A 109111-nucleotide genomic window follows, 5' to 3' on the forward strand; every position below is an offset into this window, starting at 1 on the left:
AAGCCCGGTGAAGATCAGCGGCGTGGCGCGGTTGAGCGTCTCGAGCGTGGCGAATTTCGAGCCCACGGCGCCTTTGACGATCAGTCCGAAGGTCTCGAGCGGGTTGGCGCCAGCGATCGCGGCGAGTGCTGCCGCGAGCGCGATGGTGGCGAGAATGGCGAGCGCCGGCAGGCCCAGCGCGCGGGCCGGGGACGGGGCGGCGATGGGGTCTAGTCGCATCAGTTTTGCACCTGGCGGAGGGGGCGGAACGGGGGCGCTGCCCCCGGACCCCCGGGATATTTCTGGCCAGAAGAAGACAGGGGCGTCGGTCTGGGATGGGAGAGATCAGGCGGCATGGTCGAAGCCCTGTCCGGCCATCCATTGGCCGAGCTCGGCCGGGGTCTTTTCGCCGCGGGCGAACTCAGGCGACAGGCGGCCGTCTGAGATCACCCGGATCACGTCGGAGAGCGTCAGGATCTCGTCTAGATCCTCGGAGATCAGCAGCACCGCGGCGCCGGCGTCGCGGGCGGCGATGAGCTGTTCCTGCACATAGGTCACGGCGCCGATGTCGAGCCCGCGCACCGGCTGGTTGGCGAGGATGATGCGCGGCGCGGCCTCGAGCACGCGGCCGAGGATCAGCTTTTGCATGTTGCCGCCCGAAAGCAGGCGGATACGCGCCTCGGGGCCGGGGCAGCGCACGTCGTACTTGGCGATGATGGCTTCGGCCTTGCCGCGGGCGGCGGACCAGTCCATCCAGCCGGCGCGGGCGTTGGGCGCGTCGCGGTAGCTTTCCAGAACGGCGTTCTCGGTCAGGGTGAAATCGGCCACCGTGCCGGTGCGGTGGCGATCCTCGGGGATGCGGCCGATGCCCGAGTGGAGGGCGCTGCGCGGGTTCCAGCCGGAGACCGGGTGACCGGCGATCTCGAGCGTGCCGGAGGCGGGCGCGTCCAGTCCGGAGATCAGGTCGGCGAGCGCGCCCTGGCCGTTGCCGGAGACCCCGGCAAGGCCGAGGATCTGGCCGGCCTTGATATCGAGATCGACCGCGTCGAGCCCGGGGCGGTTGCCCCGCGGCTGCGTGCTCACGCGATCGAGCCGCATCAGCACCGCGCCGGGGCGGGCCTCGGCGGGGGCAGGGGCGGTGATCTCGGCACCGACCATCAGCGTGGCCAGCTGGTGGCGGTCGGTGTCACGTGTCGCCACCTCTCCCACGAGCTTGCCGTGGCGCAGCACCAGCACCCGCGACGAGATCGCCATGACCTCGTGCAGCTTGTGCGAGATGAAGATCACCGACAGCCCCTGCGCCACCATCTTGCGAAGGGTGAGAAACAGCGCGTCGGCCTCCTGCGGCGTCAGCACCGCCGTGGGCTCGTCGAGGATCAGGATGCGGGCGTCGCGGTAAAGCGCCTTGAGGATCTCGACCCGCTGACGCTCGCCCACGGAAAGCTCGGCCACGCGGGCGTCAGGATCGACCACGAGGCCGAAATCCTCGGCCAGTGCCTGCAGCCTGCGCCGCGCGGCGGGCTTGCCGAGCCCGGGGGACCACAGCGATCCGGTGCCGAGCAGCACGTTCTCGAGCACGGTCATGTTGTCGGCGAGGGTGAAATGCTGGTGCACCATGCCGACGCCCGCGGCCAGCGCCGCGCCGGGCTGGCCCGGCGGCAGGGCCTGGCCGAACACCTCGACGCTGCCCTCGTCGGCGGTGTAATGGCCGAAGAGGATGTTCATCAGCGTGGTCTTGCCGGCGCCGTTCTCCCCCAAGAGCGCCACGACCTCGCCCTTCGCCAGCGAAAAGCTGATCGCGTCGTTGGCGGTGAGCGCGCCGAAGCGCTTTGTGATGCCAGAGAGGCGCAGGACGGTCTCGCCCTGCGCCGTGTCTTGTGCTGTCATCAGGAGGAGGTGGGCTCGCTGTCGTCGATCTCGACGGTGAACGTGCCGGCCTTGATGGCAGCCTCCCGTTCGGCCACGAGGTCGAGCGCCGCCTGCGGGACCTTGCCCTCGAAGGTGCCGAGCGGCGCCAGCGAGCAGCCGCCTTCCTTCATGAAGCTGTAGACGCCGTAATTCTCGGCTTCGAAGCTGCCATCTGCGACCCTGGAGAGCGCCGCCTGCAGGGTCGGCTCGAAATGCCACAGCGCCGAGGCGGCGACGGTGTCGGGATAGTCGGCCTGCGTGTCGATGACGTTGCCGATGGCGAGGATGCCCTGTTCCTGCGCCGCGTCCGAGACCCCGAAGCGCTCGGCGTAGAGCATGTCGGCGCCGTTCTCGATCATCGCGAAGGCGGTTTCCTTGGCCTTGGGCGGATCGAACCACGAGCCGATGAAGCTGACCTGGAACTCGGCCCCGGGGGCGGTCTCGCGGACACCGGCCATGAAGGCGTGCATCAGGCGGTTCACCTCGGGGATCGGGAAGCCGCCGACCATGCCGATATTGCCGGTCTCGGTCAGCGCACCCGCGATGATGCCCGAGAGATACGAGGCGTCCTGGATATAATTGTCGAACACCGCGAGGTTCGGGTAGGCCGGATCGGGCATGAAGGACGAGCCCATCAGGAAGGCGGTGTCGGGATAGTCGAGCACCACCTCGCGGGCCTCCTGCTCGACGCCGAAGATCTCGCCGACGATGAGCTTGGCGCCGGCCTCGGCATATTCGCGCATGACGCGCGGATAATCGGTATTGGCGGTGTTTTCCGAGAAGCTGTAGCTGATCTGGCCGGCAGCCTTTGCGGCCTCGGCGGCGATGTGGATGCGGCTCACCCATTGCTGCTCCACAGGCACGGTGTAGATTCCCGCGACCGAGATCGGCTCCTGCGCCAGCAGGCGCGAGGGCAGAACACCGGCGCCCGCGGCCGCGGCGAAACCTGCCGTGCCCATGAGCATGCGGCGGCGGCTGAACTGGGTGAGAAGCGTGCGTCTGTCGGTCATAAGGCCCCCTGGCTTTTGTTTAAAATTTGACCGGACGGTAAGCGTTTCGGTGGCGGGTGGCAAAGGGAGAAGCGTCGGATGCCGCTCAAACTGCATGCCGGATAATCATTCGTGTCGGATGCTGCCCGCCAAACGGGCAATCGCCCATGCCGCCTCAGCCGATGGCGTGACGCCAGCTGGCGGAATAGGCGCCGGTGACGTGGTGCTCGAGCTGGCGCTCGATATCGCCGAGCAGGCTAGAGGCTCCGAAGCGGAACAGGTCCGGGCGCAACCAGCGGTCGCCGAGCTCTTCCTTGACCAGCGCCAGGTAGGTGATCGCATCCTTGGCCTTGGAGATGCCGCCGGCGGGCTTGTATCCGACGCGGTAGCCGGTCTCCTCGTAATATTCGCGGATCGCCCGCATCATCACGAGGCTGACGGGCAGGGTGGCGTTGACGCTCTCCTTGCCGGTGGAGGTCTTGATGAAATCGGCGCCGGCCATCATGCACACCATCGAGGCGCGGGCGACGTTCTGCAACGTACCAAGCTCGCCGGTGGCGAGGATCGCCTTCACATGCGCCTCGCCGCAGGCCTCGCGGAACTGCCGCATCTCGTCATAGAGCCCCTCCCAGTCGCCGGTCAGCACACGCCGGCGCGAGATCACGATGTCGATCTCGCGGGCGCCGGCCTTGACGCTCTCGCCGATCTCGGCCAGCCGCAGCGGGAAGGGCGAGAGCCCGGCGGGAAAGCCGGTCGAGACCGCCGCCACCGGGATGCCGCTGCCTTGCAGCGCGCTCACCGCGGGGGCGATCATGTCGTGGTAGACGCAGACCGCGCCGGTGGTCAGGCCCTCGAGTCCCAGCGCCTCGAGCAGATCCTCGCGCACCGGCTGTTTCGCCTTGGCGCACAGCCGCGCCACCCGGCCCGGGGTGTCGTCGCCGGCCAGCGTGGTCAGGTCGATGCAGGAGATGGCGCGGGCGAGCCAGGCCGCCTGGAAATCCTTCTTGAGGCTGCGCCGGCCGGGCAGGCTCGAGGCGCGGCGCTCGATGGCCGAGCGGTTGGCGCGGCTGCGCATCACCCGTTCCATGTCGAGCGGCATGCCGGGATTGCGCGGCTCGGTTGTCTGCGGCAGGTGGGTCACGGTCATCGGGGCCTCGGTGGTCTCAAGCATGTCTCGGTCCTCCATCGCTGACCGTCGCACGCCCCCATGGCACAGGCAAGAGAGGCCGTGGCGTTACCGCACGCGCCGCGTCTCACATGGGCGCAAGGTCCTGTCTTCTCTACGTTCCAAATACTCGACCTCCCACGTCGCCATCCCCTTGGCCCGCCGCATGGATCGCGTCAGACTGGGCCAAACGGAGGACAGCCATGATCGCCATCATCTTCGAAGTCACCCCCGCCGAGGGGCAGCGCGACGCCTATCTCGACATTGCCGCCGCGATGCGGCCGCTGGTCGAGCAGGTCGAGGGATTCATCTCCGTCGAGCGCTTCGAGAGCCTGACCAACCCTGGCAAGCTGCTCTCGATCAGCTTCTTCGAAGACGAGGCGGCGGTGCAGCGCTGGCGGCAGCTGACGGCGCATCGCGGGGCGCAGCGCAAGGGGCGGGAGGAGATCTTCGAGGGCTACCGCCTGCGGGTCTGCCACGTCCTGCGGGATTACGGCATGGAGGATCGGGCCGAGGCTCCGCGGGACAGCCTGGCCGAGCATGGCTGACACGCGACCCTCGCGGGGACATGGGCGTCAGGACAGCCAGAGGGCGCCGAGACGACGGGCAAAGTCCCGGCGGCGAGACGACATGGGCGGGGCCCGCAGGCCCCGCTCCGCTTTGTAAGAGAGGGATCAGATCCCGGACTTGACGATGGCTTCCGCGAGGATCGGCACCGAGGTCTTGTTGAGACCGGCGATGTTGAGCCGCGAGTCGCCCACCATGTAGATGCCGTGATCGCGGCGCAGCGTCTCGACCTGCTCCGGCGTGGCGCCGAGACGCGAGAACATGCCGCGGTGCTGTGCGAGGAAGCCGAACCGGTCCGAGCCCGACAGGCGCTGCAGTTCCGAGGCCAGCTGCTCGCGCAGGCCCAGCATCGAGTTGCGCACCTCTTCCAGTTCCGCCGCCCAGTCGGCGCGCAGCTCTTCGTCGGTCAGCACCATGGTGACCAGGCGCGCGCCGTGATCCGGCGGGAAGGAGAAGTTCTGCCGGTTCAGGTAGTTCAGGCTGTCCTGGTTGAGCTTGCGCTGGCCGGCATCCTTGCTCACCGCCATCAGCAGGCCGGTGCGCTCTCGATAGATGCCGAAATTCTTCGAGCAGCTCGCAGCGATCAGCACTTCCGGCATCTTCTCGACGACCATGCGCACGCCTTCGGCATCGGCGTCGAGCCCGTCGCCGAAGCCCTGGTAGGCGATGTCGATCATCGGCACCGCCTCGCGCTCGAGCAGCAGCTCGATCACGGCCTTCCATTGCGGGATGTTGAGGTTGGCGCCGGTCGGGTTGTGGCAGCAGCCATGCAGCAGCACCACGTCGCCCGGCATCACCTGGTGCAGGTCGGCGATCATGCCGGCGAAATCGACCGAGCGGGTCTCGTTGTCGAAATAGCGGTAGGAGGTGAACTCGATGCCCATGTGCTTGAGGATCGAGAGGTGGTTCGGCCAGGTCGGGTCCGAGACGAAGACGCGGGCCTTGGGGTTGGCCATGCGGATCAGGTCGAACGCCTGGCGCACCGCGCCGGTGCCGCCCGGGGTCGCCGCGGCGGCGACGGTCTCGCGCGGGACGGCATCGCCCAGCACCAGCTTGACCATGGCGTCGGCGAAGCCCGGATCGCCGGCAAGACCGGTATAGGCCTTGGTGGTCTCGGCTTCCCAGAGCTGTTTTTCGGCGGCCTTGATGGCGCGCATGATCGGGGTGTTGCCGCTGGCATCCTTGTAGACGCCGACGCCGAGGTCGATCTTCTGCTCGCGGTCATCCTCGCGATAGGCCTGCATCAGGGCGAGGATCTTGTCTGCGGGTTGCTCTTTGAGGTTCTCGAACATCAGTGCTCTCCGGTGGCGACGGGCAGGGTGGGGAATTGCCCCCACTCGCTCCACGACCCGTCATAGAGGGAATGGTCGTCCTTGCCGATGACAGTGAGGGCAAGGTTGAGGATGGCGGCGGTGACGCCGGACCCGCAGGAGGTAATCGCGGGCTTGCCGAGATCCACCCCGGCGGCCTCGAACACCGCGCGCAGCTCGTCGGGCGCCTTCATCGTGCCGTCGTCGTTCAGCAGCGTGGTGTAGGGGACGTTCTTCGAGCCCGGGATGTGGCCGGCGCGCAGGCCCGGGCGCGGCTCGGGCGCCTCGCCGCGGAAGCGGATGGCGGCGCGGGCGTCGAGGATCTCGGTGTCCTGCAGCTTGGCGGCTGCCGAGACCTGCGTCACGTCCTTCACCAGCTGGTTCTGGCGCCGCACGGTCATGTGGCGGTCGCGGATCACCGGCGGCATGTCCTCGGTCTCGCGGCCCTCGGCCTGCCATTTCGGCAGACCGCCGTCGAGCACGGCGATGTCGGTCTGGCCCATCAGCTTGAACAGCCACCAGACCCGCGCCGCCGAGAACAGCCCCTGGCTGTCATAGACCACGACCTGGTGGCCGTCGCCCACGCCCATGGCACGCAGCCGCGACATGAACTTCTCCACGGGCGGCACCATGTGCGGCAGCTCGGAGCGGTTGTCGCTGACATCGTCGATGTCGAAATAGCGCGCGCCGGGAATATGGGCGGCGGCATATTCCGCCTTCGGATCGCGGTCGGACCCGGGCAGGAACCAGCTGGCATCGAGGATGCGCAGGTCGGGATCCTTGAGATGGGCCGCCAGCCAGTCGGTCGAGACAAGCGTCTTGGGATCGTCTTGCGTCATGTATTGCTTCCCGGGCAGTCAGGGTCGATGCCGTTCCTAAGCCGCGGGGGCCTGCAATACAAGGGCTTGGGCCGGTGGCGCAGGCCGAGACCGCCGCGTCGCGAAGGGTGGGACGCGGCTCGAGGCTGTTTGGAGCGCCCCGCCGGTTGGGTGATGGGCTTCAATCAGGGGTGTGACATGGATCGACGTTCGAGCGTCGCGCCCGAACGGACCAAAGGCCGCAGGCCGCCGCGCATCGCCAATACGCCGCGGTGCCAGTCGTCTCGGCTTCAGTCACAGCGTCGCGAAAGCGTCGTTCTGAAATTGGTAAGCGGCCACGATGGCCGCCTCTGCAGGCGAGACGTCGCATCCTGCTCCGAACACTCTGCTCGTAGCAAACGGTGCGCGCACCGTGCTGGCAAGGCTCCAGCCCGGCCTCGATCAGCCCTGCTTCAGCAGCCGCTGCTTCTGGCGGTTCCAGTCGCGCTTGGCCTCGGTCTCGCGCTTGTCGTGGTTCTTCTTGCCCTTGGCGATGCCGACCTTCATCTTGGCGATGCCCTTGTGGTTGAAGTAGAGCACCAGCGGCACGATGGTCATGCCCTTGCGCTGGGTCTCGTTCCACAGCCGGGCCAGCTCTTTCTTCGAGACCAGCAGCTTGCGACGGCGCCGCTCCTCGTGGCCGAACATGGCGCGCTCGTAGGGGGCGATGTAGCTGTTGACCAGCCACAGCTCGCCATCCTCCACCGCGGCATAGCTCTCGGCGATGTTCGAGGTGTTCTCGCGCAGGGATTTCACCTCGGACCCGGTCAGCACGATGCCGACCTCGAGATCGTCCTCGATCGCGTAGTCGAAACGTGCGCGCCGGTTCTCGGCGATCACCTTGTAGTTCGGATCTGTCTTCGGTTTGGCCATTGCGTGCATGTAGTCCCTGCCGCCCCGCCTGTCCATAAGCGCGATGCGCTCAGCGTGGCAGGATCAGTCGCGCGCACTCGCCGCCGCCCTCGCGCGGAGAGAGGTGGAGCGACCCGCCCATGCGCGCGGCCGCGGTGGCCACGATGGCAAGACCCAGCCCGCTGCCGCTGGTGGTGGCGCCCGCCCCGCGAAAGAACCGCTCGGTGACATGCGGGCGCTCGGCGTCGGAAATGCCGGGACCGCGGTCGCGGATCTCGAACACCGCGCCCGCGCCCTCGTGCGAAAGCGCCGCGGAGACGGTCTCGCCGCGGGGCGAGGCCTGCAGTGCGTTCTCGACGAGATTGCGCAGCGCGGTCTGCAGCAGCGTGGTCTCGGCGGTGGACCAGAGCCCGGACGGGGCAGAGACCTGCAGGCCCACCCCCAGCCGCCCGGCCAGCGGCGCGAGGTCGTCGGCCACGGCCTGCAGCAGCGCGGCCCCGTCCTGTGGCGCGCCGAAGGCCGCGCCCGGCGGGTGCTCGACCGCGGTCATCGCGAGGAGCTGCTTCACCATCCGGTCGGTGCGCTTCACGCCCTGCTCGATCTGCACAAGCGCGCGCGTGCGGGTGGCGGTGTCGGGCGCCATGCGGGCGATCTCGGCCTGCGTCTGCAGCCCGGCGAGCGGGGTTTTCAGCTCGTGCGCGGCAAAGGCGGTGAAGCTGCGCTCGCGGTCGCGCGCCGCATCGACCCGGCGCAGCAGGCCGTTGAGGGCCGCGATCATCGGGCGCAGCTCGCGCGGGGCGGGGGCCTCGTCGAGCGGGCCGAGATCGCTGGCGGGCCGGTTCGAGAGCGCCGCACCCAGCCGGTCGAGCGGGCGCAGGCCGCGCCCCACGGTGAGCCAGATCAGCGCCGCCAGCAGCGGCAGCATCAGGGCGGTCGGGGCGAGCTGGCCCAGCGTCACGTTGCGCACCAGCTGGTCGCGCATCGCCTGCGCGTCGCCGACCATGACGCGAAAGTCGAGCTCGGGGTCGGCAAGCGTGAAAACCCGCCAAAGCTCGCCATCGACCTCGTTTTCGCTGAACCCGCCGCCGGTCTCGCTGAGACGGCCCTCGGGAGCGCCGGCGCTTTCGCTGATCAAGGTGCCGTCGAGGCCCCAGATCTGGCAGGACAGCTGGTGCAGGAGGTGAAACCCGTCGGCATCCGCGCGCTCCATGCGGGCCGCCTGCGCCGCCTGATCCACGCTCAGCCCGCCCTCGCGGATCAGCGAGGCGACCATGCGGGCGGATTCCTCGAGCCGCCGGTCGAGCACCTGGATGACCTGCGCGCGGGTCGAGACCTGCGTCCAGAGCGCCGCCGAGAGCCAGATCACCCCGGTTGCCAGCAGCAGGATCGCCAGAAGCCGGCCGCGGATCGAGCTCATGTCGCGGCCTCCGGGGCCAGCCGGTAGCCGGCCCCGCGCACGGTCTGGATAAAGCCGCTGCCGAGCTTGGCGCGCAGGTGATGGACATGCACCTCGACGGTGTTGCTCTCGACATCCTCCTGCCAGCCATAGAGCCGCTCCTCGAGCGTCGCCTTCGACAGGATGCTGCCCGGGCGCTCCATCAGTGCGGCCAGCACGGTGTATTCCCGGCGTGAGAAGGCGATCTCTTCCGGTCCGCGCCTCCCGCTCATCCTTGCGGTGTCGAGCGCGAGGCCGTTCCAGTGCAGCAGGTTCTCGGCGCGGCCCTGTGCGCGGCGGGTCAGCGCCCGCAGGCGGGCGGAGAGCTCGGGCAGCTCGAAGGGCTTGCCGAGATAGTCGTCGGCCCCGGCATCGAGCCCGGTGACCCGGTCATCTAGCCCGTCGCGTGCGGTGAGCATCAGCACCGGCATGTCCGAGCCGCTCTGCCGCAACTCGCGCAGCAATTCGAGCCCGGAACCGTCGGGCAGCATCAGGTCGAGCACGACCGCCTCGAATCCCTCCATGGCGATGGCGTGACGGGCGTCGGCGCAGGTCTCCACCAGTTCGGGCGAGAAGCCCGACAGACGCAGCCCGACGCTCAGCCCGTCGCCGAGCACGGCATCGTCCTCGACGATCAGGATGCGCATCGTGGTAGGTCCTCGGGTCCGGCCTTCAGGGTCGGGAACAGGGGTACGCTCCGGGTGCAGCGCGGGGCAAGCCGCGGCGCTGCACGATCCGGTGAGGCGGGGCGGCTCAGCTGCCGCGATAGGTGGAATAACCGTAGGCAGAGAGCAGCAGCGGCACGTGGTAATGCGCGTCCGGGTCGGCCATGCCGAAGCGCAGCGGGATCTCGTCGAGGAACAGCGGCTCGGCGCCGGACTGGCCGGTGGCCTTGAGATAGGCGCCGGCAAAGAAGACCAGCTCGTAGGTGCCGGTCTTGAACTGGTCCTTCGGCAGGATCGGGCTTTCGGTGCGGCCATCGGCATTGGTCACCGTCTCGGCGATCTTGCGGTGGGAATTGCCCGAAACCTTGTAGAGCGCGATTTTCACGCCTTCGGCGGGAACGCCCCGGGCGGTGTCGAGCACGTGGGTGGTGAGGTATCCGTCGGCCATTCCTCTTGCTCCTTTCTTGGGCAGGGCGGATAAGCGGGGCATCGCCGCGCCTGTGTGCCGGTCCTTTGCGGTTCCGTCCCGGTTAGAGCGCGATTACCCGAAGATGACAACACGACCCAAGCCAAGGAGGGGCCAGATGCAGCGTTACCCCCGCAACATGATCGGTTACGGAGCGGACCGCCCCGACGCGAAATGGCCCGGCAATGCCAGGATCGCGGTGCAGTTCGTGCTGAACTTCGAGGAGGGCGGCGAGAACAACGTCCTGCACGGCGATGCCGCCTCCGAGGCCTTCCTGTCGGACATCCCCGGCGCGGCGATGTGGCCGGGCCAGCGGCACTGGAACATGGAGTCGATCTATGAGTACGGCGCGCGGGCCGGGTTCTGGCGGCTGCACCGGCTGTTCACTGGCGCCGGCATCCCGCTGACGATATACGGCGTCGCGACTGCGCTGGCGCGCAACCCCGAGCAGGTCGAGGCGATGAAGGAGGCCGGCTGGGAGATCGCCAGCCATGGCCTCAAGTGGGTCGAGCACAAGGACATGCCCGAGGAGGAAGAGCGCGCTGCCATCGCCGAGGCGATCCGCCTGCACACCGAGGTGGTGGGCGAGCCGCCGCGCGGCTGGTACACCGGGCGCTGCTCGGAGAACACCGTGCGTCTGGCCGCCGAGACCGGCCAGTTCGCCTATATCTCCGACACCTATGATGACGATCTGCCGTACTGGCTCGAGATCGACGGCACCGACCAGCTGATCATCCCCTACACGCTCGAGGCCAACGACATGCGCTTCTCGGTCAGCCCGGGCTGGATCGAGGCGGAGCAGTTCTTCACCTATCTCAAGGACAGCTTCGACACGCTCTATGCCGAGGGCGAGGCGGGCAAGCCGGCGATGGTCTCGATCGGGCTGCACAACCGGCTGATCGGTCGTCCGGGCAAGGTGGCGGGCCTGAAGCGTTTCCTCGACTATATTGCCGGCTTCGACGGGGTTTGGACCCCGCGCCGCATCGAGATCGCCGAGCACTGGGCCGCGACCCACCCGCCGGTGAAGCGTGACCGCCCGAGCCTGATGGATCGCGCCACCTTCGTGGCGCGGTTCGGCGGCATCGTCGAGCATTCGGACTGGGTTGCCGAGCGCGCCTTCGAGCTCGAGCTTGGCCCGGCGCATGACACGCCGGCGGGTCTTGCCAACGCGCTGGCGCGGGTGCTGCGCAGCGCCAGCGGCGACGAGCGCATGGGCGTGCTGCGCGCGCATCCCGACCTTGCCGGCAAGCTCGCCGCCGCCAAGCGGCTGACCGAGGACAGCAGCTCGGAACAGGCCAGCGCCGGGCTCGATGCGCTGACCGACGCCGAGCGCCAGCGGTTCACCGAGCTCAACACCGCCTACATGGAGAAGCACGGCTTCCCCTTCATCATCGCGGTGCGCGATCACGACAAGACCGGCATTCTTGCGGCCTTCGAGCGCCGTCTCGGAAACGACACCGGAACCGAATTCAGGGAAGCCTGCCGGCAGGTCGAGCGCATCGCCCGGCTGCGGCTGGAAAGCGTGCTGTCATGAAGACCATCGTTGCACAGCCGCTGACCGCCGGCGCCTTCGCGCCGTTCGGAGACGTGCTCGAGATCTCCGGCGATCCGGACAAGATCATCAACCAAGGCCTTTGCGGCCGCTACCATGACCGTGCCTCGATGGATTTCGGCCCCGAAGGCCGTGCCGGGATCAGCCTGTTCGACGCGGTGCCGCGCGATCTGCCCTACCTGCTCGAGATGGTCGAGCGGCACCCCGAGGGCAGCCAGGCTTTCCTTCCGATGCACCGCAACCCGTGGCTGGTGATCGTTGCCGAAGCCGGGGCGGAGCCGGGAGAGATCTCGGCTTTCCTCGCAGCGCCGGGGCAGGGGATCAACCTCTATCGCGGCACATGGCACGGGGTGCTGACGCCGCTGCACGCGCCGGGAATGTTCGCCGTGGTCGACCGGATCGGGGGCACGCCCAATCTCGAGGAACACTGGCTCGACACGCCGGTGACGATCACCGCACCCCGGGCACCGGCGTAAGAGCGACCGCAAAAAAGAGCGCGCGGGGCCTGCTCGGCACCCCGCGCGCTGCGACACCGGGCGGACGGGACTCCACGCCGGTGCCGCTGTCTGCTGGTCTCAGTACTGGCGGCGATAGGGGCGCGGCAGGTTCGGCCCGGACTGTCGCACCGCCTCGAGCCCGTAGCCGTTCCGGCGCAGGCAGGCGCCGTCGAAGGCGCGTTCCTTGCGGCCACCGTCACGCACATACATTTCGCAGGCATCGGGCAGGCGGCTGGTGCGGACCCCGGCATTGGTCATGCAGTCGCGGTCGAAGGCGTAGCGGCTGCCGCCACCGTCGATGCGCATCATGCAGCGCGCGGGCAGCACGTATTGCGCATCGCGGCGCTGACCGAAGGCGGGCCCCACGACGCGCGGCGGATCTGTGCGGCGGGCGTCGTGGCGTTCGTCGCGGCGGTTCTCGTGCCGCTCGCGCCATTGCTTCGCATGCGCTTCCTGGCGCGCCTTCTCTTCCTTCTTCCGCTTGTCCTTTTTGCGCTCGTCCTCGGCCCGCTCACGGGCCTGCGCGATCGAATTGCCGAGAAGGTAGAGCGCGCCCGCGGCCCCTATCAGCTTGAGGGCATCCTTGCCGTCGGCCCGGGCGGGCGCGGCGGAGAAGGTGGTGATGGCGAGCGAAGCGGCCAGAACGGCGGCGATGAACTTGCGGGACATGGGGGTCTCCTGTTGGCGTGTCTGTCGTGACGAGTGGCGCCGCCGTTCTGGCCGACGCCCTGTCCCGACCCTCGGCCGGACACGCGATTTCAGGCAATATCGGCCCCCGGTTATCGGATAACCGGCCGGTTTCAGGCGCTCTGCTATTGAATTGCACCCGGCCCGGGCGCAGGGTCGCGGCCATGAAACGCATCCTTCTTCCCCTCTTTGTGGCGCTCGTCCTGCCCGCCGCCGCGCGGGCCGACTGCTTTGTCGAGTACAAGGCCAAGCAGGACAGCCCGCTGCGCCTGCATTACGGCATCTCGCGCCTGCCGGGGGACTGCCCCGGCAGCGGCGCCGCGGCAGAGCAACTCTCCGCCGCCCTGGCCCGCGATGGCTGGACGCTCTTGAACGTGGTCGGGCTTTCGACCAAGGAACCCGGTGACAGCAAGAGGGCCAACGCCGGTGAGTACTACCTCCGCTACTGACGCAAGACGCACCGGCGCGCGGCTGGTGGGAGTCGGCATCGCCGCCATCGTGGTGCTGCTGGTCGGTGCCGGCGTGCTGCTGATGTTCACCCTGCCGGACGCCAACGCCTTCAACGCCCGCGTCGAGAGGCTGTTCATCGAGAACGACACGCTCACCGGGCAGGCCGAGGTCAAGCTGCTCGAGATCCTTGCCCAGTCGGGCACCGCGTTCTCGGACACGCTGGCGAGCTACCGGATGGTGATCTTCGTGCTGCTGGTCTTCGCCACGGCGCTGCTTGTCGCGGCGCTGGTGTTCCTTGTCATGCTGGTGATCCTCAACCGCCGCATGGCGCAGATCGAGCGTTCGGGCATCCAGGTCAGCTCGCTGATCATCAGCCGCGAGGAGAACACCGTCTATCTCAACACCATGGGCTTCAAGCTCACCGAGGCGATGGTCGAGACGCTGGCGGTGCTGGCCGAGGCGCGGATGGATGATGAGATGCTCTCGGGGGCGCAGATCGAGGCGATGATCTCGGGGCGCGACGCCGGCGATTGCGAGGAGGCGGCGGGCGCCACCCGCATCAAGCGCCTGCGCGACGGGCTCGGCAACCAGATGGTCAGCGAGCTCTTGGTCAAGAACATCGCCCGGCGCGGCTATATGCTGGCCATCGACAAGGACGTGATCGAGGTTATCTGAGACACTGGCACGTAGGCGGCGCATCGCGCGGGCGCCTGTGCCCAGTTGAAACCTAGGGGGATTGGGGGCAAAGGTGCTCGCAGTTCCCAAACCTCTCGGATACCATCGCCCCATGGCCAAGCTTTATCACGTGCCGCTGTCCCCGTTCTGCCGCAAGGTTCGCCTGAGCCTTGCCGAGAAGAAGATCGAGTGCGAACTGGTCGAAGAGCGCTACTGGGAGAAGGACACCGACTTCCTGCGCCGCAACCCGGCTGGCAAGGTTCCGGTGCTGAAGATCGACGGCAAGACGATGTCGGAAAGCGCCCCGATCTGCGAATGGATCGAGGAGAAATACCCCGAGCCGCCGCTGATGCCGCGCTCGGCCGATGCTAGGCTTGAGGTGCGCCGGCTGGTGTCGTGGTTCGACGACAAGTTCCACCACGAGGTGACCTCGAAGCTGCTCTACGAACGCGTCAACAAGAAGATCATGAAGCAGGGCTTCCCGGACAGCACCAACGTCAAGGCCGGGGCCAAGGCGATCAAGTATCACCTCGACTACATGGCCTGGCTGCTCGACCACCGGCGCTGGCTGGCAGGCGACGTGATGACGCTGGCGGATTTCGCCGCCGCGGCGCATCTGTCGGCGCTCGACTACATCTCGGACGTGGACTGGAACCGCTCGGAGACGGTCAAGGACTGGTACGCCAAGATCAAGTCGCGCCCGGCCTTCCGCTCGATCCTCGCCGACCAGATCCCCGGCTTCCCGCCGCCGCCGCATTACGCCGACCTCGATTTCTGAGGGGCTGACCGGCACGCGGCCGACGGCCGCTTGATCGATCGGCGCCGTGAAGCGGCGAGAGATCCTCTCGGTCAGCGGTCGGCGAAGAAATCTTCCGGCAGCACGTCCTTGAGGCTGTAGACGAAGATGTCGATCTCGAGCGCCAGGCCGACCTCGAACTCGTTGAGCTCGCGCCCGCTCCAGCGATGTTGCTCGAGACGGGCAAGGAACTCCCGGCAGGTCTGGTCGGCGCGCGGATCGAGCGACAGCGACAGCGCAGCGCGCAGCAGGTCGATGCGCTTGTGCACCTCTCGCATGGCCGAGAACGCCTCCATCATCGCCCGCGTCAGCCTCGGCTCGGTCTGCCAGCTCTGGCCGCCGAAGACTTCCTGCACGACGCGGTTGCCGGCACCGAGGCAATCATAGGCAACGCATCCCGGAAACCCCTCTTCGCTCAGCCGGTCGTGAATCGCGCAGCTGTGGCCCGAGAGATTGCGGCAGGGCTCGCCCGGATTCTTGTCGAAGGCGAAGTCGCGGCCCTTGTCGAAGGCCAGCGCGAGGCAGCAAAGGGCGGCGCATTTCGAGCAGTCGGTCTTTAAGGGATCGGGCTGGGACATTCTGGCTACCGTCGGTCTGAGGGGGCTGAGGCGCCGTATCACGTGAAACAGCTCCGGGATGCAAGCGCCGGTGCCGATGATGCGCGGCATGGGGGTGCCCCGGGAGAGGGGATGCGTTGACAGGCCCCGAACCGGGCCCCTAAAGGGCGATTGCAGGCAATGACCGGTCAAAGGTCATCGGCAGCATTGCACGTTCGCCCTTACGGCAGGGCGAGACGGAGAGCCGGGAGGGGGCGCTGCCCCCGTCGCGCGCGGCGCGACTCCCCCGGAGTATTTTGGACGTAGAGAAGGGCAGGCGGGTGTCTTTGAAGCGCAAGCTGGTGGCGGAAGCGGCGGAGGTGGGGTTCGCCTCGTGCAAGGTCTGCCGTCCCGGCGACGTGCCGCAGCTGGCAGGGCGGCTGGCGGCGTTTCTCGAGGCCGGGCGGCACGGGCAGATGGGCTGGATGGCGGAGCGCACGCATTGGCGCGGCGACCCAAAGGCACTCTGGCCCGAGGCGCGCTCGGTGATCATGCTGGCCGAGAATTACGGCCCGGGGCATGATCCGATGGCGGTGCTCGAGCAGCGCGACCGGGCGGCGATCTCGGTCTACGCCCAGAACCGCGACTATCACGACGTGGTCAAAAAGCGGCTGAAGCGGCTCGGGCGCTGGCTCATCGCCGAGGCCGAGCGCGAGGGCGGCGGCGCGGAGATCAAGGTTTTCGTAGACACCGCGCCGGTGATGGAAAAGCCGCTGGGGCAGGCGGCGGGCCTTGGCTGGCAGGGCAAGCACACCAACCTCGTGAGCCGCGAGCTGGGCTCGTGGTTCTTTCTGGGCGCCATCTTCACCACGCTGGAGCTGGAGCCGGACGGGGCCGAGCGCGACCATTGCGGCTCGTGTCGGGCCTGTCTCGACGTCTGCCCGACCGATGCCTTCCCGGCCCCCTACCAGCTCGATGCGCGGCGCTGCATCTCTTACCTGACCATCGAGCATCACGGCCCGGTTGACGAGGCGCTGCGGCCGGGGTTGGGCAACCGGATCTACGGCTGCGACGATTGTCTCGCCGCTTGCCCGTGGAACAAGTTCGCGGTGCAGGCGCAGGAGATGAAGTACCACGCCCGCGACGAGCTGCTGGCACCCGAACTGGCGGAACTGGCGGCTCTCGACGATGCGGCGTTCCGGGCGCTGTTCTCGGGCTCGCCGATCAAGCGCATCGGGCGCGACCGCTTCGTGCGGAACGTCTGTTACGCCATCGGGAACTCGGGGGATCCGGCGCTGCGGTCAGCGGTGCAGGCGCTCTGCGAGGATGGTTGCGAGACGGTGCGCGACGCGGCGCGCTGGGCGGTGGCGCGGCTCGCGTGAAGCGGCGGGAGGCCCGACCCCCGGGAGCAAAGGGGCCGGGCCGGGCGCGCCTGCATCGTGAGCTCGGGCAGGGGTATCCCGGCAGGCGCGATAGCGATAGGTGAGACCGGCCCTCAGGCGCGGTCGTCGATCAGGATCGTCATGGCCTGAACGGCTGTGCGGTAGACGCCGAGCACGCGGTCCGTGTCGTAGCCCTCGGCCTCGAGCGCGCCGCTCAGTGCCGCGCTGCCCTTCACCTGGGTCTGCAGCATGTCGAGCTTGGTCCGTGCTCGGGCGAGCGCATTGTCGAGTGCGGCCTCGCGGTCCTCGCCGGCGCTCTCGAGCGCGCCGAGCGGCAGGATCTCGACCTCGGTCTCCTCGGCGATGTCGCCGGTCGGGATCGCGACGCCGTCGCCGCTGAGGTCGGACATCAGCTCGCCGACGCTCGCGGGCACGTCCGAGGCGCCGAGCTGGGTTTCAACCGCACCCTGCGCGCTGGGCGGGAGCGTGGTCTCGGAAGTGTCGCTTTCCTGCGCGAGCGCGGGGAAGGAAAGGCTGGCCGCCAGCAGGGCGGCGAGGGCTGGCCTGGTCAAGCGGAAGGTCATCGGTGGTCCTCCATTGGTCCGTTTCACCCGACGCATCGTCGCGTCGATCGATGAGATAAAGTGCGCAGGGCCGAAAAAGATCCCCGCCGCCGGGAAGCGAGCTCGCTGCGGGCGGCGGATTGCCGAAACCCGGGGGCGGGTTTTGGCGGGTTGCCGCCGGTTCCGCTGCCGCGAGCCGGGGTTGCATGATACCGCCGCCGCCGGGAGCCGATCACGGCAGGGTCAGGCCGATGAAACAGGCTTTGCATTGATGCGGATCGGACCCATCTTAGGGGCAGACAGATCATGGAGGCGCCAATGGCAACTTATGAAAGAAATCCCGACGTGATCGCCACGCTCGATCCCGAGCAGTACCGGGTCACGCAGGAGAACGGCACCGAGCGCCCGGGCAGCGGCGCGTATCTCGGCAACAAGGAGCCGGGCATCTACGTCGACGTGGTCTCGGGCGAGCCGCTCTTTGCCTCGTCGGACAAGTACGAGAGCGGCTGTGGCTGGCCGAGCTTCGTGAAGACCATCGAGCCCGCTCACGTGCAGGAGCTGCGCGACACCTCCTACGGCATGGTCCGGGTCGAGGTGCGCTCGACCCATGGCGACTCGCATCTGGGCCACGTCTTTCCCGACGGGCCGGCGGATCGCGGCGGGCTGCGTTACTGCATCAACTCGGCCTCGCTGCGCTTCGTGCATCGCGACGACATGGAGGCGGAAGGCTATGGTGCCTATCTCGACCAGGTGGAGGATGTGACATGAGCGAACGTGCAGTTCTGGCCGGCGGCTGTTTCTGGGGCATACAGGACCTGATCCGCAAGCTTCCCGGCGTGGAGGCAACCCGCGTCGGCTATACCGGCGGCGACGTGCCCAACGCGACCTACCGCAACCACGGCACCCATGCCGAGGGGATCGAGATCATCTTCGACCCTGCAAGGATCAGCTATCGGCAGATCCTCGAGGTGTTCTTCCAGATCCACGACCCGAGCACGCTGAACCGGCAGGGCAACGATGTGGGCATGAGCTACCGGTCGGCGATCTACTATGTCGACGAGGCGCAGAAGCAGACCGCGCTCGACACCATCGCCGATGTCGATGCCTCCGGACTTTGGCCCGGCAAGGTGGTGACCGAGGTCGAGCCGGTGGGCGCGTTCTGGGAGGCCGAGCGCGAGCATCAGGATTACCTCGAGCGGTTCCCGAACGGCTATACCTGCCACTATCCGCGCCCGGGATGGGTGCTGCCGCGCCGCGACGCCGCGGAGTGACCTGCTATCGGCGGGGGCGCCTCCGGGCGCCCTTGCCAGCCTGGAGGGCGCGAGGGCTCAGCCGCCCACCTCGTAGGTCATATCGCCCTGCTCGAGCTCGCAGCCGATGCTCTTGCGGTCCAGAATGCGGATGCGGCCCCGCCCGAGTTCGACCGAGCCGCGCTCGGCAAGATCCTTGAGCATCCGGTTCACCTTCTGCCGCGAGCACCCCATCAGCGTCGCCAGATGTGCCTGGCTGATGCGGATGTCGGGATCGTCGGGGGTGCTGAGGACGCACAGATAATTCAGCAACCGCGCATCGACGGTCTGGAACTGCTCGACGGCGCGGTTCTCGTTGTCGCGGACCAGTCGCCCATGAAGGATCCGGGCAATGTTCCGGATGACCTGCGGTTTCTGGGCGTATTCAAGCAGCAGCGACACGGGGGCATAAAGCATCGTGGTATCGGGCAGCGACGTGCAGGTCGCGGCGCAAGGCATGTCGGACAGGCATTCGACATCGCCCATGATCTCACCGGGGCCGGCCACGTGAATGACGCTGAGATTCCCCTCGACATCGAGAAAGCTGATGATCACCCGGCCGCGTGCCACGATATAGAACCCGGCGGTGTGTTCGGACTGGGTGAGAAGCGTCGTCTCTTCGCAGTAATGCCGCGGTGTGCAGGCATCGAGAAAGGCGCGCTGCTCCTCCTCGGACAGCCCCCTGAGGAGGCAGATGCCGATCAGGTCGGGATAGGTGGCGCTCACCTTGAGGCGTGGGGTCATGCTTGGATGCGATTGTCGATGGAAGCGGCAGATGAAGGCGGTACCCGGCGTGTCGGGAACTGTGGCGCGGCTCTGCGCAGGTCCATGTCTCGCTCCCGGGTATGAAGGGCCTCCGGCGCGCGGCACGGATCCGCGGCGCCGGAGGCGTTATACAACCCAGGCAGGAGGGTTAAAATCCCCGACTTGAAAAAACACTCGCGTATTCGCGAAATTGGGTCCGATCGCCGCATCCCCGACGCCCGAACCGAGCCCCTGCCAAGAGACACTGGTTACACAATAAATGCCGCCGAGCGCTGATCCGGCGAGCGAAGCGTCACTCACGGCACACGGAGTGGTTACATTGATTCGCGCTGCCCGTTGTGTCGCCAAAGTGACGGTTCAGGCGTCGCGCCTCACTTTGATAAACAATTTTCTTAAACAGGCGGACTTGCATCGTGTCATGGTTGATCGAATCGCCTGATCTTGAGGCAACAATTTTGAATCACCGGCGTTTGACTGAATGCTTTCCTTCGATCAGCCGGCCCTTGGGGGCGCATTTTCATGCTTGTAAAGCCAAACCTTTTCACGGCTATCGCTCTGGTTGCGTTTGTTACCCTTAACCATGGCGCGACGGCGCTTGATCCCTCTTTCGACTGCGCCAAGGCGCAGTCCGGCGCCGAGGACGCGGTCTGTTCCTCCGATGCGCTCGCCGCGCTCGATATCGAACTGGCGCGGCTCTTCACGGCGGCGTCCACCGGGCCGAACATGGACCCCGATGCGCTTGCCACGCTTAGGACGATGCAGCGCGGCTGGATCAAGGGGCGCGACGCCTGCTGGACCTCTGACATGGGCGTGCCGCTCTGCACCGCCAACGAATACGCCTTCCGGATTTCCGAGCTGCGCCAGCGCTATGCGGATGCGCGCGCCGAAGAGGGCGCCTCGCTCGGGCCTCTCCCCTACCGCTGCGAAGGGCTGGAGACGACGCTCAGCGCGGTCTTCGTCAACACGCTCGAGCCGGTGGTGGTGCTGCGCTGGGGCGAGAACGCAGTGGTGCTGCCGCAGGTCGAGGCCGCTTCGGGCGCGAAATACGCGTCTGACGCATGGTATGGTGGCCCGGCGCTGTTCTGGACGCGGGGCCGAGAGGCGCAGTTCGCGGCACCCGGCGCGGACGCGTCGAGCTGCCAGCAGGACGACATCGGATAGGAGACGCATCATGGGCTTCGTCGACGCCATCAGGAATGGCTTTTCCAACTACGCGACATTCAGCGGCCGCGCCTCGCGCCCGGCCTATTGGTGGTGGATGCTGTTCGTCATCCTCGCCTCCGCGGTCCTGAGCGGGATCGACCTTGCGCTCTTCGGTGCCGATCCCGAGACCGGCGATGTGCGTCAGAGGCTCTCGGGGCTGTTCCAGCTTGCGGTGCTGTTGCCGACGCTGGGCCTGGGCTTCCGGCGGCTGCACGATACTGGCCGGCCCGGCTGGTACTACCTGCTGCCCTTCCTGATTTCGGTCGCGCTGATGTTCGTGCTGCTGAGCGGCGTGATGGTCGCCACCGGTCTCGACATGGAGGCGGGCACGGCGCCCTCCGCCGGGCTGATCGTCGGCGGGCTCGGGGTGATGGTGCTCTGGGTGGTGCAGCTGGTGATCTTCATCCTGCTGATCTGGTGGCTCACCCGGCCCTCCGAGGCCGGTGAGAACGCCTACGGCGCGCCACCCTCCGCATGAGCGCCGCGTTCTGGGACAGGATCGCCGAGCGCTACGCCGCCCGTCCGGTGAGCGATACCGCGTCCTATGAGGCAACGCTCGAGCGGGTGCGCCACTGGCTGCGCCCCGAGATGCAGGTGCTGGAGCTCGGGTGCGGCACCGGTTCCACCGCCGAGCGGCTGGCCGGGGACGTGAGCCAGTTCACCGCCAGCGATTTCTCCGCCGAGATGATCCGCATCGCCGAAAGCCGTTGCGAGGCCGCCAACCTGCGCTTTCTCTGCGCGGGCGTCGGTGACGCGCTGGGCGGCGGCCCCTATGACGCGGTGATGGCGTTCAATCTGCTGCACTTGCTCGATGACCTCGAGGGCTGCCTGTCGCAGATCCACGCGACGCTGGGCGAGGGCGGGCTGTTCCTGTCCAAAACCCCCTGCGTGGCGGGCAAGTGGTACCTGCGGCCAGCGGTCTGGGGGCTGCATAAGCTCGGCAAGGCGCCTTCCGTGCGCTTCCTGCGCCCCGCCCAGCTCGAGACGGCGATCCGGGAGGCGGGCTTCGAGATCCTCGAGACCGGTGGCTACCCCGCGAAGCTCCCGAACCATTTCGTCGTGGCGCGCAAACGTCCCACGACCTGACCGCGCCCGCACAGGAGGAACCCCATGACCGACTTCCCCGCCACCGGAAGCTGCCGCTGCGGTGCCCTTCAGGTCGAGGTCTCGGCCCCACCGATCATGACCGCCGCCTGCCATTGCCGCGGCTGCCAGAAGATGAGCGCCAGCGCCTTCTCCCTCACCGCCATGGTGCCGGCGGCGGGCTTCCGGGTGGTCTCGGGCACGCCGGTGCAGGGCGGCATCAAGGGACCGGTCTGTTCGCATTTCCATTGCGCCGCGTGCTTTGCTTGGGTCTTCACCCGGATCACTGGCATGGAGGATCTGGTCAATATCCGCCCGGTGATGTTCGACCGCCCGGCTTGGTGCGAGCCCTTCATCGAAACGCTCTGCGCCGAGAAGCTGCCCTGGTTCACGACGCCGGCGCGACACCACTTCGACGGCTTCCCGCCCGAGGCCCGCTTTGCGGATCTCATGGCCGAGTTTGCCGACGCGATGGCAGGGCGGCTCTGACGCCACGTTCCGACTGACAGCGGCACGGGCGCTTGGCAGGGTCGCGCGCAAGGAGGACCGCCAATGACCAGCTACCCCCACATGCTGCGCCCGCTCGAGCTTGGCTTCACGACGCTGAAGAACCGGGTGTTGATGGGCTCGATGCATACCAATCTCGAAGAGCGCGGCGACTGGAACCGGGTGGCCGCGTTCTATGCGGCCCGGGCCAGGGGCGGGGCCGGGCTGATCGTCACCGGCGGCATGGCGCCCAACCCCGAGGGCGGCGTCTTTCCCGGGGCCTCGGGGCTGTTTTCGGACGAGGACATCGCGCATCATCGCATGATCACCGACCGGGTGCATGACAAGGGCGGCAAGATCGCCATGCAGATTCTCCATGCCGGTCGCTATGCCTACGGGCCGGATTGCGTCGCGCCGTCGGCGATCAAGTCGCCGATTTCGCCCTTCCCGCCCAAGGCGCTCGACGAGGCCGGCATCGAGAAGCAGATTGCCGACATCGCCACCGCCGCCGCCCGCGCCCGCGAGGCCGGCTATGACGGGGTCGAGGTGATGGGCTCGGAGGGCTACTTCCTCAACCAGTTCCTCGTCACCCACACCAACCGGCGCGAGGACCGCTGGGGCGGCAGCTACGAGAACCGGATGCGCCTGCCGGTCGAGGTGATGAAGCGCGTCCGCGCCGCGGTGGGCGATGATTTCATCGTCATCTTCCGCCTGTCGATGATCGATCTTGTGCCCAACGGCTCGACCCACGAAGAGGTGGTGCAGCTGGCGCAGGCGATCGAGGCGGCGGGGGCCACCATCCTCAACACCGGCATCGGCTGGCACGAGGCGCGGGTGCCGACCATCGCCACCTCGGTGCCGCGGGCGGGCTTTGCCTGGGTGACGAAGAAGCTCATGGGCAAGGTGGGGATCCCGGTGATCACCTCGAACCGGATCAACACGCCCGAGGTCGCCGAGCAGCTTCTGGCGGAGGGCTGCGCCGACATGGTGAGCCTGGCGCGGCCGTTCCTCGCCGATCCCGATTTCGTCGCCAAGGCCGAGGCCGGGCGCGCCGATCTCATCGCGCCGTGCATCGCCTGCAACCAGGCCTGCCTCGACCACACGTTTCAGGGCAAGGTGTCCTCCTGCCTCGTCAACCCGCGTGCCGGGCACGAGACCGAGCTGGTGATCGCCCCCGCCGAAAGCGCCCGCCGCATCGCCGTGGTCGGGGCCGGGCCGGCGGGCCTTTCCTGCGCGATCACCGCCGCGCAGCGCGGCCACGCGGTGACGCTGTTCGATCAGGCGGACGAGATCGGCGGCCAGCTCAACATGGCCCGCAAGGTGCCCGGCAAGGAAGAGTTCGACGGGCTGGTCGACTGGTTCGCCGCGATGGTGAAGGAGGCCGGCGTGACCCTGCAGCTGGGCACGCGCGCCGATGCCGAGGCGCTGAGCGGCTTTGACGCGGTGGTGGTGGCCACCGGCGTGCTGCCGCGCGATCCGCAGATCCCCGGGCAGGATCATCCCAAGGTGCTGAGCTATGTCGATGTGCTGCGCGGCGGCGCCGAGGTCGGCCAGCGCGTGGCGGTGGTCGGCGCCGGGGGCATCGGCTTCGACGTGTCGGAGTTCCTTGTCACCGGCAAGAGCCCGACTGTGGATCTGCCCGAGTGGCTGCGCGAATGGGGCGTCACCGATCCGGACAAGGCCCGCTCGGGTCTTGCCCCCGACGGCCCGCAGCCCGAGGCGCCGCTGCGCGAGGTGGTGCTGCTGCAGCGCAAGGCCGAGAAGGTCGGCAAGCGGCTCGGCAAGACCACAGGCTGGATCCACCGCGCGGCGCTGATGCTCAAGGGCGTCCAGATGAAGGCCGGGGTGAGCTACGAGCGCATCGACGATGCCGGCCTGCACATCATCCGCGATGGCAAGCCCGAGCTTATCGCCTGCGACACGGTGGTCCTTTGCGCCGGGCAGGAGAGTCTGCGCGCGCTGGCGGATGCCGTCGAGGGGCCTGAGGTGCATGTCATCGGCGGTGCCGACGTGGCCGCCGAGCTCGACGCCAAGCGCGCCATAGATCAGGGCGTTCGGCTGGCGGCGGGGCTCTGATTGCCCGTGCTGGCGCACGGTCAGCGCAGGGGCCGGGGCTCACACACCCGTGACCGGCGTTTGCCGTTGCGATGGAACGCGGGCCCGGGGGGTGCGCGTTCTCCGTCCAAACGCAGATTGGATAGGAGGCCGACATGCCCAGCATCACCAACGCCAAGGTTCTGATTATTTCCACCAACGGTTTCGAGCAGTCCGAGCTCGAGTTTCCCCGCGACCAGCTTCGTGCCAAGGGCGCCGAGGTTCATGTCGCCACGCTTGACGGCAAGGCGATCAAGGGCTGGGAAGGTACCGACTGGGGGCGCGAGGCCGAGGCCGATCTCAGGATCGCCGATGCCGACCCGCACCAGTATGATGCGCTCGTCATTCCCGGCGGCCAGATCAACCCCGACCTGCTGCGCGTCGAGGACAGCGTGATCGCGCTGGTTCGCGCCTTTGCCAAGCAGGGCAAGGTCATCGCCGCAGTCTGTCACGGTCCGTGGGTGCTGATCGAGGCCGACATCGTCGCGGGCCGCGAGATGACCGCCTACCCGTCGATCCGCACCGACCTCAAAAACGCCGGTGCCCGCGTCATGGACGCGCCGGTGGTCTGCGACAGCGGTATCGTCACCAGCCGCAACCCGAACGATTTGAAGGACTTTGTCTCGAAGATCGTCGAGGAAATCGAAGAAGGCCGGCACAACCAGAAAGCCGCCTGACCGATCCCCTCAGATCAACGACACAGGCCGCGCCCCGGCGACCGGGGCGCGGCTTTTTTGGCTTGGTTGACGGGTTTCCGCTGCAAACACAAAGCGTGATGAAACCCCGGTATTGTCTCGTCCGTGTCTAAATCGCGCCCCAATCGGGCGGCATATCGTGGTGTAACGAGGAACGAGTGAGGACTGGTTATGGATCGTCTGACCGAAATGGAGGCGTTTGCCACCGTCGTGGACCAAGGTGGGTTCACCGACGCTGCCAAGAAGATGGGCATCTCGAAATCGGCGGTCTCGAAGCACGTGTCGTCACTGGAGGCGCGCCTTGGGGCGCGTCTGCTGAACCGCACCACCCGTCGCGTCTCGCCGACAGAGATCGGTCTGGCCTATTATGATCGCGCCCGCCGGGTGCTGAACGATGCCGGAGAGGCCGACGCTCTGGTCACCTCGATGCAGTCGGCGCCCTCGGGCCTGCTGCGGATCTCGGTCGCCACCGACTTCGGCGTCAATCACCTGAGCCCGGTTCTGGGCGATTTCCTTGCCGAGTTCCCCGAGATCACCGTGAACATGGTGCTCAACAACCGCTACGTGGAGCTGATCTCGGAAGGCTTCGACATGGCCGTGCGGATCGGTGAGCTGGAAGACAGCACGCTGCGCGCCCGCAAGCTTACCGAGACCACCAAGCGGATGATCGCCTCGCCGGCCTATTTCGAGAAGTTCGGCCGCCCGTCGCGGATCGACGATCTCAACGAGCACAAGCTGCTGCACTACTCGAACCAGTCGAGCGGCAATGTCTGGAAAGTCACCGCGCCGTCGGGTGAAAAGCGCCAGGTGCGCACCGCTGGCTGGCTCTCGGTCAATGACGGGCAGTCGCTGCTCAATGCCTGCATCGCCGGGCTCGGCATCGCCTACCTGCCGTCCTACCTCTATGCCGACGCGATGAAGCAGGGGCTGGTCGAGGACGCGATCCCGGATCTGCCGGTCGAGACCCAAGGCATCTACGCGGTCTACCCGCCGGGCCGGTTCACCCAGCCCAAGGTGCGCGCCTTCATCGACTTCCTCGTCCATGCCTTCGCCGATCGCGGCCCGCAGGACTGGTGATCCGCCCAATTCCCCTCGTCTCGTTCGTAAGAGGCTCCTCGCCCCGGTTTCTGCCGGGGCGTTTTCTTTTCGGAGGCGCCGCCGCGCGGTGGCCCGCACGGGGCAGGTGTGCCGACGCGGATCACCCTTGTGCATTTGCAGCATCGGGACTGGATTGTCGTGCCCGCGATCCCTAGATCGCTACGGACCCCAGACCGGAGCCTTTTCTCAGATGCGCCAGAAGCTTGCCGAGTTCCTCGACCGTCCCGCGACGCGATACGCGATCATGGGCGTCATCCTGTTCAACGCCGTGATCCTCGGGCTCGAGACCTCCACCACCGTGATGGCCGAGATCGGCTGGCTGATCGTCGCGCTCGACACCATCTGCCTGTCGATCTTCGTGGCCGAGCTTGCCGCCAAGCTCTACGCGAGGGGCCTCTCCTTCTTTCGCTCGGGCTGGAACGTCTTCGATTTCGTCATCGTTGGCGTTGCGCTGGTTCCGGCGGGGCAGGGGCTCGCGGTGCTGCGGGCGCTGCGCATCCTTCGACTGCTGCGCGTGGTCTCGGTGGCGCCGACCCTGCGCCGGGTGGTCGAGGGCTTCGTCTCGGCGCTGCCCGGCATGGGCTCGGTCTTCCTGCTGATGGGGATCATCTTCTACATCGGCTCGGTGATCGCCACCAAGCTCTACTCGGCGACCTTTCCGGAATGGTTCGGCACGCTCGGCGCCTCGGCCTATTCACTGTTCCAGATCATGACGCTGGAGAGCTGGTCGATGGGCATCGTGCGCCCGGTGATGGAGGTCCACCCCGAGGCCTGGCTGTTCTTCGTGCCGTTCATCCTGATCACCACCTTCGCGGTGGTGAACCTCGTTGTCGGCCTGATCGTCAACTCGATGCAGGAGGCTCACGCCGTCGAGGAGGTTGCCGCCACCGAGGATTACCGCGAGCAGGTCATCCAGCGACTGGCCGCCATCGAGGCCCGGCTCGACGAACGGCGCTGACGCGCGGCGCGCCCTGCGCTAGGTTCGTCCGGACGCAGGGCAGGAGAGCCAGATGCCGAAATTCACCGAGACCACCGCGCAGCGCGAGACCGGCGACGGCGCCTGCGGGCCCTTCGAGGCGGTGCTGTTCAGCGACAGCGGCGGGCTGACCCAGTTCGGTGCCTTCCTCGAGACCCTGCAGCCGGGATCAAGCAGCTCGATCCGGCACTGGCACTCGGACGAGGATGAGATGCTCTACATGCTCGAGGGCATGCTCACGGTGCACGAAGGGGCCGAGACCTACAGTCTGTCGCCGGGCGAGGCTGCGACCTTCAAGGCCGGCGTCCCCGAGGGCCACTATGCCGAGAACGCCACCGAGGCGCCGGTGCGTTACCTCGTCATCGGCACCCGCGCGGTCCGTGACGTGGTAACTTACCCCGAGAGCGACCGGGTGCTGCGCCTGCGCCGCGACCCCGAGAGCAAGGCGCTTGTCGAGCGAGGCTACACGACGCTTGACGGTGCGCCGGCAGACTCACCCTACGGCGACTGATCTCGTGCCCACGGTTGCCTCGGCCAAGGGGCGCGGCTAGACCGCTGCCATGCGGATCATCGAGAACATCATCAGCGATCGCGGCTCGAAATACGCCGTCTCCGGCGCGCCCTGCCGCTCCGAGGACGAGGCCAAGGCCCTGATCAAGGAGCTCTGCCGCAAGAAGAAGTTCGCCAAGGCGACCCACAACACCTGGGGCCTGCTGACCGCGGACGCGCCGGTCAAGAACGACGATGGCGAGAGCGGCGCCGGCATGGTGATCTTGCGCATGCTCGAGCGCGAGGGGCTTCAGGACCATCTCGTGGTGGTGACCCGCTGGTATGGCGGCAAGCATCTCGGTGGCGACCGTTTCCGCCACGTGCAGGAGGCGGTGCGGATCTATCTCGAGGATCTGCGCGGCTAGGCGCCGCCGCCGCGCGCCTGAAGCCGCGCACCGTCGAGCAGCATTCCGACCCGGTGCATGATGGCATCGACACAGCTCTCGGGCGAGGCATCGCGATAGACCGCCGGGCGTAGACCGAAGGTGTAGATCGCGTAGATCGCGTCGATCAGGGTTTCGATTTCGGCCTCGTCCACGTTTTGCAGATCGGCGTCCTCGCGCAGGATTCTGGCGATCGGGGACAGGGCCTGCAACAGCTGGGCGCGGTTGCGGTCCTCGGTCTCTCGCGGCCACTGCCAGTAATAGGCCTGCATCACCGCCATGAGTTGGGTGTCCTCGAGATCGTACTTGGCATACATCGCGAGGATCCAGCGCAGCCGCTCCATCGTGCTGCCCTCGTCCGGCAGACCGGCCTCGAGCGCGGCGATCTGGACATCGTTGTTCTCGTGGATCAGCTCGTAGAGCAACCCGGCCTTTGAGTGGAAATGGGCGTTGATCATCGCGTGGGTGACGCCCGCCTCGCGGGCGATCTCGGTCACCGAGACGTCGTGATAGCCGTACTCCCGGAACAGTCTGCGGGCCGCCTCTAGAAGGCGTGCCTTGGTGGCGGCGCTTTGCCTGTCCTTCTGCGTCAGGCGGGTGCGGCGGGGAGGGTGCTGATCATTCGTCATCAAACGGACCCAGTATAGTGCAACCACAGATTAATGCCTTCTTGATAACACTGACGCAAACAATGTAAATAAAAATGTCACCGAAATGTTGACGCTGTTTACTTAGGTCCCTATATCCTTAGCGGCTCGAACGTGCCGCTAAGGAGAGCGCGCGATGGACAGATTCAGTGAGATGAGGGCGTTCGCCCAAGTGATGGAACAGCGTTGCTTCAGCAGCGCCGCTGAAACGCTCGGCCTGTCGAAAGGCTCGGTGTCGAAGCAGGTGGCATCGCTCGAACGGCGCCTTGGGTTGTCGCTCTTCGAGCGCACGACGCGGCAGGTGACCCCGACCGACGAGGGTAGGGTGTACTACGACCGCGCGCGGCAGATCCTCGATGAGACGGCGCGCGCCGACCTGATCGCGCGGGCCATGAAGCGTGCCAGCTCCGATGGCGAAACGCTGCGCATTCTGGCGGAGCCCGAGCTTGTCGACCACGTTGTGATGCCGCGCATCGGTGGTTTCCTGCACTCGATGTCTACGGTGCGGCTCGACTTTCGCACCGAGGACGACGATCCGGACCTGGATGAGAACGAGGGCTGGGACATCGCGCTGGCGGTCACCCCGGCGGAACGACGCCCGCTGGCCGCCCGCATCATCGGCGCCACCCGCAAGACGCTGGTCGCGTCCCGCGATTATCTCGATCAGGAAGGTGTCCCGCGTGAGCCCAGCACCTTGAGCCTGCATCGCCTGCTGCGTTGCGCCGGAACGCGCGAGCGGACCTGGCGGCTGGTCGACGAGGACGGTGCCGATGTGCCGATCACCTCGGGGCGGCAGCTTCTGTTCCGGGACCGGCGCTCGCAGCTCGCCGCCTGTCAGGCCGGCCTCGGCATCGCGCTGCTGCCCGACTACATGGTTCGCGAGGGCCTGCAAAAGGGCCGGCTGGTGCCGGTCATGCCGGGGCTGTCGAGCCGTCGGCAGGTGATCTCGGCGCGGCATCCCGATGAGGGGACGCCGAGCCGCACCGCGGTCCTCTTCGAGGAATTCTTGGGACAGGCGCTGGTGCATAACGGCTGACGTCCGACCCATCTGATACAGGCGATTCGACTCACCCCCTTCGGGATCGCCTGGGGACCCCGGCCGCCTCTGGCGCTCCGGGGTCCCGGAAATTCACTCGGTCGGCAGCAGGATCGCCTCGACGCGGCGGTTCTCCTCGCGGCCGACCTCGGTGAAGTTGCTGGCCACCGGGGCGAGATAGCCCGCGCCTTCGGAGCCGAGCTGCGCCGCCGCGACCCCCTTTCCGCGCACGTAATCCATTGCCGCGTCCGCCCGGGCGCGAGAGACCGCGATATTGGCCTCGAGCGAGCCGGTCGCATCGGTATGGCCGACGAAAAGCACCCGCCGGTCCGGGGTCTCGGCGAGATAGGCTGCGATCGCGTCGAGAGAGGCGACCGCGTCGTCGCCAAGCGATGCCGACCCGCTCTCGAAGCGCAGGTCGCGCAGGATCATGTGGCCCTTCGCTTCAAGCTCGAAATCCGCCACGTCGGCCACCTGGACGGCGGCGGGCGGCGGGTTCTCGGGGGGCGTGGGCGCTTCTGTCTGCTCACCGCCACCGCTCTGGATCACCTGCACGTAGCTTGCCGCGTTCGAGCGGCTGACCAGCAAGGTCACGTGGTCGCCCCCGGGGCCCTGGGCGCTGAGGAAGCGAAACGCGGTGAGGTCGACATACATCTCGGGCGCCGGGATCACCTCGGTGCCGAAGCGGAAGTCGAAGCCGCCGCAGCGCGCCGAGGCGCAGTCGAACACGATCTCGTAGCCCTCGGCCTCGAGCTGCTCTCGCAACGGCGCCAGCACTTGCAGGGTCGTCAGGTCAGGCGAGGGGATGCGCCAGGCCTGCCGAAGGATCCGGCCCTCGGAGCGGATCACCGGGATGCCAGTCTCGTCTTGCCACGGCCCGGTGGGGACCGCGTAGCTTCCTGGATCCGAGATCCGCTCGCCCATCAGTCGCGCGCCGCCCGGCAGGGTCAGTTCAAGCGCGGCCGCCGGCGAGCAGAGCATCGCCAGCAGCGCTGCCTCAGCGAGCCTGCGCGTGATATTCGTCATTCGGCCGCATGTCGGTGGCCGAGGCCACCCGGTTGGTCATGTTGAAGAACCCCGCCACGTTGGCGATGTCCCAGATGTCGCGCTCGGAGAAGCCGGCGTCGCGCAGCGCTTCGCGGTCGTACTCGGCGATCTCGGCGCTGGCCTTGGTCATCTTCTCGACAAAGCTCAGCATGGCGCGCTGGCGGTAGGGCAGGTCGGCCACGCGCCAGTTCATCACCAGCATCTCGCCAAGCTTCGGATCGCCAGAGAGCTGGCGCACCGCGGCACCGTGGGCGGTCAGGCAGTAGAAGCACTTGTTGATCGACGAGACCACCACCGCGATCATCTCGCGCTCGAGCTTGCTGAGGCCCGAGCCCGCCAGCATCAGCTCGTTGTACATCGCGGTGAAGGTGTTGAGCTTGGCGATGTCGAAGGCGTGTGCCTTGAGCACGTTCGGCACCATGCCCAGCTTCTCGTCGCAGATGTCGAAGTATTTCTGCGTCTCCGGCGGCAGCGGATCGACCATCGGCAGGTTGAGGGCGGTGGGCAGGTCCTTGGTCATGTCTCAGGTCTCTGGCTTGATACGATAGTGATACTCTCCCACGGGCTCGAAGCCGAGGGAAGCATAGAGACCGTTTGCCGCCGCGTTCTCCTGTACGCAGAGCGCCGCGATCCAGTCTGCCCCGTTCTCCTGCGCCCAGATGGCGGCCCGGCGCATCATCCACTTGCCAAGCCCCTTGCCGCGATGGGCCGCGCGGATCTCGAGCGCGTGCACCATGGCGATGCCGTCATGGATGGCGCAGAACCCGGCCCCGGCGGGCTTGTCGTCGGTGCGCCCGAAGATCGCCGCCTTGGGGCCCTCGGCGCGCTCCATGACCTGGTAGCGCGCCGGGCCGATGCCGCCCTCGGCCCAGATCTCGTGCATGATCGCGAGCGGCTCCCAGATCGCGAAGGCCTTGACCCTCGGAATCTCGAGATCGGTGAGGCTGTTCACCGGCGCGAGCCACAGCGTCACCGGGTCGATCACCGCGTAGCCCTCGGTCGCGAGCGCCGCGTCGAGCGCGTCCTCGCCGGCGCGGATCATGAACAAAGCGTCCTGCCCCATCAGCCGCATCGCCTGCTCGGCGGCGGCAAGGTCGTCGCGGTCCCAGTCGCCCGCCGCGGTGGCGCAGGAGACCCGCTTGCCACCACCCCCGCCGTCGCGCAGGCGCCACGGCCCGGCCTCGATCACGTTCGCCGCGGGCCAGGTGCCGTCGATGGCATCGTAGAGCCGCGTCAGGCTTGGGGCGCTCATGCCGGGAACATCTCGCAGAGACGGGTCATGGCGGCATCGACCCGCGCGCCGTCAGCGCCGCGGATGACGATATTGGCACCGTAGATGCCGTTCTTCTGGAACGGGTAGGAGCCGATCGACAGGTCGCTGAACTCCGAGGCCAGCTCCGAGAGCGGCCCTGCGATGTCGCCCTCGCCGCGCTCCACCCGCAGGTTCTGCGACAACAGCGGCGCGCCGCCGGTGAGCGTCGGCAGCACGCTGGCCACCATGGTCTCGAACACCGCCGGGACGCCGGCCATGACATAGACGTTGTCCATGGCAAAGCCCGGCGCGATCGAGACCGGGTTCTCGATCAGCACGGCGCCGTCTGGGATGCGTGCCATGCGCTGCCGCGCGGCGTTGAACTCCGAGCCCTGGCGCTCGTAATGCGCCGCCAAGAGCGCGTAGGCATCCTCTCGGATGTCGATGGACACCCCGAAGGCGGCGGCGACGCAATCGGCGGTGATGTCGTCATGGGTCGGCCCGATGCCCCCCGAGGTGAAGACGTGATCGACCTTGTCGCGCAGCTCGGTGATGGCTCCGATGATGGCGTCGCGGTCATCCGAGACGACGCGCGCCTCGCGCAGGTCGATGCCGACCTTGGTCAACTCCTTGGCGAGGTGGTTCATGTTGCTGTCGCGCGTGCGGCCCGAGAGGATCTCGTCCCCGATCACGATCATCGCTGCGGTGGGATTGGTCATCGAACTGTCCTTCTTGGCGCGCCTTGTGCAATGGTATAGGCCCGCGCCATGCGCTTTCAAACCCCTCTCGTCCGCGCCGTTTTGCTGCGCCGCTACAAACGCTTCCTCGCCGATGCACGGCTCGAGGACGGGCGCGAGATCACCGCCCACGTGGCCAACCCCGGCAGCATGATGGGCCTGAAGGACGAGGGCCTGACGATCTGGCTCGAGCCCAACGACGACCCCAAGCGCAAGCTGAAATATGCCTGGCGGCTGGTCGAGCATGAGGGCGGGGCCTTCACTGGCGTCGACACCGGAGTGCCCAACCGCATGCTGCGCCCGGCACTCACCGCAGGTCGCGTCCCCGGGCTTGACGGCTACGACACGGTCCGTCCCGAGGTGAAATACGGCGAGAACAGCCGCATCGATTTCCTGCTCACCTCCGAGGGCCGCCCCGACACCTATGTCGAGGTCAAATCCGTTACCCTGTCGCGCCAGCCCGGTCTGGCCGAGTTCCCCGACAGCGTCACCGCCCGCGGGGCCAAGCATCTCGCCGAGCTTGCCAACATGGCCGAGGCCGGCCACCGCGCGGTGATGCTCTACCTCGTGCAGCGCACCGACTGCAGCGCGGTCACCCTCGCCGCGGATCTCGACCCCACCTATGCGGCGGCCTTCCTCGAGGCCACCGCCCGCGGCGTGGAGGTGCTGGCCTTCGACTGTGCCATCAGCCCCGAGGGCGTCAGCCTCGGCGCCCCGCTGCCCTTCCGCGCCCCCTGACCTCGCGTCCCCGCAGCCCGCGCCACGCAGGGCCACCGATCACCGCGTTCCCCACGGCTCCCCCGTCTTCTCTTCGTCAAAAATACTCCGGGGGAGTCGCGGCCCCGCCGCGGCGGGGGCAGAGCCCCCGAATGCCGCCACGGTCCGGCCGCGCGACGTCGGCACCGCGCCGATCCGGCCCCCACGCAGCTCCCCGCCAGAGCCTCCGCGACACGCCAGCCGGTGCGCCACACGAAGCGGGCAGAAATGCAACGCGGAAGGGGCGTTTCGCCCTTTCCGGCCGGTTGCGGCATTCCCGCCACAACCCGGGTCGGCGTGGTCACAGTGCTGGACGCAAGCCCGGGTTTTCCCGTATCGTGAGCCCAAAGCGGGGCGAAAACGATCCCGGATAAAAAGCAGTATTGCAGGCAGTCAAAGGCATATTCGCCATGTTTCCCGAGCGGTTTTCGAACCTGCCGCCCTATGCGTTTCCGCGTCTGCGGGCGCTGCTCGATGCGCATGCGCCGGGCGGCGATGTCACACATATGTCCATCGGTGAGCCGAGGCATCCGTTCCCCGACTGGGTCGGAACGGTGCTGGCCGAGCACGTCTCGGAGTTCGCCAAGTACCCGCCCAATGACGGCACCCCGGAATTGCAGCAGGCAATCTCGGACTGGATCGCGCGCCGTTACGGCGTGAGCGTCGATCCCGGGACCCAGGTGATGCCGCTCAACGGCACCCGCGAGGGGCTCTACAACGCCGCCATGGCGCTCTGCCCCGAGCAGAAGGGCGGCAAGCAGCCGGCGGTGCTGATCCCGAACCCGTTCTACCAGGTCTACGCCGTGGCCAGTGTCTCGGTGGCGGCCGAGCAGGTCTTCGTGAACGCCACTCAGGAGACCGGCCATCTGCCGGACTACCATGCGCTGTCTGAAGAGGTGCTCGACCGCACCGCGCTGGCCTATATCTGCTCGCCCGCGAACCCGCAGGGCGCGGTGGCGGATCGCGGCTACTGGGAGCGGCTGATCGCGCTGGCCGAGCGGCATGATTTCCGCATCCTCGCGGACGAGTGCTATTCCGAGATCTACCGCGGCGAGGCGCCTCCGGGCGCGCTTCAGGTCGCCCGCGAGATGGGCGCCGATCCCGAGCGCGTGGTGATCTTCCATTCGCTGTCGAAGCGCTCGAACCTGCCCGGGCTGCGCTCGGGCTTCGTGGCCGGCGGCCCCGAATGCATGAAGCGCATCAAGCAGCTGCGTGCCTATTCCGGCGCCCCGCTGCCGCTGCCGATCCAGCGGGTGAGCGAGCGGGTCTGGGCCGACGAGGACCACGTGGTCGAGAACCGCAGGCTCTATGCCGAGAAGTTCGACATGGCCGACCGCATCTTCGGCAACGTGGCGGGCTACGCGCCGCCGCAGGCGGGGTTCTTCCTCTGGCTGCCGGTCGAGGATGGCGAGGCGGCGGCGCTGAAGCTCTGGCAGGAGACCGGCGTGCGGGTGCTGCCGGGCGCCTACCTGTCGCGCGACACCGAGGCAGGCAATCCGGGCAAGGGATATATCAGGGTCGCCCTCGTGGCGGACCGGGAGCAGACCGAACAGGGACTCACGAGGATCCGTGACTGTCTCTATGGGCAATAAGAAAAAGACGAGGCGAGCGATGGCGTATCAGGCACGGGGGCGCGACCCCCTCTTCGACAGTAACATGCAGGCGGCGATCGAGAAGCGCGGCAAGGAGCTTGCCGGGCTGGCCCTGATCGCGCTCGGTGTGATGGCGGCGATGATGATCGGCTCCTACACGCCGGACGATCCGTCATGGCTGTCGGCCACCGATGCGCCGGTGCAAAACTGGCTGGGCCGGATCGGCGCCTCGATCGCGGCGCCCCTGTTCATGATCGTCGGCTGGGGAAGCTGGGGGCTCGCGCTCGTGCTCATGGTCTGGGGGGCGCGCCTCGCCCTCCACCAGGGCGAAGAGCGCGCGCTCTCGCGCATCGTCTTCGCCCCGATCTGGATCGCTCTTTCCGCCGTCTATGCCGCGGGCCAGACCGTGGGGCCGGAATGGACCCACAGCTTCGGGCTTGGCGGCCTCTTCGGCGACATGATGATGGGCACCGTCTTGGGCATTCTGCCGGTCGGTGCCGGGCTGGGCCTGAAGCTCGTCATGCTGGTGATGGGCGCCGGGATCGTCGCCATGGGCGCCTTCGTTCTGGGTTTCACCAAGCCCGAACTGGGCGCCATCGGGCGGTTCCTGCTGGTCGGCACGGTGATGGCCTATGACACGCTGCTGCGCCTGCTGGGCCGTGGCGCGAGCTCGACCATGTCGGCGGCGCAGCGCATGCAGGCGGCGCAGTCCGAGCGCCGCGAGCGTCGCCGTCAGGAAGACGCCGAGGCCGCCGCCTGGGCCGCCGAGCAGGAGGCTGCCTGGGCCGCGGAACAGGGCCACGTACCCGAGGCCCCCGTGGCTCCGCAGGCGCCTGCCGCCCCGCTGGTGCGCCGTCCGGCCGCCGCCGCCGCGCCCGAACCGGTGAGCTATGCGGAGCCGGCCCATGACGCGCCGCAGCCCCTGTCGCAGGAGGCCGACGCCCACTGGCCCGAGCCCGAGCCGCAGACGATGCCGGCCCGCGAGCCGCGCCCCGAGCCCAAGAAGCCCGGCCTGCTGGCCCGGGTGCCGTCGCTGATCAAGCGTCACGAGGTGCTGCCGGCGGCCGAGATGATCGAGGTCGATGAGGACGGCTACGTCATCGAGGAGGAACCCGGCGAAGAGCGCATCCGCGCCAAGATCGCCGACGTGATCCGCGCCCGCCGCCGTGGCCCCGAGCCGGAAGAAGCGGCTTTCGTGCCCGACCCGGACAAGCCGCTGACCAAGGGCCGTGGCCGTCGCCCCGAGCCGCTGATCTATCGCACGCCGGGTGCCGCGCGCGCAGAGCCGCCGCTCACCGCCGCCCATGCCGCCGTGCAGGGCCGACCGCCGGAGCCGCCGCTCACGGCGCCGCGGATGCCGGCCGCTCCCGCCGCTGCTGCTGGCGCTGCCGCAGCACCCGCGGCCTTTGTGCCGGACGTTCCCGCGGCGTCCTCTGAGAGCGGCTCGCGTCTCGTGAGCCGTGGCCGCGCCACGCCGCCGCCCTTCGAGCTCGAGCCCGAGCCGGAAGAGGCGGTCACCGATGACAGCGACGATTTCGCCGATTACCGCCCCGCCGGGTCCGCCTACGGCGCCGCCGAACAGCAGGCCGAGGAGCGTGGCTACGACGATCTCTACGCCCCGGCCGAGGATGACGGCTACGATCGCGACTACGGGTATGACGACGCGGCGGAGAATGTCTTTGCCGATCATGGCTACGGTGCTGAGGGGGCCGACGATTACGCCGGCGAATACGCGGACGAGGACAACCACATCCCCGAGATGCCCGCCGAATACGCCGACCGCCGTCCGGCGATCCCGGTGGTGCAGCCCAAGAAGGTGGTGCAGCAGGCCGAGCGCAAGCCGGTGCAGCCGTCGCGCCGCGCCCAGGAAGAGGCGCAGCCGCGGCTGAGCTTCGAGGAGGCGCATTCGGATTTCGAATTCCCGCCGCTGAGCCTGCTGGCAAGCCCCGACGCCATCGAGCGTCATCACCTGAGCGACGAGGCGCTGGAAGAGAATGCCCGCATGCTCGAGACGGTGCTCGACGATTACGGCGTCAAGGGCGAGATCGTCTCGGTGCGTCCGGGCCCGGTGGTCACCATGTACGAGCTCGAGCCCGCCCCGGGCCTCAAGGCGTCGCGCGTCATCGGCCTGGCCGACGACATCGCGCGCTCGATGTCGGCGCTCTCGGCCCGTGTCTCGACGGTGCCGGGCCGCTCGGTGATCGGCATCGAACTGCCCAACGAGCACCGCGAGATGGTGTCGTTCCGCGAGATCCTGTCGTCCCGTGACTACGGTGACGGCAACCAGAAGCTGCCGCTGGCACTGGGCAAAGACATCGGCGGCGACCCGGTGGTCGCCAACCTCGCCAAGATGCCCCATCTGCTGATCGCCGGTACCACCGGCTCGGGCAAGTCGGTGGCGATCAACACGATGATCCTGTCGCTGCTCTACAAGCTCAGCCCCGACGACCTGCGGCTGGTGATGATCGACCCCAAGATGCTCGAACTCAGCGTCTATGATGGCATCCCGCACCTGCTCTCGCCGGTGGTGACCGACCCCAAGAAGGCCGTGGTGGCGCTGAAGTGGGTCGTGGGCGAGATGGAAGACCGCTACCGCAAGATGTCGAAGATGGGCGTGCGCAACATCGACGGCTACAACGGCCGCGTGGCGGAGGCGCAGAAGAAGGGCGAGATGTTCTCGCGTACCGTGCAGACCGGCTTTGACGACGAGACCGGCGAGCCGGTGTTCGAGACCGAGGAGTTCGAGCCCAAGAAGATGCCCTATATCGTCGTCATCGTCGACGAGATGGCCGACCTGATGATGGTGGCGGGCAAGGAAATCGAAGCCTGCATCCAGCGCCTGGCGCAGATGGCACGGGCCTCGGGCATCCACCTGATCATGGCCACCCAGCGTCCCTCGGTCGACGTGATCACCGGCACGATCAAGGCGAACTTCCCGACCCGGATCTCGTTCCAGGTGACCTCGAAGATCGACAGCCGCACGATCCTTGGCGAGATGGGGGCCGAGCAGCTTCTTGGCATGGGCGACATGCTCTACATGGCCGGCGGTGCCAAGATCACCCGCTGCCACGGCCCGTTCTGCTCGGACGAAGAGGTCGAGGAAGTGGTGAACCACCTCAAGGCCTTCGGTCCGCCGGAATACGTCTCCGGCGTGGTGCAGGGCCCGGATGACGAGAAGGCCGACAACATCGACGCGGTTCTGGGGCTCAACACCGGCGGCAATACCGGTGGCGAGGATGCGCTCTACGACCAGGCGGTGGCGATCGTCATCAAGGACCGCAAGTGCTCGACCTCCTATATCCAGCGCAAGCTGGGCATTGGCTACAACAAGGCGGCGCGCCTCGTGGAGCAGATGGAGGATGAGGGCGTGGTCTCGGCCGCCAACCACGTGGGCAAGCGCGAGATCCTGGTGCCCGAGCAGGCCTGATGGCCTGCCGGGGCCCCTCCCCTGCCGGCGAAGGGGCATAGGCTGCCCGCCCGAGGGCGCGCGGGCTGTCGAGGAGGGATGAGGGGGGCGCTGCCCCCTCTTGGCCCGGAGGGCCAATTCACCCCCGAGGTATTTTCGAACCAGAGAAGACGGGGAGGGCGTGGCGCGGCTGCGCCCTTTTCCGTGTCCGGCGGGCTTGCGGGAACGGAGCGACCGATGGGGCGTTGGGATGGGCCGAAGGGAGAGTGCCACCATGCCGTCAGACCAGTCCGTGAATGCCCTGCTCGATACCCTGAGCCGCCGCGCCGACCGCGACCGCGAGGTATCGGTCGCCGACGTGGTCTCGGATATCGGGGACCGCGGCATCGGCCCTCTGCTCTTCGTGCCGGCGCTTCTGGTGCTCTCTCCGCTTGGGGCGATCCCGGTGGTGCCAAGCCTCTTCGCGGTGGCGCTCTTCCTGATCGCGGTGCAGAGCCTGTTCGGTGAAAGCCGCATCTGGCTGCCGCAGGTGGTCCGCGAGCGCGCGGTGGAAGAGGACAGCATACGCCAGGCCACCAAGCGGCTGCGGCCCTGGGCGGACAGGCTGGATCGCCTCTTCGGGCCGCGCCTGAAGGCGCTGACGACCCGACCGGTGCAGAAGGCGGCGGCGGCGCTCGCGGCAATCCTGTGCCTGAGCGTGCCGCCGCTCGAGCTGGTGCCGTTCGCGGCGCTGGTGCCGATGCTGGCGATCGCGCTTCTTGGCCTCGCGATCACGCTGAATGACGGGATTCTCATGGCCGTGGCGCTGACCGGCGCCGGCGTGGCCTTGATCGGCAGTGTCTGGCTGCTGATATCAGGTTGAAGACCCGCTGCTATCGCTTAACCGCGCCCGACATGCCATGTCATCGAAAGACCAGAGCAGGACGAAGGACACACATATGCTCCGCATTCTCACCGCCGCGCTGACCGCGCTGATGCTGACCGCGCTGCCGGCGGCGGCACAGCAGCTCTCGCTGAACACCTTGTCGAACTATCTCAATTCGATCCAGTCCGCAGAGAGCCCGTTCACCCAGATCAACAGCGACGGCTCGATCTCGACCGGAAAGATCCTGATCAAGCGCCCGGGCAAGGTGCGGTTCGAGTACAACCCACCGGAGCAGGCGCTGGTGCTGGCGTGGTCGGGGGCGGTGTATGTCTTCGACAGGAAGGTCGGCGGCCAGCCCGAAACCTATCCGCTCAACCAGACGCCGCTGTCGATCATTCTCGACCGCAACGTGAACCTCGCGCAGGCGGGGATGGTGACCGGGCACCAGTATGACGGCACCGCCACCATCGTCACCGCGCAGGATCCGAAGCGGCCGGAATACGGCTCGATCCAGATGAAGTTCACCGGCAACCCGGTGGAACTGCGTCAATGGGTGATCCGCGACGGCAATGGCAGCACCACCACCGTGGTGTTGGGCGGGCTCGAGAAGACCAGCCTGCCCAACAGCGTGTTCGACGTGAACCGGGTGCGCTGACGGCACCCCGGGGGCCGCGTGGCGCTCAGCGCGCCGCGCGGCAGTTCGCCAGCTGGACCTCGTAGACCACCGCGCGGTTGCCGACATCGTCGGCGACCCGCAGCAGCCAGGCCTTGTTGTTGTAGGTGCCGCGCCGGAAGCCACCGCGCCCTTCGTGATAGGCGAGGTACTGGTTGCGGGCATCGCGCATGCTGATGCCGAGGCTGCGTGCGGTCTCGGCCATGTACCAGCCCATGAAATCGGTCGCGTCACGGATGTTGTCGCGACGGGCGCGGCGGGTGCCGGTTGATTCGAGGTACTCGTCCCAGGTGCCGTCGAGTGCCTGGCTGTAGCCGAAGGCCGAGCTCTGCCGTCCGTAGGGGATCACCCCCAGCGAATAGCGAAACGGGGTCCGGGCATCGGACTTGAACTTGCTTTCCTGGTAGATCGTCGCCATCTGGACGTGCACGGGCACGCCCCATTTGCGCTCGGCGGCGCGGAATGCGCGGGTGTAGTGTGGGCGCTCCTTGAGGATCGCGCAGGCATCCTCGAGGTTATTGGGCGACCGCCCGCTGCCACCGCCCCCGCAGGACGCGGCCAACAATACGATCACCAACGCGCGAAGCCATCTGCTCATCTGCCTCTCGCTTTTTATGTTGTTTTATGTTTCTTGCCTCGCTCCAGTTTAGCCGATCGGCGGCCGGGTGGGAATCACAATTCCGATGGGAGCTAGGGCCAGCGGTGTCGTGCCGGTGTGTTTCGCCCCGGGATGCGAGCTCGCCTCATCTGCCGGAATTGTTCACTGTCTGACCGGTGTTCACAGAGTGTTTCCGCGATAAATGCCGGTGAAGTTGGACAACTTGCCACGAAAATGTCAAAACTCGGACCAAGAGGTCTTTATGCACACACAGCGCGCCAAATATCATCTCGGCCAGGTCGTCCGGCATCGCAAGCACCCGTTTCGCGGCGTGGTGTTCGATGTCGATCCCGAGTTCAGCAACACCGAGGAGTGGTACGAAGCGATTCCCGAGGACGCGCGCCCGGTGAAGGATCAGCCGTTTTACCACCTGCTGGCCGAGAACGATCAGAGCTTCTACGTGGCCTATGTCTCGGAGCAGAACCTTGTCGCGGATTACTCCGGCGAGCCGGTGGACCATCCCGACATTCCCGATCTTTTCGGGGCGTTCGAAGACGGCAGCTACGCGCTTCACTTCCAGATGAACTGAGCCGGGCCGGGCGTCTGCCCGGACCTTGCGGCGGATGGGTTTCGAGGCGGCCTTGGCCGCCTCTTTTCATTTGCGCGGGTTTCAGGCCGCGGCGCGCACCAGGTCGAGGAACTGTGCCACCTGCTCGGGGCTCAGCGACCAGTCGCAGACGAGGCGCGCCACGGCGAGCGACTCGTCGGGGCCGTCTTCGCTGTCCCACAGGTGGTAGTCGGCACCTTGCGCCATCACTGCGCGATGGGCCCCGCGCGACATCTCGAAGAACACCATGTTGGCGTGGGTGTCGTTGACGATGCGCAGTCCGGCGCCTTTCAACCCCTGCACCAGCTGGTCGCAGCGCGCGTTGGCGCGGCTGGCGAGGTCGTGCCAGAGGGTGTCGGTCAGGTAGGCGTCCATCTGTGCCGCGAGGTAGCGGTGCTTGGAGAACAGCAACGCCCCGCGCTTGCGGCGGTATTCGAACTCGGCCGCCTTTTGTTGAAGCGCTACCGCTTCGCTGCTTGAGCGCGCTGCGGTATCGAAGATCAGCACCGCTTCGACGCCCATCAGCCCGTTCTTGGTACCGCCGAAGACGCAGATGTCGACGCCCGCTTTCCAGCTCATCTCGGCAGGCGTGACGCCGAGCCTCACGGCGGCATTGGCGAAGCGTGCTCCGTCGAGATGCACCGGCAGGCCGTATTCCTTCGCAACCGATGTCAGGGCGCGCAGCTCGTCCATGGAGTAGACGTTGCCGCGTTCGGTGAGCTGGGTGATCGAGACCGGCCCGCGCTTGGGGCCGTGCACGCCGCGCGTCTCCTCGCCCTCGATGGCGGCGCGCAGGGTCTCTGGCGTCATGCGGTCACTGTCGCCCACCAGCGTGAGCTTGGCGCCGCCGGTGAAGAACTCGGGCGCGTTGCACTCGTCCTCGTGGATATGCGCGGTCGGCGAACAGAACACCGTGGCGTAGGGCGGGCAGAGGCAGGCCAGCGACAGCACGTTGGCCGCAGTGCCGGTTGGCACGAGATAGACCGCCGCCTCGGGCGCCTCGAAGAGGTCGCGCAGGCGCCGGGTCACCGAAAGCGTCAGATCATCGGCACCGTAGCCGGCCACGTGGCCTGCGTTGGCGCGGGTCATCGCCTCGAGCACCTGCGGCGGCACCGGGCCGGAATTGTCGGAGGCAAAGAACATCAGACGGGCTCCTCGATGATGTGGTCTTCCCAGTCGTCCTCGTCGATCTCGAACTCCGGCACGGTGCGGTCGCGCATCGACACGCCGGCCTGGTGGACGGTCTCGGGATCGCCCGAGATCAGGGGGTGCCAGTCGAAGAGCGGCTCGCCGGCCCAGAGCAGGCGGTAGGCGCAGGTCTGCGGCATCCAGTAGGCGTGCTCATCGATGTTGGAGGGCTTCAGGACGATGCATTCCGGAACGAACTGGTGCCGGATCGGGTATTGCGCGCAGCGGCAGGTGCCGTCGTCGAACAGGCGGCAGGCGACATCGGTCAGCGCGACCTCGCCGCTTTCCTCGTCCTCGAGCTTGTTCAGGCAGCACTTGCCGCAGCCGTCGCAAAGCGCCTCCCACTCGCGCTCGGAGAGGTCCTTGAGGGCCTTGGTCTCCCAGAAGCGCGGTGCGAGGCCGCTGCGGTCGATGGGATCGCTCATAGCGCCTCCAGGATGTCGCGGGCGCGGGCACAGTCGGCGTCCATCTGCTCGATCAGCGCCTCGAGGCTGTCGAACTTCAGCTCCGGGCGCAGGTACTCGACCAGCCCGATGGAGAGGGTGGCGCCGTAGAGGTCACCCTTGAAGTCGAAGATGAAGGTCTCGAGATTCGGGCGGTTCTCGCCGAACATCGGGCGCACGCCGATGGAGGCGGCGCCGTGGTAATGGCCCTTGTGCTCGCCGGTGAGCACCTCGACCAGCACCGCGTAGACGCCGAGCTTCGGCGGGTGCAGCCCGTCGATCGACATGTTGGTGGTGGGATAGCCCAGCTCTCGGCCGCGCTGCTCGCCGCCGATCACCGTGCCCTCGATGCGGTGCCAATGCCCGAGCTGGGCGGCGGCGTCGCGCGGGCGGCCGTCGGTGAGCGCCTCGCGGATCGCTGTCGAGCTGACCTGCCCGCCCTCGTGTTCGAGGATCTCGGCCACGGTGACGCCAAAGCCCATCTCCTCGCCGAAGCGCCTGAGGTCTTCGACGGTGCCGGCGCGCTTGTTGCCGAAGCAGAAATCGGCGCCGACGACCACGTGCTTGAGACCCAGCCCGTCCTTGATCACCTTGCGGGCGAATTCCTCGGGGGTGAGCGCGGCGAGGGCCGCGTTGAAGTTGATCTCGTAGAGCCGCTCGATGCCGAGCTTCTCGAGCCGCGAGGCGCGCGCCTTGGCCGACATCAGCCGGAAGGGCGGCGACTCGGGGGCAAAATACTCGCGCGGATGCGGCTCGAAGGTGAGCACGCCGAGCGGCGCATCGCCGCCCGCCGCACGTGCGAGGCCGATCACCGCCTGGTGGCCGCGATGCACGCCATCGAAGTTCCCGATGGCCACGCTGGCGCCCCGGTCCTGGGGCTCGACATACTGGTAATCCCGGATGATCCGCATGAGCGAAGGCCTAGCCCCGTCCGCCGGCAGGCGCAAGATGGGGCGGTGCGGGGAGGGGGGATCAGGGCGGGATTGGCTGGGTGGTTGGGCGCCGCCGTGTCATCGCAGGTGGTGGAGCGTTGCGGCGCGGAATCAAGGCCGCAGGCCGCCGCGCATCGCCGGACCGCCCCCCGGGCCGGCGATTTGGTGATACCAAGGCTGAGTGTCGAGGCCTTTCGGACTTGGCAGGGATAAATCGAGAGGTTCAGAGCCTTGGATCGCCGCCCCGCGGTCCGGCGATGCGCGGCGGCGCCCCCAGGCGGCGAACGCCCCCGCCGTCACCTCACCCGTAATCGCGTTCCCCGAAGATCGCCGAGCCGACCCGAACGTGAGTCGCGCCGAGCGAGATCGCCTGCTCGAAATCCGAGGACATGCCCATCGACAGCCCCTCGAGTCCGTTGCGCTCGGCGATCTTGGCCAGCAGCGCGAAATGCAGCGAGGGGGTTTCCTCGACGGGGGGGATGCACATCAGCCCCTTGAGCGGCAGGTCGAGCTCGCGCACCTCCTTGATGAAGGCATCTGCATCCGCCGGCAGGATTCCCGCCTTCTGCGGCTCCTCGCCGGTGTTGACCTGCACGAAGAGATCCGGGCAGTGGCCCATCTCCTGCGCCAGCCGCGCCAGCGTGTTGGCGAGCTTCGGCCGGTCGACCGCGTGGATCGCCGAGAACAGCTCCATCGCCTGTCGCGCCTTGTTGGTCTGCAGCGGTCCGATCAGGTGCACGTCGACACCGTCGAAACGCTCCTTCAGCGCCGGCCACTTGCCCTGCGCCTCCTGCACCTTGTTCTCGCCGAAGAGCCGGTGGCCCTGCTCGAGCACCGCCTCGACGCGCTCGATCGGCTGCACCTTGCTCACCGCGATCAGCTGCACCGAGCCTTCAGGCCGTCCGGCCTTTGCCTCGGCCTTGGCCACGCGCTCGCGGATGTCGGTCAGTCCCATGGTTCGTCTCCCCACGCCTCGATGAAGGGTTGCAACTCGCGCTCGTGTTTTCGCCAGGCCTGCGCCGAGCCGGTATAGATCGGCTGGCGCGCCTGGCTGACGCTGAGCGTCTTCACGGCGCCGCTCTTGTTCTTGTGGAAATCGAGGCAGGCGTCCTGCCAGTCAAGCCCCGCCGCCGCGATCAGCGCCCGAGATTGCGGCTCGGGATCGGCGACCAGCGCCTCGTAGCGGATCTCGTGCACCACGCCGGGCAGGGCCTGTTTCCAATGCGCGACGAAGCCGCGGAAGCGCTTGATGGCATGGGCGATGTCGGCGAGATCGTTGCCGTAGCGGTGGCTGCCGGTGTTGAAATAGTTCTTGTAGATCGACAGCGCGATGTCGCGCGGGTCGCGCTGCACCACCACGAAGCGCGCCTGCGGCAGGGCGCGGTGGAGCAGGCCGATGATCAGGTAGGAGAGAATCGACTTGTCGGTGATCACCCGGCTGTCGCCGGGCACGTCGCGCCGGGCCAGCGTGGTGTAGCGCCGAGCGAAGGCCTCGATCTTGGCGGCGTCAGTGATCGGGCGCATCTGCTCGCCGGCGCCGAAAGTGCCATAGGCGAGCTTCAGCGCCAGCCCGAGCTCGTTGCCGGCGCTCACCTCGCTATGGGCCGCGAGGATTCGCTCGACCAGCGTGGTGCCCGAGCGCGGCATGCCGGTGACAAAGACCGGGCGGGGGCTCAGGGCCTCAGAAGAGGGCAGGACGGGAAGGTCGTCCTGCGCGGCGCGCACGGTGGCGAACTCGCGATCCTGTGCGGCGTTGTCGAAGGGCGCGGCCTTGCGTTGCAGGGCGTTGGCGCGGTCGACGCAGGCAAAGCCCTTTTCGGGCGCGCCGGTCTCGTCGAGCGCCTTGCCGAGCGCGTAGCTCAGCTGGATGCGGGCGGGCTCTGGCAGATCCTTGCGGGCCCAGAGCTTTTCCATCGCGGGCAGCAGCGGATCGCCCTTGGCGAGCTTCTTTCCGCCAAGAAAGATGCGATAGAGCTGCGCCTCGTTGGGGTGCTGCTTGAGCAGTTTGCGGAAGATCTTCTCGGCCTCGTCGAAGCGTCCGAGATGCTGCAGGTAATGCGCCTTGTCCGCCTGCGCACCAAGCGTGTTGCCCGGGGCGGCGATCAGCCGGTCATAGGCGGCGAGCGCCTCATTGCTGGCGCCGAGATGGCGGAATCGCTCGGCGGCGTGTCGGGTGAGCTGAGGATTGCCGGGGGCAAGTTTCACTGCCTTGCGCAGCTGGGCGAGGCAGGTCTCGCGGTCGCCCTCTTCAAAGGCGATGCGCGACAGCTGGTACGGGATGTCCGCGCGCTTGGGGTCGGCGAGGGCGAGTTGTTGCAGGGCGCCGCGGGCCTTGGCGAGCCGGCCTTGTGCCATGTCGCTGGCGGCCTGTTTCATCAGCCGGGCCTTGGTGTCGGCGGAGAGCGGCAGCATTGCGGGCACCTTTCGGTCGGACAAAAAGAAAAGAGCGGGCTTTTGCCCGCTCTTCCCTTATCCCAATCTCAGAGGAGATTAGAAGGACATGCTGAGACCCAGCGAGTAGTTGTCGAAGTCGTCGTCGGAGCCGGCGTCCGGATCGACGTCCGAGTAGCCGTAGCCGAAGCGAGCCGAGAGACCGCCGCCGAGGTCGTAGGTGGCGGCGAGGCCGAAGCCGGACAGCTTGTCGTCGTCCTGGGTGTACTCACCGTAGTTCACGCCGACTGCGATGGCGTTCATCTCGTAGCCGAAGCCGATGCCCCAGTGCTGGATGTCGTCCGCGTCGTCGATCGACATGTCGGTGTAGGTCAGGCCAGCCGAGAAGCCGTTTCCGAAGCCACCGGTTGCTGCGATCGAGGTCACGTCTGCGACTTCGTCCAGGGTCTGGTAGCCGAGGCCGACGGTCAGGTCGACGGTCGACACCTGGCCGGAGTACGAAACACCGAGGGCCCAGATGGTGTCGCCGATGTCCTCATCACCGATTTCTGCGTCGGCGCCATCAGCAACCTGCTCGAGCGATGCCGAGAAGGTGAAGGCGTCGTAGGCGTAGTCGAGACGAGCGATCTGGCCGTCACCGAAGCCGTCGAGCGAGAGGCCGACACCGTCGTTGATGACGCTGTAGTCGCCGTCGCCGTCGGAGTCGCTGAAGCCGTCAGCGTGGTTGAAGCCGAGGTGGGTGGTCTCGTCGTCGTTCAGCGAGCCGCCTGCGAGCGCCAGTTCCGGCACGCGAGCGTCGAGAGCGCCGTCGGTGTCACCCATGGTGAAGGTCGCGCCACCGTAGGAGATGAAGATCGCTTCGCCGCCCTGGACGTTCGGGCTCTCGAAACGGCCCGGCTCGCCGCGGTCAGCAGCTTCGTCGAGGTCGATGGTGGCGCCGAAGGTCAGGCCGTTGTCAGCTTCGCCGGACAGGGTGAAACGGATGTCCATGTCGGTGAAGAACTGGGTTTCGCCCATTTCCAGGCCGTCTTCGCCGTCGGAGACTGCCGGTGCGTAGATACCCATTTCGGCGTTACCGGTCAGGGCGATTTCTGCCGAGGCGACGCCTGCGGTTGCAACCAGCGCGGTGGTAGCAAACAGAATGCTTTTCATTGTTTCCCTCATGTGTTCGTAAGGCACGTACCAATCCGGGTAGCCCGGCCTTGATGGGCTTTCTATGCGCCTTCGGACCCTTCGTTTGCAACTCTGCGCTGGACGCCCCGGGCAACAAGCAAATCAGTGATGCGCAATTGCCACAACGCTGTCGGGCAGCCCGGCGCGCGTGCCCCGAGGCGTCCTTTGTCTAAGGCATTCGCGGCTTGTCGCGCGCCCGGTGCCCGAGTATGCAGGTGCGCAAAGACGAGACGGGCAGGAGCTTGAGCAGATGAGATTTATGCGAACGGCGACAGGTGCCATCCTGACGGGCGGGCTGCTGCTTCTGTCTGGGTGCGGCACGGTGAACAGCTGGTTCGACGGTCAGGGGTCCGACACGCGCAATGTGCCGCCGGGCAATGCCGAGACCTCGCAGGAGATCATCGAGCAGGAGATCTACGGCCGCGAGGGGCAGCCCGATTCCACCATCTGGGACATTTTCGGCGCGCGCGAGGATGCCGGCAAGGTCGGTGCGGTGAACCGCTATATCTGGAATGCCTCGCTCGACGTGCTGGATTTCCTTCCGGTCGACTCGGTCGATCCGTTCACCGGCGTGATCACCACCGGCTACGGCACGCCGCCGGGTGGCGGCGGCACATATCGCGCAACGATCTACATCTCGGACCCGGCGCTCGACGCGCGCTCGCTCAATGTCGCGCTGATGACGCGCTCGGGCCCGGTCGATGGCGCAACCATGCGCGCGGTCGAGGATGCCATCCTGACCCGCGCCCGTCAGCTGCGCGCACGCGACAACGACCTCTGAGGCGCCAAAGAAAAGGCGCGGACCCATGGCCCGCGCCCGATCTGCGTGAGGTCATCGGCGAGGCCCCAAGGCCCCGCCCGGCGACTCAGCTCTCCTTGCCGACATTCTCCGCAAAGGCCGTCTCGAAGGCGGCCTTCTTGCTGTCATCCGCCGGTGTCTGGTGCATCTGCTTCCAGTCGTCATAGGGCATGCCGTAGAAGATCTCGCGCGCATCTTCCTTGCCCATGTCGATGCCGCGCTCGGCGGCGGCCTCCTGGTACCAGCGCGACAGGCAGTTGCGGCAGAAGCCGGCGAGATTCATCAAGTCGATGTTCTGCACGTCCTGCCGGTCTTCCATCAGGTGCTTGCGCAGCCGGCGGAAGGCGGCGGCCTCGAGCTCGATTCGGGTCTGGTCGTCCATGGAGTCCTCCGTCGTCATCAGGTTGTCGTCATGAGATGGGCGTCTGCCCGGATATGTGGGGTCACTCGGGCACTTCGTCGAGGGCGGCCTGAAGATGCGGCGCGAGTCGTCCGCCCCAGTGGCGCTGCTGCGCCTCGGTCTCGATCAGGTCGTTGCGAACTTCGATCAGCGTGTTGACCCGGCCATGCCGCAGCGCGTGCTGGTCGATGGCATCGCCGGGCAGGTGGCCGGGGTAGGGCTGGTTGCGGCCCACGGTGAGGTCGGGCTCCTGTTCGAGCCGGGCGATCAGCGGATCGGACAGCCGCGCGTCCCACGCGTGCAGGATGCCCACGTGCCACGGCCGGGTGGGGCGGCCGCGCAGCTGGCGGGTAAAGGAGTGCACCGACACGATCGCCACCTCGCCGCGCGACGCCGCCAGCAGCTCGAGTGCGGCATGGTAGGGGCGGTGATAGGCGTTGAGCCGGCGCGCCTTCTCTTCCTCGTCGGCGTGGCGGTTGCCGGGAATGATCGAGCCGTCATAAAGCCGCATCAGCAGGGTGGGGTCGTCTTCGCCGCGGTTCGGGTCGATGACGAGGCGCGAGAAATCCGCCCAGACCAGCGGCGAGTCGAGCGCCTCGGCCAAGGCGCGCGCCGTTCCAAGAGCGCCTACATCATAGGCAATATGGCGCGCCATGTCGGCCTCGGGCAGGCCAAGGGTTCCCCCCAGATCGGGCGGCACGGTATTGGTCGCATGATCGCAGGTGACCAGAAAGCGCCCTTTCCGGCCTTCTCCCTCTATCTGGTATGGTGTGTAGGTCATGGCAGCCGTCTTGTTCGCACCCGTCCGTTTAGAGCAGTTGCGCCATGAAGGGAATTGCGCAATACCGCGGGTAAGAGAGCGTTAGCGGTAACTGGTTTAAGGCAGAACAATTGGCGGCACCGCCGCAGGGAGACGGAAAATGAGACGTTTGCGCAAAGTGAAGATCGTGGCCACGCTTGGCCCGGCGAGCAACACCTACGAGATGATCCGCACCCTGCACGAGGCCGGGGCTGACGTGTTTCGTCTCAACATGAGCCACGGCACCCACGAAGACATCACCAAGCTGCACCGCGCCATCCGGCAGGTCGAGAAGGATCTCGACAGCCCGATCGCCATCCTTGCCGACCTGCAGGGCCCGAAGCTCCGCGTCGGCGAGTTCGAGAACGGCGAGGAAGAGCTCGAGTGGGGCGAGACCTTCCGCCTCGATCTCGACAAGGCGCCGGGCACCAAGAAACGCGTCTGCCTGCCGCACCCGGAGATCTTCCAGGCGCTCGGCGTCGGCGCGCATCTTCTGGTCAATGACGGCAAGATCCGCCTGCGGGTGGAAGAATGCGGCGAGGATTTCGCCAACTGCATCGTCGAGGCGGGCGGCACGATCTCCAATCGCAAGGGCGTCAACGTGCCAGATGTGGTGCTGCCGCTGGCGGCGCTGTCCGAGAAGGATCGCAAGGATCTGGAATTTGCCGCGGCGCTCGGGGTCGACTGGCTGGCGCTGAGCTTCGTGCAGCGCCCCGAGGATGTGGAAGAGGCGCGCAAGCTCTGCGACGGTCGCGCCGCGATCCTGTCGAAGATCGAGAAGCCGTCGGCGGTGAAGAGCTTCGACGCCATTCTCGAGGCTTCCGACGGCATCATGGTGGCGCGCGGCGATCTTGGCGTCGAGCTGCCGGTGCAGGCGGTGCCGCCAATCCAGAAGCGCCTGATCCGCAAGTGCCGCGCCGCCGGCAAGCCGGTGATCGTCGCGACCCAGATGCTCGAATCGATGATCGAGAGCCCGATGCCCACCCGCGCCGAGGTCTCCGATGTGGCGACCGCGATCTACGAGGGCTCCGACGCGGTGATGCTGTCGGCGGAATCGGCCGCCGGCCAGTATCCGGTCGAGGCGGTAACGACGATGAACAACGTCGCCGTCGGCGTCGAGCAGGACAGCACCTATACCGAGGTGATCGAGGCAAGCCGTAACATCGAGAAGACCGGCGTGGCCGACGGCATCGTCGCCGCCGCGCGCGAGATCGCCGAGTCGGCCAACATCAAGGTGATCTGCTGCTTCACCTCCTCGGGCACCACGGTGGCCAAGGTGGCGCGCGAGCGTCCGCGGGTGCCGATCATCGCCATGACCTCGCTGCGCGGCACCGCCCGCCGCCTGTCGCTGACATGGGGCGTGAACTGCGTCATGACCGGCGAGCTCGAGCGCTTCAAGCAAGCGGTGGTCAACGCCGCCCGCGCCGCACGGGCGCAGGGCTATGCTGGCTCCGAGGACCAGATCGTGGTGACCGCCGGCGTGCCGTTCAACATGCCCGGCACCACCAACATTCTGCGCGTCGCGCCCTGCGACGAGCGCCTGATCTACTCCACCGACCCGGAGTGATCCGGTCACGCGGCGAATCGCAGGGCCCCCGCGTCTCGAGACGCGGGGGCCTTTCGCTTTTTGGGCGCCCCGATCGTGCAGCGGCTGCGCGACAGCGCCCTTGGGGCGTGCTAGCCTGCGCCGCATGACCCCGGACCAACTGCTTGTTCTCGGACTGTTTCTTGCCTGCTGCGCCGTGCTTGCGCTGTTCTCGGCCTATGCCGACAGCCGCCGGCCCTATGTCGGGAGCGTGCTTGCGCTGGCGTCGCTGGCGGTGCTGCTGCACGGCAATACCCGCCAGCCGGGCGGCTACGATCCGCGCGATGTGCCAGATGCCGTCTATGGTGTCATCGCCGATGTCGTGCGATAGCCAGCGCGGACGGATGCCGCGCCCCGGCAGCACCGTGATTCCCGCTTGCATCGAAGCCCCGTCGCGCCTATGAGGGCGCCTCTTACCGCGCGTCCGGCCATCAGTGGCATGCCGAGTCGCGCGTTCACCGCAGAACGTCAAGGAGACGGAAATGCCCAAGATGAAGACAAAATCGAGCGCCAAGAAGCGCTTCAAGGTGACCGGCACCGGCAAGGTTGTCGCAGGTCAGGCCGGCAAGCGCCACGGCATGATCAAACGCACCACGAAGTTCATCCGCGACGCTCGCGGCACCACCACGCTGTCGGCACCCGACGCGAAAATCGTCAAGGGCTACATGCCCTACGACCGCTGATAGGAGGCTAGACACATGGCACGAGTCAAAGGTGGTACCGTCACCCACGCCCGTCACAAGAAGGTTCTCGATCAGGCGAAAGGCTACTACGGCCGTCGCAAGAACACCTTCAAGGTTGCCGCACAGGCCGTCGACAAGGCGAACCAGTACGCGACCCGCGACCGCAAGAACCGCAAGCGCAACTTCCGCGCCCTGTGGATCCAGCGTATCAACGCAGCCGTCCGCGCGCATGACGAGGCTCTGACCTACTCGAAGTTCATCAACGGTCTGACCAAGGCCGGCATCGAGGTCGACCGCAAGGTCCTCGCAGACCTCGCCGTTCACGAGCCCGAAGCTTTCGGCGCGATCGTGGATCAGGCCAAGGGTGCTCTGGCCGCGTAAGCGACCACTCCTTCGAGATCGAAAAAGACCGCGTCCGGGGCTCCGGGCGCGGTTTTTTCATGTCCCAAGGTCAGCTTGGCGGGATCAGCGGGCGAGCGTTGCCTCGGCCGGCTCCGCCTCGCAGGGGGCCTCCGGCTCGATCCGGCCGCGCCGCGCAAGCCAGCGTGCCAGCAGCGCCACGCCGAGAGCCCAGGCGGCGCCAAGGCTCCATCCCGCCAGCACGTCAGAGGGCCAGTGCACCCCGAGATAGACCCGGCTGGTGCCCACGAGCGCCGCCAGGAGCGCCGCCATGATCACCAGGAAGGCACGGATCCGGCGGCGTTTCTCGGTGCGGACCAGCATCACCGCAAGCGTCAGGTAGGTCACCGCCGCCATCATCGAATGCCCCGAGGGGAACGAGGCGGTGGCCACGTCGACCCCGTGCGGCACCAGGTCGGGGCGCGGGCGCGAAAAGGCGAACTTGGCGAAATGCGACAGCAGCTGGCCGCCCAGCACGGCACAGAGCACGAAGAGCGCCGAGGCGCGCGCACCGCGCAGGATGAGGTAGGCCAGCACCGCCGCGGTCATCAGCGTCAGGATGGTGACGCCGCCAAGCGCGGTCAGGTCGCGCATCGCGACCTCGACCTGCGGCCCCCCGATCGGGTTGGTCGGGTCTCCGGGCGTGCGCAGCGCCAGCAGCACCGCCTCGTCGAAGGCGTGCAGGTCGCCCTCGAGCATCTCGGCGGCCAGCGCCACGAAGCCCCAGAGTGCGCCGGCGACCACGACGATGCCAAGCAGGGTCATCGCTTCCATGCGGCGGGTGAGGGCGGCGATCGGGGCGGGCAGCTGCATTCTGGTCTCCTTGGCGGTGCCGGCCACAAGCTGGGGCGCGCGCGGCAGGAGACAAGCGCTGGCGACCCGTCGAGGACTCGAACCCCGAACCTGCTGATTAGAAGTCAGCTGCTCTATCCAGTTGAGCTAACGGGCCGTGCGCCCGCCCGTTCTAGCCGCAAGAGAAGGGCCACGCAATCGGCCTTGGCGCCCGGGTTTTGCCCCTGTGACTTGCGTCTTTCCACCGGCCCGGCTAGGTGACGGGCAACTCCTGGATACGAGGGTGCCGAGATGGATGATCTGCGCGAAAAGTACATCGAGCTGATTGGGGCTGCTGCCGATGAGGCGGCGCTCGAAGACCTGCGCGTGCAGGCGGTCGGCAAGAAGGGCGAGATCAGCCTGCAGATGCGCAGCCTTGGCAAGATGAGCCCGGAAGAGCGCCAGATCATGGGCCCAAAGCTCAACGCGCTGAAGGACGAGATCAACAGCGCGCTGGCCGCCAAGAAGGCGGCGCTGGCCGATGCCGCGCTGAACGAGCGCCTTCAGTCCGAATGGCTCGACGTGACGCTGCCGGGCCGGACCCGCCGCCAGGGCTCGATACACCCGGTGAGCCAGGTCTGGGAAGAATGCACCGCGATCTTCGCCGACATGGGCTTCTCGGTGGCCGAAGGGCCGCAGATCGAGAAGGACTGGTACAATTTCGACGCGCTCAACATCCCCGGCCACCACCCGGCGCGCGCCGAGATGGACACGTTCTACATGAACCGTGCCGAGGGCGACGAGCGCCCGCCGCATGTGCTGCGCACCCACACCTCGCCGGTGCAGATCCGTTCGATGGAGGCGCAGGGCGCGCCGCTGCGCATCATCTGCCCGGGCCGCGTTTACCGCGCCGACTACGACCAGACCCACACGCCGATGTTCCACCAGGTCGAGGGCCTCGCCATCGACAAGAACATCTCCATGGCGAACCTGAAATGGGTGCTGGAAGAGTTCTTCTCGGCCTATTTCGGCACCACGGTAAAGACCCGCTTCCGCGCCTCGCACTTCCCCTTCACCGAGCCGTCGGCCGAGGTCGACATCCAGTGCCAGTGGAAGGACGGCTCGGTCGTGGTGGGCGAGGGCGACGACTGGCTCGAGGTTCTGGGCTCGGGCATGGTGCACCCCAAGGTGCTGGCCGCCGGCGGCATCGATCCCGACGAATGGCAGGGCTTTGCCTTCGGCATGGGCATCGACCGCATCGCGATGCTGAAATACGGTATCCCCGACCTGCGCGCCTTCTTCGACAGCGACCTGCGCTGGCTGCGCCATTACGGCTTCGCCTCGCTCGACGTGCCGACGATCCGCGGCGGCCTGTCGCGCTGAACCGACTGGCCATCGCGGACACGGGATCTAAGGTCGGGAGGATGCCTCCCGACGATAGGACCGAACCGCGATGAAGCTCTTCAATCACGCCAACCGACAGCGCAACGCCGACACGCGGCGGGTCTACGCGCTGTTCGAGATCGCCCACACGCTTGTCGATTTCGGCGCGGCCGTGTGCTTCACCATCGGTTCGGTGCTGTTCTTCTGGCCGAAATACGAGACCCCGGCGGTCTGGCTCTTCACCGTGGGCTCGGTGCTGTTCATGGCCAAGCCGACGCTGCGGCTGTCGCGGGAGATCAAGCTCTACCGCATGGGCAAGCTCGACACGCTGGCCGAGCGCGCCGAGAACGACTGATCCCGCGGCTGACCGGGATCAAGGCAACGACTCTCTCAGGCTGGTACAATCCACGATTATGAGCGTGGAGGAGACCATGAACAGCATCGTCATGAAAGACCGTCTGCAGACGGACGCGAGCCCGGAACCGACCCCGAATGACTTCCGCATCCGCTGGAGCCTCGAGCCCTTCGCCGCCACCGACATGGTGGATGCGTGGCTCGACCTCGGCAGCGAAATGCAAAGCTTCTATGCCGACCGCATCCGCGCCGACGTGGAAACCCAGCACGAGATCCTGCACAGCCGCAGCCCGGCGGAGCTTGCGCGCATTCAGGCGGCGTTCTTCCGTCGGGCGGTGTCGGATTACCGGGCGCATATGGGGCGCGTGACCGAGATCCTCGATCACTGCTGGTTCCCGCGCGCCGGTCAGCCGAAGACGTAGCGCCCCGGGGCCGCGCAAAGCGAGGGCAGGGGGGCCGCCTCGACGTGGCGGCGCTCGGAGGAGTGCCGCTCCAGCCACTCGGTCCATTCCGGCCACCACGAGCCCTCGCGGACGGCATGCGCCTTGATCCACAGATCGGGATCGGTGGCATGGCCGGGGACCGGGCCCGCGCGGAAGTGCCGCCGGGGGTGCCCGGGCTCGGAGACGATGCCGGCATTGTGCCCGCCACTGGTCAGCACGAAGGTGTTTTCGCCGTCCGCGAAGCGGGTGATCTTCCAGGCCGAACGCCACGGTGCCACGTGGTCGCGCTCGGTGCCGACGGCAAACACCGGTACCTCGATATCCTCGAGCGAGATCGGGCGCCCGTCGACGCTGTATTGCCCCAGCGCCAGGCGGTTCTCGAGGAAGAGCTTGCGCAGGTACTCGGCATGCATCCGTGCGGGCATCCGCGTGGCATCGGCGTTCCACGCCATCAGGTCGTTCATGCTGCCGCGTTCGCCAAGGAGGTACTCGCGGATCGTACGCGACCAGATGAGGTCGTTCGAGCGCAGCATCTGGAAGGCGCCGGCCATCTGGTCGGATTTCAGGTAGCCCTGCTCGGCCATGATGTCCTCGAGGAAGGCGACCTGGCTGTCGTCGATGAAGAGGGTGATCTCTCCGGCCTCGGTGAAATCCACCTGCGCGGCGAGCAGGGTCAGCGAGGCCAGTCGCGCATCGCCATCGCGCGCCATGGCGGCGGCGGCGATCGAGAGCAGCGTGCCGCCGAGGCAATAGCCGGCGGCGTGGATCTTCTGCCCTGGCACGGCGCGCTCGATCACCTCGAGCGCGTCGAAGATGCCGAGCCGCACGTAATCCTCGAGCCCCAGGTCGGCGTCCTCCTCGCCGGGGTTCAGCCACGAGATCATGTAGACCTCGATGCCTTGGTCGAGCAGGAAACGCACCATCGAGTTATGCGCCGACAGGTCGAGGATGTAGTATTTCATGATCCAGGCGGGCACGATCAGCAGCGGCTCGGCCTGCACGCTCTCGGTGGTCGGGCGGTAGCGGATCAGCTCGATCAGACGGTTGCGATAGACCACCTCGCCCGGCGTGGTCGCGAGGGTCTCGCCGACCTTGAACCCGCCGGTCTCGGGCGGGGCGCCCTCGGCGTCACGGGCGAAATCCTCCATCCAGTTGCGCAGCCCGCGCAGCAGGTTGGCGCCGTGCTCTTCTCGGGTCCGGTCGAGCACCACCGGGTTGGTCGCGGCGTAATTCGACGGCGCCAGCATGTCGAGCGTCTGGCGGGTGGCGAAATTGACGATCTGTGCGTGGCGCGGGGCCATGCCCTGCACACCGCGTGTGGCGGCATCCCACCAGTCCTCGGTAAGCAGGAACCACTGCGCGAGGAGATTGTAGGGCGCGCGCTGCCATTCCTTGTCGCGGAAGCGCTTGTCGGCGGCCATCGCATCGCAGCTTTCCGAGGCCGGGCGCAACGGGCAGCTGACCGCCGCCTGAACCGCCTTGGCGGCGTTGGCCACGGCGCGCTCGTGCAGCTCGGCCTGCTTGGCGGGAGATCCCGCCAGATGCGCCGCCCAGTCGAACCACGCGGTGGCCAGCCCCATGGGGGAGAGCCCCCCGGTCAGGCTGCCAAGTGCCGCGTGATAGGAGCGGTCAATGGCATCATGCGCTTGGGTCTCCCGGACGGGGACGGCGACGGCGGGGGTGATGGGGCCAGCATGTTCCATGCCCCCGGGGTCTCACGATCCGGCGCGGGCCGCCTTGATCCGGCGCAAGGTCGACCGTGACGTTGCGTCCTTTTCCAAGACTTTTCGGTGTGTTGGCGGAAACACTCCGGCAGCGGGGCGCGCCGGGGCGCTCAGGCCGCCTGCTCCGCCGGGTGCGGGCGCAGCCGTCCCGCGCCCCAGGCGCTCAGTGCCACCATGACAGCCGCGGTGCCGAGGCAGAGCGGCAGCCCGCCGAGCTGGTAGCTCGCGCCCGACAGCACCGTGCCCAGAAGCCGCCCGGCGGCGTTGGCCATGTAATAAAAGCCCACGTCCATGGTGACGCGGTCATCCTCGGTGAAGGCGAGGATCAGGTAGGAGTGCAGCGACGAGTTCACCGCGAAGATCGCCCCGAAGACCAGCAGGCCCAGCACGAGCGTCACGGTCAGCCACGGCGCGGGCGCGCCGGCCAGCGCCACCAGCAGCGCCAGCAGCGCGGGCACCACGAAAAGCGCGAGCGCCCAGTGCCGGGCGTCGCCGATCAGCGCCGCTTCGCCGCGTTGGCGCGCCCGGAGCAGCCGGGGTGCGGCCGCCTGCACGGCGCCGTAGAGGATGATCCACACCGCCATGAACGTGCCGATGGTGAAGAAGGCCACGCGGTTGCCTGCCTCGGTGCCGTCCGACAGCACGGCGTAGAAATAGATCGGGATGCCGACCACGAACCACACGTCGCGGGCGCCGAACAGGAAGACCCGCGCAAAGCTCAGCCAGTTCACGTTGCGGTTCTTCGAGATCACCTCGCGGAACTTGGCGTCCTTGCGACCGGTGGGCAGACCCTTGGGCATACGCAGCGCCACCGCCACGAGGATCACCGCGAGCACCGCCGCCATGGCGAGCACCGAGGGCACGAACCCTGCCAGCGCCAGCAGCGCCGCGCCGAGCAGGAAGCCCAGCCCCTTCACCGCGTTCTTCGACCCGGTGAGCGCCGCGACCCAGCGGAAGAGCCCGTCCTCGCCCTTGGGCGCCAGCAGCTTCACCGCTGATTTCGACGACATCTTGGCAAGGTCCTTGGCGACGCCCGAGGCCCCCTGCACCAGCATCACGAAGGCCACCGAAACTCCGATCGCCCACGACGGATCGAGCTGCGCCAGCGCCAGCAGTGCCAGAACCTGCAGGCTCAGCCCGGCATAGAGCGTCGAGGTCAGCCCGAACCGCGCCGCGATCCAGCCCGCGGAGAGGTTGGTGATCACGCCGGCGATCTCGTAGAGCACGAAAAGATAGGCCAGCTGCACCGGCGAGAAGCCGAGCGTGTGGAAATGCAGCAGCACCAGCATGCGCAGCGCGCCGTCGGTGAGCATGAAGGCCCAATAGGCGGCGGTGACGGCAATATAGGCCGCGAGCGGCCTCTCGGAGGCGTCGGTGGTCATGATGCGGATCTTTCCGGTGCGATCTGTCACGCGCGTGCTAGCGCAGGCGCGTGACGAGGGCGTGTCAGAGCGAGGCGGCGACCATCTGCGCCACGTCGGCAAGGCGGTGGGCGTAGCCCCACTCGTTGTCATACCAGGCATAGACCTTGAGCTGGGTGCCATTGACCACCATCGTCGATGGCGCGTCGATGATTCCCGAGCGTGCATCGTTGACGTAGTCGCAGCTCACCAGCGGGCGGGTCTCGTAGCCCAGGATGCCCTCGAGCGGGCCTGTGGCGGCGGCCTCGAAGAGGGCGTTGACCTCCTCGACGGTGGTCTCGCGCTCGAGCTCGAACACGCAGTCGGTGAGCGAGGCGTTGAGCAGAGGCACGCGGACGGCGTGGCCGTTCAGCTTGCCGGTGAGCTCGGGATAGATCAGCGTGATCGCGGTGGCGCTGCCGGTGGTGGTCGGGATCAGCGAGTTCAGCGCCGAGCGGGCACGGCGCAGATCCTTGGCGGGGCGGTCGACGATGGTCTGGGTGTTGGTCACGTCGTGGATCGTGGTGATCATGCCGTGCCGGATGCCGAGATTTTCGTGCACGACCTTCACCACCGGCGCGAGGCAGTTGGTGGTGCAGCTTGCCGCCGTCACGATGTGGTGCCGCGCCGGGTCGTAGGCGTCGTTGTTGACGCCGTAGACGATATTGGCGGTCGGGCCGTCCTTCACCGGGGCCGAGACCACCACCTTCTTAACGCCGGCGGCGAAATAGGGGGCGAGCTTGGCCTCGGTCTTGAACACGCCGGTGCAGTCGATGACGACGTCCACGCCCTCGAGCGGCAGGTCCTCGAGCCGCTTTTCGCCATGCACCGGAAGGCGGGTGCCGTTGATGCTGATGCTGTCGGCGTCATGCGAAAAGGCCGCGTCCCAGCGCCCGTGCACGGTGTCGAATTCAAGAAGATGCGCGTGCATCTGCGGGTCGCCCACCGCGTCGTTGATCCACGCGATGTTCGCGCCCGTCTCGAGAAGCGGGCGCAGGGCGAGCTTGCCGATGCGGCCAAGCCCGTTCAGTGCGTAGGTGGTCATCAGGCGTGGTCCTCGGTTTCGGGGTTGCCGATCTCGTCGACGGCCTTTTGCAGCGAGATCCGGTCGAGCGTGTCGAGCGGCAGGGCGGTGAAGGCCGAGAGCCGGTGCTTGAGCATGCCGAAGACCTGCTGGAAGGCGAGGCTCTTCTCGGCCTCGGTGCCGGTGGCCTTGACCGGGTCGGGCAGGCCCCAGTGGGCGCTGATCGGCTGGCCGGCCCAGGCCGGACATTCCTCGTTCGCGGCGCGGTCGCAGACGGTGAAGACGAAGTCGAGCTTCGGTGCGTCGGGGCCCTGGAACTCCGAGATGTTCTTGGACCGGAGGCCCGCGGTGTCGAACCCCTTGTCGTGCAGCGTGGCGAGAGCGATCGGGTTGAGCTCGGAATAGGGCCGGGTGCCCGCCGAGAAGGCGTTGAAGCGGTCGCCCGCAAGGTGGCGCAGCAGCGTCTCCGCGATGATCGAGCGGGCGGAGTTGCCGGTGCAGATGAAGAGCACGTTGTATTTTCCGTCGGACATGGCTGGTCCTCCTTGCAGGCTGGCAAACGCCTCGGGCGGGCAGAGATCTGGCCGCCCCCGGCAACAGTCGTTGAACAGGAAGCCCACGAGTCCGCGCAGCGCGGCGATGTTCGCCCGGTAGAGCAGCGAGCGCCCGGACCGGGTCTGGGTGATCAGGCCGGCCTCGCGCAGGGCCGAGAGGTAGACCGAGGCGGTGCTGGCCTTGAGCCCCAGAACCTCGGTGATCTCGCCTGCCGGCAGCGCGTCGGGGTAACGCCGCATGAGCAGGCGGAACACGTCCATCCGCTGGGGGTGGCTGAGGGTGCTGAGCTGTTCGAATCGTATCACTTCCATATTTCATGAATTATGAAAGTGTTTCGAATTGAGCAAGTGAAGTATTGATGACACGGGCTGGAAGGCTGATCGGCGCGCGGACGCCCGGCGGACACGACGCGCCTGAAAGGTCTTCTCGCTTGAGCCGCACGAAGCGCGCACCCTGACCTCGACGCCACGAGCGACGCCGTTGCCGCAGGGGGCTTCATGACGTGAAGCGCGCCCGACACGCGGGCGCGCTGGCCTCAGCCCTGTTTGCCGCTCATCCGCGCGTGATGCAGCGCCGCGACCGCGCAGGAGGCGAGGCGGCTCATGTCGTCGTCGGAGCGGCTGTTGAGGATGATCGGCACCCGCGCGCCCAGCACCAGCCCCGCCGCCTCGGCATGTGAGATGTAGGTCAGCTGCTTGGCCAGCATGTTGCCGGCGTCGAGATTGGGCACCACGAGGATCTCGGCCTGTCCCGCCACGTCCGAGGTGATGCCCTTGGTGCGCGCCGCAGCGATGTCGACGGCGTTGTCCATCGCCAGCGGGCCATCCACCAGACCGCCGGTGATCTGCCCGCGATCGGCCATCTTCGACAGCAGCGCCGCGTCGATCGAGGAGGGGATGTCGGGATTCACCGTCTCGGTGGCCGAGAGCACCCCGACCTTGGGCTGCTCGATGCCGAGCGAGATCGCGAGGTCGATGGCGTTCTGGGTGATGTCGACCTTGGTCTTGAGATCGGGGGCGATGTTGATCGCGGCGTCGCTGACCAGCAGCGGGTGCGGCTGGCCCGGCACGTCCATCACGAAGATATGGGTGAAACGCCGCCCCATGCGCAGCCCGGTCTGCTTGTCGAGGATCGGCCGCAGCAGCATGTCGGTGTGCAGGTGGCCCTTCATGATCGCCTCGGCGCGGCCCTCGTGCACCAGCTCCACCGCCTTGCGCGCGGCGTTGCGGTGCAGCGGTTCGTGCAGGATCTCGACCCCGTCGAGGGTCACGCCCATGGCCGAGGCGACCTCGGCAATCTTGTCGGTGTCGCCGATCAGGATCGGCTCGATCAGGGTGTGATCGCGGGCCTTGAGCGCGCCGCCGAGCGAGTTGGGCTCCTCGGGGCAGACCACGGCGGTCTTCAGTGCCGCGAGCGGCTCGGCGCGCTTCAGCAGCTTCTCGAAATGGCGGTGGCGCTGCACCACGAGGCCGGGCAGATCGTGGCTGTTGTAGCTGACCTTGCGGCGCGGAGCGAGCACCTCGGCCGCGCCCGACAGGACCAGCGCCCCATCGCCGAGGCGGCGCACTTCGGTGGCCAGCGTCACCGTGGTCTCGCGCTCGTTCTTGTCGGTCACGGTGACGCCGATCACCAGCTCGTCGCCGGCGAAGACACGGGCGTGGAACTGGGCGTTCTGGGCGCGGTAAAGCGCGCCGGCGCCGGGCAGCACATTGCCCAGCACCGCCCCGAGCAGCGCGCCGATGAACGAGCCCGGGGCCATCGCCTCGGGGCGGCCGTCGCCATCACCGTCCTGATCGAAGATGTGCAGCGGATTGTGGTTGCCCGAGACGTTGGCATAGACCAGCAGGTCGTCGGCGGTGATGAGGCGGTTCAGCTCCGCCTTGTCGCCCACCTTGAGTTCGTCGAAGGTGCGGTTCTCGATCAGCATTTGGGTCTCCGGCTGTTCACGGGCCTGCCACCGGGCGGCGCGCGGGGCAGGTCTTCCGGTCACAGCTATAGACCCTTTGTGCAACGCGTCCACGACCCCCTGCCTGCGTCCGCTCGCCGCACTGCGGCAACCGATGCGGATCAATGCGTTGCGACGGGTGCGACGATGAAAATCCGGGCAGGTGCTGTCAGCCGAGATACTCCGCGATCAGGGGCGCCAGCGCGGCGGCGGTCTCGTCATGGGCCAGCGGGCCCACGAGTTCGGCGGCGGCGCTGGCCTCGAAATCGCTGAACACCAGACCCGGCGCCCCGGTATGGCGGGCTTCCTCGCTTTGCGGCATCTCGATCAGTCCGATGGCGCGCGGACGCAGCGCGTCGAGCATGGTGCGGTCGATGAGCAGCGGCCCGCCCTCGAGCGAGGTGTCGGGCGCGTCGGGTGGGCGGTGCTCAGACAGCCACAGCAGCAGCACCCGGCCCCGGAGCAGGGTGAGCAGGTGCTTCATCCGTGCCAGCCAGGCCTGCCGCAACTCGCCCGCGATCTCGTCAAAGCGGTCTTCCGAGATCTCTCGTAGCCGGCCGAGCAGGTGCCGGTTGAAGTGGAATTCGGTGAAATCGACCTCCGGGTAGAGGGTCTGAAGCCGCTCGGAAGCGCGCAGGAAGCGATCGTTGCGTCGCGGATGCACACCGTAATACCGGTTCGACATGTTCTGCGCTCCCATGATCTGCATGACGCAGAGGTCGGCGCGTTCGGCCACGTGCAGCACCCCCGGGTCGTGCAGGTAGAGGTCGAGCCCCGCATTCACCACCCCGAGATTGATGCAGGTCGTGTCCGTCCGGCGCTCGATCAGCGCGGGAAAGGGCGCTTCGATGAAGCGGCCATAGGTTTCGGTGCCGCCGAGGAACGCCACGTAGGGCGCATCGAGCGGCCGCCGCGGCCCGCGGAACAACACCCGCGAACGGCCATAGCGGCACGGAAAATAGTCCAGCGCCCCCGGCGCCGTCATAGCGAAGGTCATGTCTCCCACCTTGGTTCGTTCTCACCCGGGGAAGAGCCTCGGACAGCGGAGTTGAGATTCTGCTAAAGCGAAAAAGCCCGACAAATCCGGCCCACCCGCCTTGCGGCGGGTCGAGGCGCATGCCTATGTTTGGCGCGCAAACGAAAGGGTTATGGGCGATGGATATCAGCAAGATCGGTGTTGTGGGTGCGGGCCAGATGGGCAACGGCATCGCGCACGTGATGGCTCTCGCGGGATACGAGGTCCGGCTTTCGGATGTCAGCCCCGAGGCGCTCGACAAGGCCATGACCCTGATCGCCGCCAACATGGATCGCCAGGTCAGCCGGGGCAAGATCGCCCAGGAAGACCGCGACGGCGCGCTGAGCCGGATCTCGTCGACGCTCGACATCGCCGAGATCGGCCAGACCGATCTGGTGATCGAGGCCGCGACCGAGCAGGAGACGGTGAAGCAGAAGATCTTCGACAGCCTCGCGCCGCACCTGCTGCCGCACACCATCCTGACCTCGAATACGTCGTCGATCTCGATCACCCGGCTGGCCTCGCGCACCGACCGCCCCGAGAAGTTCCTCGGCTTCCACTTCATGAATCCGGTGCCGGTGATGCAGCTGGTCGAGCTGATCCGCGGCATCGCCACCGATCAGGAGACCTACCAGGCCTGCATGAAGGTGGTCGAGAACCTTGGCAAGACCGCCGCCAGCGCCGAGGATTTCCCGGCCTTCATCGTGAACCGGATCCTGGTGCCGATGATCAACGAGGCGGTCTACACGCTCTATGAAGGCGTGGGCAACGTGCGCTCCATTGACATGGCGATGAAGCTTGGCGCCAACCATCCTATGGGGCCGCTGGAACTGGCGGATTTCATCGGGCTCGACACCTGCCTCGCGATCATGAACGTTCTGCACGACGGGCTGGCCGACACCAAGTACCGGCCCTGCCCGCTGCTGACCAAGTATGTCGAGGCAGGCTGGCTCGGTCGCAAGACCAAGCGCGGCTTCTACGATTATCGCGGCGAGGAGCCGGTGCCGACGCGCTGACGCGGACAAAGATTTTTCGTTCGAAAAATCTTTTCCGGTGGCGGGATCAGAAAATTCGTACGAATTTTCTGCGGCGGCTCAGAGCTCTGTCCGCAGGCGAAGCGTCGCGTCGCGCAGCCAGGCGACGAACTCGCGCTGCTTGCCGTTCCACGCCTGCACCGTGTCGGGGGTGATCGGCTTTCCGACCACCGGCTTCTGCGGCCGGCCGCAGGCATGCATCACCTCGTGGATCAGCAGCCCCTGCCGCAGGGTTGGCGAGACCCGGTTGGCGATCTGGTAGGCGCGGCTGTTCTGACCGGGGAAGTAGATCGGGACCACCGTGGCGCCCGAACGCTGGATCATCTTCGCGGTGAACGGGTTCCAGACGGCCTCGATCGCGGGCCCGAGCAGCGATTGCGAGGCCGCCACGACCCCCGAGGGAAACAGCGCGATCACGCCGCCGCCCTTGAGGTGGTCCATGGCCCGGGCGCGCATCTCGAGGCTCTGCTCGCGGGCGCTTTCCTCGTGCGGGAAGGGCACCGGGATCATGAATTCCTCGATCTCCTTCACTCCGGTCAGCAGCGAGCGGGTGAGGATGCGGTAATCGGTGCGCACCCGACCGATCAGGTCGGCGAGAATCATGCCGTCGACCAGCCCGTGCGGGTGGTTCGCGACGACCACGACAGGCCCGTCCTTGGGGATGCGCGCGATCTGCTCGGCAGGGGTGTCGAGGCGGATGCGCATGTGACCCAGCGCGTGGCGCCAGAATTCCTGCCCGTCGGGGATGCCGGCGCGCTCGACCTTGCGCACAAGCCGGATCAAGGGGATCTTGCCGGTGGCCCATTCCAGCGCGCGGATGGTGTTGGCCTTCCACGGGTTGGTGAAAGTATTGGCATAGCTGAGCTTGCGCTTGTCGTAGGGAGCGTGCAGCGGGCGCGTGACGCCGCCCTGACCGGCCGTGGCCTGATAGCTCTCAACCATGTGCCCGCCTTGTTCCGTCTTCCTGCGCCGGTGGGGTTTCCCGGCGGTCAGTTCTCTTCTCCGAACCGGTTCGCGACCAGCGCTTCCAGCGCATCGGCCAGCGCGACCGCGTCCGGCCCCGAGGTTTCAACCTCAATAGAGCTTCCTTTGGAAGCTGCCAACATCAAAAGCCCCATGATGCTGTCGCCGCCGGCGCTCATGCCATCCTTGCTGACTTCGGCGCGGGCATCGAAGCCCTCGACAACCTCGACGAGCTTGGCCGAGGCGCGGGCATGCAGCCCCTTTTCGTTCACGATCTTCAGCTCACGGTGCACGGTGTCGGACATAAACTACGAATTCCCTTGGACAGATCCTGCGCGATCCCGGTCAGAGCGGTTCCGGTTTCACGTTGACGCTGTCGATATATTTTCGTCCTGCTTCAAGTGCACCTTTTACCGCATCCGGCACATCCTTCTGCCGGCTCTTCGCAAGCTTGATCAGCATCGGCAGGTTCATGCCGTAGAGGATGCGGCGGTTCTCGGGCTGGCAGGCCAGCAGCGACAGGTTCGACGGCGAGCCACCGTAGAGGTCGGTGACGACCACAACACCGTCGCCGGTGTCGACATCGTCGGCGGCCGTGCAGATCTCGGCCTGCTTGCCGCCGCGGTCATGATCCGCCTCGATGGTGACGGCAACGATCCCGGGCTGCTTGCCCACCACATGCTCGACGGCTGAGAGATACTCCCGCGCCAGTCCCCCATGGGCCACGATCACGATGCCGATCACCCGTTCTGTCCTCCGATGGTCCTGTGCTGGCCGGTCGCGGCAGCCAGTCCGCGACGCTCGAGCTCGCGGTGTCTAATTGACACCTGCCAGCCGCTCTCTGCAAGGGCAGCCGCCACTCTTTCTGTCACGGCAACGGAGCGGTGTTGCCCGCCGGTACAGCCGATGCCGAAGGTCAGGTGCGCCTTGCCCTCGTCTTTGCAGGCCGGCAGCACGAAGAGTGCCAGCTCGGTGAGCTTGGCGACAAAGGGCGCGAAGCGGGCGTCGGTCTCGATATAGTCGACCACGGGCGCGTCGAGGCCGGTGAGCCCGCGCAGCTCGGGCTGCCAGTGCGGGTTGTCGAGGAAGCGGCAGTCAAAGACCCAGTCCAGGCCCTGCGGCAGGCCGCGCTTGTAGGAAAACGAGTGCAGCGCCACCGCCAGCTTCTGGCCGGTCTGGTCGGCGAACAGCCCTTCCATCTGCGCGCGCAGGTCGTGTGGCGACAGGGTGCTGCTGTCGATCAGGGTGTCGGCGGCGTTGCGGGCCTCTTCCAGCAGAGCGAGCTCGCGCTCGATGCCCTGCGTATAGCTTTCGTCCGGGGCCATCGGGTGGCGGCGGCGGGTCTCGGAATAGCGGCGCGACAGCACCTCGGCGCTGCAGTCGAGATAGAAGAGTTGCGCATCGAGCGCCGGTTCGGCGGCGAGGCGGCGATGCAGCTCTAGCAGCCGCTGCACCGAGAAGTCGCGGTTGCGGATGTCGACGCCAAGCGCCACCGGGCGGGTCAGGGCGCCGCCGTCGAGCAGCAGGCGCGGGATCAGGCTGAGCGGGATGTTGTCGATCGCCTCATAGCCAAGATCCTCCAGCACGTTGATCGCGGTGGAGCGTCCGGCGCCCGAGGGCCCGGTGACCAGCACGACGCGCTGCTGTCCTTTCGACTGATCCTGCATCCTCGCCTATTCCTTCCGACCGCCCTTGAGATATTGCACGAGCGCTGCGGGAAAATAGGGATGCGCGGTTTTGTGAAGCAAGGGGATTCTTTGCCCCTGCAGCATGGTTTCGCGGCGCTGCGGCAAGCGGGCCGTCTCGACCTCGTCGAGATCGAGCACGGCGGCGAGCCGAACGGGGCCGCTGGTCGCTGCGTTCAGCAGTCCGATGCCGCGCGCTTCGATCATCCCGCTGAGCGGGGCAGGGGGCGCGAGCCAGGGCGCGCCGTCGCGAAGGCTGACAATCACCCGGTCGTCGGCCACCAGCAAAGCGCCGCGGGCCATCATCTCGAGCGCCAGCCCCGACTTTCCGCTGCCCGAGGCGCCTCGGATCAGCAGTCCTCGGCCCGCGACGGCCACCGCGGTGGCGTGCAGGATCTCGGAGCTGTCGGTGGGCACGGGGTGCGGACGATCAGACCGGCAGGCCGACCACGAAGCGCGCACCGAGCGGCTCGGAGGTCACGTCGGCTTCGGTCGGGCGGATGTTCTCGGCCCAGATCACGCCACCATGAGCTTCGACGATCTGCTTCGAGATCGCGAGGCCAAGGCCGGAATTGTTGCCGAAATCGTTCTCGGGGCGCTGCGAGTAGAAGCGCTTGAAGATCTTCTGCAGCGCCTCTTCCGGGATGCCGGGGCCGGTATCCTCGACCACCACCAGCACGCGGTTGTCGCGGCGGCGCGCCCAGACGCGGATCGCATCGCCGTCTTCGCAGAAGCTGATGGCGTTGGTGATCAGGTTCACGAACACCTGCGCGAGGCGCGGCTCGAGGCCGCTGATGTTGATCGGCTTGGCGGGCAGGTCGGTGATGAACTCGACCCCCTTCGCGCGGGCATCTTCGCCGAGGAACTGGGTGATGTTGCCGATCATCTCGAGCAGGTTGAACTCCTGCTCCTCTTCCTTGACCAGCTCGCTGTCGAGCCGTGAGGCATTTGAGATGTCGCTCACCAGGCGGTCGAGGCGGCGCACGTCATGCTCGATCACATCGAGCAGCTTGTCGCGATGCTCTTCCTTCTTGACGATGCGCAGCGAGCCGATGGCCGAGCGCAGGCTGGCCAGCGGGTTCTTGATCTCGTGTGCCACGTCGGCGGCGAACTGTTCGTTGCTGTCGATGCGGTCGTAGAGCGCCGACACCATGCCGCGCAGCGCGCCGGATAGGCGGCCGATCTCGTCGGGCCGTGCGGTCAGGTCGGGGATGCGGATGCGGCGCGAGCTGCCCTTGCTGCGGTTGTTGCGATCGCGCCCGATCTCGGCCGCGTCGGCGAGGTCGGAGATCGGGTTGGCGATGGTCGAGGCCAGAACGAGGCTCAGGCCGATGGAGACCAGCGTGGCGATGACGAACATCTGCAGCACACGCTCGCGCTCGGCGCTGACCACGGCGTCGATCTCGGCCTCTGTCGACATCAGCGCCACGGTGCCGATCACCGCGTCGCCCTGCCGGATCGGCGAGAAGCCGGCGAACAGGGTCTCACCCCCGGGGCCCTTGCCGGACTGGACCCGGGTCAGGGTGGGGTCGCCGATCTCGATCATCCGGCGCATCCGGTCCTCGAGCGTCAGCTCGGGTTCGGCCTCGAAATACGAGAAGATCCCGGCGACGCCGCGCCAGATCGAGTCGAGGAAGTCCGAGATCAGCGTCGGGCGATTGGCCTCGCGGGTGTTGATCGACATCAGCGGCGCGCGGGTGCCGCTGGTCTCGCCAACAAGGAAATTGCCTGCATCGAACACCAGCAGCTCGGTGCCGGTGCGCAGGTCAACCTGTTGCAGCAGGCCGTTGATGTCGGCTGCGGCGTCGGTGCCGAGCGTGACGGGCGCCTCGTCGGGCAGCCAAGCCTCGATCACGTCGGCGATCAGCTCGGCCTCGGAGGCCACGGCATTGCCGCGCTGCATCACCAGCGTGTCGCGCGACGAATTGAGCCAGAGGATGCCCGCCACCAGCACGTTCAACGCAATCAGGTTGAACGTGATGATCTTGCGGGTCAGCGGCGACCGGTTGAGCGAAAACAGGCTGCGCCGCTCGCGGCTGTCGCGCAGCTCTTTCTCTACCGTGCTGTCAGGGGCGACGAAGTCATCGCCCAGCACGACATCGGCATCCTGCCGTTCGCCCGGGTGGTCGTCGCGCATCGAGATCCTCTCGGCCAGCGCCATGTCTTACTCTTCGTTGTAACGATACCCGATACCATACAGCGTTTCGATGGCGGAGAAATCCGCATCCACCGTACGCATTTTCTTGCGCAGACGCTTGATATGGCTGTCGATGGTGCGGTCGTCGACATAGACTTGGTCGTCATAGGCGACGTCCATCAGCTGGTCGCGGGATTTCACGAAGCCGGGGCGCTGCGCCAGGGCCTGCAGAAGCAGGAATTCGGTGACGGTGAGCGACACGTCCTGACCTTTCCAGGTCACCGAGTGGCGCAGCGGATCCATGGTGAGCGATCCGCGGGTCATCAGCTTGGTGTCTTCGGTTTCGCCCACGACCTCGCCGGCGACGGCTTCCTGCCGGCGCAGGAGGGCGCGGATGCGTTCCACCAGAAGGCGCTGCGAGAAGGGCTTCTTGACGTAGTCGTCGGCACCCATGCGCAGGCCGAGCACCTCGTCGATCTCGTCGTCCTTGGAGGTCAGGAAGATCACCGGCATCTTGGATTTCTGGCGCACGCGCTGCAGCAGATCCATGCCGTCCATGCGGGGCATCTTGATGTCGAAGACCGCCATGTCGGGCATCTTCTTGTTGAAGGCATCCAGCGCGGCCTGCCCGTCATTGTAAGTTTCGACCTCGAATCCCTCGGCCTCAAGAGTCATCGAAACCGATGTCAGGATGTTCCTGTCATCGTCCACGAGGGCAATTTTCGACATGGGATTGTTTCCTTGTACTGCTCGGATTGCCTGATTTTTTCGCCACTATGCGGGAATTTGGACTTTACAACAATCCCAAACTGCGAATCAGGCCCCACCGCCGCCTTATTCCGGACGAATATCTATAAGGAATGGCTAAAATGTCTCAGCCGAACGATGTTCGCGCAGCAACCTGTCGAAGTGCTAACGCTAAACGAAATTTGGTTGCGCTAACTTTGACATGCGTCCTGTTCCGACCCGGAAACGCCGTGTTAAAGCAGCTTTTGCCGGTGGTGGTCATCACCGGTGAGCGGACGCGCTATTCGACGTCTCCGCTGTGACTGACGACCGCCGCGTGTGGCGCGGCTACAGGAGCTTGGCAGATGACATTTGGACGGGTGAACCCGGATTTCCGGCTTGAAGATCAAGGGATCGAAGGCCTGGGGAATGTCTATTACAATCTTATGGAGCCGGCGCTGATCGAGGCCGCCCTGAAACGCGGCGAGGGTACGCTCGGCAAGGGGGGCGCCTTCTACGTCACCACCGGCAAGTTCACCGGTCGCTCGCCTCAGGACAAGCACGTGGTCAAGACCGACTCGGTTGCCGACAAGATCTGGTGGGAGAACAACCGCGCCATGTCGCCCGAGGGGTTCGATACCCTCTACAACGACATGCTCGAGCACATGAAAGGCCGTGAGTATTTCGTCGAGGACCTGATCGGCGGCGCCGACCCGGCCTACTCGATCAAGGTGCGCATGGTGACCGAGCTGGCCTGGCACGGTCTGTTCATCCGCCACATGCTGCGTCGCCCCGAGCGTGACACGCTCGATTCGTTCATGGCGGATTTCACCGTCATCAACTGCCCGACCTTCAAGGCCGATCCCGAGCGTCACAACTGCCGCTCCGACACCGTCATCGCGCTGAACTTCGACCGCAAGACCATCCTGATCGGCGGCACCGAGTATGCTGGCGAGAACAAGAAGTCGGTGTTCACGCTGCTCAACTACATGCTGCCGCTCAAGGGCATCATGGCGATGCACTGCTCGGCCAACCACGCGCCGAACAACCCGGTCGACACCGCGATCTTCTTCGGCCTGTCGGGCACCGGCAAGACCACGCTCTCGGCCGATCCCGAGCGCGTGCTGATCGGCGATGACGAGCATGGCTGGTCGGATCGCGGCACCTTTAACTTCGAGGGCGGCTGCTACGCCAAGACGATCAACCTCTCTGCCGATGCCGAGCCCGAGATCTACGCCACGACCTCGAAATTCGGCACCGTGATCGAGAACATGATCTACGACGAAGAGACCTTCGAGCTCGATTTCGACGATGACAGCCTGACCGCCAACATGCGCTGCGCCTACCCGCTCGAGTACATCTCGAACGCGTCGTCCACTGCGCTCGGCGGGCATCCGAAGAACATCATCATGCTGACCTGCGACGCTTTTGGCGTGCTGCCGCCGATCGCGCGGCTGACCCCGGCGCAGGCGATGTACCACTTCCTGTCGGGCTTCACCTCGAAGGTCGCCGGCACCGAGCGTGGCATCACCGAGCCGCAGCCGACCTTCTCAACCTGCTTCGGCGCACCGTTCATGCCGCTGCGCCCCGAGATGTACGGCAACCTGCTGCGCGACAAGATCGCCAAGCACGGTGCGACCTGCTGGCTGGTCAACACCGGCTGGACCGGCGGCGCCTACGGCACAGGCCACCGGATGCCGATCAAGGCCACCCGCGCTCTGCTGCACGCCGCTCTGAACGGCTCGCTCGCCAAGGTCGAGTTCCGCAAGGACCCGAATTTCGGCTTCGAGGTGCCGGTCTCGGTCGAGGGCGTGCCCGAGCTGCTGCTCGATCCGCGCCGCACCTGGTCGGACAAGGAGGCGTTCGACGCCCAGGCGCAGAAACTGGTGAAGATGTTCGCGGACAACTTCGAACAGTATGTTCCCTACATCGACGAGGACGTGAAGGCCGCAGCCATCGGCTGAGCCTGATCGGTTCCGGACATCGCCAGCGCCCGTCGCACCTGCGGCGGGCGTTTGCGTTTCTACGGGGCAGGGGGGGCGTCCTGCGGGCAGAATGTCACCGCTCAGGCACGGCGCGGGCGGGGAGGGGTTTGCGCAACTGCGCGAAGCCGGTATTGCGGGGCACGTCCCTCGCCGGAGATCGCCATGCTTCGCCTGCTTTCAGCCCTTTGCGCCGTTCTTGCGCTGGTCCCGATGGCCCACGCCGCCCCGGGCGAGTCCTACGCCCGCGATCCGGTGGTGATCATCGATCACGGCATCATCTGCCAGGTCACGCCGGAGGGCGCGCGCGAGGCGCCGGACACGATGATGGGCGCGATCAACCTCATCGAGCAGACCCGCGACATGGATGTGACGACCCGCTTGGTGCCGGCCAAGGCGGGCATCAGCTTCGGGGTGAAGTTCACCCTGCGCCCGGGCGCCGGCGATCGCGACGTGACGATCCTCGTCACCCATCCGCCGATGGGTCCGGAGGGTGTCACCACCGAGAGCTGGATCTCGCCGCTCTCGGAGGGCCGCGCCAGCCTTAACCTGTTCACCTTCGAGTTCCCCTACGAGATGGTGCCGGGTCCGTGGGTCATGGCTATCGAGGCCGATGGCGAGCGCCTGATGGAGCAGCATTTCGAGGTGGTCTCGGAACTGGCCGCCCCGGCGGAGCTTTCGGTGTGCTACGGGCAGGATTTCGTCTCCTGACTGTCCACAGATCCGGCAGGCCCCGGCAAGGCGCTTGCGGCCTCGGCAGCGCAGGGGGCTGCGCGTTCGGCGGCTGAATTTCTCCCCAGATCGCTCCACATACCCACAGCTCCTATCTTGGGCTTGGGCCCATCTCATCCACAACTTATTGGGTGCGTATCTAATATTTCGCTTTACAGTACATGCACGGCGCAGGCACGATATCTAGTAAGGGGAGGGAAACATCTCCCAGCCCCTAGAGCAGTCAGCTAGCGCTTGGGGCGCGGCCCGTTCCCCGGCGCTACAGCAAAAAAAATGAGGTGGCGCATGGCACTGTCCGAAGAGTTTCTGAGCGACGAGATTCACCCGATCGACATCGTCGAGACGCTGGCCGAACACCACGACTGGGATTTCGACCGGATCGGAGAGGACCAGATCGCGATGGCCGTCGAGGGCCAGTGGCGCACCTATTCGATCACCCTTGCCTGGTCGCCCTATGACGAGACCCTGCGCCTGATCTGCAGCTTCGAAATGGAGCCGCCGGAAGAGACGCTGCCCGAGCTCTTCACCGCGCTCAACACCATCAACGATCAATGCTGGGCGGGCTCGTTCAGCTTCTGGGCCGAGCCCAAGCTGATGGTCTATCGCTACGGCCTCGTGCTGGCCGGTGGTCAGAGCGCCTGCCCCGAGCAGATCGACACGATGATCTCTGCCGCGGTGCTGGCCTCCGAGCGCTATTACCCGGCGTTCCAGCTCGTGGCCTGGGCCAACAAGCCCGCCTCAGACGCGGTGCAGATCGCCATCGCCGAGGCCTACGGCCGGGCCTGAGCCGGAGAAGATTTTTCTTCGAAAAATCTTGTGCCCGGCGGCCGACGTGAAGTCAGAGCTTGTCGGGTGGCCAGTTTGACGCGATCCTTCTCCCGGGAGACAGCTCAGGGAGGAAAGATATGAGATACCTGTTCCCGGCCATGGCGCTTGCCATGGCCGCCGCCGTTCCGGCCTCGGCCCAACAGACCGAAGACCAGTGTAGTGCCTTGCGCGACACGGTGCTCGACGCGGGCTTTGTCACCTCGGCGCGGGTGATGCCCGCCGCCGACACGCTGCCCGCCTATTGCGAGATCCGCGCCACCGCACGCCCGGCGATCTCGATCGAGGTGCGGCTGCCGATGGAGGGCTGGAACGGCAAGTACTACCAGGCCGGCTGCGGCGGTCTCTGCGGCATTCTCGGTCGCGCCGATGCCGGCGGTGGCTGGGTCAACGCCATGAAGCCCGGGCTCGAGCGCGGCTATGCCACAGCCACCTCCGACAGCGGCCATCACGGGCTCTCGGTCACCGATGGCAGCTGGGCGATGAACAACCCCAATGCCGAGCGCGACTGGGGCTGGCGCTCGATCGGCGAGACCCATCGCGTGGCACAGGCGCTGATCGGGGCGTTCTACGAGGGGGCCTCGGAACAGGCGATCTTCCAGGGCTGCTCTACCGGTGGGCGCATGGCGCATGTGGCGGCGCAGCGCTACCCCGAGCTGTTCGACGGCATCATCTCCGGCGCGCCGGCGATGGATTACACCGGGCTGGTGGCGACCAAGATGGCTTGGCTCACGCAGGCCAACACCGCCGAGGATGGCAGCCAGATCCTCGGACCCGGCGAGGCCACTCTGATCGGCGACGCGGTGATGTCGCAATGCGACGGCGTGGACGGCAGCGAGGACGGGCTGATCGCAGACCCCCGCGCCTGCGAGATCGACCTCTCGGCGCTGGCCTGCGAGGCAGAGGATACGCCGTCCTGCCTGAGCGAAGACGAAAGCGCCACGCTCGCCAAGTGGCGGCAGGGGCCGCAGAGCCCGGACGGCACGCAGCTCTACCCGGGCGGCATCCCGGAGGGCTCGGAGCCGTTCTGGTGGCTCTGGCTCACCGGCAACGCGCAGGGCGCGGGCCGTCTGGTGCCGGCGTTCAACACCGATTTCGGCCGCTACATGGCCTTCCCCACCGATCCCGGCCCGGCCTGGACACCGGCGGAGTTCGACTTCGAGACCGATCCCGCACGGCTTGCGACCATGGCCGAGGTCTATAACGGCGACAGTCCTGACCTCTCGGCCTTCCGGGCCGCGGGGGGCAAGATGATCGTCTGGCATGGCTGGGCGGATGCCATCGTCACGCCTTACAAGACGGTGGACTGGTACGAGAAGGCGGCGGCGCTGGCCGGTTCGGAGGCGGCGCTGAAGGAGAACGTGGCGCTCTTCATGGTGCCGGGGCTCGACCATTGCGGCATCCTTCCCGGGCCCGATGGCATCAGCGCGGCGGCGCTTGATCCGATGACGCCGCTGGAGACGTGGCTTGCGGAAGGAACGGTGCCGACATCGATCATGGCGCAGTAATCCGGGGCAGCGCCATCCTCCGCCCTTTCGGGCGTCCTCGCTTCCCACGTGGCATGCGGCGGGCCTTGCCGGAAGCGTCCCGCGTGTGGAGATCGACGGCCTGCCTCCGGCGGGAGTATTTTTGACGAAGAGAAGCCAGGGGCACGGCGCTCCTGGCTTCTTTGGTTCAAAAATACCTCGGGGGTGAATTGGCGCACAGCGCCAAGAGGGGGCTGGCCCCCCCCTTATCTCTTGAAAGCGCAACTCCGGTGCGACAGGGGGCTGCCCCGCCGACGCGGCCCCCAGCTGATCCGGGCGGTGAACGCGCGACAGCGATGGTCCGTCGGCTTGCAACCGGGCGCCTCTCGCGACAGATTGGCGCCAAGAACGGGAGAGCGACAAAGATGGAAAACGGTGAAATCGCGCGGCGCGGGCTGGTCCTGCTGGGCTGCGGCAAGATGGGGTCGGCAATGCTGGAAGGCTGGCTGAAGCGCGGACTGCCTGCCCGGTCGGTCTGGGTGATGGATCCGCACCCGTCGGACTGGCTCCAGGCGCAGGGCGTCAACCTCAACGCCGAGCTGCCCGCCGATCCGGCCATCGTGTTGGTTGCGGTGAAGCCGCAGATGATGGCCGAGGCGCTGCCGGTGCTGCAGCCGCTCGGCAATGGCACCACGCTGTTCCTGTCGGTTGCCGCCGGTGTCACCATCGCCAGTTACGAGGCGATGCTCGGGGGCGACACGCCGATCGTCCGCGCCATGCCCAACACGCCCGCCGCGGTGGGCCAGGGCATCACCGCCATCGTCGGCAACACGCCGGCCTCCGAGACGCAGTTGGCGCAGGCAGAGGAGCTTCTCTCGGCCGTGGGCGAGGTGGTGCGGCTCGAGACCGAGGCGCAGATGGATGCCGTGACCGGGGTCAGCGGCTCGGGTCCGGCCTACGTGTTTCATATGATCGAATGCCTTGCCGCGGCCGGCGAGGCGCAGGGGCTGGCCCCGGAGCTCGCCCTGCAGCTTGCCAAGGCGACCGTGGCGGGGGCGGGCGCGCTGGCGATGCAGGCCGCGCAAGATCCCGCCCAGCTGCGCCGCAACGTGACCTCGCCGAATGGCACCACGCAGGCCGGGCTCGAGGTGCTGATGGACGAGCAGGCAGGCCTGCCGCCGCTGGTGAAGGCCACCGTCGCCGCCGCCGCCGACCGCTCGCGGGAGCTGGCCAATGGCTGAGATCAGCTTTGACCAGTTCCTCGAGGTCGACATCCGCGTCGGCAAGGTCGTCCGCGCCGAGCCCTTTCCCGAGGCGCGCAAGCCCGCGATCAAGCTCTGGATCGATTTCGGCCCCGAGATCGGCGAAAAGAAGAGCTCGGCGCAGATCACCGAGCATTACACGCCCGAGGCGCTGGTCGGGCGGCAGGTGATGGCGGTGGTGAACTTCCCGCCGCGCCAGATCGGGCCCTTCATGTCGCAATGCCTGACGCTGGGCGTCACCGACGCGGCCGGCGCGGTGGTGTTGGCCGGTCCCGACGGGGAGGTGCCCCTCGGGGCACGGCTGCATTGAGCAAGGTTCTGATCGGCCGCAACCTGCCCGAGAGCGTCGTCGATGAGGCCCGTGCGCTCTTTGATGTGACGTATCGGGACAGCCCGTACCCGCTGAGCCGCGAAGAAATGCTCGAGGCGCTCGCGGGCTATGACGGCGTGCTGGTGACGCTGGGCGATGGCTTCTCGGCAGAGGTCTTCGAGCAGGCGGGCGCGCCGCGGGCGAAGATCCTCGCCAATTTCGGTGTCGGCTTCAACCATATCGACGTGGCAGCGGCCGAGTCCGCCGGGATCACCGTGACCAACACGCCGGGCGCCGTCACCGACGCCACCGCCGACATTGCCATGACGCTGATGCTGATGACCTGTCGTCGCACCGCCGAGGGCGAGCGGCTTGTGCGGTCCGGGCAGTGGGAGGGCTGGCACCCGGTGCAGATGCTGGGCCTGCATATGACCGGCAAGCGCGTCGGCATCCTTGGCATGGGGCGCATCGGACAGGCCATCGCGCGGCGCTGCCATTTCGGCTTCGGCATGTCGGTAGCCTATGCCTCGCGCTCCGAGAAGAACCTCGATTTCCCGGCCGAGCGCTACGGCTCGCCCGAGGCGTTGGCGGCGGAGGTCGACGTGCTGGTGGTCTCGGTCCCGGCGAGCCCGGAGACCCATCACATGGTCGATGCAGGCGTGCTGGCGGCGATGAAACCCGCGGCGCATCTGGTCAACATCGCGCGCGGCGACATCGTCGACGAGGCGGCGCTGATCGCGGCGCTGGAGGCGCGGCAGATCGGCGGGGCGGGGCTCGACGTCTACGAGTTCGAGCCCAAGGTGCCCGAGGCGCTCAGGGCGCTCGACAACGTGGTGCTGCTGCCGCATCTCGGCACGTCGACGCTGGAAGTGCGCGAGGACATGGGCCGGATGGCGGTCGAGAACCTTCGGGCCTTCTTTGCCGGGGAAAAGGTGCCGAACCGGGTCGGGGGCTGATCCGAAGACGCCGGGCCGGGAGGGCGGCGTGCAATGGTGCCGCCGCCTGTCGCCCTGACCTCAGCCCTCGGTGTCGAGCCAGATCGTCACCGGGCCGTCATTGACCAGCGCCACCTTCATGTCGGCGCCGAAGCGGCCGGTGGCCACGGGCACGCCTTCGGCCTGAAGCGTGGCGGCGAAATGCTCGTAGAGGCGCTTGCCCGCGTCCGGGGCGGCGGCGGTGGAAAACCCCGGGCGGTTGCCCTTGGTCTCGGCGGCCAGGGTGAACTGGCTGACCACCAGCGCCGCGCCGGAGACGTCGCGCACCGAGAGGTTCATGCGGTCGGCCTCGTCCTTGAAGATGCGCAGCTTGGCGATCTTGGCTGCGAGCTTGTCGGCCTGCGCCTCGGTGTCGCCCTGCATGGCGCAGACCAGCACCAGCAGGCCGGGGCCGATCTCGCCCAGCACCGCGCCCTCAACCGTGACGCGCGCCTCCGAGACGCGCTGGATCAGCGCCCTCACAGTTCGGTCTCCCATGGCGGGTTGGCGCCGGCGCGGCTGACGGTGACCGCCGCCGCCTTGGCGCCGAGCGCGATGGCCGGGCGCAGGTCTTCCAGCGCCGCACCGCGCACCGCGCCGCGCGCGAGCAGCCCGCTGCGCCAGAGCCCCGCGAGCAGGCCCGCGTTGAACGTGTCGCCGGCGCCGACGGTGTCGACCACCTCGGCGCGCTCCGCCGGGACCGAGATCTCGCCCCCGGAGGAATAGGCCACCACGCCCTCGGCGCCGCGGGTCTCGAGCACCAGTGCCACGCCGCCCTCGATCAGCGCCGCAGGCGTGGTGCCGAGCCAGGCCATGTCCTCGTCGGAGATCTTGACGATGTCGGCACGGGCGAGCATCGCCTCGAGACGGGCGCGGTAGCGCGGCTCGTCGGTGATGAAGCCGGGGCGGATGTTGGGATCGATCATCACCAGCCGCTCGCCCGCCTGCGCGCAAAGCGCGGCGTAGCTGTCGGCGGCTGGCTCCGAGACCAGGCTGATGCCGCCGAAGAACAAGGCTTCGGTCTCGGCACCGAGTGCCGGCAGGTCGTCTTCCGACAGCATCCGCCCGGCGGTGTTCTCGTCGTAGAAGGCGTATTGCGCGTGGCCGTCGGTCAGGGTCACGAAGGCCAGCGTGGTGGGCCGGTCCGAGCGCGGCGCGAGCGAGAAATCCACCCGCGAGGCGGTCAGCGCCTCGGCCAGCACGGTGCCGAAAAGGTCCGTGGAGATGCCGCCAAGATAGCCGCTCGGCGCGCCGAGACGGCCGATCGCGATGGCGGTGTTGAACACCGCGCCGCCGGCGACGGGCGCAAACCTCGGCTCGCCGGTGCTGGCGGTCCGGGGCAGCATGTCGATCAGCGATTCGCCGCAGCACAGGATCATCGTCGGTCCTCCTTCTGTTAGCGCCGCAACTTGCCGCGTTGCGGGATCGGAAACAAGGCCCGGATTTGCGCGGGATCAAGGCGGAGCGGGCGAAACAGACATACATTGGGATCTGTCGGAAAGACGGTGTGTCAGGGCTGAGCCGATCAGCATCGGCCAGGGCTCGCGTCTGCACCGGTCGGCGCAAACGGCGCAGCGATCGGTATGGCAGGCGGAACGCTTGAGATCACTGTCCCGAGAAAAGCGCCGGAGGAGAGCCGGGGCAGGACGATCACGGTGACCAAGGGATAGGTCGACCAGGGCGGAGATCCCCGTCCCGCCTTCCCCGAGACCGGTCCCGGACATCGTGACGTAGGGCGGGCAGCGATGCCCGCCCTATTTGGTGGCGCGCTACTGTCCCTGCGCGAGGAGGAAGCCCGCGATGACGGCGACGATCAGCCCCAGCACCACCGCGAGCGCGATCTTCCAGGTCGACCACGGACGTTCCCCCTGCACCCGGCCGGTGGTGCCGTTGACCACGAAACGATAGGTCTCGCCGCGATACTTGTAGGCGGCCAGCCAGACCGGCAGCAGTACGTGCTTGAAGGTGACCGCCGCGACCTGCGTGTCGACGCCCTCGATGCGCTGGCGGTCGCCACCGATATCGAACTTCACGTCGCGCTCGATCTGCCGGTCCATGATGACGCGGGCCTCGCGGAACCCCTCGTCGAGATCGACCTGGTAGCCCTCGGCGCGGAAGCCCGCGAGGAACTCGGGCTGGTAGGGCTCGAGCCGCGTCAGATCCCAGGGCTCGAGCGCGTCGGTGAATTTCTTCGGCAGCGAGCGCGAGGCCAGTACCAGCACGTCGTCGAAGAACCGCGCCACCCGACCCGAGACCGAACGCCAGCGCACCTTGGCGACCTGCACGGTCTGGCGCTTGCCGTCGCGCATCACCGTGCGACGCTCGTAGTAGACCGTGCCGCGCTGGCCGCGATAGGCCGATTGCGTCTGCGCGTCGAAGGTCCAGTAGGGCACGTAGATGCCCTGCATCTTGCGGCCCTTGCGGGCATACTCCTTGAGCCCGTTCGGCGCGAACCAGAGCCGCCCGAGCCAGCCCGTCATGGCATCATGCGCCGCGCGCTCGTCGAGGATGAAGGGCAGCACGCCGCGCGGCTTGATCTGGCGATGGGTGCCGGTGTCGGTGACCACCGGGGTGGCGCAGAACGGGCATTCGGTGGCGTGGGTGTCCGGATCGAACTCGACCTCGGCGCCGCAATTGGGGCACTGGGTGACCCGCAGGTCCTCCATCTCCTGCAGCGGCAGCAGGTCGTCGATGGCGGCACGGAAATCGAGCTCGCGGATCGAGTTGGACCACGGTCCGTGCTCGGCGATCTCCTGCACGTCGCCGCAATGGTCGCAGACCAGCTGGCCCTTGGCGGGATCGTAGCGGTAATCGGCGCCGCATTGCTGGCAGGGAAAACGGTGTTCCTCGGTCATCACGGCCCCATTGTTTCCGGCAGGCCGACCCTAGGTCGGATGCTTGGGCGATGGAACCCGGTTTTCCTTTCCGGAACGGCTGTCTAGGGTGGCGCCGGACGGGCCCGGCTGACGGGCCGCGAAACGATACGGGATATTGCAGGGTCGCCATGAGACACCGCATGAACGCCGCGCTGGCAGGGCTGTTGCTCTGCGCCTCTGCCGTCGCCGCCGACGCCGAGGAGGCGCGCTACCGCTTCGAGTGGCAGGGCGGGGGCGGCTACGTGATGCGCGGGGCGATGTCCTTCGATGCCGCGCTGCTGGGCAGCAGCATCGTCACGGCGAGCGACCTGACCTGCTTTTTCATCGAGGGCAGCCGTGACGGAGGCCCGGTCGGGCGCTGGGCGCTGTCGATGCTCAACGAGGAAACCAGCTGGGTGCTGACCTTCCTGCCGCAGAGCTCGGAATTCGCCGTGTTCGGCGAGGGCGCGATGATGCCGCAGGCGTGGAACATGGACGGGTTCGGCACCGATTGCGGCGCGGGCGGCTTCGGCTTCAACATCGGCAACGCGGCGCAGGATCTCTGCATCGACGGCAGGTTGATCCTCGAGTCGCAGGTGCCGCCCGAGCGCCCGTTCCCGGCGTTGCGCGATGACGCGCTGAGCTTCCCACCCGATGCCTGCATGGGCCCGCTGATGATGAGCGCGCTGCCCGCGGACAAGAGTTTCTCTCCCCAACTGAAGGACCAGACAGATGTGCAATGAAGCCGCTGCCACCCAGATGATTTCTGACGCGAAGACCCGTGTGACGAGGTTCGATTTTGCGCCCGGCGCCGAGACCGGCTGGCACGTCCACGAATACGATTACGTCATCGTGGCGCTGACCGACCTGACCATGCGGCTGCAACTGCCCGGCGGCGAGGTGCGCGAGGTGGTGACCAAGGCGGGCGAGGCCTATCGCCGCGACGCCGGCACCGAGCACAACGTCATCAACTACGGCGACGCCCCGATGAGCTTCATCGAGGTGGAGTTCGTGGCCTGAAGCGTCTCAGATCTCGGCGAGGTCGTAGTGGCGGATCGAGCGCGACTCGACCAGCGCGTCCTCGGCGGGATCGATATGCGGTGTGGTGTAGTCCTCGCCGACAAAGGCCTTGAGCGCATCGAGATCGCGCCAGACCATCACGAAAGCAAACTCGCGCGGGCTATCGGCCCGCGCGGCACCGGGAAGCACCGACACGATGCCGTCGGTGGTGTTCATCAATGGGATCGCGACCTCGTGGAAGAAGCGGGAGAACTCCGCTTCCTTGCCGGGCCGGGTGGTGACCTGAAAGAGCCGCAGGATCATCGGGGAACCTCCTGAAATGCAGTTCCCGCCCATGTGATGCCCGCTGATCCCGGGCCCCTGCCTCGCGGCAGGGTAGCACGATTGCCCCGTCCTGTCGCTCAGGCGCCCGGAGGCGGAGGCGGCATCACCGTGAAGAGCTGCGCCAGCTCGGCCACGTCCTCGGCCCGTTTCCAGCCGTCCTGACCTTGCGTCCAGACATAGGTCTCGCGCGTGAGGCCGCCCTCGGTCACCATGCGCCCGAGTCGGGCCTTGGAGAACGGGCCGCTGGTCCGGCCGTTCTCGGCAAGGTGCCAGACATGCTCGACCGGCGGCGGGGGAGGCGGGGGTGGGGCCGCGGAGGCGGGCTGCTGCGCGGCAGCAGCGGGGCGCGCGCCCCACGGGCCGGCCTGCGCCCCGGTCATCTGCGCGCCCATCGACATGCCGAGCCCCGCACCGAAACCGGTGCCCATGGCCTGCCCGGCGGCGGAGCCTTCCTTGCCCAGTGCCTCGGCGGCCTGGAACTTGGTATAGGCGTCGAGGTTGCCGATCACCCCCATCGAGGTGCGCTTGTCGAGCGCCGCCTCGACGGCGGCGGGCAGCGAGATGTTCTCGATATAGAGCTCGGGCAGCGACAGGCCGTATTCGGCGATGGTGGACGAGATGCCGTCGGCCAGCATCTTGCCAAGCTCCTGCGTGTTGGCGGCCATGTCGAGCACCGGGATGCCCGACCCCGCGATCAGGCGCGAAAATTCCTGCACGATGATGTTGCGGATCTGGAAGCTGATCTCGTCCGAGGTGAACTCGCCATCGGTGCCGACGATCTCGCTGAGGAAGCGGGCCGGATCGGTGACGCGCACCGAGTAGGTGCCGAAAGCGCGCAGGCGCACCGGACCGAATTCCGGGTCGCGGCAGATGATCGGGTTCTTGGTGCCCCATTTCAGCCCGTTGAACCGCGTCGTGTTGACGAAGTAGATCTCGGACTTGAAGGGCGAGCGGAAGCCGTGATCCCAGTGCTGCAGGCTGGTCATGATCGGCATGTTGTTGGTCTCGAGCATGTAGAGACCGGGGGTGAACACATCCGCCAGCTGGCCCTCGTGGACGAAGACCGCCGATTGCCCCTCGCGCACGGTGAGCTTGGCACCGTACTTGATCTCGTGCCCCTCGCGTTCGAAGCGCCAGACCATCGTGTCGCGGGTGTTGTCCACCCAGTGGATGACGTCGATGAACTGGCCGGAAAGGAAGTCGAGAATGCCCATGGCGGTGCCCCGCTGAAACTGCGTTTGCCCTCAACTTAACCACGGCTTGGCCGGACACAAGCGGCGGCGGGGGGAAACCGCCGGGCGGGGCGGGGCGGGCGCGCCTCAATGGACCGCAGGGGCGCGCTATCGGAAGGGGTGGTGTCGGTGCACCCGGTCGGCATCCGGCGCCAGTGGGGCAGGGATCACGCGGCAGAGCTGGCATGATCCCGGGCGCCGGTGATCATCAGGTCGCAGACATAGCCAAGCAGCAGCGCCCAGGCCTTGCGGTCGACCTCGGACCAGTCGGCGACGTGATGTTCCAGCGTGTCGAGCAGCACCTCCGAGACCAGCGCATATTGTTCCTCGGTCACGCCGTATTCGTGATGGCGCACGCCGAGCGCCTCGATCTCGGCCACCAGCATCTGCAGGTGGTCGAGCGACTGCACCAGAACCAGCACCATATCGAAGAGCTTGTCCGACTGCGCCGACATGTCGGCGGGGAACATCGCGCGCAACTCGGGCGCGCGGTCGAAGAGCCGGTCATAGAAATCCCGCGTCAGCGCGCTGCTGGCGAGGCGCAGCCGCAGCGCGCTAGAGAGAACCTGCTGTTTCGTGGCGTTGTCGAACATCGTCCCGTCCCGATCATGCCGGTACGGTGCTACGCCCGAGAGGTGAACGCCCGGTTAAGTGCGGCTCAGGACGGGCCGCCCATCAGCTCGGCGGCGCGCGCCGCGACGATGGGGCGGACTTCGTCCACATCCATGCCTGGCGTCACCTTCGGGTCGTAGAGCAGCTTGAGCAGCATCTCGTCATGGGTCGTCAGCAGGGCGAACTCGTCGTCGTCGTTGAAGATCGACGGCCGCGCCTGGGGCGAATCGTTGCCGAGTCCCAGCCCCTGCGTCATTTCCTCGTGGATGCAGGAGCGGCGCAGCAGGTCGGGATGTTCGGAGCGGATCACCGCGATGGCCTCGCCGTAGTCGTAGCCTCCGGGAGTCTCGGAAAAGGCGATCACGAGGCAGTGGATCGAGCGCGGCAGGTTGTCGAAGATCTTCAGCGAGGCGGGGTTCACATCGGGCACCAGCGCACGGATGCGCGGCGCGATCTCGGCCTTGTCGTCCTCGGACATGAAGAGCACGTGGAAGTTGGTGTCGTTGCTATCCATCGCGATCGGGTGACCGCTGACGCGGGCCAGTCGGCGGACGTATTGCGCCACCATGTTGCTGTCCTGCACCCGCTGCGCGGCGGGCACGAGGGCGCCGAACTCGACCGCGACCCGCACCGGCTTTTTCCATTTCTTGATCCGTCCGAGCTCACCGCGCGAGGGGCGCAGCCCGGCGCCACGCTCGTACTCTTCGGCCAGCGCGATGCGCTCGAAATTGCGCAGCAGCATGGTGTCGGTGAAGGGCGTGTCGGGACCACCGCCATCGGTGCGCAAGAGCCCCTGCGCGAGAAGGTCGGCCTGCACGCGGGCATAGTAGGTCTCGAGGTCGCGGCTGGCGAGCGAGCGCCGTCGCGGCGCCTCTTCGGGCACCTCCGGTTTCAGCCCCTCCGGTCGTGCGCTGGGCGGCACGTCGGTCTGGCGCGGCGCCAACTTCGAGCTGTCGCAGGCCGCAAGGCCCGCGAGCAGCCCGAGGGCCAGTCCGATATGGCGCCAGCGGCCGTGCATGGCTCAGGCGCTTTTCGGCACGGCGGTGCCGGCATTGTCGCCGATGCCGTCGCGGCGGGCCTTGGCGGAGGCGAGGGTGTCGCGCAGCTCGTGCTCCATGGTCTTGAGATCCTCCTCGGCGGCAGCACGCTTGGCTTTGCCCTCGTCGGCGATCTGCAGGCTTTCCTGGATGGTTGCGATCAGGTCGGCATTGGCCTGCTTTACCGCCTCGATGTCGAACACGCCGCGCTCCATCTCGGTGCGGATCGCCTTGTTGCTGTCGCGCAGATTGGCGGCGTTGGCGGTCAGCAACTCGTTTGTCAGGTCGTTGGCCTCGCGCACCGCGGCGGCGGCCTCGGCCGAGCGCTGGATGGTCACCGCCTGCGCCAGCTGGGTTTCCCAGAGCGGCACGGTATTGACCAGCGTCGAGTTGATCTTGGTGACGAGGCTCTTGTCGTTTTCCTGCACCAGACGGATCGAGGGCAGGGATTGCATGGTCACCTGCCGGGTGAGCTTGAGGTCGTGCACCCGGCGCTCGAGATCGTCGCGAGCAGCGCGCAGGTCGCGCAGCTCCTGCGCCTTCATCACCTGATCGTTCTCGGCCGCGGCCTGCACCTCGGCCTCCTTGGCCGGGATGTCATTGCCATCGAGCGCCTTGAGCTTCTCTTCGCCGGCGGCGATGTAGAGCGCCAGCTCGTCGTAGAAGTTGAGCGTCTTGTCGTAGAGCAGGTCGAGCGACTTGATGTCCTTGAGCAGCGTGTGCTCGTGCTTGAGCAGGCTGTCGGTGATGTTGTCGATCTGGCCCTGCACCTCTTCGTAGCGGGCAGTGAACTTGGCGAAAGGGGCCGCCTTGCCCAGCAGTTTCTCCCACCAGCTGCGATCCCGGCGCACGTCGAGCTCGGAAACGGAAAAGCCGCGGATGGTGGTGACGATGTCACGCAGGCTGTCGCCGGCGGGGCCGACATCCTTGTTGCGCACCCCGTCGAGCATCGACTGGCTGATCTCCTGCAGCTCGACCTGCGCGCCCGACCCGAACGAGACGATCGAGTTGGTGTCGCTCATGTCGATCTCGTCCATGCGCGAGCGGATCTCTTCGCCAACCTCGGGAGACGCCTCTTCGAGCGACACCACCGCCCGCGCCTCGCCGGGCTCGGGCAGCACCACGGCATTGACCTCTTCGACCATGGCGACGGTCTGCTCCGCCTCTGCTTTCACCTTCTCGGACATCGGATATCCCCCAGTTCTGTTCTGACCCGGCGCAGGCTCAACTCAGCCGCACGCCATCGCGTTTCAATCGATCCCGCAAAACGTCGATCTCGACCGTGAGATCGGCATTGTTGTTGAGCAGGAGTTTCTCGTTCTTCTGGCCGAAGCTGTCCTCGAGATCGGTCAGCAGCATCATGAAATCGTCTCTCGCGCCGCGATCCTGCGTGCGGCTGTAGATGTCTGCGAACTTCACCGCCGCGTCGCGGGCCCCCATCAGGTAGACGCCCAGATAGCGCCGCGCCGCCGTCAGGTCGCGCGGGTCTTCCTCGACGGTGCGGATCAGCTGGGCGGCCTTCTGGCGGAAGCGCTCGACCCGCGCCTCGACTTCGCGGTCGCCGGCGCGGCGCACCGCGTCCTGCATCTCGGAAAGATAGGTCTCGGCCTCGTCGACGACCTTGGCGACGCGGTCCTGCTGGAAGCTGTCGATGCCCTCCATGCCCTTGCTCTGCAGCGGGTCGATTCCGAAGGCGCCAAGGTGCAGCGCCACGGCCGAGAGACCGTAGAGCGCCGGTGCCACCAGCCCGGGCTCGGACTTGAAGGCGGCGATCGCGACACCGATCCCGGCGAGCCCGGCGGCGAAGATCTTGCGCGGGATGGCCGGGCGCCGTGCCACGCGGCGCTCGTCATAGGCGGCCTGTGCGCGCAGCCCGTCGCGCAGCAGCCAGGCCCCGGCCAGAAGGGCGCCGGCGCCGATCAGGCCGGTCACGAGACCGGCGGCGCCGTCTCCCAGCGAGGTCGCGGCAAGCACGATGGGCGGGACGAAAAGCACGTTCGAGCGTGCCCCCACCGGATCGACCCGTGCGCCCCTGTAATGACTGGGACGAATCGGATCCTCGGTCTGTTCGGGGGCGACGTCGGGGCTGTATTTGCCCCCGTAGCGCTGCGCCATCTCAGAGCCCTCCGAGCCATCCCGACGTGACCCCGAACAGGAGCACGATCAGGAGTACGTAGGCCACTTTCTGCAGGGCCGTGCCGGACATGCCGCCTCCAGTATTTCCTCGGTTCAGGGAAAACTTAGGGGCAAAGGGGGCAAGTTGCTAGGGGGGGCTCGGCGAGGCTCCGCTTATGCGGCGCGCTCCAGCGGTTTGCGGTTCCACAGCAGGTCCGCTTCCAGTTCGAACGCGTCGCGACCGGCCTTCTTGCCCGATTTGCGCGCGAATTCCTCGAAGGTCTGGCCAAGCGCGGTGATGCGTGTGCGATACCGTCTCCGGGCCCGCTCGCGCTCATCGGTGTTCCATGCGGCGAGCAGGTCGTCGTTCTCGCGCCTCAGCAGCTTGACGAATTTCACCACCGGCTTGTGCATGCGCTCCATGCCGTCGGGGTCCTCGCCAAGGGCGCGGATCAGCCCCATCACGGCCCCTTTCAGCGCCTCGGTGTGGCGCGTGAGCTGCGCATCGCCGAGCGCGGCGATCTCGCAGACCATGCCGTCGAGCGTGGCGTCGATGCGGTCGAGCGCCGCCTGCGTGTCGGGGCGGGGGCGGCGCGCGGTGGCCAGCGGCTCGGGTTCGCTGTCGCTCGCGCCCTTGTCCCGCAGCGGGTCGAGGCCGAAGGCGGCGAGGCTCAGCGCGGTGGCGAGCGCTCCGAACGCGAGGGGCAGGATCAGCGAGAAGAAGTGATGGCCCGCCAGGATCGTCACCATCACGCCGATCAGCAGCGCGCCGATGATCTTGCGCGGCAGGCGCGGAGCGCGCGCTGCGTCGGCTTCGTCATAGGCGTTCTTCAGCTTCTGCCCGCGATGAATCAGCCGCAGGGCGGCGATGAAGAGCGCCAGCTCGAGCACGGCAGTGAAGGCGGATGTGGCGCTGCCCTGAAACAGCAGCAGCACGATGGGGAACGCGGCGAGGAACAGCACGCTGAGGCCCGAGTCGAGCGGCCCGAGCCCGTCGTCCGTCTGTCCTGTCCGATGTCGTTCCGTCATGTCGATCATTCCCTGCGCTGATCCCGTCAGAGAAGAAAGCTCAGGGCGAAAATCAGCACCCAGAGCGCCGCGAAGGCGAGCTTCGCGCCGGGGTTGCCGCTGCGCCGCAGCCGCCCCGCGGCTTCGGTCACGGCCACATAGGTGTCGTGTGCGACCATGCGCAGGTTTCCCAGCACCAGAAGGGTGCTCACACAGAGAATCGCAAAGGCGAGGATCGTCGTCATCATGGCTTCATGATGGCGATTGAAATCGGCAAAAAAACGGCGTGAAACGGGAATTTAAAAGCGAATTTATGACAAAGTTAACAATTGGTTAACTGCGGGTTCGCCGAGATTTGTCCGGAATTGGGCGGGGTTTGCGGCGACGGCTTGGCTCTGGGCGAGTGGTTTTTGCACCTTCTAGCCCAAGTTGATCCCGGACGATTCGACCGCGCAGTTCGACCACTTCGCCGACCTTCATCTGGCCGAGCTGGAACGGCCCGTAGGAGATCCGGATCAGCCGGTTCACGGTCAGACCGATATCGCTCATGGCGCGGCGGATCTCGCGGTTCTTGCCCTCGCGCAGGCCCACGGTGAGCCAGGCGTTGGAGCCCTGCTGGCGATCGAGCTCGACCTGCATCGGCTGGAATGTCTGGCCGTCGACGGTGATGCCGTCGCGCAGCGGTTTCAGCATCTCCTCGGTGGGCTTGCCGTTGACCCGCACCCGGTAGCGCCGCAGCCAGCCGGTCGAGGGCAGCTCGAGCTTGCGCTTGATGCCGCCGTCATTGGTCAGCAGCAAGAGCCCCTCGGAGTTGAGATCGAGCCGGCCCACGGTCATCACCCGCGGCAGGTCCTCGGGCAGCTTGTCGAAGATCGTCTCGCGGCCCTGCTCGTCCTTGGTGGTGGTCACCAGCCCGGCGGGCTTGTGATACATCCACATGCGCGGGGCTTCGGGCGCCTCGAGCGGTTTGCCGTCGACGGTGATGCGGTCCTTGTCGGTGACGTTGAGCGCCGGGCTGGCGATGGTCTCGCCATTCACCGTGACGCGGCCTTCCTCGATCATCCGCTCGGCCTCGCGCCGGCTGGCGATGCCGGCGCGCGACAGCACCTTGGCGATGCGGTCGCCGGGCGGCGTGTCGGTCGGGGTCTTGGAGGGCGCGGAGGAGCGGGCAGGGGGCTTTTTCATGCGCCGAGCCATACTGCAAAGCCGCGCCCGGGGGAAGCGTCTCGCCAAAGCGGTGCGGCTCGGCTATCACCCGGCGCCATGAGCTTTCGCAGTCACATGGATCAGGCCCTCTCGGAGGCCCGCGCCGCCGCCGCCCGCGGCGAGGTGCCGGTGGGCGCCGTCGTGGTGGCGCCCTCGGGCGCGGTGGTGGCCTGCGCCGGCAACCGCACCCGCGAGCTCGACGATCCCACGGCGCATGCCGAGATCCTCGCCCTGCGCGCCGCCTGCCGCGCCGCCGGGTCCGAGCGGCTGCCGGGGCATGATCTCTACGTCACGCTGGAGCCCTGCCCGATGTGCGCCGCGGCAATCTCCTTCGCCCGCATCGCGCGGCTTTATTATGGGGCCGCCGATCCCAAGTCGGGCGGCGTCGATCACGGGGCCCGGGTCTACGCCCATGCCCAATGCCACCACGTGCCCGAGGTCTATGATGGCATCTCCGCCGCGCCCTCGGAGGCGCTGCTGAAGCGCTTTTTCGCGGAGCGCCGCCGATGCTGATCCTGCTCAACAAGCCTTACGGCGTGCTGTCGCAATTCACCGACAAGGGCACCGCGGACAGCCCCCGCGCGACGCTGTCGGATTATGTCGATGTGCCGAGGGTCTACCCGGCGGGCCGGCTCGACCGCGACAGCGAGGGGCTGTTGCTGCTGACCGATGACGGTCGCCTGCAGGCCCGCATCGCGCATCCGAAGTTCAAGAAGCCCAAGACCTACCTCGTGCAGGTCGAGGGCGATCCCTCCGACGAGCAGATCGCCCGGCTTCGCCGCGGCGTGACGCTGAAGGACGGCCCGACCCGGCCGGCGCAGGTCCGCCGGCTGCCGCCGCCGGATCTCTGGCCCCGCGTGCCGCCGGTCCGCTTCCGCAAATCGGTGCCCGACGCCTGGCTCGAGATGACGATCACCGAGGGCCGCAACCGGCAGGTGCGCCGGATGACCGCCCATGTCGGGCTGCCCTGCCTGCGGCTGGTGCGCTGGTCGATCGGCGACTGGTCGGTCGAAGGCCTTGCGCCGGGGGAATGGCGCAACATCTGATGTGCCGCTGCGCACCGGTCCCGGCACCTGCGCGCGGCGACAAGGCCGGATGCCTCCGGCGGGAGTATTTTTGACGAAGAGAAGCCAGGGGCGCGGCGCTCCTGGCTTCTCTGGTTCTAAAATACCTCGGGGGTGAATTGGCGCACAGCGCCAAGAGGGGGCTGGCCCCCCCCCGCGTCTGACACGAGCGCAGGGCCGGGCCGAACAGCGCCTGCGCAACCACGCGCCTCGCGCGCGGCGATCGATCCAACCTTCCCACCGCGGCGCAAACGCGTTATCCGGCCCCACAGTCAATCCCGGAGCCCTTCCCATGCCCAAGACCTGGACCGCCTTCACCAAGCTTCCCGCCAAGGACCCTGCCGAGGCGCTCGGCGAGGCGATGGAAGAGCTCGAGCCGGCGCCCTCCGGCATCGGCGTGTTCGAGATCGAGGACGGCAGCGGTACCTGGGAGGTGGGCGGCTACTTCACCGAAGCGCCCGACGACATCGAGCTGGCGCTGCTGGCGGCGGCTTTCGGGGCGCAGGACTTCGTCGTCTCCGAGGTTCCGGACCAGGACTGGGTCGACAAGGTGCGCCGCGAGCTGACCCCGGTCGAGGCCGGGCGTTTCTTCGTCTATGGCAGCCACGACGCCGACAAGATCCCCGCAGGCGCCGAGCCGCTGCTGATCGAGGCCGCGATGGCCTTCGGCACCGGCCACCATGGCACCACCCTCGGCTGCCTGCGCGCGCTCGACCGGCTCGCCACCGGCGGCTTCACCGGCAGGAACGTGGCCGATATCGGGTGCGGCACCGCGGTGCTCGCGATGGGCGCGGCGCGGATCTGGCCCGACCCGGTGATGGCATCGGATATCGACGAGGTCGCGGTCGAGGTGGCCGAGGCCAACGTGCGCGCCAACGGGCTCGAGGGCAAGGTGTCCTGCGTCGAGGCCGCCGGCTTCGACAATCCCGAGCTTGCCGCTCGCGCGCCCTTTGATCTGGTCTTCGCCAACATCCTCAAGCAGCCGTTGATCGATCTCGCGCCGCACATGGCCGCGCATCTGCAGCCCGGCGGCTACGCGATTCTCTCGGGCATCCTGACCCGGCAGGCGGACGAGGTTGTCGAGGTTTATGCACAGAACGGCATCAATCAGATTCATCGCGAAGAGATTGGTGACTGGGTGACGCTGACGCTGCAGAACGGCGGCGCATAACGCGCCGATTTGCGGAAATGCTGGGGCAAAAGTCACATTTTTGCCCCATTGGAAGCGCATATGCGGCCCATCCGGTGGGGGCCGGAGTGTAAGAGGTTGCCATGGATAAGGCTCTATACGACTTCGACAAGCGCCAGCGTGCGGTTGTCCAGAAGCACCACAAGCTCGCCAGCGGATACACCACCAAGCTGAACCGCAACGGCATTATCGAGCACAAGCCGATCCGCCGGGTTCCGTTCTTCTCGCTGAAGGGGCTGCTGACCGCGGTGCTTGGCTTTCTCGTCTTCAAGGGCCTTCTCTGCGCCAGCCTCGGCATCGAGGAATACGTCGCGCGGCTCGCGCATCTGTCCCAAGGCAGCGCGCTCGAGCGCGCCGGCGCCTGGTTGATGGGCGCCGACCCGGCCAGCCTGTGGGTGGCCTCCCTGCTGCAACCGCTTTTCGGCTGAGGGCGCAGGGGCACGCGCCCTGACGCCTGTCCCACCGCCAGATATCATGTCCAGACATGAAGAAAGCCGCGCCTTCCTCGGAAGGGCGCGGCTTTCTCGTCTTGGCCGTGAGTGGCGGGGGTGGCCCCTCGGAGAGGGGCCGTAGTATTAGAAGTCGCCGCGTGCGACGGCGTAGATGTCTGCGCGGGTCAGACCGATATCGTCGAGTTCGCGATCGGTCAGGGCCTCGAGGCTCTTGCGGGTCAGACGCGCGTCGTTCCAATCGACGATCGCGTCGGTGAGGGTCGCGAAGAAGCGGCTCACCGAGGCTGCGATCTCGTAGGAGGCGGAAGCGCCACGCTCCGGCGTCGCGCCGTAGCCATTTAGGAAGACAGTGCCGATGCGGCCGGCCATACCGGCGGCACCAGCGTTCTGGCGGAAGGAGTCATATGCCGACATGGGTCAGTGTCCTTGACTTGATGTTTTCAGAGTGCCTGATTTCTATGCGAGGCATCTAGTGAAGCGCTCGTCAGACGACAACTCGCAGAAAATGCATGGTCCTTATGCGTTTTGCGAATGGCTCATGAAATAAGTTAACCGCAGGTAATTTCGCCCATTTTTCCATCACTCCGAAGTCGCGCGCAAACCTCTGGATGTCGCAAACGGGCTGCACCGCCCTCGCAAGAGGCGCCACGCAACCAAGGAGGTTCGCGCTTCTTGCTTGGCGAATGTTCGCGTTTCGTGCTACTCGATGGCAAACAGGCAACATAAAGGCGGGCAGGAATGAGGGTTCTCGGCATTGATCCGGGTCTGAGACGGCTGGGATGGGGAATCATCGACGCCGAAGGCAGCCGCCTGAGGCATGTCGCCAACGGCGTTTGCGAGTCGGAGGGCGGCGACGATCTCGCCACGCGCCTGCTTGCGCTTCACCGGCAGCTCACCGAGGTACTGACCCGCTTCGCGCCGCAGATCGCTGCCGTCGAGCAGACCTTCGTCAACAAGGACGCGGTCGGCACGCTGAAGCTTGGGCAGGCGCGCGGCGTGGCGCTCTTGGTGCCGGCGCAGTTCGGCCTGCCGGTGGGTGAATATGCACCCAACAAGGTGAAGAAGACCGTGGTGGGGGTCGGCCACGCCGACAAGCGCCAGATCGACCACATGGTGAAGATGCAGCTCCCGGGCGTGCAGATCGCCGGGCCCGACGCCGCCGACGCGCTGGCCATTGCGATCTGCCACGCGCATCACGTGGGGCCGCAGCAAGCAAGGATACGGGCATGATCGGGCGCATCGCGGGACGCATCGAGTACAAGGGCGAAGATCACGTGCTGATCGACGTGCGCGGCGTGGGCTACGTGGTCTATTGCTCCGACCGGGTGCTCGCCGGCCTGTCCGGCCCCGGTGAGGCGGCGGCGCTTTATACCGACCTCATGGTGCGCGAGGATCTGCTGCAACTCTACGGCTTCCCGACGCTGGTCGAGAAAGAGTGGTTCCGGCTGCTGATGACGGTTCAGGGCGTCGGCGCCAAGGCGTCGCTGGCGATTCTCGGCACGCTCGGTCCCGACGGCGTCAGCCGCGCCATCGCGCTCGGCGACGGCACCGCGATCAAGGCCGCCAAGGGCATCGGCCCGAAGACCGCGCAGCGCGTGGTCAACGAGCTGAAGGACAAGGCGCCCATGGTCATGGCGATGGGCGCCGGCCCGACGGCCAGCCCCGGCGACGACGTGCTCGAGGACCCGTCTCCCGCACCCGCCGCCCCCCGTGCTCCCGCTCCGCGCCCTGCGCCCGCCGCGGCACCGGCCCAGTCCGAGGCGCTCTCGGCGCTCTCCAATCTCGGCTACGCTCCGGGCGAGGCGGCAGGCGCGGTGGCGCAGGCGGCCGGCGATCTGCCCGAGGCCACGACCGCCGAGCTGATCCGCGCGGCGCTGAAACTGCTGGCGCCGAAGGGCTGAGGCGGTAAGGAATGGATATGACCGATCCGGATCCCACCCTGCGCCCCGAGCCCATGCCCGAGGATCGCGACCGCGCCTTGCGGCCGCAGATGCTCGGGGATTTCGTCGGGCAGGCCGAGGCGCGCGCCAACCTGAGGGTCTTCATCCAGTCCGCCCGTCAGCGCAGTGAGGCGATGGACCACACGCTGTTCCACGGCCCTCCCGGCCTCGGCAAGACCACGCTGGCGCAGATCATGGCGCGCGAGCTGGGGGTGAACTTCCGCATGACCTCCGGCCCGGTGCTGGCGAAGGCCGGCGATCTCGCGGCGATCCTGACGAATCTTGAGCGCAACGATGTGCTCTTCATCGACGAGATCCACCGCCTGAACGCCGCGGTGGAAGAGGTGCTCTACCCGGCGATGGAGGATTACGAACTCGACCTTGTGATCGGTGAGGGCCCGGCGGCACGCACCGTGCGCATCGAGCTGCAGCCCTTCACGCTGGTCGGTGCCACGACCCGGCTCGGCCTGCTGACCACGCCGCTGCGGGATCGTTTCGGCATTCCGACGCGGCTGCAGTTCTACACCGTCGAGGAGCTCAACAGCATCGTCACCCGCAACGCCGAGAAGCTCGGCGTTCGGGCCGAACCCGATGGCGCGCGCGAGATCGCCCGACGCGCCCGCGGCACGCCGCGCATCGCCGGGCGGCTGCTGCGCAGGGTGGTGGATTTCGCGGTGGTCGAGGGCAATGGCGTGGTGACGCGCGAACTGGCCGATGGCGCGCTCACCCGGCTGGGGGTTGACGGGCTCGGGCTCGATGGCGCCGACCGACGCTATCTCGGCCTCATCGCCGAGCATTACGGCGGCGGCCCGGTGGGCATCGAGACCATCGCCGCGGCGCTGTCGGAAAGCCGCGACGCCATCGAGGAAGTGATCGAGCCCTACCTGCTGCAACAGGGGCTGATCCAGCGTACCCCGCGCGGCCGGATGCTGGCGCAGCGCGCCTGGACCCATCTCGGCCTCGCAGCGCCGCAGCCCCCGGGACAGTCGAGCCTTTTCGACTGACCGCAGGCCCCGCGCGCGCCGCCTCAGAGCACCGCCACGAGCACGAGGATCGAGAGCGCGAGGAAGCCGATCCCTGCCAGTTCCCTGCGGGTCACGCGTTCGTGGAAGAACAGCACCGAGGCCAGCAGCGAGAAGATCAGCTCGACCTGCCCCAGCGCTTGCACGTAGGCGGCGGTCTGCAGCGTGAAGGCGGTAAACCATGACAGGCTGCCGGCCATCGAGGTGAGTCCGAGCCAGAGCGCCACCTTGCGGGCCTGCCAGACGGCGGTGATCTGTCCGGGCTCGAAGCGCTTCAGCCAGATCGCCATGGCCAGGCATTGCGACAGCACCACGCAACTCAGCGTGACCGAGGCGCGCAGGATCGGATCGTCGACACTGATCTCGAGCGAGGCCGCGCGGTAGCCGACGGCGGAGAAGGCGAAGAAGAACCCCGAGGCGAGCCCTAGCGCCACCGCCCGGTTGGCGATCCGGCGCAGGAACGAGCCGTCGACATCGGGCGTGTCGGAGAGCAGCAGCACCCCCACGAGCCCGATCAGGATGGCGCCCCAGCCGGCGGGGGAGATCGCCTCGCCCAGCAGCACGAAGCCGACGATGGCGGTCTGGATGACCTCGGTCTTCTTGAAGGTGATGCCCACGGCGAAATTGCGCTGCCGGAACAGCGCCACGACGCAGATCGTGGCGAGGATCTGCCCCAGCGCTCCGATCCAGGCGTAGAGCCAGAAGGCAAGGGTGAGGCGCGGCCAGCCCTGTCCGGTGGCGTAGAGATAGGCGGCGGTGAAGAGCAGCGCCGCGGGCAGCGCGTAGGCGAAGCGCGCGAAGGTGCTGCCGGTTGAACTCAGCGCACCCATGCTCAGCACCTTGTGCAGCATGAAGCGCAAGGTCTGGAAGAAGGCGGCAGAGAGCGTGACGGCGATCCAGAGGTCCATGCGCGCAGCTTTGACGGGCAAAGCCCGGAAAGGCCAGCGGGATCGAAGGATTATATGTCTGCAAACGGCTTCAAGCCCGTTCCCGGGGCATTTGCGCCGCCTCGGACCGTCTCGCCCGTGCCACGGCGCCACGGCGCAGGACGGGGGCCAGCCCCCTCTTGGCCTGCGGCCAATTCACCCCCCGAGGTATTTGCCGAACCAGAGAAGGGCAGGGCGCGGCGCTGGCGGCCTGGTTATTCCGCCGGGGCGGGGGCGAGGGAGGCGAAGACCGTCTCATGGCCCGGCTCGGGGTGGCGCGGGATCATCAGCGCAAGGCTGAGCGAGATCAGCGCCATGCCGGCGGCGAGGCCGAAGACGGCGCCGGGCGAGACCAGCCAGAGATAGCCCAGCAGGAAGGGCAGGACCACGGCGGCGATGTGGTTGATGGTGAAGGCCACGGCGGCGGTGGGGGCGATGTCACCCGGGTCGGCGATCTTCTGGAAATAGGTCTTTAGCGCCAGCGCGAGGCCGAAGAAGATATGGTCTATGACGTAGAGGATCGAGGCCAAGAGCACGCCCCAGCCGAACCAGTAGAGCCCGCCATAGGCGAGGAAGACCAGGGTCAGGCCGACATACTCGAAGATCAGCACCCGGCGCTCGCCGAAGTGCTGCACCGCCTTGCCGAGCAGCGGCGCGGCCACGAGGTTGACCATCAGGTTGATCAGGTAGAGCCCGGTGACCTCGTGCACCGCAAAGCCGAAGCGCTCGACCATCATGAAGCCGGCGAAGACCACGAAGATCTGCCGCCGCGCGCCGGACATGAACTGCAGCGCGTAGTAGAGCCAGTAGCGCCGGCGCAGAATGAAGCGCTTGCGTTGGGGGTTCGGGCTTTCGAACTGCGGGAAGGCGAAGGCACAATAGGCCACGATCACCAGCGTCAGCCCGCCCGAGGCCATATAGACGCTGTTGTAGGACAGGCCGAGCGCCTCCCAGGTCATCACGATGACCACGTAGGCCACGAAGGTGGCGCCGCTGGCCGCCGCAAGCAGCCAGCCCAGCATCTGCGGCGCCCGGTCCTTTGGCAGCCACTGCAGTTGCAGGCTCTGGTTCACCGTCTCGTAATAGTGGAAGCCGATCGAACTCAGCATGGTGATGATCAGGATGCCGCCCATAGAGGGGAACCACGCTGTGGCGGCGGTGGCGGCCCCCAGAAGCGTGAGGGCCGAGAGCGCGAGCACCTGCTCGCGCATCACCAGCAGCACGAGGATCACCCCGATGGCGAGAAAGCCGGGGATCTCGCGCACCGTGTGCAGCCAGCCGATGTCGGAGCCGTCGAACTCTGCCGCGTCGATGACGAAGTTGTTGAGCAGCGCCGACCACGTGGCAAAGCTCAGCGGCATGGCGATGGCCATCAGGAAGAGAAGCGTCACGGGCCGCCGCCAGACCGGCAGGGCGCCCGCCGCGGCAAGGGGCACGATACGGGGCATGGCACAGGCTTAGGCGCTTTGTGTGGTCTTGGCGAGACGTGTCGTTGCGCGCCAGCGCACATTGGCCGGTGCGGCCGGCATCGTGCATGCGCGCTCATGACCTGAATCAAGGACAACATATTCGCATGCGGGCATGAGTTTCCGCCAAGCGAAAGGGAGGACGCTGTCATGGACCTGGTCTCGCTGGTCGACCGTCTGGGCGAAAGCCCCACAGCGGCGCTGTTCGGGCTGATCACAGGCGTGGTGTTCGGCATCGCGGCGCAGCGCTCGCGCTTCTGCCTGCGCGCGGCGGTGGTCGAGTTCGCGCGCGGCGAGATGAAGGACAAGGTGGCGGTCTGGCTGCTGACCTTCTCGACGGCGCTGGTCTGGGTGCAGGGGGCGCAGCTGCTGGGGGTGTTCGATGCCTCGAACGCGCGCATGATGGCTGTGCCCGGAAGCTGGTCCGGCGCGATCATCGGCGGGCTGATGTTCGGTGCCGGCATGGTGCTGGCCAATGGCTGCTCCGGGCGGCTCTTGGTGATGGCGGCGACGGGCAACCTGCGCTCGGTGATCTCGGGGCTGATCTTCGCGGTTGTGGCGCAGATGAGCCTTGGCGGGCTGCTGGCGCCGTGGCGCGACCGTATCGCGGCGCTCTGGGTGACCTCCGGCGGGCGCAACATGGATCTGCTGGCGGCGGCGCACTTGCCGCGCGAGGCCGGGCTGGTGATCGGGCTCGCCATCGCGGTGCTGGCGCTCGAGCTGTCGCGGCGCAACCGCATCGGGGCGCGGCGGCTGGTCTTTGCCTCGGGTGTCGGCTTTGCCGTGGCTTTGGGTTGGGTGCTGACCTACGCGCTCTCCAACGTGGCCTTCGACCCGGTGCAGGTCGAGAGCGCCACCTTCACCGGGCCATCGGCGCACACGTTGATGTTTTTCCTCGACCGCAACGCGGTGCTGGAGTTCGACATCGGGCTGGTGCCGGGGGTGTTCCTCGGTGCCTTCCTCGCCGCGGCCTGGAGCCGCGAGCTGAAGGTTCAGGGATTCGACGGGCCGACACCGCTGCGCAACGCCATGTTCGGGGCGGCGCTGATGGGGTTCGGCGGCATGTTGGCCGGGGGCTGTGCCATCGGTGCCGGCGTCACCGGCGGGTCGATCTTCGTGGGCACCGCTTGGCTGGCGCTGTTTTGCATGTGGATCGGCGGCATGACCACCGATCTGCTGATGGGCGGCCGGCGCAGCTGCGCGCCGGCCTGATGGCTCAGGAGCGCAGCCGCCAGCCGGTGCGGAAAATCCACCAGATCACCCCGAGGCAGAGCAGGGTGAAGCCCGCGATGGCCAGAAGGCTCAGCCCCACCGGCACGTCGGCGATGCCGAAGAAGGCCCAGCGGAAGCCCGAGATCAGGTATACCACTGGATTGAACAGCGCCACCGTTTGCCACGCCGAGGGCAGCATCGAGATCGAGTAGAACGAGCCGCCAAGGAAGACCAGAGGCGTCACCACCAGCAGCGGCACCAGCTGCAGCTGCTCGAAATTGCCTGCCCAGAGCCCGAGGATGAAGCCCAAGAGCGCGAAGCTCAGACAGGTGAGCAGCAGGAAGGCCACCATCGCCAGCGGGTGCAGGATCTGGATCTCGACGAAGAACGAGGCGGTCAGAAGGATCACGGTGCCGATGAACAGCGCCTTGGTGGCCGCCGCGCCGACATAGCCGATGACGATCTCGAGGAAGTTCAGCGGCGCTGAGAGCAGCTCGTAGATCGTGCCGATGAACTTGGGGAAATAGATCCCGAAGGAGGCGTTGGAGATCGCCTGCGTGATCACCGACAGCATGATCAGGCCGGGCACGATGAAGGCGCCATAGCTCACCCCCTCGACCTGGTCGATGCGGCCGCCGATGGCGGTGCCGAAAACGACGAAATAGAGCGAGGTCGAGATCACCGGAGAGACGAAGCTCTGCAGCAGGGTGCGGAAAAACCGCATCATCTCGAACTTGTAGATCGCCCAGATGCCGCGCCAGTTCATGCCGCTCATGCCGCGCCCTCCTGTTGCTTGACGAGATCGACGAAGATGTCCTCAAGCGTGCTCTTTCGGGTGTCGACATCGCGCACGCTGAGGCCCGCGGCGCTGAGCTCGGCCATCAGCTTCGCCAGTCCGGTGCGCTCGGCCGAGGTGTCGTAATCATAGACCAGCACGCGGCCCTCCTCCTCGAGACGCAGGCTGCGGTCCGAGAGCGTCTCGGGCAGCGCCGTGACCGGCTCCGCCAGCTCGATGCGCAGCTCCTTGCGGCCCAGCCGCTTCATCAGGCTGGCCTTCTCCTCGACCAGCAGGATCTCGCCCTGGTTGATGACGCCGATGCGGTCGGCGATGGCCTCGGCCTCTTCGATGTAATGGGTGGTCAGGATGATGGTGACGCCGCGCGCCTTGAGATCGGCGACGATCTCCCACATGTCGCGGCGCAGCTCCACGTCGACGCCCGCCGTTGGCTCGTCGAGAAACAGCACCTCGGGCTCGTGACTCAGAGCCTTGGCGATCAGCACCCGGCGCTTCATGCCGCCCGAGAGCGCCCGGATCGGCGTGTCGCGCTTGTCCCAGAGCGACAGGCGGCGGAGGATCTCCTCGATCAGCGCGTCGTTGCGGGGCTTGCCGAACAGCCCACGCGACAGGCGCACCGCGTTGCCGACCTTTTCGAAGGGCTCGAGGCTGATTTCCTGCGGCACCAGCCCGATCAGCGAGCGCGCCGCGCGATACTCGCCCACCACGTCGTGCCCGCCCACCATGAGGCTGCCCGAGCTTGGCATCACCAGCCCGCAGACGATGGAGATCAGCGTTGTCTTGCCGGCGCCGTTGGGGCCGAGCAATGCGAGGATCTCGCCCTTCTCGATCTCGAGGTCGACGCCCTTCAAAGCCTCGAACCCGCTGTCATAGACCTTGCGGACCTGCCGCAGTTCGACCATCGCCATCGCGGTCCCTTCCGTCCTGTCGTCTTGGTGCCGGAACCTAGCCTGTTAGCGTCGAAACGCAACGTGCGCGCGCGCAGGGCCCCTTGTGCGCTACACGAGCGCTACCCCTTGCGCGGTGCAGGCGCAGACCCCCCGCGGGATGAGTTGCGCTTTGCGCTGGTGCCGCCAGCCACGCGGGACTAGCAAGATGGTCATGAACACGCTTTCCGACCGCCCCGGGCTGGGCATCCTCTTCATCTGTCTCGGCGTGGCCGCGATCTCGGTCAACGACATGCTGATCAAGCTGCTCTCGGGCGGCTACCCGCTGCACGAGATCGTCGCCGCGCGCGCCTGCATGGGGCTGGTGATCACGCTGGCGCTGGTGAAGGTCGAGGGTGGCTGGCACCTGCTGCGCACCGAGACGCCGGTGCTGCACATGCTGCGCGGCCTGCTCGTGGTGCTCGCGAACATGACCTTCTACGCCGCCTTCGCGGTGCTGTCGCTGGCGCAGGTTACGGCGCTGTTCTTCGTGGCCCCGCTGTTCATCACGTTGCTTTCGATCCCCTTCCTCGGCGAAAAGGTCGGTCCGATGCGGCTGGGCGCCGTGGTGGTGGGCTTTCTCGGTGCGCTGGTGATGCAGCAGCCGTGGAAGGATGATCTCGAGGTCTCGCGCGTGGTGCTTCTGCTGCCAGTGATCGCGGCATTCTTCTACGCCATGTTGCAGGTGCTGACGCGGCGGCTGGGGCTGACCACGCGGGCCTCAGCACTGGCCGTCTACCTGCAGGCGACCTTCCTCGTGGTCGCGTTCGGCTTCTGGCTGGTGGCGGGCGACGGGCGCTATGCCGACAGCGTCGAGAGTGAGGCGTTGCGCTTCCTGCTGCGCCCCTGGGTGATGCCGAGCGGGCGCGATGCGCTAGTGCTGCTGGCGCTCGGCACGCTCTCGGGCTTCGTGGGTTACGCGCTGAGCGCCGCCTACCGGCTGGCGGCGGCGGCGACCATCGCGCCGTTCGAATATGTTGGCCTGCCGCTGGCGATTCTCTGGGGCTGGCTGATCTTCGGGGAATGGCCGGGGGCGAATGTCTGGGTCGGCTGTGCGCTGATCGTGGGGGCCGGGCTCTTTGTTTTCCTGCGAGAGCGCAAGAAGGACAGCCCGGCGCCCGGACGGCGCAGGCTCTGGGGCCGGCGCTGAGCCGGCTTCAACCGCCGTCCCGCTTGCCCTATAAGCGCGGCGCCCAGTGCCATCGCCAACGCCATCCAAGGAGACCCCATGCAGCCGCAGGAGATCGAACCACTCTTCACCCGCAATGACGGCAGCTACCTCTGCGCCCGCTGGGGGCGGCCGCTGGTGCCGATCGTCTTCGGGGTCGAGGACGAGACGCTTTCGGTGATCAAGGGTGCGTTCGAGGCGGTCTGTTCGCTTGCCGGCGCCAAGATGGCCGAGACCGATCCCGAGCTCGGCGCCAATGTCATGGTGTTCTTCTTCCGTGACTGGGCCGAGCTGCTCGAGGTGCCCGACCTCGGGCGGCTGATCGAGGATCTCGAGCCGCTGGTGGCGAAGCTGCAGGCAGCGGATGCCAACCAGTACCGCGCCTTCCGCTTCGACCAGCAGGGCGCGATCAGGGCGGTTTTCGTGTTCCTGCGGGTCGACGAGGCGCTGGCCGCGCAGCCCGCCGAGGAGCTGGCGCTGGCGCAGGTGGTTCAGGTTATGCTGCTCTGGTCGGAGCGTGCCTTTGCCGAGCGCTCGGCGCTGGGCGTGCTCGAGGATGGCCGCGTGGTGTTGCGCCCCGAGATCGGGGCGCTCCTGCGCGCGGCCTATGATCCGGTGATGCCGGCGCAGGCGAGCGATGCCAGCCACGCGCTGCGGCTCTCTGCCCGGATCGGGGTTCAGGGCTGAGGGCGGGGCACGAAGAGTTTTCGTCCGAAAACTCTTCGCATCCCGCCGAGGGCAAGATTTTTCGGACGAAAAATCTTCGGGCGCACCAGCAACGTCCGGCGCCCCTCCGCGTGGTCAGGTGGGCTCAGGCGCCCACCATACCGACGATCTCATAGGTCTTCTTCAGGATCGGCGAGGCGATCTTGCGCGCCCGGCCGGCACCATCGGCGAGGATGCGGTCAATCTCGGCCGGATCCTCCATGTAGCGCGCCATCTCGGTCGAGATCGGCGCCAGCTTGGCCACGGCAAGATCCGCCAGCATCGGCTTGAACTCCGAGAACGGCTTGCCGCCCACATCCGCCATCACCGCATCGACGGACTGCTCGGAGAGGGCCGCGTAGATGTTGACGAGGTTGCGCGCCTCGGGGCGTTCGGCGAGGCCCGCGGTCTCAGAGGGCAGCGGCTCTGGGTCGGTCTTGGCCTTGCGGATCTTCTTGGCGATGGCGTCGGCATCGTCGGTCATGTTGATCCGGCTGGCATCCGAAGGGTCGGATTTCGACATCTTCTTCGAGCCGTCGCGCAGGCTCATCACCCGCGTCGCCGCCCCTTCGATCACCGGGTCGGTCATCGGAAAGAACTCGGTGCCGTAGTCATGGTTGAACTTCGCCGCGATGTCGCGGGTCAGCTCCACGTGCTGTTTTTGGTCTTCGCCCACCGGCACCTGCGTGGCGTGGTAGACCAGGATATCGGCGGCCATCAGGGCGGGATAGGCGTAAAGCCCCAGCGAGGCCTTCTCGGCATTCTTGCCGGCCTTGTCCTTGAACTGGGTCATCCGGTTCATCCAGCCCAGACGCGCGACGCAGTTGAAGATCCAGGCCAGCTGCGCGTGCTCGGGCACCTGGCTCTGGTTGAACAGGATCGATTTCGTCGGGTCGAGCCCGGCGGCGAGATAGCCTGCGGTCAGTTCGCGGGTCTGTTTCTGCAGCGCCTGCGGATCCTGCCAGACGGTGATCGCGTGCATGTCGACGACGCAGTAGATCGTCTCGATGCCGCTTCCCTGCATGTCCACGAAGCGCTTCATCGCGCCGAGATAATTGCCGAGCGTCAGGCCTCCGGAAGGCTGGATTCCGGAAAACACGCGCGGGGTGAAGGCGGGATTGTTCTGGGCCGCCTCGGACATGGGCTCAACTCCGTCTGGAAATTCGGGTGGGGCTGGCTTACCCATGCCCCGACATGCCGTCAAGAAAGAGCCCTGCCAATGGTGCATCCGCATAACGAACCGCCCCTGAATCCGATGCCGCCGGTGGTCATGGCCCTGTTCATCGTCATCGTGGGCGTCGAGGCCGCCTTCTCGCTTGGGGGCTACGGGCTGATCGGCGGGCCCTCGGCGCTGGGTTGGCGGCTCGAGGCGATGGAGCGCTTTGCGTTCTTCGGGCAGGTGCTGCGCTGGATGCTGGCGACGGGGCAGTTCCCCGCCGAGCATCTGGTGCGCTTCTTCAGCTATCCCTTCGTGCATGCGAGCTTCACCCACGCGCTCTTTGCCGGGGTCATGCTGCTGGCGATGGGCAAGATGGTGGCCGAGGCGCTGGGCTCGGTGCGCACCGTGGTGATCTTCTTCGCGTCGACCTTTGCCGGCGCGCTGGCCTACGGGCTGATCGTCGAAACACAGGTGCCGCTGATCGGTGCTTTCCCAGCGGTCTACGGCCTGATCGGCGGCTTTACCTATCTGCTCTGGCTGCGACTGGGGCAGTTGGGGGCGCAACAGGTGCGGGCGTTCTCGCTGATCGGGATGCTTCTGGCGATCCAGCTGGTGTTCGGGCTGATCTTCGGCGGCAGCAAGGACTGGGTGGCTGATCTCGCGGGCTTCGCCACCGGCTTCACGCTGACGCTGCTGCTGGTGCCCGGCGGCTGGGCGCGACTGATCGACAAGCTGCGCCGGGATTGAGCGGTTCAGAACATGTCGTCGGGCAGCACCGGCACGCGGCGCGAGAAATCCTTGCCGCTGGCCGAAGGGTAGGGCAGGACGAACCCCTCGCGTTCGCTGGGCTCCAGAGCCGCATTGGCCAGCGCCGCCTGCCGCCAGGTGCGGGCCGATGTGGTGCTCTGCGCCCCGAGCCGGGGCCCGAGCCAGATCTTCGCCAGCCGTTCGCGCAGCGCCTTCACGTCCTCCGGGCGGCGGAACATCACCGAGGCCTCGGTGTCCCAGCGCAGCGAGCGTCCGTTGAGGTTGGCCGATCCCACCAGCCCCACACGATCATCGACCAGCGTCACCTTGGAATGCACGTAGATCGGCCCGGCCTCAAGCACGTCGGCCTCGCCGTCCTTGGCAGGCTTCGACTGGCCGGGCGAGATCATCGCGAGGTTCTCGGAATAGGCCTTGGTCAGCCGGTGCGCGGCTTCGGTCTGCAGCCCGTGGCCGTGGCGCGCGTCCCAGCCCATGTCGCTGCTGAACAGCACCCGCTCGGCGGCGGGCGGCAGGATGATCACCAGCTGCAGCTCGGGTGCGCGCTCGGCCGCCTTGACCAGCGCATCGACGATGGGCCGGTGGCGCAGGAACTGGGTCTCGATGTAGATGTGGTGTTGCGCCTCGCCGATCATCGCGATCAGCGCCTTCTCGTGATCCTGCACCTTGGCGCGCGGCGCCAGCCGGGCGGGGCCGGGGCAGGGGGCCGAGATGGTGCGGATCAGCCTCAGGTCGGCGGGCGGCTGCGGGCGGGTCTTGGCCGGCATTTCCTCGGCACCGTCACCGATGCAGGACACGCCGCAGGCCAGCGCATCGTTCCAGGTGTCCGAGAAATGCACCCGCAGCGCGGCGGAGAAATCCGGGTCGTCGACCTGCATCGAGACATCGTGCCAGGTCTCTTCCGGCGGGCGGTCGTGCTCGTGGGTGTCGTAGCGACGCTCGTTGATGTCGAGCCCGCCGATGATGCAGCGGGCATTGTCGGCGACGGCGAATTTCTGGTGGATCGTCACCGGGCGCAGACGTGCCGGGCCCTTGAGAAGAGCGCGCTGCACCGGCGTGAGCTTGCCGCTCTCTTCCGAGCGCAGCTTGTTCATCATCCGGGCGATGCGTCCACGCATGAACAACCGCCAAAGCGGGCCGGCCATCTGTCCGTGCGGGGCGCAGACGATCTGCACGTCGCCCTTCATGGCAGAGGCGAAGCCACTGGCCGAACGCCAGGCCAGACGGTGCAGATCGGAGGCGAAGATCGGGTCGAAATCCGACAGCACCATACGGATCTTCACGCCCCTCTGAGACAGCATGGCCAGCAGGTCTGCCCATGTCTCGAGGCCACGCTCCTTCAGTTCGGGCGTGCGCAGCCGGGTCTGTGGATCGAGGATACGGAACGACATGACCAACTCCTCCTGCGCCGAGGCCGCGAGCCTCTCCAGTGCGGGGAAGCCTTCGGCGGCGGTGATCAGCGAGGTCAGTGTCATGGTCCGTCCGTGTCAGGTCCGTTTGCGTCTTAGGGCCGCCTTGAAGTCGGACAGCCGAAAGGCCCCCAGCGCCTGACCGGCCGCGCCGTAGGACACGAGTCCGACAGCAAGCAGCAGCACGAGCGCAGGGTAGCGCCAGTAGTCTCTGTTCAGCAACGGGCCGAGCAGCAGATAGGTTCCCCACAGAATCGCACCCATCACAAAAGAGGCGGCGAGGATGCCCCAGATGCGCCGGCGGAAGCGCTGGTCGAAGCGCGCCGTGTCGCCAATGCGGCGCCCGCCGATGCCCAGCATCAGCACCATGACCCAGCCCGCGACGGTGGTGGCGATGGCGGGGGCAATCCAGCCGATCAGCGGCGCGAGCCCCACCGCGATCACCGCGTTCACCACCATCGACCAGACCGCGTAGCGGAACGGCGTGCGGGTGTCCTCGCGGGCGAAGAACAGCGGCTGCAGCACCTTCTGCAGCACGAAGGCCGGCAGGCCGAGCCCGTAGATCGCCACCGCCAAAGCGATGGCGGCGCTGTCATCGGCCGAGGTCGCGCCTCGCTCGAACAGCACCGAGACCATTGGCAGCGGGATCACCATCAGGGCCACCGCTGCCGGGATCGTCAGCGCCAGTGCCATCTCTCCGGCGCGCGAAAAGGCGTGCCGTGCGCCACCGTCGTCCTCGGCCTTGAGCCGACGCGACAGGTCCGGCAGCAGCACGATGCCCACCGCGATCCCGACCACGCCCAGCGGCAGCTGATAGAGCCGATCGGCGGCGTAGAGCCAGCCCACCGCCTTGTCGAACTGCGAGGCCACCTGCTGACCGACGAGCAGGTTGATCTGCATGACCCCGCCAGCGAGCGCCGCCGGCACCGCCACGCGCACCAGCCGCTTCATGTCGGGGGTGAGCCGCGGCATGCCCGGGCGCACCTTCACCCCGGCGCGCTCGGCCGCGACCCAGACCAGCGCCAGCTGCGCCACGCCGGCAAACGGAATGGTCCAGACCAGCCACTGGATCACGTCGCCGCCAATCACCGCAGCCACGACCATGGCAATGATGACGAAGATATTCAGCAGCACCGGCGCGGCGGCGGCGGCGGCGAAATGCCCGGTGGCGTTCAGGGCGCCGGAAAACAGCGCCGCCAGCGAGATGAACAGGATGTAGGGAAAGATGATCCGGCCATAACCCACGGTCAGCTCGAAGCGCGCGTCGCCGGCAAAGCCTCCGGCGGTGGCCCAGACCAGCGCCGGCATGAAGATCAACGCCAGCGCGCTCAGGAGCAGCAGCACGAAGGCCAGCCCGTTCAGCGCGTCGCGGGCGAAGCGCAGTGGGTCTTCCTCGCCTTCGTATTTCTTCGAGAAGATCGGCACGAAGGCGGCATTGAAGGCGCCCTCGGCAAAGAACCGGCGGAACATGTTGGGCAGGCGGAAGGCCGCGACGAAGGCGTCCATCACCGGGCCGGGCCCGATATAGGCGAGGATCAGGATCTCGCGCGCGACGCCGAGCACGCGGCTGGCCAGCGTCCAGAAGCCGACGGTGAGGATGCCCGAGATCAGGCGAATGGGTTTCATGTCTGCTCGCGCCCTCGCATGGCCGCTCGTCCGCGTCGGCCTTTGCCAATGGGTAGCTGATCGGGGCAGGTGGAGGAAGGGGGGAGATCTCGGGTCGGCGCGAAACAGGGCAGGGGATGATAGCGCCACCGCGATGTGCGCATCGCCGCTTGACCAGCGCGACCATCGGCGGGCAGAACTCGGCGGGACGAGAGCGCCGCGCTGGCGCAGGCATCAGGACCGGAGGAGGGGCGGGGCGTCCGCGCGCAAGCGTCGGCCCGACGGAGACCGTCCGGCAGAAGGGAGAGTTCATGGCCTATCTTGGCATCGATCTGGGCACCTCGGGGCTGCGCGCCCTGCTGGTCAGCGACACTGGCACGCCTCTCGGTTCGACCGAGCGGCACTATGCGGCGGCGCATCCGCAATCGGGCTGGTCCGAGCAGGACCCCGCCGACTGGGTCGCGGCGCTCGAAGGCGCGGCGGAGGAGTTGCGCGCGGCGCATCCCGAGTTCGCCGGGCTCCGCGGCATCGGCATCTCCGGGCACATGCACGGGGCGACACTGCTCGATGCCTCCGGCGCGGTGATCCGGCCCTGCATCCTCTGGAACGACACCCGCAGCCATGCCGAAGCGGCACGGCTCGATGCCACCGAGGGCATCCGCGCGCTCTCGGGCAACATCGTGTTCCCGGGCTTCACCGCGCCCAAGCTCGACTGGGTGCGCACCCACGAGCCCGAGAATTTTGCGCGCATCGACAAGGTGTTGCTGCCGACCGCCTATCTCAACCACTACCTGACCGGCGAAACTTTCGCCGACATGTCCGACAGCGCTGGCACGTCGTGGCTCGACACCGGCGCGCGTGACTGGTCCGAGGTGCTGCTCGAGGCAGGGCACATGCGCCGCGACCAGATGCCGGCGCTCGTGGAGGGCTCCGAGGCCGGCGGCACGTTGCGCCCGGATCTTGCAGCGCGCTGGGGTGTGAATGCGTCGGTGGTGGTGGCCGGCGGGGCCGGCGACAACGCCGCCGCGGCCTGTGGCATCGGCACGATGAACGAGGGGCAGGGCTTTGTCTCGCTGGGCACCTCGGGGGTGCTGCTTGCGGCGCGTGACGGCTATCACCCGGCGCCCGAGACGGCGCTGCACACCTTCTGCCACGCGGTGCCGTCGCGCTGGTACCAGATGGGCGTGATGCTCTCGGCCACCGACAGCCTGAACTGGCTGGCGCGCATCACCGGCGCCAAACCGGCCGAGCTCACCGCGCCGCTGGGCGAGAGCCTGCAGGCGCCGGGGCGAGTGCGCTTCCTGCCCTATCTCTCGGGCGAGCGCACGCCGCATAACGATGCCGGGATTCGCGGCAGCTTCACCGGGCTCGGCGCCGACACCTCGCGCGACGACATGGCCCGCGCGGTGCTCGAGGGCGTGGCCTTCGGGCTGCGCGACAGCCAGCGCGCGCTGGGCGCCACCGGGCTGAGGCTCGAGCGTCTGATGGCGATCGGTGGCGGCGCGCGCTCGCGCTACTGGCTGAAGCTCATCGCCACGGCTCTCGACGTGACCCTCGAGCTGCCCGCGGGCGGCGAGTTCGGCGCGGCGCTGGGAGCTGCGCGGCTGGGCATGGTGGCGTCGGGCGACGCATCGGTCGGGGAGGTGATGACCGCCCCGGCGATCAGCGAGGAGATTGCGCCGGACACGGCCCTCACCCCGGCGTTCGACGATGCCTACACGCGCTTTCGTGCCGCCTATGGCCCGACGCGCGAGATCCAGTAGGAGGGGGTGCTCGGGCTGGCCTCCGGCGGCTAGGGGCCGGTGGGCGTCGACGCCGATGCCTGGCTGCGTCCTGCTGAATGACGTCGCTGCTTTTCTGGACGGCCGTCATGGTGGCCTCTATCGAGACATCGCAACCTTGGTTAAGGCCCCCGAATGACGATCATTTCCCTGACCTCGATTCCGCCGCGTTTTGGCGGGCTTGCTCCTGTACTGAAGAGCTTGCTCGATCAGACCGCGCGTATCGATGAGATCCGTGTCTACATTCCAAAGAGGTATCGCCGTTGTCCCACATGGTCGGGACAACGGCCCGATCTCCCGGACGGTGTCAGGCTTGTCGTCGTCGACGACGATCTGGGACCTGCATCCAAGCTCCTGCATGCCGCCCGAGATTTGTCTGGCAGCGGTGTTCCGATCCTGTTCTGCGATGATGACCGGATTTACCCGAGGACCTGGGCCAGCGGCCTTCTCGCCGCGCATGCAAGGAGAGGCGGTGAGTGCGTCGCGGCGATTGGTCGCCATCTGTCCGAAGTTGTCCCAAGCGCCGCCACCGCAAAAAGGCTCCCTCGAGCGGAGGTGGGCAAGCAGCGCTTCGACCCGTACTACCGCTTGCGACGTTTGCGTCAGCAATGGAGCGAACGGAGCTTTCGAACCGCGGGCGAGAAGCCGTCTCGACGCACCGTGCTGCGTGCGGGGTATGTCGATCTTCTGCAGGGCTACGCCGGGGCGGTCATGCTTCCGGACTTCGTGGATGAAGCCTTCTACGACATCCCGGACGACATCTGGATGGTTGATGACATCTGGCTCTCCGGCCACCTGGCGCGCCGCAACATCCCGATCTGGGTCCCGAGGCGGCAAGAAATCTGCCGGCGTGCCGCGAACGCTCCCATCGAGGCCTTGCTGACGAGCGTGTTCAACGACAGTGATCGGGATGGCTCCAATCGCAGAGCCGTCTCGTATTTTCAGGACACCTACGGGATGTGGCGTTAATCGATTTCGATCGGCCGGATGACATCCTGGAAATCCGTCGTCGCTCTCGCCATCCCGCGGGCCTGTGAGAGCGATGCGAAGCGGCGCTGTTGCGCAGATCAACAGGTGAGCGCAGGTCCACCGACGTGCCGCGAGGCGTTGTTGCACTAATTGGACACCAGGATGATCCGCCCCTTTCCCCGTAGGTTTCAGGCGATGGCTTTGATCTCGGCCCTTCCCAGGGCCGAGCAGCGGTTCATGATGGCGATGCGGATCTGGATTTCTGCGGTCTGACGGTCAGGGTCTCGTGACATGACCCGGTCTCCGAAAAGCTTGAGGCGGTTCATCTGTGCCTCGACGCGACTTCGGGCGTGATAACCGATAGTGCCCCACGGCATGGTGTAGGAGCGTCGACCTTCGGAGAGGTCCGGGCCTGATCAGGATGCCACTGCGGGCAGCCTGACGGTTGGATTGTCGGTGACGCGGGCCAAGGTTTCAA

The 109111-nt window shown here is 67.1% G+C and carries 119 protein-coding genes, 1 tRNA gene and 1 pseudogene (1 of these 121 cut by a window edge); 57 read left to right on the forward strand and 64 right to left on the reverse strand.

Translation table 11 applies throughout. From position 1 onward, the window contains the following. The 4 genes from JF542_RS13725 to deoC all read right to left on the reverse strand — a co-directional run. Positions 1-219 carry the 5' portion of an ABC transporter permease gene (locus JF542_RS13725; RefSeq protein ID WP_007796683.1) on the reverse strand. The gene continues 828 nt to the left of window position 1, outside the view, so only the first 219 of its 1047 coding nucleotides appear in the window; the start codon lies at positions 217-219; its stop codon lies beyond the left edge, outside the window. A 105-nt stretch (positions 220-324) separates the two neighbouring features. Next, positions 325-1866, reverse strand: a complete 1542-nt coding sequence (locus JF542_RS13730) for an ABC transporter ATP-binding protein (RefSeq protein WP_207076253.1) — start codon at positions 1864-1866, stop codon at positions 325-327. Continuing rightward, positions 1866-2897 (reverse strand): BMP family protein, encoded by a 1032-nt coding sequence (locus JF542_RS13735; protein WP_207076254.1) that lies wholly within the window; start codon positions 2895-2897, stop codon positions 1866-1868. Before JF542_RS13735 ends, JF542_RS13730 begins: the two co-directional genes overlap by 1 nt. A gap of 154 nt (positions 2898-3051) precedes the next feature. Beyond that, positions 3052-4047 carry a deoxyribose-phosphate aldolase gene (deoC, locus tag JF542_RS13740; protein WP_207076255.1) on the reverse strand — a complete coding sequence of 332 codons (996 nt, stop codon included), beginning with the start codon at positions 4045-4047 and terminating at the stop codon, positions 3052-3054. A gap of 197 nt (positions 4048-4244) precedes the next feature. Between deoC and JF542_RS13745 the strand changes: the two genes are divergently transcribed. Next, entirely contained in the window at positions 4245-4589 is a 345-nt protein-coding gene (locus JF542_RS13745) for an antibiotic biosynthesis monooxygenase family protein (RefSeq protein ID WP_207076256.1), read from the forward strand. Positions 4590-4715: 126 nt separating this feature from the next. Here JF542_RS13745 and JF542_RS13750 read toward each other — a convergent pair whose 3' ends face one another. The 6 genes from JF542_RS13750 to uraH all read right to left on the reverse strand — a co-directional run bounded on the left by JF542_RS13750 (position 4716) and on the right by uraH (position 10175). Next, positions 4716-5900 (reverse strand): amino acid aminotransferase, encoded by a 1185-nt coding sequence (locus JF542_RS13750; protein ID WP_207076257.1) that lies wholly within the window; start codon positions 5898-5900, stop codon positions 4716-4718. Further along, complete coding sequence (sseA, locus tag JF542_RS13755) at positions 5900-6757, reverse strand: 3-mercaptopyruvate sulfurtransferase (protein ID WP_007796697.1); 858 nt, start codon at positions 6755-6757, stop codon at positions 5900-5902. The genes JF542_RS13750 and sseA overlap by 1 nt, the downstream gene beginning before the upstream one ends. A gap of 420 nt (positions 6758-7177) precedes the next feature. Next, positions 7178-7648 carry an SsrA-binding protein SmpB gene (smpB, locus tag JF542_RS13760; protein ID WP_007796699.1) on the reverse strand — a complete coding sequence of 157 codons (471 nt, stop codon included), beginning with the start codon at positions 7646-7648 and terminating at the stop codon, positions 7178-7180. Positions 7649-7697: 49 nt separating this feature from the next. Beyond that, on the reverse strand, positions 7698-9044 hold the full coding sequence (locus JF542_RS13765) for an ATP-binding protein (RefSeq protein ID WP_207076258.1): 1347 nt from the start codon (positions 9042-9044) through the stop codon (positions 7698-7700). After that, positions 9041-9709, reverse strand: coding sequence for a response regulator (locus JF542_RS13770; RefSeq protein WP_207076259.1), 669 nt, complete (start codon positions 9707-9709; stop codon positions 9041-9043). Before JF542_RS13770 ends, JF542_RS13765 begins: the two co-directional genes overlap by 4 nt. 106 nt (positions 9710-9815) lie before the next feature. Then, positions 9816-10175 carry a hydroxyisourate hydrolase gene (uraH, locus tag JF542_RS13775; RefSeq protein WP_007796707.1) on the reverse strand — a complete coding sequence of 120 codons (360 nt, stop codon included), beginning with the start codon at positions 10173-10175 and terminating at the stop codon, positions 9816-9818. A gap of 136 nt (positions 10176-10311) precedes the next feature. Between uraH and puuE the strand changes: the two genes are divergently transcribed. Together puuE and JF542_RS13785 are read left to right on the forward strand one after the other, a co-directional pair. Continuing rightward, positions 10312-11727 (forward strand): allantoinase PuuE, encoded by a 1416-nt coding sequence (puuE, locus tag JF542_RS13780; RefSeq protein ID WP_207076260.1) that lies wholly within the window; start codon positions 10312-10314, stop codon positions 11725-11727. Then, entirely contained in the window at positions 11724-12221 is a 498-nt protein-coding gene (locus tag JF542_RS13785) for an ureidoglycolate lyase (RefSeq protein WP_007796714.1), read from the forward strand. The genes puuE and JF542_RS13785 overlap by 4 nt, the downstream gene beginning before the upstream one ends. A 99-nt stretch (positions 12222-12320) precedes the next feature. Here JF542_RS13785 and JF542_RS13790 read toward each other — a convergent pair whose 3' ends face one another. Then, entirely contained in the window at positions 12321-12911 is a 591-nt protein-coding gene (locus JF542_RS13790) for a hypothetical protein (protein WP_207076261.1), read from the reverse strand. 182 nt (positions 12912-13093) lie between these two features. On the opposite strand from JF542_RS13790, the gene JF542_RS13795 reads away from it, so the two are divergent. The 3 genes from JF542_RS13795 to fzlA all read left to right on the forward strand — a co-directional run bounded on the left by JF542_RS13795 (position 13094) and on the right by fzlA (position 14832). Further along, on the forward strand, positions 13094-13378 hold the full coding sequence (locus tag JF542_RS13795; protein WP_007796719.1) for a hypothetical protein: 285 nt from the start codon (positions 13094-13096) through the stop codon (positions 13376-13378). Positions 13379-13403: 25 nt separating this feature from the next. Further along, positions 13404-14054 (forward strand): hypothetical protein, encoded by a 651-nt coding sequence (locus JF542_RS13800; protein ID WP_207076327.1) that lies wholly within the window; start codon positions 13404-13406, stop codon positions 14052-14054. Between the two features lie 112 nt (positions 14055-14166). After that, positions 14167-14832 (forward strand): FtsZ-binding protein FzlA, encoded by a 666-nt coding sequence (gene fzlA, locus JF542_RS13805; RefSeq protein WP_007796726.1) that lies wholly within the window; start codon positions 14167-14169, stop codon positions 14830-14832. 71 nt (positions 14833-14903) lie between these two features. Here fzlA and JF542_RS13810 read toward each other — a convergent pair whose 3' ends face one another. Continuing rightward, positions 14904-15428: a hypothetical protein gene (locus tag JF542_RS13810; RefSeq protein ID WP_207076262.1), complete on the reverse strand. Its 525-nt coding sequence runs from the start codon at positions 15426-15428 to the stop codon at positions 14904-14906. 299 nt (positions 15429-15727) lie between these two features. On the opposite strand from JF542_RS13810, the gene queG reads away from it, so the two are divergent. Next, on the forward strand, positions 15728-16768 hold the full coding sequence (queG, locus tag JF542_RS13815) for a tRNA epoxyqueuosine(34) reductase QueG (protein WP_207076263.1): 1041 nt from the start codon (positions 15728-15730) through the stop codon (positions 16766-16768). Positions 16769-16881: 113 nt separating this feature from the next. Here the strand turns inward: queG and JF542_RS13820 are convergent, their stop codons facing one another. Continuing rightward, positions 16882-17352 carry a hypothetical protein gene (locus JF542_RS13820; protein WP_207076264.1) on the reverse strand — a complete coding sequence of 157 codons (471 nt, stop codon included), beginning with the start codon at positions 17350-17352 and terminating at the stop codon, positions 16882-16884. Positions 17353-17649: 297 nt separating this feature from the next. Between JF542_RS13820 and msrB the strand changes: the two genes are divergently transcribed. Both msrB and msrA read left to right on the forward strand, forming a co-directional pair. Beyond that, positions 17650-18099 carry a peptide-methionine (R)-S-oxide reductase MsrB gene (msrB, locus tag JF542_RS13825; protein ID WP_040544526.1) on the forward strand — a complete coding sequence of 150 codons (450 nt, stop codon included), beginning with the start codon at positions 17650-17652 and terminating at the stop codon, positions 18097-18099. Then, positions 18096-18602 carry a peptide-methionine (S)-S-oxide reductase MsrA gene (msrA, locus tag JF542_RS13830; protein WP_207076265.1) on the forward strand — a complete coding sequence of 169 codons (507 nt, stop codon included), beginning with the start codon at positions 18096-18098 and terminating at the stop codon, positions 18600-18602. Before msrB ends, msrA begins: the two co-directional genes overlap by 4 nt. A gap of 57 nt (positions 18603-18659) precedes the next feature. Here the strand turns inward: msrA and JF542_RS13835 are convergent, their stop codons facing one another. Beyond that, positions 18660-19364, reverse strand: a complete 705-nt coding sequence (locus JF542_RS13835; RefSeq protein WP_007796746.1) for a Crp/Fnr family transcriptional regulator — start codon at positions 19362-19364, stop codon at positions 18660-18662. Positions 19365-19904: 540 nt separating this feature from the next. Here JF542_RS13835 and JF542_RS13840 point away from each other — a divergent pair. The 10 genes from JF542_RS13840 to JF542_RS13885 all read left to right on the forward strand — a co-directional run bounded on the left by JF542_RS13840 (position 19905) and on the right by JF542_RS13885 (position 27934). Beyond that, positions 19905-20546: an MliC family protein gene (locus JF542_RS13840; protein WP_207076266.1), complete on the forward strand. Its 642-nt coding sequence runs from the start codon at positions 19905-19907 to the stop codon at positions 20544-20546. Between the two features lie 10 nt (positions 20547-20556). Beyond that, positions 20557-21066 carry a DUF805 domain-containing protein gene (locus JF542_RS13845; protein WP_007796750.1) on the forward strand — a complete coding sequence of 170 codons (510 nt, stop codon included), beginning with the start codon at positions 20557-20559 and terminating at the stop codon, positions 21064-21066. Then, entirely contained in the window at positions 21063-21674 is a 612-nt protein-coding gene (locus JF542_RS13850) for a class I SAM-dependent methyltransferase (RefSeq protein WP_207076267.1), read from the forward strand. Before JF542_RS13845 ends, JF542_RS13850 begins: the two co-directional genes overlap by 4 nt. 24 nt (positions 21675-21698) lie before the next feature. Then, positions 21699-22160 carry a GFA family protein gene (locus JF542_RS13855; protein ID WP_207076268.1) on the forward strand — a complete coding sequence of 154 codons (462 nt, stop codon included), beginning with the start codon at positions 21699-21701 and terminating at the stop codon, positions 22158-22160. 63 nt (positions 22161-22223) lie between these two features. Continuing rightward, the gene (locus tag JF542_RS13860; RefSeq protein ID WP_207076269.1) at positions 22224-24233 is read left to right on the forward strand and encodes an NADPH-dependent 2,4-dienoyl-CoA reductase; all 2010 of its coding nucleotides are present in this window, start codon (positions 22224-22226) and stop codon (positions 24231-24233) included. Between the two features lie 134 nt (positions 24234-24367). Next, positions 24368-24928 carry a type 1 glutamine amidotransferase domain-containing protein gene (locus tag JF542_RS13865; protein WP_007796762.1) on the forward strand — a complete coding sequence of 187 codons (561 nt, stop codon included), beginning with the start codon at positions 24368-24370 and terminating at the stop codon, positions 24926-24928. A gap of 189 nt (positions 24929-25117) precedes the next feature. Next, on the forward strand, positions 25118-26023 hold the full coding sequence (locus tag JF542_RS13870; protein ID WP_007796765.1) for a LysR family transcriptional regulator: 906 nt from the start codon (positions 25118-25120) through the stop codon (positions 26021-26023). A gap of 211 nt (positions 26024-26234) precedes the next feature. Next, positions 26235-27002, forward strand: a complete 768-nt coding sequence (locus JF542_RS13875; RefSeq protein ID WP_207076270.1) for an ion transporter — start codon at positions 26235-26237, stop codon at positions 27000-27002. A gap of 52 nt (positions 27003-27054) precedes the next feature. Beyond that, positions 27055-27531, forward strand: coding sequence for a cupin domain-containing protein (locus tag JF542_RS13880; protein WP_207076271.1), 477 nt, complete (start codon positions 27055-27057; stop codon positions 27529-27531). A gap of 49 nt (positions 27532-27580) precedes the next feature. After that, positions 27581-27934, forward strand: a complete 354-nt coding sequence (locus JF542_RS13885) for a YigZ family protein (protein WP_207076272.1) — start codon at positions 27581-27583, stop codon at positions 27932-27934. Here JF542_RS13885 and JF542_RS13890 read toward each other — a convergent pair. Further along, entirely contained in the window at positions 27931-28581 is a 651-nt protein-coding gene (locus tag JF542_RS13890) for a TetR/AcrR family transcriptional regulator (RefSeq protein ID WP_007796856.1), read from the reverse strand. The genes JF542_RS13885 and JF542_RS13890 overlap by 4 nt on opposite strands. 154 nt (positions 28582-28735) lie before the next feature. Between JF542_RS13890 and JF542_RS13895 the strand changes: the two genes are divergently transcribed. Beyond that, entirely contained in the window at positions 28736-29635 is a 900-nt protein-coding gene (locus tag JF542_RS13895) for a LysR family transcriptional regulator (RefSeq protein ID WP_207076273.1), read from the forward strand. A 93-nt stretch (positions 29636-29728) separates the two neighbouring features. Here JF542_RS13895 and JF542_RS13900 read toward each other — a convergent pair whose 3' ends face one another. The 4 genes from JF542_RS13900 to JF542_RS13915 are packed head-to-tail and all read right to left on the reverse strand — an operon-like array spanning position 29729 to position 32653. Beyond that, a complete protein-coding gene (locus tag JF542_RS13900) occupies positions 29729-30661 on the reverse strand; it encodes an OmpA family protein (RefSeq protein WP_207076274.1) in 933 nt (310 codons plus the stop codon). Beyond that, positions 30633-31202, reverse strand: a complete 570-nt coding sequence (locus tag JF542_RS13905) for a peroxidase-related enzyme (RefSeq protein WP_007796850.1) — start codon at positions 31200-31202, stop codon at positions 30633-30635. Before JF542_RS13905 ends, JF542_RS13900 begins: the two co-directional genes overlap by 29 nt. A 3-nt stretch (positions 31203-31205) precedes the next feature. Next, the gene (locus JF542_RS13910; RefSeq protein WP_207076275.1) at positions 31206-31934 is read right to left on the reverse strand and encodes a GNAT family N-acetyltransferase; all 729 of its coding nucleotides are present in this window, start codon (positions 31932-31934) and stop codon (positions 31206-31208) included. After that, positions 31931-32653 carry a competence/damage-inducible protein A gene (locus JF542_RS13915; protein ID WP_207076276.1) on the reverse strand — a complete coding sequence of 241 codons (723 nt, stop codon included), beginning with the start codon at positions 32651-32653 and terminating at the stop codon, positions 31931-31933. The genes JF542_RS13910 and JF542_RS13915 overlap by 4 nt, the downstream gene beginning before the upstream one ends. 48 nt (positions 32654-32701) lie before the next feature. Here JF542_RS13915 and sfsA point away from each other — a divergent pair, with 48 nt between their 5' ends. The 5 genes from sfsA to JF542_RS13940 all read left to right on the forward strand — a co-directional run bounded on the left by sfsA (position 32702) and on the right by JF542_RS13940 (position 39945). Further along, complete coding sequence (sfsA, locus tag JF542_RS13920) at positions 32702-33409, forward strand: DNA/RNA nuclease SfsA (protein WP_207076277.1); 708 nt, start codon at positions 32702-32704, stop codon at positions 33407-33409. A 428-nt stretch (positions 33410-33837) separates the two neighbouring features. Further along, positions 33838-35019: an aminotransferase class I/II-fold pyridoxal phosphate-dependent enzyme gene (locus JF542_RS13925; RefSeq protein ID WP_207076278.1), complete on the forward strand. Its 1182-nt coding sequence runs from the start codon at positions 33838-33840 to the stop codon at positions 35017-35019. 19 nt (positions 35020-35038) lie between these two features. Next, entirely contained in the window at positions 35039-38446 is a 3408-nt protein-coding gene (locus JF542_RS13930; protein WP_207076279.1) for a DNA translocase FtsK 4TM domain-containing protein, read from the forward strand. A 253-nt stretch (positions 38447-38699) separates the two neighbouring features. Next, on the forward strand, positions 38700-39287 hold the full coding sequence (locus tag JF542_RS13935; RefSeq protein ID WP_207076280.1) for an exopolysaccharide biosynthesis protein: 588 nt from the start codon (positions 38700-38702) through the stop codon (positions 39285-39287). A 76-nt stretch (positions 39288-39363) separates the two neighbouring features. Continuing rightward, positions 39364-39945, forward strand: coding sequence for a LolA family protein (locus tag JF542_RS13940; protein WP_007796829.1), 582 nt, complete (start codon positions 39364-39366; stop codon positions 39943-39945). Positions 39946-39970: 25 nt separating this feature from the next. On the opposite strand, the gene JF542_RS13945 is transcribed toward JF542_RS13940, so the two are convergent. Beyond that, entirely contained in the window at positions 39971-40561 is a 591-nt protein-coding gene (locus JF542_RS13945) for a transglycosylase SLT domain-containing protein (RefSeq protein ID WP_007796826.1), read from the reverse strand. Between the two features lie 262 nt (positions 40562-40823). On the opposite strand from JF542_RS13945, the gene hspQ reads away from it, so the two are divergent. Continuing rightward, on the forward strand, positions 40824-41150 hold the full coding sequence (gene hspQ, locus JF542_RS13950) for a heat shock protein HspQ (protein ID WP_007796823.1): 327 nt from the start codon (positions 40824-40826) through the stop codon (positions 41148-41150). Between the two features lie 81 nt (positions 41151-41231). Here the strand turns inward: hspQ and JF542_RS13955 are convergent, their stop codons facing one another. The 6 genes from JF542_RS13955 to JF542_RS13980 form a co-directional block, all read right to left on the reverse strand. Next, entirely contained in the window at positions 41232-42311 is a 1080-nt protein-coding gene (locus JF542_RS13955) for a threonine aldolase family protein (protein ID WP_207076281.1), read from the reverse strand. Next, positions 42311-42781 carry a YcgN family cysteine cluster protein gene (locus JF542_RS13960; protein ID WP_007796815.1) on the reverse strand — a complete coding sequence of 157 codons (471 nt, stop codon included), beginning with the start codon at positions 42779-42781 and terminating at the stop codon, positions 42311-42313. Before JF542_RS13960 ends, JF542_RS13955 begins: the two co-directional genes overlap by 1 nt. After that, positions 42778-43710, reverse strand: coding sequence for a bifunctional riboflavin kinase/FAD synthetase (locus JF542_RS13965; protein ID WP_007796810.1), 933 nt, complete (start codon positions 43708-43710; stop codon positions 42778-42780). The genes JF542_RS13960 and JF542_RS13965 overlap by 4 nt, the downstream gene beginning before the upstream one ends. 322 nt (positions 43711-44032) lie before the next feature. Further along, complete coding sequence (locus tag JF542_RS13970) at positions 44033-44686, reverse strand: YggS family pyridoxal phosphate-dependent enzyme (RefSeq protein WP_207076282.1); 654 nt, start codon at positions 44684-44686, stop codon at positions 44033-44035. Beyond that, the gene (locus JF542_RS13975; protein WP_207076283.1) at positions 44677-46143 is read right to left on the reverse strand and encodes a sulfotransferase family protein; all 1467 of its coding nucleotides are present in this window, start codon (positions 46141-46143) and stop codon (positions 44677-44679) included. The genes JF542_RS13970 and JF542_RS13975 overlap by 10 nt, the downstream gene beginning before the upstream one ends. A gap of 78 nt (positions 46144-46221) precedes the next feature. Next, positions 46222-47274, reverse strand: coding sequence for a porin (locus JF542_RS13980; RefSeq protein ID WP_207076284.1), 1053 nt, complete (start codon positions 47272-47274; stop codon positions 46222-46224). Positions 47275-47545: 271 nt separating this feature from the next. Here JF542_RS13980 and JF542_RS13985 point away from each other — a divergent pair, with 271 nt between their 5' ends. Further along, positions 47546-48076, forward strand: coding sequence for a DUF3576 domain-containing protein (locus JF542_RS13985; protein WP_040544533.1), 531 nt, complete (start codon positions 47546-47548; stop codon positions 48074-48076). An 85-nt stretch (positions 48077-48161) separates the two neighbouring features. On the opposite strand, the gene JF542_RS13990 is transcribed toward JF542_RS13985, so the two are convergent. Both JF542_RS13990 and JF542_RS13995 read right to left on the reverse strand, forming a co-directional pair. Then, positions 48162-48476 (reverse strand): DUF1244 domain-containing protein, encoded by a 315-nt coding sequence (locus tag JF542_RS13990; RefSeq protein ID WP_007796794.1) that lies wholly within the window; start codon positions 48474-48476, stop codon positions 48162-48164. Positions 48477-48537: 61 nt separating this feature from the next. After that, positions 48538-49275: an N-formylglutamate amidohydrolase gene (locus tag JF542_RS13995; protein ID WP_207076285.1), complete on the reverse strand. Its 738-nt coding sequence runs from the start codon at positions 49273-49275 to the stop codon at positions 48538-48540. Between the two features lie 139 nt (positions 49276-49414). Between JF542_RS13995 and pyk the strand changes: the two genes are divergently transcribed. The 4 genes from pyk to rplT all read left to right on the forward strand — a co-directional run bounded on the left by pyk (position 49415) and on the right by rplT (position 51942). Continuing rightward, a complete protein-coding gene (pyk, locus tag JF542_RS14000) occupies positions 49415-50860 on the forward strand; it encodes a pyruvate kinase (RefSeq protein ID WP_040544529.1) in 1446 nt (481 codons plus the stop codon). Between the two features lie 124 nt (positions 50861-50984). After that, positions 50985-51209, forward strand: coding sequence for a hypothetical protein (locus JF542_RS14005; protein WP_207076286.1), 225 nt, complete (start codon positions 50985-50987; stop codon positions 51207-51209). Between the two features lie 151 nt (positions 51210-51360). After that, complete coding sequence (gene rpmI, locus JF542_RS14010; RefSeq protein WP_007796782.1) at positions 51361-51561, forward strand: 50S ribosomal protein L35; 201 nt, start codon at positions 51361-51363, stop codon at positions 51559-51561. A gap of 15 nt (positions 51562-51576) precedes the next feature. Next, entirely contained in the window at positions 51577-51942 is a 366-nt protein-coding gene (gene rplT / locus JF542_RS14015) for a 50S ribosomal protein L20 (RefSeq protein WP_007796779.1), read from the forward strand. Positions 51943-52026: 84 nt separating this feature from the next. On the opposite strand, the gene JF542_RS14020 is transcribed toward rplT, so the two are convergent. Together JF542_RS14020 and JF542_RS14025 are read right to left on the reverse strand one after the other, a co-directional pair. Next, entirely contained in the window at positions 52027-52773 is a 747-nt protein-coding gene (locus JF542_RS14020) for a phosphatase PAP2 family protein (protein WP_207076287.1), read from the reverse strand. Positions 52774-52832: 59 nt separating this feature from the next. Then, positions 52833-52909: transfer RNA gene (locus tag JF542_RS14025), tRNA-Arg, on the reverse strand. Positions 52910-53043: 134 nt separating this feature from the next. On the opposite strand from JF542_RS14025, the gene pheS reads away from it, so the two are divergent. From pheS to JF542_RS14040, 3 genes are all read left to right on the forward strand, one after another. Then, positions 53044-54114: a phenylalanine--tRNA ligase subunit alpha gene (gene pheS, locus JF542_RS14030; RefSeq protein ID WP_207076288.1), complete on the forward strand. Its 1071-nt coding sequence runs from the start codon at positions 53044-53046 to the stop codon at positions 54112-54114. Positions 54115-54184: 70 nt separating this feature from the next. Next, entirely contained in the window at positions 54185-54469 is a 285-nt protein-coding gene (locus JF542_RS14035; RefSeq protein ID WP_007796865.1) for a YrhK family protein, read from the forward strand. Between the two features lie 76 nt (positions 54470-54545). Next, on the forward strand, positions 54546-54890 hold the full coding sequence (locus tag JF542_RS14040; RefSeq protein WP_242533751.1) for a phasin family protein: 345 nt from the start codon (positions 54546-54548) through the stop codon (positions 54888-54890). Here the strand turns inward: JF542_RS14040 and JF542_RS14045 are convergent. The 6 genes from JF542_RS14045 to JF542_RS14070 form a co-directional block, all read right to left on the reverse strand. Continuing rightward, positions 54875-56614, reverse strand: a complete 1740-nt coding sequence (locus JF542_RS14045) for a PHA/PHB synthase family protein (protein WP_207076289.1) — start codon at positions 56612-56614, stop codon at positions 54875-54877. The two genes, JF542_RS14040 and JF542_RS14045, sit on opposite strands and share 16 nt — an antisense overlap. 131 nt (positions 56615-56745) lie before the next feature. Further along, positions 56746-58017, reverse strand: coding sequence for an organoarsenical effux MFS transporter ArsJ (gene arsJ / locus JF542_RS14050; protein WP_207076290.1), 1272 nt, complete (start codon positions 58015-58017; stop codon positions 56746-56748). Positions 58018-58081: 64 nt separating this feature from the next. Continuing rightward, complete coding sequence (locus JF542_RS14055; protein WP_207076291.1) at positions 58082-59080, reverse strand: ArsJ-associated glyceraldehyde-3-phosphate dehydrogenase; 999 nt, start codon at positions 59078-59080, stop codon at positions 58082-58084. After that, positions 59080-59925 carry an arsenate reductase/protein-tyrosine-phosphatase family protein gene (locus JF542_RS14060; protein WP_207076292.1) on the reverse strand — a complete coding sequence of 282 codons (846 nt, stop codon included), beginning with the start codon at positions 59923-59925 and terminating at the stop codon, positions 59080-59082. Before JF542_RS14060 ends, JF542_RS14055 begins: the two co-directional genes overlap by 1 nt. Before the next feature lie 224 nt (positions 59926-60149). Then, positions 60150-61541, reverse strand: coding sequence for a bifunctional enoyl-CoA hydratase/phosphate acetyltransferase (locus JF542_RS14065; protein WP_007796875.1), 1392 nt, complete (start codon positions 61539-61541; stop codon positions 60150-60152). A 187-nt stretch (positions 61542-61728) separates the two neighbouring features. Next, positions 61729-62556, reverse strand: coding sequence for a DUF6473 family protein (locus JF542_RS14070; RefSeq protein ID WP_040544538.1), 828 nt, complete (start codon positions 62554-62556; stop codon positions 61729-61731). A 158-nt stretch (positions 62557-62714) separates the two neighbouring features. Between JF542_RS14070 and JF542_RS14075 the strand changes: the two genes are divergently transcribed. Continuing rightward, positions 62715-63590 carry a 3-hydroxybutyryl-CoA dehydrogenase gene (locus tag JF542_RS14075; RefSeq protein ID WP_007796879.1) on the forward strand — a complete coding sequence of 292 codons (876 nt, stop codon included), beginning with the start codon at positions 62715-62717 and terminating at the stop codon, positions 63588-63590. Positions 63591-63668: 78 nt separating this feature from the next. On the opposite strand, the gene JF542_RS14080 is transcribed toward JF542_RS14075, so the two are convergent. The 7 genes from JF542_RS14080 to JF542_RS14105 are packed head-to-tail and all read right to left on the reverse strand — an operon-like array spanning position 63669 to position 69122. Beyond that, positions 63669-64550, reverse strand: a complete 882-nt coding sequence (locus JF542_RS14080) for a lysophospholipid acyltransferase family protein (RefSeq protein WP_007796882.1) — start codon at positions 64548-64550, stop codon at positions 63669-63671. Positions 64551-64597: 47 nt separating this feature from the next. Further along, positions 64598-64876: an HPr family phosphocarrier protein gene (locus tag JF542_RS14085; RefSeq protein ID WP_007796885.1), complete on the reverse strand. Its 279-nt coding sequence runs from the start codon at positions 64874-64876 to the stop codon at positions 64598-64600. A gap of 40 nt (positions 64877-64916) precedes the next feature. Further along, the gene (locus tag JF542_RS14090; RefSeq protein ID WP_007796888.1) at positions 64917-65315 is read right to left on the reverse strand and encodes a PTS sugar transporter subunit IIA; all 399 of its coding nucleotides are present in this window, start codon (positions 65313-65315) and stop codon (positions 64917-64919) included. Then, positions 65312-66238, reverse strand: a complete 927-nt coding sequence (gene rapZ, locus JF542_RS14095; protein ID WP_242533752.1) for an RNase adapter RapZ — start codon at positions 66236-66238, stop codon at positions 65312-65314. The genes JF542_RS14090 and rapZ overlap by 4 nt, the downstream gene beginning before the upstream one ends. Before the next feature lie 6 nt (positions 66239-66244). Further along, on the reverse strand, positions 66245-66673 hold the full coding sequence (locus JF542_RS24425) for an HPr kinase/phosphorylase (protein ID WP_340689157.1): 429 nt from the start codon (positions 66671-66673) through the stop codon (positions 66245-66247). A 13-nt stretch (positions 66674-66686) separates the two neighbouring features. After that, complete coding sequence (locus JF542_RS14100) at positions 66687-68417, reverse strand: sensor histidine kinase (protein ID WP_007796897.1); 1731 nt, start codon at positions 68415-68417, stop codon at positions 66687-66689. 3 nt (positions 68418-68420) lie between these two features. Next, positions 68421-69122 carry a response regulator transcription factor gene (locus JF542_RS14105; protein WP_007796899.1) on the reverse strand — a complete coding sequence of 234 codons (702 nt, stop codon included), beginning with the start codon at positions 69120-69122 and terminating at the stop codon, positions 68421-68423. Positions 69123-69484: 362 nt separating this feature from the next. Here JF542_RS14105 and JF542_RS14110 point away from each other — a divergent pair, with 362 nt between their 5' ends. The 7 genes from JF542_RS14110 to JF542_RS14140 all read left to right on the forward strand — a co-directional run bounded on the left by JF542_RS14110 (position 69485) and on the right by JF542_RS14140 (position 76652). Then, a complete protein-coding gene (locus tag JF542_RS14110; protein WP_007796903.1) occupies positions 69485-71083 on the forward strand; it encodes a phosphoenolpyruvate carboxykinase in 1599 nt (532 codons plus the stop codon). Between the two features lie 183 nt (positions 71084-71266). Next, entirely contained in the window at positions 71267-71812 is a 546-nt protein-coding gene (locus JF542_RS14115; RefSeq protein WP_207076293.1) for a DUF3859 domain-containing protein, read from the forward strand. 306 nt (positions 71813-72118) lie between these two features. Next, the gene (locus JF542_RS14120) at positions 72119-72619 is read left to right on the forward strand and encodes a type III secretion system chaperone family protein (RefSeq protein WP_207076294.1); all 501 of its coding nucleotides are present in this window, start codon (positions 72119-72121) and stop codon (positions 72617-72619) included. 119 nt (positions 72620-72738) lie between these two features. After that, positions 72739-74166 (forward strand): tannase/feruloyl esterase family alpha/beta hydrolase, encoded by a 1428-nt coding sequence (locus JF542_RS14125; RefSeq protein ID WP_207076295.1) that lies wholly within the window; start codon positions 72739-72741, stop codon positions 74164-74166. Between the two features lie 383 nt (positions 74167-74549). Next, entirely contained in the window at positions 74550-75365 is an 816-nt protein-coding gene (proC, locus tag JF542_RS14130; protein ID WP_207076296.1) for a pyrroline-5-carboxylate reductase, read from the forward strand. Continuing rightward, positions 75358-75696 (forward strand): tRNA-binding protein, encoded by a 339-nt coding sequence (locus JF542_RS14135; RefSeq protein ID WP_007797099.1) that lies wholly within the window; start codon positions 75358-75360, stop codon positions 75694-75696. Before proC ends, JF542_RS14135 begins: the two co-directional genes overlap by 8 nt. Beyond that, positions 75693-76652 carry a 2-hydroxyacid dehydrogenase gene (locus JF542_RS14140; protein ID WP_207076297.1) on the forward strand — a complete coding sequence of 320 codons (960 nt, stop codon included), beginning with the start codon at positions 75693-75695 and terminating at the stop codon, positions 76650-76652. Before JF542_RS14135 ends, JF542_RS14140 begins: the two co-directional genes overlap by 4 nt. Before the next feature lie 60 nt (positions 76653-76712). Here the strand turns inward: JF542_RS14140 and dtd are convergent, their stop codons facing one another. From dtd to JF542_RS14155, 3 genes are all read right to left on the reverse strand, one after another. Further along, positions 76713-77153 carry a D-aminoacyl-tRNA deacylase gene (gene dtd / locus JF542_RS14145; protein WP_207076298.1) on the reverse strand — a complete coding sequence of 147 codons (441 nt, stop codon included), beginning with the start codon at positions 77151-77153 and terminating at the stop codon, positions 76713-76715. Further along, positions 77150-78049: a carbohydrate kinase family protein gene (locus JF542_RS14150; protein ID WP_207076299.1), complete on the reverse strand. Its 900-nt coding sequence runs from the start codon at positions 78047-78049 to the stop codon at positions 77150-77152. Before JF542_RS14150 ends, dtd begins: the two co-directional genes overlap by 4 nt. 390 nt (positions 78050-78439) lie before the next feature. Continuing rightward, positions 78440-79525, reverse strand: a complete 1086-nt coding sequence (locus tag JF542_RS14155; RefSeq protein ID WP_207076300.1) for a TFIIB-type zinc finger domain-containing protein — start codon at positions 79523-79525, stop codon at positions 78440-78442. Positions 79526-79686: 161 nt separating this feature from the next. On the opposite strand from JF542_RS14155, the gene JF542_RS14160 reads away from it, so the two are divergent. Then, positions 79687-80268 carry a hypothetical protein gene (locus tag JF542_RS14160; RefSeq protein WP_207076301.1) on the forward strand — a complete coding sequence of 194 codons (582 nt, stop codon included), beginning with the start codon at positions 79687-79689 and terminating at the stop codon, positions 80266-80268. After that, complete coding sequence (locus tag JF542_RS14165) at positions 80258-80545, forward strand: cupin domain-containing protein (RefSeq protein WP_207076302.1); 288 nt, start codon at positions 80258-80260, stop codon at positions 80543-80545. Before JF542_RS14160 ends, JF542_RS14165 begins: the two co-directional genes overlap by 11 nt. Positions 80546-80551: 6 nt before the next feature. Here the strand turns inward: JF542_RS14165 and JF542_RS14170 are convergent, their stop codons facing one another. The 9 genes from JF542_RS14170 to JF542_RS14210 all read right to left on the reverse strand — a co-directional run bounded on the left by JF542_RS14170 (position 80552) and on the right by JF542_RS14210 (position 88058). Beyond that, a complete protein-coding gene (locus tag JF542_RS14170; RefSeq protein WP_207076303.1) occupies positions 80552-80848 on the reverse strand; it encodes a putative quinol monooxygenase in 297 nt (98 codons plus the stop codon). A 98-nt stretch (positions 80849-80946) separates the two neighbouring features. Then, positions 80947-82083 carry an SPFH domain-containing protein gene (locus JF542_RS14175; protein ID WP_207076304.1) on the reverse strand — a complete coding sequence of 379 codons (1137 nt, stop codon included), beginning with the start codon at positions 82081-82083 and terminating at the stop codon, positions 80947-80949. 185 nt (positions 82084-82268) lie between these two features. Further along, positions 82269-82694 (reverse strand): globin domain-containing protein, encoded by a 426-nt coding sequence (locus JF542_RS14180; RefSeq protein WP_007797074.1) that lies wholly within the window; start codon positions 82692-82694, stop codon positions 82269-82271. A gap of 65 nt (positions 82695-82759) precedes the next feature. After that, the gene (locus tag JF542_RS14185) at positions 82760-83731 is read right to left on the reverse strand and encodes a DUF2927 domain-containing protein (RefSeq protein WP_007797072.1); all 972 of its coding nucleotides are present in this window, start codon (positions 83729-83731) and stop codon (positions 82760-82762) included. Between the two features lie 3 nt (positions 83732-83734). Next, a complete protein-coding gene (locus JF542_RS14190) occupies positions 83735-84937 on the reverse strand; it encodes a toxic anion resistance protein (protein WP_207076305.1) in 1203 nt (400 codons plus the stop codon). A gap of 37 nt (positions 84938-84974) precedes the next feature. Then, complete coding sequence (locus JF542_RS14195) at positions 84975-85865, reverse strand: 5-bromo-4-chloroindolyl phosphate hydrolysis family protein (RefSeq protein WP_207076306.1); 891 nt, start codon at positions 85863-85865, stop codon at positions 84975-84977. Between the two features lie 174 nt (positions 85866-86039). Continuing rightward, a complete protein-coding gene (locus JF542_RS14200; RefSeq protein ID WP_242533753.1) occupies positions 86040-86894 on the reverse strand; it encodes a hypothetical protein in 855 nt (284 codons plus the stop codon). A 26-nt stretch (positions 86895-86920) separates the two neighbouring features. Next, on the reverse strand, positions 86921-87118 hold the full coding sequence (locus JF542_RS14205; protein WP_224887387.1) for a hypothetical protein: 198 nt from the start codon (positions 87116-87118) through the stop codon (positions 86921-86923). Between the two features lie 88 nt (positions 87119-87206). Further along, positions 87207-88058 (reverse strand): pseudouridine synthase, encoded by an 852-nt coding sequence (locus JF542_RS14210; protein WP_207076308.1) that lies wholly within the window; start codon positions 88056-88058, stop codon positions 87207-87209. A gap of 78 nt (positions 88059-88136) precedes the next feature. Here JF542_RS14210 and JF542_RS14215 point away from each other — a divergent pair, with 78 nt between their 5' ends. The 4 genes from JF542_RS14215 to JF542_RS14230 all read left to right on the forward strand — a co-directional run bounded on the left by JF542_RS14215 (position 88137) and on the right by JF542_RS14230 (position 90760). Next, positions 88137-88592, forward strand: coding sequence for a nucleoside deaminase (locus tag JF542_RS14215; RefSeq protein WP_040544551.1), 456 nt, complete (start codon positions 88137-88139; stop codon positions 88590-88592). Further along, positions 88586-89125, forward strand: a complete 540-nt coding sequence (locus tag JF542_RS14220; RefSeq protein WP_207076309.1) for a pseudouridine synthase — start codon at positions 88586-88588, stop codon at positions 89123-89125. Before JF542_RS14215 ends, JF542_RS14220 begins: the two co-directional genes overlap by 7 nt. 310 nt (positions 89126-89435) lie before the next feature. Further along, on the forward strand, positions 89436-90314 hold the full coding sequence (locus JF542_RS14225) for a 50S ribosomal protein L11 methyltransferase (RefSeq protein ID WP_007797047.1): 879 nt from the start codon (positions 89436-89438) through the stop codon (positions 90312-90314). A 101-nt stretch (positions 90315-90415) separates the two neighbouring features. Beyond that, a complete protein-coding gene (locus JF542_RS14230; RefSeq protein WP_207076310.1) occupies positions 90416-90760 on the forward strand; it encodes a hypothetical protein in 345 nt (114 codons plus the stop codon). Between the two features lie 147 nt (positions 90761-90907). Here the strand turns inward: JF542_RS14230 and JF542_RS14235 are convergent, their stop codons facing one another. After that, positions 90908-91198: a DUF1127 domain-containing protein gene (locus tag JF542_RS14235; protein WP_207076311.1), complete on the reverse strand. Its 291-nt coding sequence runs from the start codon at positions 91196-91198 to the stop codon at positions 90908-90910. A 324-nt stretch (positions 91199-91522) separates the two neighbouring features. Between JF542_RS14235 and ruvC the strand changes: the two genes are divergently transcribed. From ruvC to ruvB, 3 genes are read left to right on the forward strand one after another with little or no spacing between them, the layout of a single operon-like run. Beyond that, positions 91523-92014 carry a crossover junction endodeoxyribonuclease RuvC gene (gene ruvC / locus JF542_RS14240; protein WP_207076312.1) on the forward strand — a complete coding sequence of 164 codons (492 nt, stop codon included), beginning with the start codon at positions 91523-91525 and terminating at the stop codon, positions 92012-92014. Then, positions 92011-92685 carry a Holliday junction branch migration protein RuvA gene (gene ruvA / locus JF542_RS14245; protein WP_207076313.1) on the forward strand — a complete coding sequence of 225 codons (675 nt, stop codon included), beginning with the start codon at positions 92011-92013 and terminating at the stop codon, positions 92683-92685. The genes ruvC and ruvA overlap by 4 nt, the downstream gene beginning before the upstream one ends. A 17-nt stretch (positions 92686-92702) precedes the next feature. Further along, on the forward strand, positions 92703-93728 hold the full coding sequence (ruvB, locus tag JF542_RS14250) for a Holliday junction branch migration DNA helicase RuvB (protein ID WP_207076314.1): 1026 nt from the start codon (positions 92703-92705) through the stop codon (positions 93726-93728). A gap of 23 nt (positions 93729-93751) precedes the next feature. Here ruvB and JF542_RS14255 read toward each other — a convergent pair whose 3' ends face one another. Both JF542_RS14255 and JF542_RS14260 read right to left on the reverse strand, forming a co-directional pair. Then, positions 93752-94654, reverse strand: a complete 903-nt coding sequence (locus JF542_RS14255; RefSeq protein ID WP_207076315.1) for a DMT family transporter — start codon at positions 94652-94654, stop codon at positions 93752-93754. Between the two features lie 233 nt (positions 94655-94887). Continuing rightward, entirely contained in the window at positions 94888-96120 is a 1233-nt protein-coding gene (locus tag JF542_RS14260; protein WP_207076316.1) for an MFS transporter, read from the reverse strand. A 168-nt stretch (positions 96121-96288) separates the two neighbouring features. On the opposite strand from JF542_RS14260, the gene JF542_RS14265 reads away from it, so the two are divergent. Continuing rightward, entirely contained in the window at positions 96289-97350 is a 1062-nt protein-coding gene (locus tag JF542_RS14265; protein ID WP_207076317.1) for a YeeE/YedE family protein, read from the forward strand. Positions 97351-97354: 4 nt separating this feature from the next. On the opposite strand, the gene JF542_RS14270 is transcribed toward JF542_RS14265, so the two are convergent. Together JF542_RS14270 and JF542_RS14275 are read right to left on the reverse strand one after the other, a co-directional pair. Continuing rightward, on the reverse strand, positions 97355-98116 hold the full coding sequence (locus tag JF542_RS14270) for an ABC transporter permease (RefSeq protein ID WP_207076328.1): 762 nt from the start codon (positions 98114-98116) through the stop codon (positions 97355-97357). 5 nt (positions 98117-98121) lie between these two features. Then, the gene (locus JF542_RS14275) at positions 98122-99054 is read right to left on the reverse strand and encodes an ABC transporter ATP-binding protein (protein ID WP_207076318.1); all 933 of its coding nucleotides are present in this window, start codon (positions 99052-99054) and stop codon (positions 98122-98124) included. A 193-nt stretch (positions 99055-99247) separates the two neighbouring features. Here JF542_RS14275 and JF542_RS14280 point away from each other — a divergent pair, with 193 nt between their 5' ends. Further along, positions 99248-100222: a DMT family transporter gene (locus JF542_RS14280; RefSeq protein ID WP_007797013.1), complete on the forward strand. Its 975-nt coding sequence runs from the start codon at positions 99248-99250 to the stop codon at positions 100220-100222. A gap of 78 nt (positions 100223-100300) precedes the next feature. Next, complete coding sequence (locus JF542_RS14285) at positions 100301-100927, forward strand: hypothetical protein (RefSeq protein WP_207076319.1); 627 nt, start codon at positions 100301-100303, stop codon at positions 100925-100927. Positions 100928-101051: 124 nt separating this feature from the next. Here the strand turns inward: JF542_RS14285 and trpS are convergent, their stop codons facing one another. Continuing rightward, on the reverse strand, positions 101052-102086 hold the full coding sequence (trpS, locus tag JF542_RS14290; protein WP_007797009.1) for a tryptophan--tRNA ligase: 1035 nt from the start codon (positions 102084-102086) through the stop codon (positions 101052-101054). A gap of 78 nt (positions 102087-102164) precedes the next feature. Here trpS and JF542_RS14295 point away from each other — a divergent pair, with 78 nt between their 5' ends. Next, positions 102165-102851 carry a rhomboid family intramembrane serine protease gene (locus JF542_RS14295; RefSeq protein ID WP_207076320.1) on the forward strand — a complete coding sequence of 229 codons (687 nt, stop codon included), beginning with the start codon at positions 102165-102167 and terminating at the stop codon, positions 102849-102851. 5 nt (positions 102852-102856) lie between these two features. Here JF542_RS14295 and JF542_RS14300 read toward each other — a convergent pair whose 3' ends face one another. Then, entirely contained in the window at positions 102857-104344 is a 1488-nt protein-coding gene (locus tag JF542_RS14300; RefSeq protein WP_207076321.1) for a phospholipase D-like domain-containing protein, read from the reverse strand. 12 nt (positions 104345-104356) lie between these two features. After that, positions 104357-105904 (reverse strand): murein biosynthesis integral membrane protein MurJ, encoded by a 1548-nt coding sequence (gene murJ / locus JF542_RS14305; RefSeq protein ID WP_007797003.1) that lies wholly within the window; start codon positions 105902-105904, stop codon positions 104357-104359. 290 nt (positions 105905-106194) lie between these two features. On the opposite strand from murJ, the gene xylB reads away from it, so the two are divergent. Together xylB and JF542_RS14315 are read left to right on the forward strand one after the other, a co-directional pair. Next, positions 106195-107646, forward strand: coding sequence for a xylulokinase (gene xylB / locus JF542_RS14310; RefSeq protein WP_207076322.1), 1452 nt, complete (start codon positions 106195-106197; stop codon positions 107644-107646). 153 nt (positions 107647-107799) lie between these two features. Then, on the forward strand, positions 107800-108633 hold the full coding sequence (locus JF542_RS14315; RefSeq protein ID WP_207076323.1) for a glycosyltransferase family 2 protein: 834 nt from the start codon (positions 107800-107802) through the stop codon (positions 108631-108633). Between the two features lie 188 nt (positions 108634-108821). Here the strand turns inward: JF542_RS14315 and JF542_RS14320 are convergent. Further along, a pseudogene (locus JF542_RS14320) lies at positions 108822-108992 on the reverse strand (IS5/IS1182 family transposase); the annotation flags it as partial. Positions 108993-109111 lie beyond the last annotated feature (119 nt).

It is taken from the genome of Salipiger bermudensis, assembly GCF_017309175.1.
In the GTDB taxonomy this organism is placed as follows: Bacteria; Pseudomonadota; Alphaproteobacteria; order Rhodobacterales; family Rhodobacteraceae; genus Salipiger; species Salipiger bermudensis.

Coding starts and splice junctions, on each gene's coding strand:
- JF542_RS13730 (WP_207076253.1), bottom strand. CDS start 1,866: ATGACAGCACAAGACACGGCGCAGGGCGAGACCGTCCTGCGCCTCTCT.
- JF542_RS13735 (WP_207076254.1), bottom strand. CDS start 2,897: ATGACCGACAGACGCACGCTTCTCACCCAGTTCAGCCGCCGCCGCATG.
- deoC (WP_207076255.1), bottom strand. CDS start 4,047: ATGCTTGAGACCACCGAGGCCCCGATGACCGTGACCCACCTGCCGCAG.
- JF542_RS13745 (WP_207076256.1), top strand. CDS start 4,245: ATGATCGCCATCATCTTCGAAGTCACCCCCGCCGAGGGGCAGCGCGAC.
- JF542_RS13750 (WP_207076257.1), bottom strand. CDS start 5,900: ATGTTCGAGAACCTCAAAGAGCAACCCGCAGACAAGATCCTCGCCCTG.
- sseA (WP_007796697.1), bottom strand. CDS start 6,757: ATGACGCAAGACGATCCCAAGACGCTTGTCTCGACCGACTGGCTGGCG.
- smpB (WP_007796699.1), bottom strand. CDS start 7,648: ATGGCCAAACCGAAGACAGATCCGAACTACAAGGTGATCGCCGAGAAC.
- JF542_RS13765 (WP_207076258.1), bottom strand. CDS start 9,044: ATGAGCTCGATCCGCGGCCGGCTTCTGGCGATCCTGCTGCTGGCAACC.
- JF542_RS13770 (WP_207076259.1), bottom strand. CDS start 9,709: ATGCGCATCCTGATCGTCGAGGACGATGCCGTGCTCGGCGACGGGCTG.
- uraH (WP_007796707.1), bottom strand. CDS start 10,175: ATGGCCGACGGATACCTCACCACCCACGTGCTCGACACCGCCCGGGGC.
- puuE (WP_207076260.1), top strand. CDS start 10,312: ATGCAGCGTTACCCCCGCAACATGATCGGTTACGGAGCGGACCGCCCC.
- JF542_RS13785 (WP_007796714.1), top strand. CDS start 11,724: ATGAAGACCATCGTTGCACAGCCGCTGACCGCCGGCGCCTTCGCGCCG.
- JF542_RS13790 (WP_207076261.1), bottom strand. CDS start 12,911: ATGTCCCGCAAGTTCATCGCCGCCGTTCTGGCCGCTTCGCTCGCCATC.
- JF542_RS13795 (WP_007796719.1), top strand. CDS start 13,094: ATGAAACGCATCCTTCTTCCCCTCTTTGTGGCGCTCGTCCTGCCCGCC.
- fzlA (WP_007796726.1), top strand. CDS start 14,167: ATGGCCAAGCTTTATCACGTGCCGCTGTCCCCGTTCTGCCGCAAGGTT.
- JF542_RS13810 (WP_207076262.1), bottom strand. CDS start 15,428: ATGTCCCAGCCCGATCCCTTAAAGACCGACTGCTCGAAATGCGCCGCC.
- JF542_RS13820 (WP_207076264.1), bottom strand. CDS start 17,352: ATGACCTTCCGCTTGACCAGGCCAGCCCTCGCCGCCCTGCTGGCGGCC.
- msrB (WP_040544526.1), top strand. CDS start 17,650: ATGGCAACTTATGAAAGAAATCCCGACGTGATCGCCACGCTCGATCCC.
- msrA (WP_207076265.1), top strand. CDS start 18,096: ATGAGCGAACGTGCAGTTCTGGCCGGCGGCTGTTTCTGGGGCATACAG.
- JF542_RS13835 (WP_007796746.1), bottom strand. CDS start 19,364: ATGACCCCACGCCTCAAGGTGAGCGCCACCTATCCCGACCTGATCGGC.
- JF542_RS13840 (WP_207076266.1), top strand. CDS start 19,905: ATGCTTGTAAAGCCAAACCTTTTCACGGCTATCGCTCTGGTTGCGTTT.
- JF542_RS13845 (WP_007796750.1), top strand. CDS start 20,557: ATGGGCTTCGTCGACGCCATCAGGAATGGCTTTTCCAACTACGCGACA.
- JF542_RS13850 (WP_207076267.1), top strand. CDS start 21,063: ATGAGCGCCGCGTTCTGGGACAGGATCGCCGAGCGCTACGCCGCCCGT.
- JF542_RS13855 (WP_207076268.1), top strand. CDS start 21,699: ATGACCGACTTCCCCGCCACCGGAAGCTGCCGCTGCGGTGCCCTTCAG.
- JF542_RS13860 (WP_207076269.1), top strand. CDS start 22,224: ATGACCAGCTACCCCCACATGCTGCGCCCGCTCGAGCTTGGCTTCACG.
- JF542_RS13865 (WP_007796762.1), top strand. CDS start 24,368: ATGCCCAGCATCACCAACGCCAAGGTTCTGATTATTTCCACCAACGGT.
- JF542_RS13870 (WP_007796765.1), top strand. CDS start 25,118: ATGGATCGTCTGACCGAAATGGAGGCGTTTGCCACCGTCGTGGACCAA.
- JF542_RS13875 (WP_207076270.1), top strand. CDS start 26,235: ATGCGCCAGAAGCTTGCCGAGTTCCTCGACCGTCCCGCGACGCGATAC.
- JF542_RS13880 (WP_207076271.1), top strand. CDS start 27,055: ATGCCGAAATTCACCGAGACCACCGCGCAGCGCGAGACCGGCGACGGC.
- JF542_RS13885 (WP_207076272.1), top strand. CDS start 27,581: ATGCGGATCATCGAGAACATCATCAGCGATCGCGGCTCGAAATACGCC.
- JF542_RS13890 (WP_007796856.1), bottom strand. CDS start 28,581: ATGACGAATGATCAGCACCCTCCCCGCCGCACCCGCCTGACGCAGAAG.
- JF542_RS13895 (WP_207076273.1), top strand. CDS start 28,736: ATGGACAGATTCAGTGAGATGAGGGCGTTCGCCCAAGTGATGGAACAG.
- JF542_RS13900 (WP_207076274.1), bottom strand. CDS start 30,661: ATGACGAATATCACGCGCAGGCTCGCTGAGGCAGCGCTGCTGGCGATG.
- JF542_RS13905 (WP_007796850.1), bottom strand. CDS start 31,202: ATGACCAAGGACCTGCCCACCGCCCTCAACCTGCCGATGGTCGATCCG.
- JF542_RS13910 (WP_207076275.1), bottom strand. CDS start 31,934: ATGAGCGCCCCAAGCCTGACGCGGCTCTACGATGCCATCGACGGCACC.
- JF542_RS13915 (WP_207076276.1), bottom strand. CDS start 32,653: ATGACCAATCCCACCGCAGCGATGATCGTGATCGGGGACGAGATCCTC.
- sfsA (WP_207076277.1), top strand. CDS start 32,702: ATGCGCTTTCAAACCCCTCTCGTCCGCGCCGTTTTGCTGCGCCGCTAC.
- JF542_RS13925 (WP_207076278.1), top strand. CDS start 33,838: ATGTTTCCCGAGCGGTTTTCGAACCTGCCGCCCTATGCGTTTCCGCGT.
- JF542_RS13930 (WP_207076279.1), top strand. CDS start 35,039: ATGGCGTATCAGGCACGGGGGCGCGACCCCCTCTTCGACAGTAACATG.
- JF542_RS13935 (WP_207076280.1), top strand. CDS start 38,700: ATGCCGTCAGACCAGTCCGTGAATGCCCTGCTCGATACCCTGAGCCGC.
- JF542_RS13940 (WP_007796829.1), top strand. CDS start 39,364: ATGCTCCGCATTCTCACCGCCGCGCTGACCGCGCTGATGCTGACCGCG.
- JF542_RS13945 (WP_007796826.1), bottom strand. CDS start 40,561: ATGAGCAGATGGCTTCGCGCGTTGGTGATCGTATTGTTGGCCGCGTCC.
- hspQ (WP_007796823.1), top strand. CDS start 40,824: ATGCACACACAGCGCGCCAAATATCATCTCGGCCAGGTCGTCCGGCAT.
- JF542_RS13955 (WP_207076281.1), bottom strand. CDS start 42,311: ATGTTCTTTGCCTCCGACAATTCCGGCCCGGTGCCGCCGCAGGTGCTC.
- JF542_RS13960 (WP_007796815.1), bottom strand. CDS start 42,781: ATGAGCGATCCCATCGACCGCAGCGGCCTCGCACCGCGCTTCTGGGAG.
- JF542_RS13965 (WP_007796810.1), bottom strand. CDS start 43,710: ATGCGGATCATCCGGGATTACCAGTATGTCGAGCCCCAGGACCGGGGC.
- JF542_RS13970 (WP_207076282.1), bottom strand. CDS start 44,686: ATGGGACTGACCGACATCCGCGAGCGCGTGGCCAAGGCCGAGGCAAAG.
- JF542_RS13975 (WP_207076283.1), bottom strand. CDS start 46,143: ATGCTGCCGCTCTCCGCCGACACCAAGGCCCGGCTGATGAAACAGGCC.
- JF542_RS13980 (WP_207076284.1), bottom strand. CDS start 47,274: ATGAAAAGCATTCTGTTTGCTACCACCGCGCTGGTTGCAACCGCAGGC.
- JF542_RS13985 (WP_040544533.1), top strand. CDS start 47,546: ATGAGATTTATGCGAACGGCGACAGGTGCCATCCTGACGGGCGGGCTG.
- JF542_RS13990 (WP_007796794.1), bottom strand. CDS start 48,476: ATGGACGACCAGACCCGAATCGAGCTCGAGGCCGCCGCCTTCCGCCGG.
- JF542_RS13995 (WP_207076285.1), bottom strand. CDS start 49,275: ATGACCTACACACCATACCAGATAGAGGGAGAAGGCCGGAAAGGGCGC.
- pyk (WP_040544529.1), top strand. CDS start 49,415: ATGAGACGTTTGCGCAAAGTGAAGATCGTGGCCACGCTTGGCCCGGCG.
- JF542_RS14005 (WP_207076286.1), top strand. CDS start 50,985: ATGACCCCGGACCAACTGCTTGTTCTCGGACTGTTTCTTGCCTGCTGC.
- rpmI (WP_007796782.1), top strand. CDS start 51,361: ATGCCCAAGATGAAGACAAAATCGAGCGCCAAGAAGCGCTTCAAGGTG.
- rplT (WP_007796779.1), top strand. CDS start 51,577: ATGGCACGAGTCAAAGGTGGTACCGTCACCCACGCCCGTCACAAGAAG.
- JF542_RS14020 (WP_207076287.1), bottom strand. CDS start 52,773: ATGCAGCTGCCCGCCCCGATCGCCGCCCTCACCCGCCGCATGGAAGCG.
- pheS (WP_207076288.1), top strand. CDS start 53,044: ATGGATGATCTGCGCGAAAAGTACATCGAGCTGATTGGGGCTGCTGCC.
- JF542_RS14035 (WP_007796865.1), top strand. CDS start 54,185: ATGAAGCTCTTCAATCACGCCAACCGACAGCGCAACGCCGACACGCGG.
- JF542_RS14040 (WP_242533751.1), top strand. CDS start 54,546: ATGAACAGCATCGTCATGAAAGACCGTCTGCAGACGGACGCGAGCCCG.
- JF542_RS14045 (WP_207076289.1), bottom strand. CDS start 56,614: ATGGAACATGCTGGCCCCATCACCCCCGCCGTCGCCGTCCCCGTCCGG.
- arsJ (WP_207076290.1), bottom strand. CDS start 58,017: ATGACCACCGACGCCTCCGAGAGGCCGCTCGCGGCCTATATTGCCGTC.
- JF542_RS14055 (WP_207076291.1), bottom strand. CDS start 59,080: ATGACCACCTACGCACTGAACGGGCTTGGCCGCATCGGCAAGCTCGCC.
- JF542_RS14060 (WP_207076292.1), bottom strand. CDS start 59,925: ATGGAAGTGATACGATTCGAACAGCTCAGCACCCTCAGCCACCCCCAG.
- JF542_RS14065 (WP_007796875.1), bottom strand. CDS start 61,541: ATGCTGATCGAGAACCGCACCTTCGACGAACTCAAGGTGGGCGACAAG.
- JF542_RS14070 (WP_040544538.1), bottom strand. CDS start 62,556: ATGACCTTCGCTATGACGGCGCCGGGGGCGCTGGACTATTTTCCGTGC.
- JF542_RS14075 (WP_007796879.1), top strand. CDS start 62,715: ATGGATATCAGCAAGATCGGTGTTGTGGGTGCGGGCCAGATGGGCAAC.
- JF542_RS14080 (WP_007796882.1), bottom strand. CDS start 64,550: ATGGTTGAGAGCTATCAGGCCACGGCCGGTCAGGGCGGCGTCACGCGC.
- JF542_RS14085 (WP_007796885.1), bottom strand. CDS start 64,876: ATGTCCGACACCGTGCACCGTGAGCTGAAGATCGTGAACGAAAAGGGG.
- rapZ (WP_242533752.1), bottom strand. CDS start 66,238: ATGCAGGATCAGTCGAAAGGACAGCAGCGCGTCGTGCTGGTCACCGGG.
- JF542_RS14100 (WP_007796897.1), bottom strand. CDS start 68,417: ATGGCGCTGGCCGAGAGGATCTCGATGCGCGACGACCACCCGGGCGAA.
- JF542_RS14105 (WP_007796899.1), bottom strand. CDS start 69,122: ATGTCGAAAATTGCCCTCGTGGACGATGACAGGAACATCCTGACATCG.
- JF542_RS14110 (WP_007796903.1), top strand. CDS start 69,485: ATGACATTTGGACGGGTGAACCCGGATTTCCGGCTTGAAGATCAAGGG.
- JF542_RS14115 (WP_207076293.1), top strand. CDS start 71,267: ATGCTTCGCCTGCTTTCAGCCCTTTGCGCCGTTCTTGCGCTGGTCCCG.
- JF542_RS14120 (WP_207076294.1), top strand. CDS start 72,119: ATGGCACTGTCCGAAGAGTTTCTGAGCGACGAGATTCACCCGATCGAC.
- JF542_RS14125 (WP_207076295.1), top strand. CDS start 72,739: ATGAGATACCTGTTCCCGGCCATGGCGCTTGCCATGGCCGCCGCCGTT.
- proC (WP_207076296.1), top strand. CDS start 74,550: ATGGAAAACGGTGAAATCGCGCGGCGCGGGCTGGTCCTGCTGGGCTGC.
- JF542_RS14135 (WP_007797099.1), top strand. CDS start 75,358: ATGGCTGAGATCAGCTTTGACCAGTTCCTCGAGGTCGACATCCGCGTC.
- JF542_RS14150 (WP_207076299.1), bottom strand. CDS start 78,049: ATGATCCTGTGCTGCGGCGAATCGCTGATCGACATGCTGCCCCGGACC.
- JF542_RS14155 (WP_207076300.1), bottom strand. CDS start 79,525: ATGACCGAGGAACACCGTTTTCCCTGCCAGCAATGCGGCGCCGATTAC.
- JF542_RS14160 (WP_207076301.1), top strand. CDS start 79,687: ATGAACGCCGCGCTGGCAGGGCTGTTGCTCTGCGCCTCTGCCGTCGCC.
- JF542_RS14165 (WP_207076302.1), top strand. CDS start 80,258: ATGTGCAATGAAGCCGCTGCCACCCAGATGATTTCTGACGCGAAGACC.
- JF542_RS14170 (WP_207076303.1), bottom strand. CDS start 80,848: ATGATCCTGCGGCTCTTTCAGGTCACCACCCGGCCCGGCAAGGAAGCG.
- JF542_RS14175 (WP_207076304.1), bottom strand. CDS start 82,083: ATGGGCATTCTCGACTTCCTTTCCGGCCAGTTCATCGACGTCATCCAC.
- JF542_RS14180 (WP_007797074.1), bottom strand. CDS start 82,694: ATGTTCGACAACGCCACGAAACAGCAGGTTCTCTCTAGCGCGCTGCGG.
- JF542_RS14185 (WP_007797072.1), bottom strand. CDS start 83,731: ATGCACGGCCGCTGGCGCCATATCGGACTGGCCCTCGGGCTGCTCGCG.
- JF542_RS14190 (WP_207076305.1), bottom strand. CDS start 84,937: ATGTCCGAGAAGGTGAAAGCAGAGGCGGAGCAGACCGTCGCCATGGTC.
- JF542_RS14195 (WP_207076306.1), bottom strand. CDS start 85,865: ATGGCGCAGCGCTACGGGGGCAAATACAGCCCCGACGTCGCCCCCGAA.
- JF542_RS14200 (WP_242533753.1), bottom strand. CDS start 86,894: ATGACGGAACGACATCGGACAGGACAGACGGACGACGGGCTCGGGCCG.
- JF542_RS14205 (WP_224887387.1), bottom strand. CDS start 87,118: ATGACGACGATCCTCGCCTTTGCGATTCTCTGTGTGAGCACCCTTCTG.
- JF542_RS14210 (WP_207076308.1), bottom strand. CDS start 88,058: ATGAAAAAGCCCCCTGCCCGCTCCTCCGCGCCCTCCAAGACCCCGACC.
- JF542_RS14215 (WP_040544551.1), top strand. CDS start 88,137: ATGAGCTTTCGCAGTCACATGGATCAGGCCCTCTCGGAGGCCCGCGCC.
- JF542_RS14220 (WP_207076309.1), top strand. CDS start 88,586: ATGCTGATCCTGCTCAACAAGCCTTACGGCGTGCTGTCGCAATTCACC.
- JF542_RS14225 (WP_007797047.1), top strand. CDS start 89,436: ATGCCCAAGACCTGGACCGCCTTCACCAAGCTTCCCGCCAAGGACCCT.
- JF542_RS14230 (WP_207076310.1), top strand. CDS start 90,416: ATGGATAAGGCTCTATACGACTTCGACAAGCGCCAGCGTGCGGTTGTC.
- JF542_RS14235 (WP_207076311.1), bottom strand. CDS start 91,198: ATGTCGGCATATGACTCCTTCCGCCAGAACGCTGGTGCCGCCGGTATG.
- ruvC (WP_207076312.1), top strand. CDS start 91,523: ATGAGGGTTCTCGGCATTGATCCGGGTCTGAGACGGCTGGGATGGGGA.
- ruvA (WP_207076313.1), top strand. CDS start 92,011: ATGATCGGGCGCATCGCGGGACGCATCGAGTACAAGGGCGAAGATCAC.
- ruvB (WP_207076314.1), top strand. CDS start 92,703: ATGACCGATCCGGATCCCACCCTGCGCCCCGAGCCCATGCCCGAGGAT.
- JF542_RS14255 (WP_207076315.1), bottom strand. CDS start 94,654: ATGGACCTCTGGATCGCCGTCACGCTCTCTGCCGCCTTCTTCCAGACC.
- JF542_RS14260 (WP_207076316.1), bottom strand. CDS start 96,120: ATGCCCCGTATCGTGCCCCTTGCCGCGGCGGGCGCCCTGCCGGTCTGG.
- JF542_RS14265 (WP_207076317.1), top strand. CDS start 96,289: ATGGACCTGGTCTCGCTGGTCGACCGTCTGGGCGAAAGCCCCACAGCG.
- JF542_RS14270 (WP_207076328.1), bottom strand. CDS start 98,116: ATGAACTGGCGCGGCATCTGGGCGATCTACAAGTTCGAGATGATGCGG.
- JF542_RS14275 (WP_207076318.1), bottom strand. CDS start 99,054: ATGGCGATGGTCGAACTGCGGCAGGTCCGCAAGGTCTATGACAGCGGG.
- JF542_RS14280 (WP_007797013.1), top strand. CDS start 99,248: ATGAACACGCTTTCCGACCGCCCCGGGCTGGGCATCCTCTTCATCTGT.
- JF542_RS14285 (WP_207076319.1), top strand. CDS start 100,301: ATGCAGCCGCAGGAGATCGAACCACTCTTCACCCGCAATGACGGCAGC.
- trpS (WP_007797009.1), bottom strand. CDS start 102,086: ATGTCCGAGGCGGCCCAGAACAATCCCGCCTTCACCCCGCGCGTGTTT.
- JF542_RS14295 (WP_207076320.1), top strand. CDS start 102,165: ATGGTGCATCCGCATAACGAACCGCCCCTGAATCCGATGCCGCCGGTG.
- JF542_RS14300 (WP_207076321.1), bottom strand. CDS start 104,344: ATGACACTGACCTCGCTGATCACCGCCGCCGAAGGCTTCCCCGCACTG.
- murJ (WP_007797003.1), bottom strand. CDS start 105,904: ATGAAACCCATTCGCCTGATCTCGGGCATCCTCACCGTCGGCTTCTGG.
- xylB (WP_207076322.1), top strand. CDS start 106,195: ATGGCCTATCTTGGCATCGATCTGGGCACCTCGGGGCTGCGCGCCCTG.
- JF542_RS14315 (WP_207076323.1), top strand. CDS start 107,800: ATGACGATCATTTCCCTGACCTCGATTCCGCCGCGTTTTGGCGGGCTT.